The organism is Vibrio sp. R10-SG3-ISO3, assembly GCF_059834225.1.
In genome coordinates, this window is record NZ_JCBDHE010000030.1 from 1 (window position 1) to 115,343 (window position 115,343).

The window sequence follows — 115,343 nt, forward strand, 5'->3', positions numbered from 1 at the left end:
CAATTTAAAGTTTTGTTGGCTCAATGAATACTGATAAGTTCCTAGTGACTAGAAGCTAGTTCCTAGAAAACTTGAATTGACTGTGCTGAGTCCTAAGACTCAATGGTCACTCAGTTCATTGAAACCTAATTTGAAGCCGCTCTTTATTAAGAGAAGTTTCTAATTGGATTATCATCAACGAGTGCCCACACAGATTGATAGGTTTATATTGTTAAAGAGCGTTCTTGGCTGTGACTCAGGTCACTCACAAGAGGCGGCCATTCTAGCGACTTAATTTTCAGTGTCAAACACTTTTTTAAGTTTTTATTTCAACGTTACCGCTGAGCTAGTTGACCTTGTCGATAACGCTGAACCCTTATGAGCTCTGCCCTGTCGACGAGGTGGCATTATAGAGATCGAAATCACATTGGCAAGTGATATTTTCATAAAAATGTAAAAATAGAGCCTAAATGAGCAATTAGCGCTCAAGCCCCTATTTATCCAACTTTACCCAACTATTTACCACATAATAACCACAGAGTTATCCACAGCGACTGATTCCAAGCGATAAAAAAGGCCGCATACGCGACCTTTTTTGAGGTTCATTGACACAATTACCGCATCAAATACCCGAGCCATCGAGTTCGTTGTCTTCTTCATGCAGACCACACTCTCTCTTTAAGCCGAAGAAACGTGTTTCTTCTTCTGCCATTCCAGGCTCCCACTTCTTAGTGGTATGCGTATCGCCGACAGAGAGATACCCTTCATCCCAAAGTGGGTGGTAAGAGAGACCGTGCTCTTCTAGGTAATAGTGGATGTCCTTATTACTCCAATCAATCACTGGTAGAAACTTGAACACGCCATTTTGAATCGACAAAATGGGTAGTCCAGCTCGCGACTTAGATTGCTCGCGGCGTAAACCGGAGAACCAAGTGCTAACATTAAGCTCCTCTAGCGCGCGGCGCATGGGTTCCACTTTGTTTATCTTGTTGTACTTCTCGATACCCTCTATACCTTGCTCCCAAAGTTTGCCGTAGCGCGCCTCTTGCCATTGCGGGCTCTCTTTAGCGCGATACACTTTTAGGTTGAGGTTCAATTTCTCTGTCAATTGATCGATGAAACGGTACGTTTGCGGGAACAAGTAACCTGTGTCGGTCAAAATGACCGGCACGTCCGGTTTCTGCTCAGTGACGAGGTGAAGCATCACCGCCGCTTGGATACCGAAACTCGACGAGACCGCGAACTCACCATCGAGGTTTTCAAGCGCCCATTTTACTCGCTGCTGTGCTGACAGTTGCTCAAGCTCGACATTGATCTGGGCAAGATGAAGACTTTGCTCGGTCTTGGTCAGTTTAAGCAGTTCTGCCAGCTCCGGCTTTGAAGCTACAGAATCAAGCATAAAAATCTCTCTTAGATACCAATACTTCTTGGATGATGCCAACACGAATCACGAAGTCACCGAAACACTCACCTTGCTGACGCTCAGTAGCCCAGCGACCGACCAGTTGATCTATCTCTTCGAGTATCTGACTATCTGTAATGTTCTCTTTGTACATTTTCGGCACGCGTGTTCCAGCGCGATTGCCCCCTAGGTGCAGGTTGTATCGACCTGGCGCCTTACCCACTAGACCAATTTCAGCCAGCATCGCGCGGCCACATCCATTAGGACAACCCGTCACACGCAGAATGATGTTGTCTTCTTTTGGTAGATTGTGTTTCGCTAAAATGCCTTCTACGTCGGTCACGAACTGCGGCAAGAAACGTTCCGCTTCCGCCATGGCGAGCGGACAAGTCGGAAAGGCCACACACGCCATCGAGTTTTTACGTTGCTCGCTGACCGCATCGTCCATCAAACCATGTTCGCGCGCAATTTTCTCGATCTTCGCTTTGTTGCTTTTCGACACACCCGCCACAATCAAGTTTTGGTTGGCCGTCATGCGAAAATCGCCTTTATGGATTTTGGCAATTTCAGCCACACCGGTTTTGAGAGGCTTACCTGGGTGATCCAATAGTCGGCCGTTTTCGATAAACAAGGCGAGATGATGTTTACCATCGATGCCCTCTACCCAACCGATACGATCGCCACGTTCTGTGAATTCGTATGGACGGCTTGCTTGGAACTGAACACCGGCACGTTTTTCCACTTCCGCTTTAAACACATCGATACCGACGCGATCGAGCGTGTATTTGGTTTTGGCGTTCTTACGGTTTGAACGGTTACCCCAGTCACGTTGCGTAGTCACAACCGCGGCTGCCACATCCAACGTTTTTTCAAGTGGGATAAAGCCAAAGTCATCCGCTCGACGTGGATACGTCGACGTATCACCGTGAGTCATCGCAAGACCACCACCGACTAAAACGTTGAAACCCACCAGCTTGCCGTTATCGGCTATCGCGACAAAGTTCAAATCGTTCGCATGCACATCCACATCATTTTGCGGCGGAATCACCACGGTGGTTTTGAACTTACGCGGTAGGTAGTTAGTACCAAGGATCGGCTCTTCGTCTGTGGTCTCAACCTTCTCACCGTCTAACCAGATCTCTGCGTACGCGCGCGTCTTAGGCAGCAGGTGCTCACTGATCTTTTTCGCCCACTCGTACGCCTCTTGGTGTAACTCAGATTCCACCGGGTTAGTGGTACACAATACGTTTCGGTTCACGTCACCTGCGGTAGCGATAGAGTCAATCCCAATACTGTTGAGCGTTTGGTGCATCAATTTGATGTTTGGCTTCAATACGCCGTGGAACTGGAACGTTTGTCGAGTCGTTAAACGGATACTGCCGTACAGAGAGTGCTCTGTAGCAAACTTGTCAATCGCCAACCATTGCTTCGGCGTGATAATGCCGCCCGGCATGCGCGCACGAAGCATCACATTGTGTAGAGGCTCCAGCTTTTGTTTCGCACGTTCGTTGCGAATATCACGGTCATCTTGCTGATACATACCGTGGAAACGGATCAGCTGGAAGTTATCCGCCGTAAATCCACCGGTGATGCGATCTTGCAGATCCGCTTCGATCGTCCCACGTAGGAAGTGACTTTCTCTTTTAAGACGTTCGTTATCGGAAAGCGGCCCTAACTCTTCGCCCAGTACCACCTGCTTGTTATTTTCAGTAGAAAAAGTCATTAGTACACATCCCTTTGATAACGTTTTGCTTTGCGTAACTCATTAATAAATTCTTCTGCGTCATCACGCGATAGATTGCCTTGCTGCTCAGCGACGATGATCAGCGCGTCATGAACGTCTTTTGCCATACGAGTGGCATCACCACAGACATACAGATACGCGCCATCTTGAATCCACTGCCACACTTGTGCCGCGTTCTCTAAAATGCGGTGCTGAACATACACTTTCTCGGCTTGATCGCGGCTAAAGGCCACATCCAAACGGCTGAGTACCCCTGATTTTAGGTATTTCTGCCACTCCACTTGGTAGAGGAAATCCTGAGTAAAGGTACGATCGCCAAAGAACAACCAGTTCTTTCCAGACGCATCACGGTTCTCTCGCTCCTGGATAAAACTGCGGAATGGGGCAATCCCAGTGCCTGGGCCAATCATGATAATCGGCGTGCTGTCATCTTGAGGTAATTTGAAGTTGTTGTTGTTTTCAACAAACACTTTGACCGCACCGCCCTCTTCGAGGCGCTGAGCCAAGAAGCCTGAGGCACCACCAAAGCGAGACTCGTCACCTTGCTGGTATTCCACCAGCCCAACAGTCAAATGCACTTCTTCATCCACTTCGGCTTGGCTTGAGGCAATCGAGTAGAGTCTTGGCGTCAAGCGGCGCAACAAACCAATCAGTGCGTCTGCCGATAGGGTGGTTTTCTTCTCCGCTAACACGTCAACAATTTGCGTGTTGGCGGCGTACTCACGAAGCTTGTCTTTGTCTTCGACCAATTTTTGCAGTTTCTTGCTGCCTGATAGCTCAGCAAATTTTGTGACAAACTGAGGATTAGAAGCGGTGATTTCGAATTTAGTGACCAACGCGCTGTGAATCGACAAGCTCTCGCCATCCACTTCAACGCTTTCCACACCTGACAGACCCACTTTAGCTAGGATCGCATTGGCGAGTTCAGAGCTGTTCTCAAACCATACGCCCAAGGCGTCGCCTGGCTGATAAGTCAAACCTGAGCCTTCAAGATCAATTTCAATGTGACGCACGTCTTTTCCAGAATCACGCCCGGTGATCTTCTGGCTAGTCAGCATAGTCGCGGTGTATGGGTTTTGCTTGTTGTAGGACGACACGACCGCCGATTGACCTACTGGCAACTGAACGACTTCAGCTTCTACGCCACCAGCCAACTCTTCTTTAACGATAGAGAGCGCTTTTTCACGCCACTCACTGGCTGGCGCTTCATAATCGACGTCACAGTCAACACGCTCAATAAAGGCCGTCGCGCCCAACTTGGAGAGATAAGCATCGAAGTCTTTACCGGTTTGGCAGAAAAACTCATAGCTTGAGTCACCGAGCGCAATCACAGCATATTTGAGGTTCGGCAGTTTCGGCGCTTTCTTCGACTGCAAGAATTCATGCAGTTCAATGGCGTTGTCTGGGGCTTCACCTTCACCATTGGTTGACGCCACGATAATCACGTGGGTCTCTTTGGCTAAGCTTTTGCCTTTGTAATCACTGGCATCAAAGAGCGCCACATCAATGCCCTGCGCTTTTGCGTCATGCTCGAGCGCTTCAGCCACGCCTTTCGCATTGCCAGTTTGCGAGGCGAAAATGATCGTTAATTTACCTGCAGGCTTGGCTGCCACCGCAACCGCCGCTTGACTGATGGGTGCAGACGCTGCTGCGGTTTGAGGCTGTTGTGCTAGGCCCCAAAAGTAGCCGCTGACCCATGCCAGCTGCTGAGTAGATAAACCAGCAACAGTTTGTTGCAAAGACCCTAGCTGCTGATCATTCAGCGGCGCAGCCAAAGCCGGTAATTCTTGTGATGCGTTTCCTTCAGAGGAGACGTTGTTTTTTAATGACATGGTCACGACATCCCTATTCATTGCGTGACGATAGATTAACCACTCTCCTTAATAACAAGAAAGAATAGAAGTGAATGTTTTATAACTTTTGGAATTAAAGGAAACGTGCAGCGCCTGAACGCCGTCAGCCAGTCGTGCGCCTTTACGCAGTACAAGCAGGGGAGGTAATAATGAGAGGTGATAGACAAGGCGTCTTTTTCTGTGAGTAGTGGGGACTATTTGGCTTCGACCCGTACGTGCTTAAAGCCCACCGCCATTGCCGACTTGGAGGCTAGATCAAGGTCTAGGTACTGACACTCCTCACCTTGAGCATCGGTCAATAACACGAAACCACCTCTAGCGTGGCGAAATTCCACCACCCAACTGCCCTCTTGGACAGACGGTTCAATAATGGCTTCCACCAGTTGATTGTCTCGATATAGGCTTCTTAGTTCATTAATCGTCATGAGATTCCCTTCTCTGGCTAGAAACAAGCGCCATCTATAAGCATGGAAGAAACTGACGATATCGCGACATTTTTTCGTGCATTTATAATGAATAGATATAAAAAAACAGTTCGATAGATACAAAAAAGCGCCACATCAATCGCAGCGCTCTTTTTCTAGTTATAATGAAAGGCATGAGGCAGTCATACATCATGCTATCGAGAAGACGCATACATATTCTTCACTGGGAAGAATCGCTGACTTAGAAGCTCCACTCCGCGCCAACAAAAAAGCCATTGGCGAAGATAAACGATTTACCGAGGTCCTCGGATTTCGCATCGAACTTGCCCGACTCTAAATCAATCACGCGATAGCCACCTCGGAAAGCCAACGTCGTCTCTTTCAGTGGCAGGCGGTACTGAACGCCCGCCATCAAATCGGTACTTTTGATGTCGTTGTTGTTGCCAAAGTTCATCTCACCGATGATATCAAAATGCGTATTGGGCACCGTCAGCTCTGCATAGCCGTACCACGCCCAGATAAATCCATCGAAATCGACTGGATTGTTGATGTCTTCGGCATTGACGTACTTGGTATCGGATAAATCCGTCAGGGTCACCCCCGCATCGAAATGCATTAAATCATGCTCAAGCAGGCGGTAGTAGAGCGTCAGGTCGAGCTTATCAAACGCCATGTAATCGGCGTCAACACTGGAGTAACGCAAACGGGCATCGGGAAGGTACGGCGTGTCATGCTCAATCGCCAAATAGCCGCTGGGTGTGGTGTCGCTGTCGCGGTTTACTTCATTGACCTTGGTTTTCGGCCACCACATCTCTGCACCGACTTTCGCCGTGTACGAGGACTCCGCCATCGCCCATCCCGAAACCATCGAGACGATAGTGAAAATTGCAGCCGATTTGATACCCATTGATTAAACTCTCCACACTGTTGCTATGCATCATAGATGACGTAGCGAAAATAGTACCACATTCACCGAGCTTGCCCGCAACAATTTAGCCTAAACAGCGCTAGGATCTTGGCTGCGCGACCACGCTTTTAAAAAACCATACCGCTATCGCGATAACCACTAACCAAGGGATTAATTTAATCACCGCCGACATCATCCCGAGCAGCAACATCACCACCATAGCAAAGCCAATGGCGGCCAATACGGTCAGAAAGGTCACGCCTGTGACCAGCAACGTCGCCGCGAAGATCAAAGCAAAAATCAATTCAAACATAGTGCTCTCCTTTTTGCTCAATCAATACAGATAGTGTGCCAAGATTAAAAATCAAGATAAGATCATGTTTTATATAGACAAACAAAAAGAGGCAGGGTCTAACCCTACCTCTTCATATTCATCTATTGGTAAATTTAACCACTCGTTTGGCGATTTTTACACATCCAACTCTTGAGGGATTTTCGCCAGCGCCGCTTGTACCACTTCAATTCCGGAACCCGGTTTATGGGCGTTCTCACTGATGTAACGACGCCATTGACGCGCGCCTGGCATGTTTTGGAACAAGCCCAACATATGACGAGTGATGTGGCCTAAGTAGGCTCCCTTCGCCAACTGCTGCTCAATGTATGGGTACATCTCTTCGACTACTTGGCGACGCTTCTTCACTGGTGTGTCGAGACCGAAAATCGTCTGATCAACGTGGGCCAATAGGTACGGGTTTTGGTAAGCCTCTCGCCCAACCATCACGCCATCAAGGTGCGCTAAATGCTCTAACGACTCATCCAAGGTTTTAATGCCGCCATTGACGCCAATGTTCAAGTGGGCAAAGTCTTGTTTGATTTGATACGCGCGCGGGTAATCCAGCGGCGGGATCTCCCGGTTCTCTTTCGGGCTCAAACCGCTTAACCACGCTTTACGAGCGTGAATCGTAAACTGCTCACAGCCACCTTTTTCAGACACAATGCGCACGAAATCAGTCAGAAACTCATACGAGTCTTGATCGTCAATGCCAATGCGCGTCTTAACGGTCACAGGTATATCAACCACATCGCGCATGGCGGCAATACACTGTGCCACCAGCATAGGTTCCGCCATCAAACAGGCGCCAAAACGGCCATTTTGTACTCTGTCCGACGGGCAACCGACATTGAGGTTAATTTCGTCATAGCCACGCTCAGCCGCCAACTTCGCACACGTCGCTAAATCTTTCGGGTTGGAGCCACCAAGTTGCAGCGCCACTGGGTGCTCCTCCTCGTTGTACGCCAAGAAGTCGCCTTTACCATGAATGATCGCGCCGGTTGTCACCATCTCTGTGTAGAGCAAGGTCTCTTTAGTGAGGAGCCGATGGAAGTATCGACAATGACGATCTGTCCAATCGAGCATGGGAGCAATAGAGAATCGAGAGCTTGGAAAAACCCCGTTGTGAGTCGGTTTTTTCTCTTTGTTAATATCTAACATTGAACTCGCCTTTGTTTGCATCTTCTCACCCTATCAGCGCCCAACTCGCTGCCTCAAAGCTGCTTTGGGGCGCTATTGTGCCAAAAGCAGTCAGTGCTCGAATCGTGGTTTCATTAAAAAGAGCGCAGATTCTACATCAAGTTATCGCTGTGCCCAAGCATGGCGAGACACCACACAGACCTTAGAAATCTAAATCATTGATCTTGCGATATTGAACCTGTGTTTTCACACCATGCCAAGCAGTGGGGCATTTAACTCTCCTCACTCTACTGGGTCACTATGACGCTCGAGCGATTTCAAAACGGCCTGTCAGTTGATCGAGACGCTTCAGTGCATTTTGCATTAAGGCTGTTCGACGCGCGAGCTGTTGAGAAGAGATAATCAATTGTTCGGAGGTCACTTGAGCTTGATCGACCGTTTTACTGTGTTGAACACTGTTTTCAGCAATACCGTTAATAATGCGAAACAGTTCGGTAACTCGGTTCTGGAGAACCTCATTGCCATCCGTTCCATTGACCATGATGGCGTTGCTTTCGACGTTATCAATACCTTGCTGCATAAAGTTAACGGCTGTCTTTGATTGTGAACGAAGCTTTTGCAGCATGGTGCCGATATTGTTCGCTGCTTGAGAGGTTTTGTCTGCTAACGTACGAACTTCATCTGCAACCACGGCAAACCCACGTCCGTGTTCCCCGGCTCTCGCGGCTTCAATCGCCGCATTTAATGCCAGCAAATTCGTCTGTGCTGTAATTTCAGAGATGATGTCGACAATGTCGGTAATCTTTTCCATTTCAGTGTTCACATCATTGACACTCTGCGCTGACGCTTCAACGATTTCTTTGATACCGTTGGCGGACTCAACCGCACGTTGATACTCCAGCGCCGCATGTTCAATTGTGCTTTGCATCGCTTTATCCATTTCTGTTGCAGAAAGGTTCGCACACTCGATGTCAGTTTGCTGGCCTTTACTAAGCACTATCATATCTTCAATGGAAGCACAGGTGTCTTGGCTAGCGGTGGTGAGCACTTGGCTGCGACGCAACAAAGAGGCGGACACTTGATTTACCTCTTTGCTTGCAAAGACCAACTCCGTGACCACGCCCTCTAAGTTATCGATAAAGCTATTGGTCCAGCGGCCAAGCCCGCCAATTTCATCTGGCTTCAAATGCTCCGTTTCAAGGCGCTGAGTCAAATTGCCATCCCCCTCTGCAAGGGTACGAATCACATTCGTCATTTCCTCAACACGTCGAGACAGTGGGCGTGCACAGAGAGCGTGAAAAGAAAACGTCACCGCCATACAAACCAGTGCCGTCAACAGCCAGACAAACACTTGCGAAAGTTGAAAGTAGTGCGCAGCGAAAGACGGAAGCAATACAGAGGCCAAAACCCCGAACGCAAAATGTCGAGTTTGAGTTAAAGACAAACTTCGGTGTCGATAGACTTCTTCTAAATCCGACTCACACATCATCCCCCAACGGTCCGGTGAACCGGGCAACTGAAACGTAACCCCTTTACCAATAACGGGAATGTGACGGTAGTCAGAGTAGCCTGGGTATTCAATATAGAGATTTTGCCCGTGACGAATGGTTTCTCTGACGCCAGGGTGTAACTCTTTCGTTGCCGGGTCTGTGAACAGAATTTCAAACTCGGTGTGATGACGAACTTTCACCACACCGAACTCAGTGGTGATCCCCTGTTTTAAATTCTCTCCATGAGAAAAGGTATTGTCTTCGAAACGTGAGCGCGATAATGCCGTTCCCGGCAGAATACTTGGATCATGCTTGGCTTCAACCATAAACAGGTAGTTGTCACCAGATTCACTATAGATGTGCCCCGCTTCGCGTTGAATAATGTCGCCAATCACATCGTTGGGAATTCGACCGCAAAGGCATGCTTGCTCCTCACCAGGCTTACCCAACGGTTGATAGAACATCAATGTCACCGCATCATGAAATGTGGAACTTGAAGGGCCAATAGCCAGTGTGCGCTCATCCACATAAGGGCCTAGCAAGTATGGTGCCTTTAGACCCGATGCCAGCGCCACATCATCGACGATATGACTGCCGATATGATTCTTATGACTGGAGTGAGTGGTCATGCCCTGACTATCGACAATAAACAATTCTGAGAAGTCTTTTCCCCTCTGAGTCAGTTCCTCTAATGTCGTATTACGCTCATTGATAGGTTTACTTGAAAGGTAGAGCGCGGCATTGGTCAAAAAGGCCCATTGATTGTTCGCCCAATCCTGAAGCAAGTTCACTCGTGTGTGTGCGATATTCTCAAACGTTTGTTCGAGCTCATTTTTTCTATGGCGATTTAAATAGCACGCCTTTTTCATGGCAAGCTTCCCTGTGCTACCAAGCCACGGTAGCCAACGTTGTTCATTCTGAGTTAGGTTCATCCTTGTCCCTTATTATTATCTTATCGTATACAATCAAAACGGCCTCGAGTGATGCAAGTTTCACACCCGCCTCAACAAAGAAATAACCATTTGATTTTAAATAACAAAAAATAAGACCTCACCAAAAAAGCACAACAACTTGCACTAAAACCAAGCACTTAAAAAACAAAGCACTTACTTGGTGCAAATGACATTAACTCGGATGAACAAGGTAAAAGTAGAGAAGAAGTAATCGTAGCGAGGTGAAGGAGTGAACGCGCTGATGGCGATTCGTCCCGTGAAGGATACAGTAGCTCAACCTCTCACGTCTTGAGCAGAGCGCTACGATGAAGAGGTTGGAAGCAATTTGACGTTGACGCGCCGATTATTGATTGGCGTTAAGAAAGCGCTCGGCGCTGGCGAACAGTGCGTCACATTTCTTTTTCTGTTTGGCGTGTTCTGCGTCGCCTTCACTCATGGCGTCCAAGAGCTCTTTCTGTTTGTTGTATTCACCCACCATGAGAGAAAACTTATCTTCAAAGTCACTCTTACGCATTTTCTTGCCTGATTTTCTTGCAGGTCTTGCTGGTTTTCTCATTGTTTTCTCTCCAATTTAGAGTTCAATTCGTTCTTTCTGATCACGTTCTAAAAGAATGTCTTCAATTCTCTTGCGAATTTGATGGATGTTTTGGGGCTGGTCTTCTTGTTTCGTTGAAGCCTCTTCTGCAGGCTTACGAGGTTTTGCGTTCTTCTTCAATGCTTAATCCTTATCCGATTCGATATGGAAAGAGCCTAAAACCACACCGTCAGAATTTTGAAATTGACCAGACTCACTCACTTCACAAAATGAAAAATGTAAATCTAAATCGTCGGTGTTTAACTGAGGCAGCACGTGCCGCTTGAGAACGTCGCTATTGAGCTGGTGAAGGGAGGCAGACCAAGATGTCGACCTAGAGTAAAGGTGATAGTGTATTTTGAACAATGGCACTTTGCCCTTTAGGTAATTTTTGTTCGCGAAGAACATAATACCAATATGTTTTTCGGTTAGATTTTCTAGTCATTGAACTCCTTGATAAGCAATGAAAACAAAAAGACCTCGCCATCTGAATGAGACAGCGAGATCTCTTAAGTACAATTACAGTACAGTTACGTCAGCAGCTTGTGGGCCTTTGCCACCTTGCTCAACGTTGAACGCCACTTTTTGGCCTTCTGCGAGAGTTTTAAAACCATCGCTAACAATAGAACGGAAGTGAACGAAAAGATCCGCGCCACCGTTGTCTGGAGTGATGAAGCCAAAACCTTTAGTTTCGTTAAACCATTTTACTGAACCAGTTGTCTTATTAGACATAAATACCTCGATACATTGATACATTAATGAAGAAAATAGAAGCTACTAAGGAAAGCATGTAGAAAAAGGTATCGCAGGATAAGTATGACGACTGAATCGAAATGAAACTGTGAAGATCTTGAACTAGATATTACATTAATAGCCCGCTTTTTGAGCTGACGACACTATACACCTTGTAAAAATAATAGATAGTGATTTCTCACATTTTTATTTTCAACTCGCTTTTTCGTCAGCCCGCCCTGTCTTGGCGCAGCTCTGTGCTGGCTCGAACACAATTTCGCCCTGCCGCTTTTGCCTCGTACAAGGCTTGGTCAGCGCGTTTAAGTAAACTTTCAGGTGTGAGATCGAAAGCGCTAGGTGCCACCGCCCCTATACTGACGGTGATCGACATCCGAGTGCCATCATACTCATACGGGTATTGTGCGAGCGTGGCTCGAAGCGACTCAAACACCGACATCGCAGATTCCAGTTCTGACTGACGAACAATAAGCGCAAACTCTTCACCGCCAATGCGCGAGACATGCCCTAACCCTTTCATTTGCTGCATGGTGAGCGTCACCACTTGCTTTAAGACCTGATCCCCCGCTAAATGGCCATAGCGATCATTGAGCGGTTTAAAATGGTCAATATCCATCAAGCCAAGTACAAAGCCTTGGTGTTGCTCATGAAAATCCGACAAGGTTTGTTGAATCTTGGCTGAAAATACCCGGCGATTGGCAGCGCCAGTGAGCTCATCCGTCGTGGCCAGTTGGTTTAGCGCCATCACTTGCTGATGCAGTTGGATATTGAAGCTGACCCAATTGGCAATACATTGCAAAGTAATAGCTTGCTCTTCAGTAAAGTAGTGACTTTGATCGTGGCCAATATTAAGAGTACCCAAACATTGGTCACCACACACGAGAGGGGCATCCATACAGGTCTTTAGCCCAGAATCCCGCAGCATGACGCAATCTAACTCCTCAGAGGTGGCAAGATCGTCACAAATGAGCAGTGTACGAGTTGAGAAGGCTCGGCCGACGAGCGTTTGCGCAATAGGGAGATGGGAATCGAGTGGAATGGCTTTATTGCCACTGATCGAGTAGACCTTGAGCGTATCTCCGCCTTCCTTAAGCGTAATGCTGGCTCTTTGGGAGGCAAACATCTGCGACATCCATTGGGAGACGGTATCGAGCACCGCTTGCAGTGAGGTTGACACCGACAACGCCTGTATAAAGGCCGCAGGCAGTGTCACATGATGGCCTCGTTCTAATTCGGCAAGCTTCGAAAGACCATAGGCTCTTTCTGACCGCATAGCTCCCCCTAATGGTGCATTGTCGTTATTATAATTTTTGATGATTGACCCATTAAACATTAACCCTATTTCTGACAGATGCAAGCAACAAACACAAAGGGCACGCGTTATTGGTATCGTTTTCCCTGTAGATAAGGTAACTTATGCGCAAGTGTCAAAATGATGCTCTGTGTCCGGTGAGGGTAAATAACGCACTGACACACTTATCAGAAAATGCCTTACGCGCGACGCTAAAGTTGCGGAAATGGTATATTATTAAACATGTCCAATGGTTATGGTGAGAAATTTGGACCCACAGCTAGTCACACAAATTGAAGAAATCTGTGTCGCGAGAGGCGTACGGCTGACCCCTCAAAGAAAACGAGTCTTTGAGTTGATTTGTGCCAGCCCGAAAGCGTCCAGCGCGTATGAACTTTTAGAGGAGCTGAAACTCAGTGAACCGCAGGCTAAGCCGCCAACCGTTTATCGAGCACTCGATTTTCTGTTAGAGCAAGGTTTCATTCACCGAGTTGAGTCGACCAACAGTTTCATACAGTGCTGCTCTTGTAACGCACACAAGCACTTTTCTCATCTACTGATCTGTGACAAGTGTGGAAATGTCATTGAATTACAAGATGATAGTTTGATAGCCTTACTGGCAGACAACGCAGAAAGGCACGGTTTCAGACTCACAAATCACGTGATTGAATCACATGGGACTTGTCAGTCGTGCAGCGCTGATAAGGTGCAATAAGTCTCACAGTAAAATAAGTTTCACAGTCCATTAATGAATAGAAGAAGATTATGCGCGCTGAATTTGTAAACCCGTTTTTAGCCTCACTGATGAATGTGTTGAAGACCATGGCATCACTGGAGCTAAAACCGCAAAAACCTCGTGTAAAAAAGGATGAGATCGCTCGCGGTGATATTTCCGGTTTGATTGGTATGGTTGGCCAGCAAACGCGTGGTTCGATGTCTATTACCTTTGATGAAAACTTGGCGCTGGAAATCATGCAAAACATGTTGGGTGAACGCCCGAATGGTTTGAATGATGAAGTCACCGATATGGTGGGCGAAATCACCAACATGGTCACTGGCGGTGCAAAACGCATCTTGGCAGAAAGCGGCTTTGATTTTGATATGGCGACACCTGTCGTGGTGTCAGGGAAAGGCCATACGATTCGCCACAAATGCGAAGGCTCGATCATCATCATGCCGTTCACCTCACAATGGGGCAACGCCTTTATCGAAATCTGTTTCGAATAAGCACAGCGCATCCCTCACGGCGTATCACAATGGCGCACATGAATGGCACACACGCGTGTTAAGCCTTGATGCTAAAACACGGGTGATAAAAAAGCTTCCGACATGGAAGCTTTTTTGGTTAAGCGATGATCTGCCGCTCTTTTAATGTCTCAAGACACATTGCCACCAGCTCATCGATGCTCTTTTCACCCGCAGGTAAATCGATTTCTGGGTTAAGCGGTGCTTGATACTCAGAATCAATACCGGTGAAGTTTGGGATCTCACCTGCTCTTGCCTTTTTGTACAGCCCTTTTGGATCGCGCTGCTCACAGACATCGAGCGATGCGTTGACAAACACTTCCAAAAACTCGCCCTCAGGCAGCAGTTCACGCACCAGCTGACGCTCGGTTCGATGCGGTGAGATAAACGCAGACAGGACAATCAAACCGGCATCGGCCATCAATTTCGCCAGCTCACCGATGCGGCGAATATTCTCGCGTCGGTCTTGCTCTGAAAATCCTAAATCACTGCACAGGCCATGACGAACATTGTCGCCATCAAGCAAATAGGTGTGGTAACCCAGCTGCGCCAACTTGGTTTCAAGCGCGCCAGCCACGGTCGACTTTCCCGCGCCAGATAGCCCGGTAAACCAGAGTACCGCAGGGCGCTGATTTTTAAGTTTGGCACGCTGCGCTTTATCAACGGCGTGTGAGTGCCAAACGATGTTTTCGTCTTTTTCGCGGGTTTGTGTGGTCATAGTCAGTCCTTGTCAATCATTCCACTCTGCGAGCGAGGCAAAGCGGAGAAATAGCTGCATCAGAAGGGAAAAAAGATCGGGATAAGCCCAAGCACCAGTATCGAATAGACGATAGAGAGTGGAATTCCTACTTTGACATAATCCAGTAATGTGTAGTTGCCAACGCTATACACCAATAGATTGGTTTGATAGCCATACGGCGAAATAAAGCTCGCACTCGCGCCAAACAGCACGGCCATGATAAACGGCATCGGGTCTACCCCATAGCCCAACGCCATACTGTAGCCAATCGGGAACGCCAAGGCCGCGGCGGCATTGTTGGTCACCAGCTCTGTCAAAATCAGGGTTAAGAAGTAGGTCGCCACCAGTGCGCCAAAGACGCCCCAACCGTTAAATGCCTCGATAAACATCTGTCCTAAGTTTTCCGACAGGCCAGTAGAGAGCATCAGCTGGGCAATCGACAGCGCCGAGCCGACAATGACGACGATATCGATAGGAAAACGGCGTCGCAGTTCGTTGATATGTACAATGCCCGTCATCAACGTCGCCAGCAAAAATACGGACAGCCCCTTAATGAGCGGCAGGACCTCCATCAGGGCGAGCCCAATCACCAGAGCAAAGCCCAGCAGCACCAAGGCGGATTTGTTGCCATCGAGGCGAGCACTCGAATCGAGATCATTCATCACCACAAACTCTTTGCGGTGAGCTTGCCTTTCTTGCTCAAAACGTTTCCCAGGCACCAATACTAAGGTATCACCCGCATTCAGCACTATGTTACCCAAGCCACCTTCCAAACGCTCATGGCCACGACGAATCGCCACCACCACCGCATCAAAGCGATCGCGGAAGTGACTCGATTTTAACGTCTTGTTGCAAAAGCTCGCCGAAGAGCTCACCACCACTTCCACGTAGTTTTGCCCGTTGATGTGGTGCTGACCAAACAGCGTTAAGCCTTGGATCTCTTGCAAGGTCGCGACGCTTTCTATATCGCCACAAAAGAGCAAGCGGTCTCTGGCCTGCAAGACAAAATCAGGGTCCACCGATGGCATGGTTTGCCCATCACGGATCACTTCGGCCAAAAAGAGTTTACGCAGCGCACGCAAATTGTTCTCACTGATACTGCGCCCAACCAGCGGCGAGCCAGGCTCAACCCGCGCTTCTAAAAAGTACGGTAAGTCGTCTTGGCTGTGATCATCATAGTTTGGCAACAGATAACTCAGAGGGATCAAGATAAGCAGCCCGCCAACCAAGACTGATAAACCAATCAAAGTCGGGGTAAAAAAGCCCAAACTTGGCAATCCAGCGTTTTCAACAAAGCTGCTGATGATCAAATTGGTCGAGGTACCAATAAGGGTTAACGTACCGCCTAAGATGGCGGTATACGAGAGAGGGATCAATAACTTCGACGGGGCGTGTTGCTGGTTGCGCTTAATGGCGCCAATCAGCGATACCACCACCGCCGTATTATTAGTAAACGAAGAGAGCAGCGCCGTGGAGATACCCAACTTCGCCACGACGGTGCCTAATTTGCCCGTCGACAAAGAGCGGCTCACCCAGCTGATCAGACGCGTTTTTTCTAGCGCGCACGATGCCAAGATGAGCAGCACCAGCGTCACCAATGAGGCATTGGTGAAGTTAGAGGCGATCTCACTGACGTCAATCAAGCCGGCAATGAAGGCAATAAACGCTGCGCTGGCAAACAGATAGCTCGGTTTAACTCGTGTGCTGACTAAACAGGTCACAACCCCGACCAACAACGCCAGCACCACTCCTTGCTGCCACATTTCGCCTCTCCCTACTCGCTTACCTTGGCTTACTTCTGGCCAAGCAGTTGGCTGAGATCAGCCGCACCCCAATGAGGGAAGTGCTTACGAATCAGTGCATTGAGCTCAACTTCAAACTCAGAGAACTGACCTTCACCACGCGCAACCTGCGACAAGCTTTCGCGAATCAATCCCGCGCCGACTGTCACATTGGTTAAGCGATCAATCACGATAAAACCGCCGGTGTCTTGGCAAGCGAGGTATTTGTCCAGTGCGACCGACTCGTTCAAGGTCCATTCGCACAAACCGATCCCGTTTAACGGTAACTCGTCAGCACTGTGGCTCGAGAGGTTGTTGATATCGTACTGGTGACGAATCGTTTGCACCTGACCTACCGTTTTCTTACCCGCGATCTTGATGTCGTAATCACGTCCCGGTTTAAGCGGCTGCTCGGTCATCCATACCACATCGGCCAGCAGGTGGTTACTCGACTCCACAGAAGAGGACTCCAGTACGAGCAGATCGCCGCGGCTAATGTCGATTTCATCTTCCAGCGTCAACGTCACCGCAAGTCCGGCTTGCGCCTTCTCCAAATCGCCATCAAAGGTCACAATACGCGCCACCGTTGAGGTTTTGCCTGATGGCAACGCTTTAATTTTGTCACCTACGCTGACACTGCCAGAGGCAATCGTGCCGGCAAAGCCACGGAAATCGAGGTTCGGGCGGTTAACGTATTGCACAGGGAAGCGGAAATCGCCCACTTCTTTTTCGCTGTCTACATCGACAGACTCCAAAAGCTCAAGCAGTGATGGGCCTTTGAACCAGCTCATGTTGGCACTGGGCTCAACCACGTTATCGCCTTCGAGCGCTGACAGCGGGATGATCTGAATGTCCGTCTCACCTTGCAGGTTCTTGGAAAACTCAAGGTATTGCTCACGAATCTCTTCAAAGCGCTGCTGTGAGTAATCGACCAAGTCCATCTTGTTAACCGCCACCACAAAGTGCTTAAGACCAAGCAAATTAGAGATGAAGGAGTGACGACGCGTTTGATCCAAGACGCCCTTACGCGCATCGATCAAGATCACCGCCAGATCACAGGTTGACGCACCGGTCGCCATGTTACGCGTGTATTGCTCATGCCCCGGTGTATCCGCAATGATGAATTTGCGTTTTTGGGTAGAGAAATAACGGTAGGCCACATCAATGGTGATGCCCTGTTCACGTTCCGCTTGCAGACCATCGACCAACAGCGCCAAGTCTGGGCGCTCTCCGGTGGTGCCGACACGCTGAGAATCAGAGTGGACCGCCGCCAACTGATCTTCATAAATTTGTTTTGAGTCATGCAGCAAGCGACCGATCAAGGTACTCTTGCCGTCATCAACTGAGCCACACGTTAAGAATCTAAGTAGTGACTTGTATTGGTGCTGTTTTAGGTATCCCTCGATACCAAGCTCTGCGAGCTCCGCTACGACTGCGCTGTTCATTTTCTTTCCTTAGATCCTACTTAGAAGTAACCTTGACGTTTTTTGAGCTCCATCGATCCTGACTGATCGTGGTCGATCGCTCGACCTTGGCGCTCACTCGACGTCGCCACTAACATCTCTTCGATAATACCGGTCAACGTGTTGGCGGTGGACTCAATCGCCCCAGTCAGTGGGTAACAACCCAAGGTACGAAAACGCACGCTTTTCTCTTCCACCACTTCACCCGGTTGCAGCTTCATGCGCTCGTCATCGACCATGATCAACATGCCATCACGCTCAACAACAGGACGCGTATCCGCCAAGTACAAAGGCACAATCTCGATGTTCTCTAAGTAGATGTATTGCCAGATGTCGAGCTCAGTCCAGTTCGACAGTGGGAACACACGAATACTTTCGCCTTTGTTGATTTGACCGTTATAGGTGCGCCATAGCTCTGGACGCTGGTTTTTCGGGTCCCAGGTGTGGTTTTTATCTCGAAATGAGTAGACGCGCTCTTTCGCTCGAGACTTCTCTTCGTCACGGCGGGCACCGCCAAAGGCAGCGTCAAAGCCGTATTTGTTCAGCGCCTGCTTTAACCCTTGGGTTTTCATGATGTCCGTGTGTTTCGAAGAGCCATGATCGAATGGGTTGATGCCCATCGCCAGACCTTCTGGGTTCTTATGGACCAAAAGCTCAAAGCCATACTTCTTCGCGGTTCTATCGCGAAATTCGATCATTTCTCTAAACTTCCAGTCGGTATCGACGTGCAGCAATGGAAATGGGATCTTGCCTGGGTAAAACGCTTTACGCGCAAGATGCAGCATTACTGAGGAGTCTTTACCGATGGAGTACATCATCACAGGGTTATCAAACTCAGCGGCAACTTCGCGGATGATATGAATACTCTCCGCTTCCAGTTGCTTGAGGTGAGTTAAACGTTCTTGGTCCATGTTGGTGCTTCCTTTACGGCTCGCGTTGAGCTTCTGACTATTAAATTCAGGGTGATGTGCAAAAATTAAGCGCTATGCGCTCTGGCGGCCAAGTTGGCTTATGGGCGCCTCGGTTTGCTCGCGGGCAAACCAATCGAGCTTTTCGGACAACGCCACCACTTCACCGATCACAATCAATGACGGGGACTCGGCGCTTTTGGCCAATTCACTCAAATCGCTCAATTGACCTTTCAGTACGCGTTGGGCTTGCTGCGTACCACGCTCGATAATGGCAATTGGCGTGTGCGCGGCGCGGCCATGCGTAATCAACTGGCTTTGGATGCAATCGGACTTCATCAGCCCCATATAGATGACTAGCGTTTGATTGCCACGCGCCAATGTCGACCAATCCATCTCATCACGTTCGGCTTTGAGATGACCGGTAATAAACATCGCCGACTGAGCGTAATCTCGGTGCGTCAATGGAATGCCTGCGTAGGCCGTCGCGCCAGCAGCAGCGGTGATCCCTGGTACCACATGAAAGGCGATACCCGCGTCAGCCAACACTTCGAGCTCCTCTCCGCCGCGACCAAAAATAAACGGATCGCCACCTTTAATGCGCACGACTTTGTGCCCTTGCTGAGCAAAATCGACCAACAGTTGATTGGTTTTCTCTTGCGGTACGCTGTGGTGACCCGCACGTTTGCCGACGCAGACCAAAATGGTGTCGCTTGGCACGAGCGCCATGATCTCGTCTGACACCAAGTAGTCATACAGCACCACATCGGCCTGCTGTAAAAAGCGCAACGCTTTGAGCGTCAGCAACTCCACATCGCCTGGCCCTGCGCCAACCAATGCCACTTCACCGGCTTTCAAACCACTGCGGCCCATTGCGTGCAACGGCGGTAGGTTGCGCTCGACTTGGGGCTGGCGAAGTGGAAAGGGAGAGACAGTTTCCTTGTGCGCCATAACGTCATCCTTTTGCTAATCTATGGATGGCATTATGGCGCTGCGAACATATTACCTGAAATTCTAAAATTTCATTTTTTATACCAATTGCTGATAAGAGACGATTCTTGTGACACCGAATCGAGGCAAAAAGTGAGAGTTGGGCACCACAACCCGTTGATACCAACGGTTAAGATCACGTTTTCCTGATGAATGAAATTCTTGTTTCATACAACTTTGTTACATTATGCAGTACTGTTGACCCCCCTCATCGGAGCAAAAAATGAACGTAGCAGTGAAACCTCTCTCTCTGGCTGTCCTTAGCGGGATGCTGGTTATGGCCAGCCCAGCGATGGCAGAAACCATCAAACTTCGCATTATCGAGACCACCGACATCCACACCAACGTGATGGATTACGACTACTACAAAGACAAACCGTCACAAAAGATTGGTTTGACTCGCGCCGCAACCTTAGTCAAAGCCGCGCGCAGTGAAGTCGAAAACAGCGTCTTGGTTGATAACGGTGATTTGATTCAAGGCAGCCCAATGGGTGACTACATGGCGGCCAAAGGCATTGAGAAGGGCGAAGTTCACCCTGTTTACAAGGCAATGAATCAGCTTGGCTACGATGTGGGTAACATCGGTAACCACGAGTTCAACTACGGCTTAGAGTTTCTGGCAAAATCGCTGGAAGGTGCCGAGTTCCCTTATGTCAGCGCAAACGTTTTTGACCAAAAAACCGGTGAGCACTACTTCAAACCTTACCTGATTAAGTCGCACATGTTTAAAGATGTCGATGGTGTCGAGCACGAGATCAAAGTCGGCTACATCGGCTTCGTACCGCCACAAATCATGGTGTGGGATAAGAAAAACCTCGAAGGCAAAGTGTTTGCCAAAGACATCAAAGAATCAGCGATGGCCCTAGTGCCACAAATGAAGGCTGAAGGCGCAGATGTGATTGTCGCCATCCCGCACTCAGGCGTATCCTCTGATCCGCACAAAATGGGCGCAGAAAACTCCACTTACTATCTCTCTGAAGTAGAAGGCATTGATGCGATTGCGTTTGGTCACTCGCACGCCGTCTTCCCAGGGAAAGGCTTTGAAAACATCCAAGGTGTGGATAATGAAATGGGTACCATCAACGGCGTTGCCGCCGTCATGCCAGGACGTTGGGGCAGCCACGTTGGTGTGATTGACCTAGAGCTTAAGCAAGAAGGTGAGCAGTGGGTGGTGGTGAAAGGCCAGTCCGAAGCACGCCCAATCTTTGATTCAGCGACTAAACAGCCTATCGTCGACGCGGATGCCGGTATCGTCAAAGCGCTTGAAGCAGACCACAAAGCGACGCGCGACTTTGTCAATCAGCCGATTGGTAAAGCCAGCGACGTGATGTACAGCTTCCTCGCCTTGGTGCAAGACGATCCCACCGTACAAATCGTCAACCTTGCACAAAAAGATTACGTTGAGCGCTTTATCCAAGGCGATCCTGATTTATCAGACATCCCTGTGCTCTCAGCGGCAGCGCCATTTAAAGCGGGCGGTCGTAAAAACGATCCGAATAACTACACCGAAGTGGAGTCAGGTCAGTTGACCTTCCGTAACGCTGCGGATCTCTATCTCTACCCGAATACCTTGGTGGCGATGAAAGTCAGCGGTCACGAAGTGAAAGAGTGGCTAGAGTGTAGCGCCGGTCAATTTAAACAGATCGATACCAACAGCAGCGCCGCACAAAGCCTGATTGATTGGGATGGCTTCCGTACTTACAACTTTGACGTCATTGATGGGGTTAACTACCAGATTGATGTGACCCAGCCAGCGAAATACGACGGCAACTGTAACGTCATCAATGAAGATGCTGAGCGTATCGTCGGTTTGACTTATCAAGGGAAAGCGATTGATCTGAAACAGCCATTTATCATTGCGACCAACAACTACCGTGCGTACAGCAACAAGTTCCCAGGCACAGGTGCCGAGTTTGTTGCGTTTGACTCGCCAGATGAAAACCGCTCGGTTGTGGCTGCGTACATTACCCGCGTCAGTGAAGAAAACGGTGAGTTTGTACCAAGCGCAGACAACAACTGGTCTTTCGCCCCTATCCAATCGGATAAAAAACTCGATATCCGTTTCGAAACCTCACCGGGTGAAAAGGCAGCTAAGTTCATCGCAGATAAAGGTCAATATCCAATGGCCTTCGTTGAGAATGATGATGTAGGCTTTGCGGTCTACCAAATCGATCTGCAAAAATAGCACTTTGCTCAATCAGAGCGTCTTTCATTAAGCCGCAGTCACTGCGGCTTTTTTCTCTCTATTTTACAAAGATCGTTAATATTGCAGCCACTTATCTCAGGTTGATATGATGGCGTCCCTTATTTACCACCAATAGGTGTCCGATGGATTGGCAACTGCGTACCTTTGAAGCTTTGAGCAACCACGAACTGTATCAATTACTCAAACTAAGAGTGGATGTGTTTGTGGTCGAACAAACCTGCCCATACCCCGAGCTCGATGACAAAGACCCAATCACGGGGGTGTATCACCTACTGGGTTATGAGCAAGGCCAACTGGTCGCCTGCGCGCGCTTACTGCCTGCGGGGATCAGTTATCCGAGCGTCAGTATTGGCCGAGTGGCGACACATGAAAAAGCGCGTGGCAACGGGCTGGGTCATCAACTGTTGGAGCAAGCGATTCATCAATGCCAACGTTTGTGGCCAAACAGCGCAATTGAAATCGGCGCGCAGGAGCACTTAAGTGCCTTCTATGGCCGATATGGATTTGTTGCCACCTCTGAGGTCTATCTCGAAGATGGCATCCCTCATATTGATATGAAGCGAGAGAGTGGGGCTTGAGGGGCAAAGGGGAATGGGTAGCGGGCAGAGGGTAAGTGATTACTTACTGCGGCCAAATCCACCATCTGATAACCTAAAGAACATCACCGATTGCTGATTTTTCTCAAGCTGAAGAATATCAAGCTGACCTTCATCGGTCACTTTGTAGCGCACCAACTGGCCTTGGCGAATTTGACTAAGCGGTTTATCTTGCCCCTCGACTTTGACGAGTGCGTTTAAGTCCGCCATTGAGAGCCCATTGCGTCGAAACATCTCAGCTAGGGTATCGCCACTTTTCACCGTATCTTCTTGCCACGGGTTCGTGACTTGTCTTGGGTTTGTTACTTGTTCTTGATGTGAGACTGGCGTTGAGCTTTGCTGGCTCAGTGAGGTGGTGTTGATATCAATGGAGACACGTTGAGGTGACGCAACCTGCACCGAAGCCGTCTCCGGTGTCGACTGTGATGTGGGCAACATCAGCAAAATGACAAGTAGTGGAACCAGTACCATCAACCCACGTTGATGCCACTTAGGTAGACGATGCCAAAGCGCCTTGCCTTGCTCGGGTAACGTGCGCCATTTAGCCCCAAGGGGAGACGATGGGTTCGTCTCAGGCGTGCTTGAGTCGGGCTGACTAGGCCCTTGCTTTTTCAGCTTGAGTGCGCCCAACGGGTTTGAATGACGAAAGCGCGCCAACTGTGTTTTCAATACCTCAGCATAATCGACACGTTGTGGTTTCTTCTTTCTGCGATTCATCGCCCTATTTCTCCCAATACTACCCTGCCCCAAGTATAAAAATGATAATCAACCGAGTATAGGGATTTTGCGCGCGTTAAGTAATAACTCGGTCAAATCTCACGGAATTCTCATCGATAGGCGCATTTCACCCCGAGAGTGATGGTTATTCTCCCCCGAGAGTGACAGTTAAAAGGGCGCTATCGTTTCATCACTGTGTGAGAACTGGTAGACTTGATGACTTTATACACCCAACAAGAGAGACATCATGTCTGAAGTGAAATTTGAAACTGTAGAGCAAAAAGCCAGCTACGGAATCGGCCTACAAATGGGTCAACAACTTGCGGGTTCTGGTCTTGACGGCCTAAACGTTGACGCCATTGCTGCGGGTATCGCAACAGCATTGGTTGGTGACATGCCAGCAATCGAAGTAGACGAAATCAACAAAGCGCTGCAAGAGCTGCACACTCGTGCAGAAGCAGTACGTCAAGAAGCGGCAAAAGCGGCGGCGGCAGATGGCGAAGCCTTCCTAAAAGACAACGCTCTACGTCCAGAAGTGACCGTACTAGAGTCAGGTCTTCAGTACGAAATCATCACTGAAGGTACGGGTGAAATCCCAACTTCAGACAAGCAAGTTCGCGTTCACTACCACGGTGAATTGACTGACGGTACGGTATTTGACAGCTCAGTGTCTCGTGGCCAACCAGCAGAATTCCCAGTTACTGGCGTGATCAAAGGTTGGGTAGAAGCCCTACAACTGATGCCTGTTGGCTCAAAGTGGAAACTGTATATTCCTCAAGACCTTGCCTATGGTGAGCGCGGCGCTGGTGCGGCGATCCCTCCATTCGCAGCCTTGGTCTTCGAAGTCGAATTGCTGGCTATCCTGTAATAGCCTGGCAGAACAGCCGAAAGTTCAAGACAGACAGCGGTGCTCTATGAGCGCCGCTTTTTTTCATCTTGACGCAGAGATGGCTCTATTCACTGTGAGATGAGTGTGATACAAGTATCGCTTATGGAAGCAATATACCCATTGATCCATTCAATCACTCTGGCCTATCAGAGTGTTAAAGCGAACACTGCATGGAGGCTCTATGCGCAAACACCTTCTTACTGCGGCGCTGCTGGCTCTGTCTGCCGGACAAGCGCACGCCTTTCTCAATTCCATTACTGAAAAATCAAGCCAAGAGGGTTTGATGGACATGGTTAGCCAAGGGCTCAACCTGCAATCTTCACCAATAAGCGAGCTGTTGACCAGTCAGCTTCCTGTGACCAGCGAACAAGCGACAGCGGGCGGCGGCGCACTGTTGGCGTTCGCACAAAGTCAGTTATCTTCTGAAAACAGCAACGAATTAGAGTCTTTAGTACCTGGCCTCTCGCAACTCAACGATGCGGGTGGGCTCTTTAGTCAACTTGAAAGTATCGAGGCGGTGCGCGGCGTCTTTGAAAAAGTGGGTCTGGACCCTTCGATGATCAGCCAATTTGCGCCTGTAATCCTTGGCTATCTTAGCGACCAAGGCGCCAGTGACAGTCTATTAGGTTCACTCGGTGGACTCTGGACCGATTTAGAATAGTCGTCAGTGAGTAGAGTGGTGCTCTGCATTAAATCTTGATGTCTCGATGAGATAACGTACAGAGACATTACCTATACGACAGGCACAAAAAAGCCGAGCTAACGCTCGGCTTTTTCGTTATACGAACTGATTACTCAGCAGCTTCTTCAGCAGCTGGGCGATCAACAAGCTCAATGTAAGCCATTGGAGCTTTATCACCAGCACGGAAGCCAGCTTTTAGGATACGAGTGTAACCGCCCTGACGAGCAGCAAAACGTGGACCTAGTTCGTTAAATAGTTTTGCAACTACTTCGTTGTCACGAGTACGTGCAAATGCTAGACGACGGTTAGCAACGCTGTCAGTCTTAGCTAGTGTAATCAAAGGCTCAACTACGCGACGTAGCTCTTTTGCTTTTGGCAAAGTAGTCTTGATAACTTCATGACGTACTAGAGAGCTAGCCATGTTGCTGAACATCGCTTTGCGATGTGAGCTGTTGCGGTTGAGTTGACGACCACTCTTACGATGGCGCATGACCTAATCCTTCTAACTAGTATCGATTAATCTTCAGCGATAGACGCTGGTGGCCAGTTTTCTAGGCGCATGCCCAGAGACAGACCACGTGATGCAAGTACGTCTTTAATCTCAGTAAGAGATTTTTTACCAAGGTTTGGCGTTTTAAGTAGCTCAACCTCAGTGCGCTGTACAAGATCACCGATGTAGTGAATCGCTTCTGCTTTCAGACAGTTAGCAGAGCGAACTGTTAGTTCAAGATCGTCTACAGGACGCAGTAGGATCGGATCGAATTCTGGCTTCTCTTCCTTCTCCTCAGGTACACGTACATCACGAAGATCTACGAACGCATCCAATTGCTCAGCAAGAATAGTTGCTGCGCGACGGATTGCTTCCTCAGGGTCTAGAGTTCCGTTCGTTTCCATGTCGATAACAAGCTTGTCTAAGTCTGTACGCTGCTCTACACGAGCGGCTTCAACAGCGTAAGCAATCTTGTCTACTGGGCTGTACGTAGCGTCAACCAGTAGGCGGCCAATTGGACGCTCATCTTCTTCAGTATGGATACGAGCTGAAGCTGGAACGTAACCGCGACCACGTTCAACTTTGATACGCATAGCGATCTCAGCGTTGTCATCCGTTAGGTGACAAATTACGTGTTCTGGGTTAGCGATCTCTACATCACCATCATGGGTGATGTCACCTGCAACCACAGGGCCTGAGCCTGATTTGTTCAGTGTAATAAACACTTCATCTTTGCCTTCGGCAACGCGAACAGCCAAACCTTTAAGGTTTAGAAGAATTTCAAGAATATCTTCTTGAACGCCTTCTTTAGTGCTGTACTCGTGCAGAACGCCTTCAATTTCAACTTCAGTCACTGCGCAACCTGGCATAGACGAAAGTAAAATACGGCGAAGTGCATTACCTAGAGTGTGACCAAAGCCACGCTCTAATGGCTCAAGAGTTACTTTTGCGTGTGTCGTGCTGACTTGTTCGATGTCAACCAGACGTGGCTTAAGAAATTCTGTTACAGAACCCTGCATTGTGTCCTCTCTTTAGTTTAAACCTTACTTAGAGTAAAGCTCGACGATCAGTTGTTCGTTGATGTCAGCAGACAGATCAGAACGCTCAGGCAGACGCTTGAACGTACCTTCCATCTTAGTGCCATCTACTTCAATCCAAGTTGGTTTTTCGCGTTGTTCAGCAACTTCTAGTGCACCTTTGATGCGAGATTGCTGTTTCGCTTTTTCGCGAATAGAAACAACGTCGTTAGCCGCAACTTTGAAAGAAGGAACGTTTACCACTTTACCGTTAACTAGAATAGCTTTGTGGCTAACTAGCTGACGTGCTTCTGCGCGAGTTGCACCAAAGCCCATGCGGTAAACTACGTTATCAAGACGACCTTCAAGAAGCTGAAGCAGGTTTTCACCTGTGTTGCCTTTAAGGCGAGCAGCTTCTTTGTAGTAGTTACGGAATTGTTTTTCTAGAACGCCGTACATACGACGAACTTTTTGCTTCTCACGAAGCTGAACGCCATACTCAGATAGACGACCGCGACGAGCGCCGTGTACACCTGGTGCGTTATCAATTTTACACTTGGTATCGATCGCGCGTACACCAGACTTAAGGAATAAGTCAGTACCTTCGCGACGGCTAAGCTTCAGCTTAGGACCCAAATATCTTGCCATGATCTTTCTCCAGTAATCTAAAAAACGTTATACGCGACGTTTCTTAGGTGGACGACAACCGTTATGAGGGATTGGTGTAGCATCAACAATGTTTGTGATGCGGAAACCAGCAGCGTTCAGTGCGCGAACAGTAGATTCACGACCTGGACCTGGACCCTTAACCATAACTTCCAAGTTCTTTAGACCGTATTCTTTAGCCATTTCAGCACAACGCTCAGCAGCAACCTGTGCAGCGAACGGAGTAGACTTACGAGAACCACGGAAACCTGAACCACCTGCAGTAGCCCAAGCTAGTGCGTTACCTTGACGGTCAGTGATGGTTACGATTGTGTTGTTGAAAGAAGCATGGATGTGCGCAACGCCATCTGCAACTTGCTTGCGTACGCGCTTACGAGCGCGAGTTGGTTGTTTAGCCATTGTACTCTACCTTCCCGATTATTTCTTGATCGGCTTACGCGGACCCTTACGGGTGCGAGCGTTGGTTTTAGTACGCTGTCCACGTAGTGGTAGACTGCGACGATGACGAAGACCACGGTAACAACCAAGGTCCATAAGACGCTTGATGTTCATAGATACTTCACGACGTAGATCACCTTCTACAGTGTACTTAGCTACACCATCACGCAGTTGATCGATCTGCTCTTCAGTTAGTTCACTGATCTTAACATCTTCAGCAATACCCACTTCAGCTAGGATAGCTTGAGAGCGAGTTTTACCGATGCCGTAGATTGACGTTAGTGCAATCACAGCATGTTTCTGATCAGGAATGTTAATGCCTGCAATACGGGCCATTATTCACTCCTAGTGTTTCTTAAAAAGAATTAGCCGCAACAAAGCCCGTTATGGATACGTTGCGGAATACTACTTCTTTTGCACGCAAAAGGTAGGCCGAGGAATATACTCGACCTAACCTTCTATTTCAAGTAAAAATTTCTGCTAATTAGCCTTGGCGCTGCTTGTGCTTTGGCTCACTGCAAATCACGCGAACGACACCGTTACGCTTGATAACTTTACAGTTACGGCAGATTTTTTTAACGGAAGCACGAACTTTCATTGCTAAACTCCGTAAATGAAATCTGAGACTACCGCCGAATTAACGGCCATAACCTTTCAGATTCGCTTTCTTCAACACAGAATCATATTGTTGAGACATCATATGAGTCTGTACCTGTGCCATAAAGTCCATGATAACAACAACTACGATAAGTAGTGATGTACCGCCGAAGTAGAAACGTACGTTCCATGCGACCATCATGAACTCCGGAATCAGACAGATAAAGGTAATGTAAAGCGCGCCCGCAAGGGTTAGTCGCGTCATTACTTTATCAATGTACTTAGCTGTCTGCTCACCTGGGCGGATGCCGGGTACGAATGCACCTGACTTCTTCAAGTTATCTGCTGTTTCACGCGGGTTGAATACCAACGCCGTGTAGAAGAAACAGAAGAAAATAATCGCTGCTGCATAAAGCATTACATACAGAGGTTGACCTGGGCTAAGAGCCAAAGACACGTCAGTTAACCAACCGAACGCGCTGCTCTCACCGTTCTGACCGAACCACTGAGCCAATGTTCCTGGGAACAGGATAATGCTCGAAGCGAAGATTGCTGGAATAACACCGGCCATATTAATTTTTAATGGCAGATGCGTACTTTGCGCAGCAAATACTTTGCGACCTTGTTGACGCTTCGCGTAGTTGACAACGATACGACGTTGACCACGTTCCATGAAAACAACAAAGTAAATGACAGCGAAAGACAATACAGCAATCAACAGCAGAAGAAGTACATGCAATTCACCTTGACGCGCTTGCTCAATTGTTTGGCCGATTGCCGAAGGCAATCCAGCAACAATACCTGCAAAGATCAGCAACGAGATACCGTTACCAATTCCGCGCTCTGTAATTTGTTCACCTAACCACATAAGGAACATGGTACCGGTTACTAAACTTACGGTCGCAATAAGCGTAAACATGGTTTGGTTGATAACAACCAGATTGTCGACCATGTTTGGTAGGCCTGTTGCAATACCAATAGCTTGGAAGGTTGCAAGTACAAGCGTGCCGTAGCGTGTATATTGGCTTATCTTACGACGGCCTGCTTCACCCTCTTTTTTGAGTTCAGCTAACGCTGGATGAACTACAGTTAGCAGTTGGACAACAATCGATGCCGAAATGTACGGCATGATGCCCAACGCTAATATAGATGCACGCTCAAGAGCACCACCGGAGAACATGTTAAACATCTCTACGATGGTACCTTTTTGCTGTTCGAACAATTGGGCAAGTACAGCAGCATCAATACCAGGTAGTGGTACAAAGGAACCTGCACGGAATACCAAAAGTGCGCCTAAAACGAACAATAAACGCGACTTTAATTCCGCCAATCCATTCTTTGCACTACTAAAATCTTGTCCTGGTTTTTTAGCCATCTGTACCCTTCCTTCGAAGATTATTCTTCGATTTTACCGCCTGCAGCTTCGATTGCAGCTTTAGCGCCTTTAGTCACACGTAGACCTTTAACAGTCACTGCTTTGTTAATTTCACCAGAAAGAACAACTTTTACAAATTCGATGTTCTTAGTGATGACGTTAGCAGCTTTAAGGCTGTTTAGGTCAACCACGTCACCTGTTACTTTCGCTAGTTCAGCTAGACGAACTTCAGCAGACACTAGGCTCTTACGAGAAGTGAAACCGAACTTAGGTAGACGTTGTTTTAGAGGCATCTGACCGCCTTCAAAACCTGGACGAACACTGCCGCCAGAACGTGATTTTTGACCTTTGTGACCACGGCCACCAGTTTTACCAAGGCCAGAACCGATACCACGGCCAACTCGCTTCGCAGGAGTCTTAGCGCCCGCAGCCGGTGCTAGAGTATTCAAACGCATTCTGATTACTCCTCAACTTTAACCATGTAGTAAACCTTGTTGATCATACCGCGTACACACGGAGTATCTTCAAGTTCTACTGTATGGTTGATTTTACGAAGGCCCAGACCACGCAAAGTAGCTTTGTGCTTTGGTAGGCGACCAATTGAGCTTTTAGTTTGAGTAACTTTAATAGTTGCCATGGTGTTCTTACTCCGAAATAGATTCAACAGTTAGACCACGTTTAGCAGCAACCATGTCTGGTGACTTCATGCTACCTAGCGCATCGATCGTCGCACGAACGATGTTGATAGGGTTCGTAGAACCGTATGCTTTAGATAGTACGTTGTGTACACCTGCTACTTCTAGTACTGCACGCATCGCACCACCTGCGATAACACCTGTACCTTCAGCCGCTGGCTGCATGTAAACTTTAGAGCCCGAGTGGCGACCTTTTACCGGGTGGAAAAGTGTGCCTTCGTTAAGCGCGATCGTAGTCATGTTACGACGTGCTTTTTCCATTGCTTTTTGAATCGCTGCAGGTACTTCACGGGCTTTGCCGTAACCGAAACCTACGCGACCGTTACCGTCACCAACTACAGTTAGTGCAGTAAAGCTCATGATTCGACCGCCTTTAACCGTTTTAGATACACGGTTAACTGCGATTAGCTTTTCTTGCAAATCATTCGCTTGAACTTGTTGTTCTTTAGCCATCTTCCAACCCTACCTTAGAATTTCAGACCAGCTTCGCGAGCAGATTCTGCTAGCGCCGCTACTCGACCGTGGTATTGGAAACCAGAACGATCAAATGCAACTGCGTCAACGCCTTTTTCAAGCGCGCGCTCTGCAATAGCTTTACCTACTGCTTTTGCTGCATCGATGTTACCAGTGTTCTTCACTTGCTCACGGATCGCTTTTTCTACAGTAGAAGCTGCTGCGATTACCTCAGAGCCGTTTGATGCGATAACCTGTGCGTACACGTGACGAGGAGTACGGTGTACTACTAGGCGAGTTGCACCCAGTTCTGCAATCTTACGACGTGCGCGTGTAGCACGACGGATGCGAGATGCTTTCTTATCCATAGTGTTACCTTACTTCTTCTTAGCTTCTTTAGTACGCACATTTTCATCTGCGTAACGAACACCTTTGCCTTTGTATGGCTCAGGCTCACGGTAAGAACGAATGTCAGCCGCAACTTGACCAACTAGTTGTTTGTCACAACCAGTGATAACAATTTCAGTTTGGCTTGGACACTCAGCTTTGATACCCGCTGGCAACTCGTGCTCAACTGGGTGAGAGAAGCCTAGTGTTAGACCTACAGCGTTGCCTTTGATAGCAGCACGGTAACCAACACCTTTAAGAGTTAGCTTCTTGGTAAAGCCTTCAGTAACACCAACAACCATGTTGTTCACTAGAGCGCGAGCAGTACCTGCTTGAGCCCATGCGTTAGCAACACCTTCTTTAGGACCGAAAGTAAGGTTGTTCTCTTCCTGAGCGATAACAACAGCGTCGTTAAGAACGCGAGTTAGTTCGCCCTTCGCACCTTTTACAGTGATTTCTTGGCCGTTCAGTTTCACCTCTACGCCAGCTGGAATAGCGACAGGTGCTTTAGCAACACGAGACATTTTCTACTCCTATTACGCTACGTAAGCGATGATTTCACCACCAAGACCTGCTTTACGTGCAGCACGGTCTGACATCAGACCCTTGGAAGTTGAAACGATAGCAACACCAAGACCACCCATTACAGAAGGAAGTTCATCTTTCTTCTTGTAAACACGTAGACCTGGACGAGAAACACGTTTAAGTTGCTCGATTACTGGTTTCGCTTGGAAGTACTTAAGAGTAACTTCTAGCTCAGGTTTTACTTCGCCTTCAACAGCGAAATCAACGATGTAACCTTCAGCTTTTAGTAGTGCAGCAATTGCAACTTTAAGCTTTGAAGAAGGCATTTTAACAGAGACTTTGTCTGCTGCCTGACCGTTACGAATGCGGGTCAGCATATCCGAAATCGGATCTTGCATGCTCATATGATTTACTCCAAATGATTAAGTGGCAATTACCAGCTAGCCTTACGAAGTCCAGGAATCTCGCCTTTCATGCAAGCTTCGCGAACTTTGATACGGCTTAGACCGAACTTACGTAGGTAACCGTGTGGACGACCAGTTTGGTTACAACGGTTGCGCTGACGTGATGCACTTGAATCACGTGGAAGAGTTTGCAGTTTAAGCACTGCATCCCAACGATCTTCTTCAGATGCGTTTACATCGCTGATGATAGCTTTAAGAGCCGCACGCTTTTCAGCGAACTTAGCTACAAGCTTCGCACGCTTTGCTTCACGTGCTTTCATAGAATTTTTAGCCATAACAGTAACCCTTCACCTTACTTACGGAATGGGAAGTTAAAGGCAGCCAGCAGAGCACGGCCTTCCTCATCAGTACCAGCAGACGTCGTAATAGTGATGTCTAGACCGCGTACTCGATCAACTTTATCAAAGTCGATTTCCGGGAAGATGATTTGCTCGCGAACGCCCATGCTGTAGTTACCGCGACCGTCAAAAGACTTAGCGCTAACACCACGGAAGTCACGTACACGTGGAAGAGCGATCGAAATTAGACGCTCAAGAAAATCCCACATACGTTCGCCACGCAAGGTTACTTTACAACCGATAGGGTAGCCTTCACGAATTTTGAAGCCTGCAACAGATTTACGCGCTTTAGTGATAAGTGGCTTTTGACCAGAGATCGTTGCCATATCAGATGCTGCGTTTTCTAGCAGTTTCTTGTCGTTGATTGCTTCACCAACACCCATGTTAAGGGTGATTTTCTCGATTCTAGGGACTTGCATGACGCTTGAGTAACCGAACTGTTTGGTCAGTTCAGCGACTACAGACGACTTGTAGTAATCATGCAGTTTCGCCATAGTAGAACTCCAAATTACTTTCTATTAGTTAGAAACAGTTTCGCCGTTAGACTTGAAGAAACGAACTTTCTTGCCATCTTCGATACGGAAACCGATACGGTCAGCTTTACCAGTAGCTGCGTTGAAAATCGCCACGTTAGAAACGTCGATTGCTGCTTCTTGCTCTACGATACCGCCTTGGATACCCATAGCAGGAACAGGTTTCTGGTGTTTCTTAACAAGGTTGATACCTTCAACGATAACTTTACCAGTAGCTAGGACCTTAGTTACTTTACCTTTCTTGCCTTTATCTTTACCAGCAAGAACGATTACTTCGTCATTACGACGGATTTTAGCTGCCATCTTTACGTGCTCCTTACAGAACTTCTGGAGCCAGTGAAACGATCTTCATGAACTTATCGTTACGAAGTTCGCGTGTCACAGGACCAAAGATACGTGTACCGATTGGTTGCTCAGTATTGTCATTTAACAGTACGCAAGCATTACGGTCGAAGCGAATGACAGAACCGTCTGGACGACGTACGCCTTTACGGGTGCGAACTACCACCGCCTTCAGTACATCACCTTTTTTAACTTTACCGCGAGGAATTGCTTCCTTAACAGTAACTTTGATGATGTCACCGATATGTGCATAACGGCGGTGAGAGCCACCCAGAACCTTAATACACATTACGCTGCGAGCGCCTGAGTTATCAGCTGCGTCCAGCATACTTTGCATTTGGATCATGTTAGTGCTCCGCTAAATATATAAAAAAACTAGACCCTCACGGGTCGGGCTGCCTCTTTAAAAGGGACGCGAATTGTACCACCCTTTTTTTCACTTGGGTAGTCAAAAAATAAACGGCCCCAAAAAAACTTTTTGGAGCCGTTTCATCATAGAATTAACGAGATTACATCTTCGCTTTTTCTACAACTTTCACCAAAGTCCAAGACTTAGTCTTAGACAGTGGACGACACTCTGCGATTTCAACTTTGTCGCCTAGGCCACATTCGTTGTTCTCGTCATGTGCGTGTACTTTTGTCGTGCGTTTTACGAACTTACCGTAAATTGGGTGTTTTACGAAACGCTCGATAGCAACAGTGATAGACTTGTCCATCTTGTCGCTGATTACACGACCTTGTTGAGTACGTTTTACTTCGCTCATTATGCGCCTGCCTTCTCAGTCAAAACAGTTTTCACACGTGCGATATCACGGCGTACAGCTTTCAGAGTATGAGTTTGCTGTAGTTGACCAGTCGCAGCTTGCATGCGCAAGTTGAACTGTTCACGTAGCAAACCTAGAAGCTCTGCATTTAGCTCTTCAACGCTTTTTTCGCGTAGATCTTGTGCTTTCATCACATCACCTGCTTAGTTACAAATGTCGTCTTGAATGGCAGTTTACGAGCCGCTAGGCGGAACGCTTCACGTGCCAATTCTTCAGGTACACCACCCATTTCGTACATCACCTTACCAGGTTGGATTTGGGCTACCCAGTACTCAACGTTACCTTTACCCTTACCTTGACGAACTTCAAGTGGTTTCTCTGTGATAGGCTTGTCTGGGAACACACGGATCCAGATTTTACCTTGACGCTTAACGTGACGTGTCATTGCACGACGTGCCGCTTCGATTTGACGAGCAGTTAGACGACCACGGCCAACAGCTTTAAGACCGAATTCGCCGAAGCTTACATCAGTACCTTTAGCTAGACCACGGTTACGACCAGTCTGAACCTTACGGAACTTAGTACGTTTAGGTTGTAGCATCTGTCGACTCCTTACTTACGGCCTTTGCGCTGCTTCTTAGGCTTGTCGCCTTTAGGCTCTACAGCGTTAGCTGCTGGCATGCCGCCTAGGATCTCACCTTTGAAGATCCAAACTTTAATGCCGATTACACCGTATTGGGTGTGAGCCGAAGAAGTTGCGTAATCAATGTCAGCACGTAGAGTGTGTAGAGGCACACGGCCTTCACGGTACCACTCTGAACGTGCGATTTCAGCGCCGCCTAGACGACCGCTTACTTCCACTTTGATACCTTTAGCACCTAGACGCATTGCGTTTTGTACCGCGCGCTTCATAGCACGACGGAACATCACACGACGCTCTAGCTGAGACGCGATGCTGTCACCAACAAGTTGCGCATCCAGTTCAGGCTTACGTACTTCAGCGATGTTAATTTGCGCTGGTACACCTGCAATTTTAGCTACAGCTGCGCGTAGCTTCTCAACGTCTTCACCTTTCTTACCGATAACAACGCCTGGACGAGCAGTGTGAATAGTCACACGGATGCTCTTAGCAGGACGCTCGATAACGATACGTGAAAGAGACGCTTTCGAAAGTTCCTTAGTTAGGAACTGACGTACCTTGAAGTCGCCGTCTAGGTTGTCAGCGAATTCTTTGGTGTTAGCAAACCATGTAGCATTCCAAGGCTTAACGATGCCTAGACGAATACCATTAGGATGTACTTTTTGACCCATTGCTTACTCTCCTAGTCTCAAGCGTCTGCAACAACAACAGTGATGTGGCTTGAACGCTTCAAGATACGATCCGCACGACCTTTAGCACGAGGCATAATACGCTTCATGATCGGGCCTTCATCTACGAAGATTTTAGCGACTGATAGATCGTCGATATCTGCACCTTCGTTGTGCTCCGCGTTCGCGATAGCTGATTCAAGAACTTTCTTGATCAGTTCAGCCGCTTTTTTGTTGCTGAACGTCAAGATTTCTAGAGCTTGATCAACTGATTTACCACGAATTTGATCTGCAACTAAGCGAGCTTTCTGAGGCGAAATGCGAGCAAAGTTATGTTTAGCTACTGCTTCCATCATCTACTCCTTAACGCTTCTTAGCTTTCTTATCCGCAGCGTGACCGCGGTAAGTACGTGTTGGTGCGAATTCGCCCAGTTTGTGACCGATCATTTCTTCGGTAACGAAAACTGGAACGTGCTGACGACCATTATGGACAGCGATGGTCAAACCGATCATTGTTGGAATGATCATTGAGCGACGGGACCAAGTCTTAATAGGCTTTTTGTCTCCGCTTTCCACCGCTTTCTCTACCTTCTTCAGCAAGTGTAGGTCAATAAATGGACCTTTCTTGAGAGAACGTGGCATGGCTTATCCTCTTATATAGATTACTTGTTACGACGACGTACGATGTACTTGTCAGTGCGTTTGTTCTTACGGGTCTTGAAGCCTTTAGTTGGCATACCCCAAGGAGAAACTGGGTGACGACCACCAGATGTACGGCCTTCACCACCACCGTGTGGGTGGTCTACTGGGTTCATTACCACACCGCGAACGGTTGGACGAACACCGCGCCAGCGGTTAGCACCAGCTTTACCTAGTTCGCGTAGCATGTGCTCAGCGTTGCCTACTTCACCGATTGTTGCACGGCCTTCAGACAATACTTTGCGCATCTCACCAGAACGTAGACGGATAGTCACGTACGCACCGTCGCGAGCAACGATTTGAGCGTAAGCACCAGCCGAACGAGCTAGCTGAGCACCTTTACCAGGCTTAAGTTCAACACAGTGAACAGTAGAACCTACAGGGATGTTGCGCATCGGCAGGGTGTTACCTGCTTTGATAGGCGCATCAACACCAGATTGGATCTGATCACCAGCTTGAACACCTTTAGGTGCAATGATGTAACGACGCTCACCGTCTGCGTACAGAACTAGAGCGATGTTTGCGCTACGGTTTGGATCGTATTCTAGACGCTCAACTTTCGCTGGAATGCCATCTTTAGTACGTTTGAAATCGATAACGCGGTAGTGGTGTTTGTGACCACCGCCGATGTGACGTACTGTGATACGACCGTTGTTGTTACGACCACCGTTCTTAGAGTTTTTCTCTAGAAGAGGTGCGTAAGGCTTACCTTTGTGAAGGTCAGCGTTAACAACTTTAACTACGTGACGACGACCAGGGGAAGTCGGCTTACATTTAACAATAGCCATTGTTTAACTACTCCTGTTATTCCGCACCGCCAACGAAGTCAAGATCTTGACCTTCTTTCAAAGTAACGTACGCTTTCTTAACGTCGCTGCGGCGACCTTGGCGTAGACCTTGACGTTTGGTCTTACCCTTAGTGATAAGAGTATTTACAGACTTAACTTCAACTTCAAATAGCTTTTCTACGGCTGCTTTGATCTCTTTCTTAGTCGCATCTTTTGCTACTTTGAAAACGATAGTGTTCGCTTTCTCAGCAGCCATCGTTGCTTTTTCAGAGATGTGCGGTGCACGTAGAACTTTTAGGATACGCTCTTCAGTGATCATGCTAGCATCTCCTCAACTTGCTTAACTGCTTCAGCAGTCATTACAACTTTGTCGAACGCGATCAGTGAAACTGGGTCGATACCAGCAACATCACGTGCGTCAACTTTGTATAGGTTACGAGCCGCTAGGAATAGATTCTCATCTACTTCGCTAGTCACGATTAGAGCGTCAGTTAGCTCAAGCTCTTTCAGCTTAGCTACAAGCTCTTTAGTTTTTGGCGCTTCAACTGAGAAGTTATCAACAACGATTAGACGCTCTTGACGAACTAGCTCAGAAAGAATGCTCTTCATAGCACCACGGTACATTTTCTTGTTTACTTTTTGGCTGTGATCTTGTGGTTTCGCAGCAAAAGTAACACCACCTGTACGCCAGATTGGGCTACGGATTGTACCAGCACGAGCACGGCCAGTACCTTTTTGACGCCATGGCTTAGCGCCACCGCCAGAAACTTCTGAACGTGTTTTTTGAGCACGAGTACCTTGACGAGCACCTGCTGCGTACGCAACAACTACTTGGTGTACAAGAGCTTCGTTAAACTCACGTCCGAAAGTAGTTTCGGAAACAGTTAGTGCATCAGCACCTTTAACCATTAGTTCCATTACTTACTCCTGAGACGTTATGCTTTAACAGCTGGTTTAACGATCACGTTGCCGCCAGTTGAGCCTGGGACTGCACCTTTAATAAGAAGCAGGTTGCGCTCAGCGTCAACACGTACGATCTCTAGGTTTTGAGTCGTTACACGCTCAGCACCCATGTGACCTGCCATTTTCTTGCCTTTAAATACGCGACCTGGAGTCTGACATTGACCGATAGAACCAGGAGCACGGTGAGACAATGAGTTACCGTGAGTCATATCTTGAGTACGGAAGTTCCAACGCTTAACAGCGCCTTGGAAGCCTTTACCTTTCGATGTACCAGTAACGTCTACTTTCTTAGTTTCGTTGAACAGTTCAACAGTTAGCTCAGCGCCAACTTCAAACTCTTCGCCGTTTTCCAAACGGAATTCCCAAAGACCACGACCAGCTTCAACGCCAGCTTTAGCAAAGTGACCTGCTTCAGCTTTGTTTACGCGGTTGGCTTTCTTAGCACCAGCAGTTACCTGAATTGCTGCGTAGCCGTCTGTTTCAAGAGTTTTCACTTGAGAAACGCGGTTACCTTCAACTTCAACAACAGTAACTGGGATAGAAACGCCATCTTCAGTAAATACGCGGGTCATGCCCACTTTACGACCGATTAGACCAATCATTCTTCTAATCTCCCTTAACCTAGGCTAATTTGTACGTCAACGCCCGCTGCAAGGTCTAGACGCATCAGAGCATCAACAGTTTTGTCTGTTGGCTCAACGATGTCGATTAGACGTTTGTGAGTACGGATTTCGTACTGATCACGAGCATCTTTGTTAACGTGTGGAGAGATAAGAACTGTGAAACGCTCTTTACGAGTTGGCAGTGGGATTGGACCACGAACCTGTGCGCCAGTGCGCTTAGCTGTTTCAACGATCTCCGCTGTAGAAGCGTCGATTAGTTTGTAATCGAAAGCTTTTAGGCGGATACGAATACGTTGGTTCTGCATGAGACAGAGCTCCAATAGTTATTTATTACACAAACAATATCGCCACTCAGACTCGCTAAGGCGAGAGAATGTACGATTGATTTATGTGAAACCGTAGCATCCAAGATTAGGACGCATTGTCAGCTAATTTTCGATTAGCTCTCGAGAAGAGAAACATTGCTGTTTGTTTTCAAGAGGTGAACTAATTGTATTAACCGCGAACATAAGCTGAGTTTACATTACCTAATTTACCAAGCGGTAAATCAGCTCCTCGCTGCTCATTGGTTCACAACTGGCTTAACCAGTGCGGGGGATTATACAGATCACAGTTTCACATGCAAGGGTTGTTTGAAAAATAGTCGCAGAAAAAGAGGGGGGAGAAAAAGAAGTGCCTAGTTTCTAGTTCCTAGAAGGAGCGTATAGAGAGCCAGAGGGGTGCTTAAAGAAAGTGAGAGGGGAAGAAGAAAAAAGTGAAAAGAAGTGCCTAGTTCCTAGAAGTCGCCCTCTAGGAACTAGGCACTCGCCACTAGGACCTTACCCCAACCTCTGACGGACGGCTTCGAAGAGGCAGATGCCTGAAGCAACCGAGACGTTTAAGCTCGAGACTGAGCCGGCCATTGGGATTTTGATTAGGTCATCACAGGTCTCGCGCGTTAGGCGGCGCATACCGTCTCCTTCGGCACCCATGACGATGGCCAGTGGGCCAGTCAGTTTGGCTTGATAGATATCGTGCGTCGCCTCGCCAGCGGTGCCGACAAACCAGATGCCCTGCTCTTGCAAGCTGCGCATCGTGCGCGCCAGATTAGTCACGCGCACTAAGGGTACGGTTTCTGCTGCGCCACACGCCACTTTGCTAACCGTTGCCGTCATTGGCGCCGACTTATCTTTCGGCACGATGACCGCGCAAACACCCGCCGCATCAGCGTTACGTAGGCAAGCACCTAAGTTATGGGGATCGGTCACCCCATCCAGTACTAGCAGCAGTGGATTGTCGTGCTTGGCGATAATGTCATCCAAATCATGCTCGTTGAGCGGCTTGGCGGGCTTAACACGAGCAATCACACCTTGGTGATTGGCGCCATGCGCTTTGTCGTCGAGGGTTTTGCGCGTCATCTGCTGGATGGAAACGCCTACCGCTTGCAACTCGTTGAGGATAGGTAGCAGGCGGTCGTCTTGACGCCCTTTAAGAACATACGCTTCAACAAAACGTTCAGGCTCTTTGGCCAACACTGCTTTGACGGCGTGGATGCCATAAATAAATTCGTTACTCATTAGTTAACCTGTTTTGATTCAAGAGAGAGGCGTGATGCGCCCCTCTCTTCGATAGATTATCGTGTGGCTTTTTTCGGCTTACGACCGGGCTTTTTCTTGATGGCCTTTTTGACTTTTGGCTTTTTCGCCCCCTCAGCGCTCGCGTCGCCACGAGACTGACCTTTCGCGCCCGCTTTACCGCGCTCAGTGTCAGGACGCTTAGTCGGCTCCACTGCAGGGATGGCGCGGCGCTCGCCTTTTCCGCTGGCGTTACGCTTCTTCTCTTTTGCTTTACGCTGCGCTTCTGCCGCGCGTTTTTTCGACGTTTTGCCTTTACCACGTGGCACTCGGCTACTTTCCACCAACTCAAAATCGATCTGTCTGTCGTCCAAGTTAACCGACAGCACCTTCACTTTGACGCTATCGCCAAGACGATAAATGGCGCCAAAGCTCTCGCCGATCAAGCGCTGGCCGATTGGATCAAACTGATAGTAGTCGTTCGCCAAGTTAGAGATGTGCACTAAGCCATCGATGTGCAACTCACTCAAACGGACAAAGAAGCCAAAGCCCGTGACGTTGGCAATCACACCGTCTAGCTCTTCACCAACATGATCTTGCATGTACTCACATTTGAGCCAATCCGACACCTCACGCGTCGCGTCATCAGCGCGGCGTTCGGTCATCGAACACTGCTCACCGTAGAAGTCCATGTCATCAAATGAATAGTGGTAGCCGCCTGTTGGGGTCCAGCGATCGTGATTAGTGCCCGCTTGTTTGGCAATCAAATACTTAATCGCGCGATGAAGCAGCAAGTCTGGGTAACGACGAATCGGCGACGTAAAGTGCGCGTAACGCTTCAACGCCAAGCCAAAGTGGCCACAGTTGTCGGCATTGTACACCGCTTGCTTCATCGAGCGTAGTAGCATGGTTTGAATCAGCTCTTTATCAGGGCGCTCACCGATATGCTTCATCAAATCCGCATAATCCGTAGGAGAAGGCTCCAAACCGCCTTTCAAATCCAAGCCAAGCTCAGCCAAGAAATCTCTAAAGCCCGTTAAGCGCTCCTCGCCCGGCGTTTCGTGAATACGATATAGCGCTGGCTCTTTGGCTTTTTCCACCAAGGAAGCCGAGGCGATGTTGGCCAGAATCATACACTCTTCAATGATCTTGTGCGCATCGTTACGCACCACAGGCTCAATACTTTCGATTTTACGCTGCGCATTGAAGATAAATTTGGTTTCGACACTTTCAAACTCGATCGCCCCACGCTGATCGCGCGCTTCTTTTAGCACTTTGTACATCGCGTGCAGCTGCTCAAGATGCGGCACCAAAGCTTGGTAGCGCTCACGCAGCTCTTCATCCCCTTCGAGGATGTCATGCACTTTGCTGTAGGTCAGACGCGCGTGAGAATTCATCACCGCTTCGTAATGCTTGTAGCCTGACAGCTTGCCGGTTTCTGAGATGGTCATCTCGCACACCATACACAAGCGGTCCACCTGTGGATTCAGTGAACAGAGTCCGTTAGAGAGTACCTCAGGCAACATTGGCACCACTTGTGATGGGAAGTAGACCGAGTTACCACGGTTGATGGCCTCTTTATCTAACGCGCTATCGGTACGAACGTAATAGCTGACATCCGCAATCGCCACCCAGAGACGCCAGCCGCCCCCTTTCTTCGCTTCACAGTAGACAGCATCATCGAAATCGCGCGCGTCTTCGCCATCAATGGTGACCAATGGCAAGTCGCGCAAGTCAACACGACCGACTTTCGCCTCTTCCGGGACCTCTTCACCCAGGCCTTCAATCTGCTTCTCAACCGCTTCGGGCCATTCGTGAGGAATTTGGTGGGTACGAATGGCAATTTGCGTCTCCATACCTGGCGCCATATTCTCACCCAAAACTTCAACCACTTTGCCCATCATGCCACGTGAGCGTGAGCCACGGTCGGTCAATTCAATTACGACCACGTTGCCCATACGAGCCCCTGCTCGCTGGTCATTAGGAATCAAAATATCTTGGCTAATTCGAGAGTCATCCGGCACCACATAGGAGTAGCCATACTCCATGAAAAAGCGGCCGACGATCTGCGTCTGACGCTCTTCCAACACACGCACCAGGCGCCCTTCTTTGCGGCCGCGCTTCGAGTTATCGGTCGGTTGCACTAAGACGTAATCACCATGAATGATGTTTTTCATCTGATGATGCGGCAACACGATGTCGTTATCTTTGCCGACACTGCCTTCCGGTCGGACCCAACCATGACCGTCTTTATGGCCAATCACATAGCCTTTCACCATCTCGAGTTTTTCTGGCAAGGCGTAACATTGACGGCGCGTAAACACCAACTGCCCGTCACGCTCCATCGCGCGCAAACGGCGGCGCAAACCTTCGTATTGCTCTTCGCCTTCGAGTTTGAGCGCCTCAAACAGATCGTTGCGGTTCATGGGCACTCCCGCGTTAGTGAGATACTCAAGAATGTACTCACGACTTGGGATGGGGTTTTCGTAATTTTCAGATTCACGATCGGCAAACGGATCGTTGGGCATTGTGTCAGACATAGGCACGCCTATTTTTTCCAGAGGAGTTAATAACAGTATATCGGCTCAAGTGAGCTTTTAATACTAAGCTAGCGTTTTTAAAGTGAAAGGTGGTCTTTTTAGGCAGAGTTTGCAAGTAGAAGGGTTAGCGGATAAAAGGTGAGGAGATAAAAGCAAAATACCCAGCCGAGCTGAGTATCACCATCACTGGCCACAAAGGCCAATCCAGAGTGCAGGTTGGATAAGCCGCGTGGTGTCTGTTTCGAATTCTAAGTCCGTCGCCTGCTAGCGCGAGCCCCGCCCCCTAGCAGAACGAGTGCGTTACCAGAACGTGTCGCGTTTTTTGGCGCGCGCGATGATGTTTTGCGGCATACGGCGCTCCAGCCCCTGACGCAAAATAGAGATGCGTTTGTGGGTGCGCTGATCCGCGGTGACGGAGTTGTAGAGCCAGCGGTAGGCATCTTCATAATCGAGCGGGCTGCCATAATCACGCAGCAGCAATTCTGCCAGATGAATACGCGCGTTCAGGTTGCCCATCGCAGCGGCTTCACGCAGATAAGGAATCGCGCGCTCTTTGTCTTCTTGTACCAAGGTGCCTCGAGAGTAGTAACGCCCGAGCTGCTCCAGCGCGGCAGGTAAACCTTGATGGGCAGCGTTCTCCATATAGTAGAGACCCAGTTCCACATCCTGCTCCACACACACACCCCACGCCAACATATCGCCATACAAAAACTCGTAAGACGGTAGGCTAATGCGCGTTGCGCGCGCGACAATGTCTTCCACCAGCTGACATTTGTCGGCTTTGACTTGCTCAAGGTGCTTGTTGTCGTTAATCAGTTTGATCAGTTCAGCTTCGGTATAAATCGGGACCGGTTCACCAATCTCCGCTAGCTCATTCGCGGTGACCGTTTGAGCGCCCAACATCAATACCATCGAAGCCGCTAACGTTTTTAGCGTCATTATCTGCACTCTTTACTTCGATTGTTTGTCCATTGTTAACTGGGATGCGCGACTCAACACTACACCTCAATTGTGAGCGACCACCACCGAATGACTCCACTGCTGGAGTCGACGCCAACAAACCGGCGAAAGAGGTGGCAAGCTTGAACCTTATATCGACCAAGATTGATAACTCTTTAATCAAAATTGCCGCTACAAGGCAAATTGTTGCCGCGAAAGGGAGAGAATTCAAGCTGTAAAGACATAAAAAAACCAGCGCAAGAGCGCTGGTTTATCACATTCACTATTCACCGTTGTGGCAGCCAGTAGCGAGTAGGGCTGCCAGCCTAGATTAGGCGTTAAACGGGTGAACTTTGATGATGGTTTCGTTACGGTCAGGACCGGTTGAGATGATGTCAACAGGCACGCCGGTGAGCTCTTCAATACGCTTGATATAGTTCAGCGCAGCTTGAGGCAAATCATCGATAGACTTGGCACCGAAGGTGTTCTCAGACCAACCAGGCATGGTTTCGTAGATAGGGGTTGCCTTCTCGAACGCTTCTGCCGCCATTGGTGACACTTCAAGGATAGCGCCATCATCCATCTTGTAACCCGTACAGATTTTCAGCTCTTTCAAGCCATCCAGTACGTCCAATTTCGTCAAACAGAAACCGGACACTGAGTTGATTTGGATCGCGCGGCGCATTGCGACAGCGTCAAACCAACCGGTACGACGTAGACGACCTGTCGTTGCACCAAACTCGTGGCCAACCGTGCCTAGGTGTTTACCGATAGGATCTTGCTTGTCTTGACCATCGTACAGTTCCGTCGGGAATGGGCCTGCACCAACACGTGTGCAGTACGCTTTCGCGATACCAAGAATGTAACCAATGTGACGAGGACCAAAGCCAGAGCCTGCCGCAACACCACCTGCTGTAGTGTTCGATGAGGTCACGTATGGGTAAGTACCGTGGTCGATATCAAGCAGTGTGCCTTGTGCACCTTCGAACATGATCTTGTCGCCGCGCTTACGAGCCGCATCCAGTTCGTCAGTGACATCAATCACCATAGAAGTGAGAAGGTCTGCGTAGCCTTTGGCTTGCTCAAGCACTTCGTCATAGCTCACCGCTTCCGCTTTGTAGAAATTCACAAGCTGGAAGTTGTGGTATTCCATCACTTCTTTCAGTTTCTCAGCAAACGCGTCCATGTCGAACAGATCGCCAACACGAAGACCACGGCGCGCCACTTTATCTTCATACGCAGGACCGATACCACGGCCTGTTGTACCGATCGCTTTTTTACCACGCGCAACTTCACGCGCTTGGTCCATAGCGATGTGGTATGGAAGAATAAGAGGACAGGCTTCAGAAATGAAAAGACGCTCGCGCACTGGAATGCCGCGCTCTTCAAGAGGTTTCATTTCTTTCAGTAACGCTTCTGGCGAAAGAACAACGCCATTACCGATAACACATTTAACGTTATCGCGAAGAATACCTGATGGAATTAAGTGGAGAACGGTTTTTTCACCGTCAATGACTAGAGTGTGACCTGCGTTGTGACCGCCTTGGTAGCGAACCACATATTTTGCATCTTCAGTTAAAAGGTCTACGATTTTACCTTTACCTTCGTCACCCCATTGGGTGCCCAGAACGACTACGTTATTTCCCATCTTTCCAAGTCTGATTGCTAGTTAAAAAAGGATTCTAGCACCGAATCACACTTCGTGCAGTCATTTTTTAATCATCCCAAAGGAAACCCCGCTAGTGCTCTGGTACGCAACGAGATTTTCAGATCCTATTATCCATTTTGACTCACAGTCAGTGGCGGCTTTCATTCATCGGCGTAAATTTTCACACATAAATTACCCGCGGCATCAATACTAGCGCGATACATGCCTGAGCTGTTCATGGCAAAGTGCACTTGCCCGTGCGCATCGAGAGCAATCAGGCCACCTTCTCCACCTAACGATTTGAGCTCCCCTTGAATGATGCTGTCGCTGGCTTGCTGGACGCTCTCCTTGAGATAGCGCATGCGCGCCGCAACATCAACGGCCACGGTTTTGCGAATGAAGTACTCACCCATTCCCGTGGTGGAGACCGCCACAACGCCATTTTCTGCGTACGTGCCCGCGCCAATCAACGCAGAGTCACCGACTCGGCCATACTTCTTGTTGGTGATACCGCCGGTGCTGGTTGCCGCTGCCAAATTCCCGTTGGCATCGAGCGCCACCGCTCCGACCGTGCCGTACTTGTTGTCATCCGGATAGCGCGACTCCGACAGGGCAAACATCCCTTTCTCTTTCATCGACTGAAGCTGCTCATAGCGGCGCTCGGTAAAAAAGTAATCTTGCTCGGTATAGGTATAGCCGTGCTCAAAGGCGAACGCTTCCGCGCCCTCTCCGATCAAGAGCACATGGTCGCTCTTCTGCATCACTGAGCGGGCAACTTCTACCGGATTTTTAATATGGCGCACCCCCGCCACCGCGCCAGCATCACACTGGGCGCCATGCATCACTGAGGCATCCATCTCGACAAACTCTTTGTGGGTCAGCACCGAGCCTTTCCCTGCATTGAAGTGCGGCGAGTCTTCCAGCACTTTCACCGCCGCGACCGCCGCATCGAGCGCGTCGCCACCGGCCGCTAACAAGCAGTGCCCAGCGCGCACCGCGCTCTCTAAATCAGACAATATGGCCGCTTTTAGTGAGTCGCTCATTTGCTCTCGCAGTATGGTCCCAGCCCCACCATGTATGGCGATTGAAATCGGTGAATTCACTCTTTTCTCCTTAACGTGGCTCAGTCAGCCTATCCCCAAACAACAAAAAAAGCGCAAGTCGATCACTCAACTCACGCTCCTGTTAGCTTTTTAGCCTCTCTGCCCACCTCTAGGAACTAGCCACTAGAAACTAGGCACTCACTATTAATGCGAGCCGCAACCACCGCCACCGCAGCAACCGTCTTTTTTCTCGCCATGGTCATGGCCTTCACCGCCACAACAGCCGCCTTCGTGCTCGTGGTCGTGACCACCCGCTTGATGTACGTGACCGTGCTCGATCTCTTCCGCTGTCGCTTCACGTAGCGCAACCACTTCCACATCAAACGTCAGCGTTTGACCTGCAAGCATATGGTTACCATCAACCACCACTTCATCACCGTCTACTTCTGTCACTTCGACAGGAATAGGACCTTGGTCAGTGTCTGCTAGAAAGCGCATGCCCACTTCAATTTGATCCACACCTTGGAATACGTCAGCAGGAACGCGCTGAACCAATGCGTCATTATGCTCGCCGTACGCTTCTTCTGGTGAAACCGTCACAGAGAACTTCGCACCTGCTTCTTTGCCTTCAAGCGCAGTTTCCAAACCCGTGATCAGGTTGTTGTTACCGTGTAGGTAATCTAGCGGCGCATCGGCAGTTGATTGGTCAACGACAACGCCGTCTTCCATTTTCACTTGGTAAGCAAGGCTTACAACTACGTTCTTTTCGATTTTCATAATGACTCCAAGGAGAGTGAATAACGGAGCAACACAAACGCTCCGTAAAATAGTGTCGTCTAAGCGGACATTATGGGGATGATTTTTATAAACTCAATCAATCTGGCTTAAAAATACCGATCATATCTTGACCAGCATGCGGCGTTTTCTCCACCTCTTGCGGTTTTCGTTGATCGGTGTGCTGGCATTCCACGCACTCGACCCACTCAATATTGTTCTCTATCCACCAGCGCAGGGTATCTTGAGCTTGGCAATGTGGGCAACTCGCCCCAGCTATAAATCGTTTTTTCATGGTGCTCTTGTTATTGGGTTTGTAGGGTTATGGGTTATCGGTTATGGGAAGCGTAGAGCTTGATGAGCTCAATCCCAGTAGTTTTTCGATTGCTGGTCGCTTTCCATCTCACGACCAAAAATCTCTTCCAGCTCTTTACGCGCCTCTTTGGCTCTCAGCGCCAACTGCTTATCTTCGTTGTGCTGTGGCAGAAGCTCTTTGAGCATCGCATTGTCTAACTTTCTAAAGTGCGCCTCAGCACGTTTGGCCTGATAGGGGTGCATGCCCATCTCAACCAAGGCTTGACGCCCTAAGTCTAACGCGCCCAAAAAGGTTTCGCGCGAATAGTTGTCTACACCGTGACTGAGAAGCTGATACGCCTCCACTCGGCTGCGCGCACGAGCAAGCAGCTTTAGGTGCGGAAAATAGTGCTGACAAAGCTCAACGATCTTCATGATTTCATCCGGTGAGTCGGTACAGATGATCATCGCTTCCGCCTTGTCGGCGCCGGCGGCACGCAGTAAATCCAGTTGCGTCGCGTCACCATAAAATACCTTGTAGCCATATTTACGCAGCAGCTTAATTTGGCTGGCGTCACTTTCCAATACGGTCACTTTGATTTTGTTGGCGTACATAAGTCGACCCACAATCTGCCCAAAACGACCAAAACCGGCAATGATCACCCGCGGACGTTTGTTGATGATGTCGCTTTGCGCCGACTGACCTGAGGTATTGAGCCCGCGTGCATACCACTTGTTCTGCGCCATCAACAGCAAGGGCGTGGTGACCATAGAGAGGCTGACCACCACCAATAAAAACGCGGTTTGATCTTTACTCAACAACCCTTGGCTGCTCGCAGCGGTAAAAATCACAAACGCAAACTCACCGCCTTGACTCAAAATGGCTGCCATTTTACTGCGGGCTTTGGGTCGGCTTCCCGACGCCTTAGCCAGCAAGTACAAAATCAGCCCTTTGATCGATACCAGGCCAATCACCGATATCAGCACCGCCAACGGCTCTAGCGCCAACAGACCAAGATTGACCGCCATGCCTACGGCAATAAAAAACAGCCCAAGCAACAAGCCTTTAAACGGCTCAATCGCTATCTCGAGCTCATGTCGGTATTCACTTTCTGCCAGCAGCACGCCCGCAAGAAAGGTCCCGAGCGCCATGGATAGCCCCAAAGACTGCATCAACAAAGCGATGCCGATCACCAGCAGCAAGGCACACGCGGTAAACAACTCTCGAACACCACTTAATACGATGTAGCGAAACAAAGGGCGCAATAAATAGTGACCACCGACCAGCAAACCTATCACGCCGCCGACCATCCACACGGCGCTGAGCCAATCACCACTGGTGTGCCCAGCCAGAAGCGGCAACACCGCCAGCATAGGGATCACCGCAATATCTTGAAACAACAGCACCGCAAACCCTGACTGCCCGGCCTCACTGCCGCCTAGCCCTTGCTCTTCAATCACTTTCAAGGCGATAGCGGTAGATGAAAGTGCCAGTCCCATACCGATCACCACGCTGGTTTGCCAACTCACGCCAAAGAGATTGGCAATACTCGCCAATACGAGCGTAGTCAACACCACTTGAGCGCCGCCCAAGCCTAAAATCGGCCCTTTCATTTTCAGCAGTTTTTTGGGATTGAGCTCAAGGCCAATCAAAAACAGCAGCAGCACCACACCAAATTCGGCAAAATGGAGAATCGCTTCCACATCACTAATCAGCCCCAGTCCCCAAGGACCAATCGCCACGCCCGCCAACAGATAACCGAGCACAGAGCCCAGGCCTAAACGCTGAGCCAGTGGCACCGCCACCACCGCAGCGGTCAGGAAAATCACACTGCTTTGCAGAAAATCACTTTCCAGAGCCATCTTGCCCCCCTTGTGCGCGCGCTTTCGCCTCGCTCAGCTCGGCCCCCGTAGTCATCGGCGCAAGCGGATCGTTGAGCCATTGACGGTACTCTTCGGCATGTTGATAACGCTCCAAGTCAGTCACATTGCGCGCCCAGTAAAGCACCAGCGGTTCAATCCACTCCATTTGACACAAGGCGGCGGTCAACTCAAACGGCTGCAAAATCTCGGACAGTGGATAGCGGTTGTAGCCCGATTTGGCGTACGCATCAAAATGACCGCCTGTGGTGATCACGCTGCGCCACACTTTGCCCTTGAGCGCTTCGCCTTTGCCAAAGGCAAATCCTTTGCTTAACACGCGATCGATCCACTCTTTAAGCAGCGCCGGACAAGAGTACATATAAAGAGGGTGATGAAAGACAATTACATCGTGCTCGAGCAGTAGTTGGTGCTCAGCAGCGACATCAATAAAGAATTCAGGATAGTGCGCGTACAAATCGCGCACAGTAACGTGCTCAAGTGAGGCTATTTTCTTAAGCATGATCGTATTGGCCACTGAACCTTGCGACTCTGGGTGCGCGTACAGCACCAGCACTTTAGGTTTATGCTTAAGTGTCTGCTTAGACGTGGGGGTCGATGACAGTTCCATCCGTGAATCACCATCCATTCTTCTCTGTTGCCTTTGACAATACGTGGTTCGCTGCTATTTCTCAATGCTAATCAATCAATTCACACCACCAATAGGCCCAAGAAAAGCGCAACCCGAAACAACACATACGCCAGCAACACCGACGCAATGATCGACTTTTTACGCCAATCCCCCTACTATGCGACGCAAGACCAGTCCACATCGCGAGAACCCAACGGGTAACATTATGATCACCTTTTCTGACATCGAATTGCTGCGCGGCGGCAAACCCCTGCTTGAACACGCTACGGCGACGATTCATCCGGGGGACAAAGTCGGCCTAGTCGGCAAAAACGGTTGTGGTAAATCCACACTATTTGCGCTGATCAAAGACGAACTCTCTATCGATGGCGGAAACTTCACTAAACCCGCTCACTGGGAACTCTCTTGGGTGGCTCAGGAAACGCCCGCCCTAGAGCGCTGCGCCCTTGAGTATGTGATTGATGGTGACCGCGAGTATCGTGCACTGGAAGCGCAATTGGCCGAAGCGGAACAGAAAGACAACGGCACGCTCGTCGCTGAGATCCACGGCAAAATCGAAACCATTGGCGGCTACAGCATTAAAGCGCGCGCCGCGGAGCTGCTCGATGGCTTAGGCTTTAGCCAAACGCAGATGAGCTGGAATTTGACCCAATTTTCCGGTGGTTGGCGGATGCGCCTTAACTTAGCGCAGGCGCTGCTGTGTCGCTCTGACTTGCTGCTGCTCGACGAACCGACCAACCACTTAGATCTGGATGCCGTGATGTGGCTTGAGCGCTGGCTGCAAAATTACCCGGGTACTTTAATCTTGATTTCTCACGACCGAGACTTTCTCGATCCGATTGTCGGTCGCATCATTCATATCGAGAATCAGACGATGAATGAGTACACCGGTAACTATTCGTCATTTGAAGAGCAGCGCGCGCAAAAACTGATCCTGCAACAAGCGCAATTTCAGAAGCAGCAGAAACAGATGGCGCACATGCAAAGCTACATCGACCGTTTCCGCTACAAAGCCTCCAAAGCGCGCCAAGCGCAAAGCCGCATTAAGGCGTTGGAGCGCATGGAGAAAGTCCTGCCGGCACAATTTGATAACCCGTTTAGCTTTGAGTTCCGTGAGCCGTTGGCCCTACCTAACCCAATCATCATGATGGATGAGGTCAGTGCCGGTTATGGCGATGCCTTAATCCTCGACAAAATTCGTCTCAACCTGGTTCCTGGCAGCCGAATTGGCCTGCTCGGGCGCAACGGCGCCGGTAAGTCAACGCTGATCAAACTGCTCTCGCGTGAGCTCAAGCCTCAAGGTGGCGATTTGACCTACTCACAAGGGGTCAAAATTGGCTACTTTGCCCAGCATCAGCTCGAAACCTTGCATCCCGAAGAGACGCCATTACAACACATGATGCAAATCGCCCCGGATAAAAACGAGCTAGAGCTGCGTAACTATCTTGGCAGCTTTGGCTTTCAAGGTGATAAGGCACTGGAAAAAGTCGCGCCCTTCTCCGGCGGCGAAAAAGCGCGCTTGGTGCTGGCGCTGATTGTGTGGCAAAAACCGAACTTGCTGCTGCTCGACGAACCGACCAACCACCTCGATCTCGATATGCGTGAAGCGCTGACCCTTGCGTTGCAAACCTTCGAGGGTGCGATGGTCATCGTCTCGCACGACCGTTACTTGTTGCGCGCCACCACCGACGACCTCTATTTGGTGCACGACCGACAAGTCGCGCCCTTCGATGGCGATCTCAATGACTACTATAAATGGCTGACGGAACAGCAAAAACAAGAGAGGCGTGACGCGCAAGACGCTCAACCTGAAAAAAGCACCACCAACAGCGCAGCCGCCAAGAAGGAGCAAAAGCGTCGTGAAGCAGAATTTCGTAAGCAGACCGCCCCTCTTCGCAAAACTCTGACAAAACTCGAAGAAAAAATGGATAAGTTGGGTAAAGCGCTCAATGACGCTGAAGTACAGCTGTCTGACAACAGCCTGTATGAAGCAGAAAATAAGGCTAAACTTAATCAAGTATTGGCGACTCAAGCAAGCTGCAAAGCTGAGCTTGAGGAGGTAGAAATGGAATGGATGGCAGGGCAAGAACAACTCGAACAGATGGAAGCGGCGTTCACGGACGCGAGCCAGTAGAGACCACCGAAGCACAAGCATCGCAAGACAGCGCGCAAGCCGCGCGCCTGTCACACGACGAGCTGTGGGCATTCTGCTTGCAATACTACAGCGTGCGTGAAGTGAAAGACGCCTGTCTTAGTATGCAAAACCGCTATGGTGGCAATGTCAATTTACTGCTGCTGGTACGCTGGTTAGATGAGCAGAGGCTCACCTTTGACGAGCAGGGCTGGGCAACGCTGCACGCTAGCCTGGCGCGATGTGAACCTCTGCTGCACAGCTATCGAGAGCTGCGCCGCAAGTTAAAACTTGGCGCGCCCGATACGCTCTACCGCGAGGCACTGCAATTCGAGCTAGAGCTAGAAAAACAGCAGCAGGTCGATTTGCTCACTGGCGTCAACACGCTCACACTGCAAGAGAATCAAGGCGAACCACTCACCTTGCACTATTGTCGGCAGCAGGATGCTGAGCCCCTCTACGCCGCGCTGCATACCGATTGGTATCCGACTGTCGGCAACCCGCCAAATACAGAAGCGAGCAAGGGATAGGCTTATGACACATTTTACCGCCGCGAAAGGACTCACCAACCCGCACCTGCAAACCTTGGCTCCGCGCCTGATTCGCAAAAAAGCCTTGTTTGAGCCTATCTGGCAAACGCTTGATACGCCCGATGGCGACTTTCTCGATCTCGCTTGGAGCGAAGATTGGCAACAAGAGCGCGCCGCGCGCAAACCCATTTTCGTGCTGTTTCATGGCTTAGAAGGTTGTTTTTACAGCCCCTACGCCAACGGATTGATGCACGCGTTTTCTTCCCAGGGCTGGCTCGCCGTGATGATGCATTTTCGCGGTTGCAGCGGTAAACCCAACCACACCGCGCGCGCCTATCACTCAGGCGAAACCGAGGATGCTCGCCACTTTTTACGCCATCTCAACCACCTGTTTCCCGAGCAAGCTAAAGTCGCGGTCGGCATCTCTCTAGGCGGAAACATGTTGGCGAACTACTTAGCCGACTACCGCGATGAGCCACTGCTTGACGCGGCAACCATCGTCTCCGCGCCTTTGGATTTGTCGGCCTGCGCTGAGCGGATCGAGCAAGGTTTCTCCAAGGTCTACAAAACCTATCTGCTCTCTTCACTTAAGAAAAACGCGCTGCGTAAACATCATCTGTTAAAAGGCGAGCTCGATCTCTCTTATCAAAGCATCAAACGGGTCACTAAACTGATGGAGTTTGATGACCTCATCACAGCTCCCCTCCACGGTTTTAAAGACGCGCAAGACTACTACCAGCGCTGCTCTGGGATTCATCGCCTGAAAGAAATCCGCTTGCCGACACAAATCATCCACGCCAAAGACGACCCGTTTATGACGCCCGACGTCATCCCGAAATTTGTCCTGCCAGACAACATCGACTACCGCCTGTTCGATCAAGGCGGCCACGTTGGGTTTCTCACTGGCAGCGCCATCAAACCGCGCTTTTGGTTGGAAGAGGCGTTGCCGGCGTACTATGAATCCCTAAGCGTTTCGAATCGTTAGCCCTTTCGGCATAATAGCCGCCTTCAACTTTCATCATAAATGAATGAGGTATTTATGATCATCCCTTGGCAACAGATCGCCCCTGACACCCTAGACAACCTGATCCGTGAATTTGTACTGCGTGAAGGGACGGACTATGGCGAGCAGGAAATCTCTCTTGACGAGAAAATCGCCCAGATCCGTCAGAGCTTGGTGAGTGGTGAAGCGGTGGTGGTCTATTCAGAGCTGCATGAGAGCGTGGATATTCAACTCAAATCAAAGTTTTAGTATTGCTAATGGCATTTCACGTACTACTCTTTGGGTTTAGCCAATCAAAATAGCCCTCGCCAAAAAATAGCGAGGGCTTTCATCTAGTTACCAGAACGTTGATACCAAGTCGAACGCGCATCAGTAGTTTCGAACAGATTATGCAATTTATTTAACATTTGACCACCATCACGTGTAATAGGCTCCCAGCTAACACTAGCTCTACCCGTGCTTGGTTTCACCGTAAGCACATCTAATGGTATCGATATATAAAAACCCTTGTTGTAACTACCTTCCCCGTACTCCTCCGCACTCAGATCTGTTTTGGTCGCGTAGGCTCCAACAATAACTCCAGAATTGAATTGTTTTGAAACGTCAAGCCTAGCTCCTATGTCACCACCCAAGAATTGACCTGCACTCACTTTAAACAAGGTGCCACGCAAAAATTCCCACTCTGGCATGTAGTAACCGGTAACATGGCCTGTCACTCCCTGACTCAAAACAAAAGCCTGACATGATGGTATGGCTTCATCACAGCTTGACTCATCGTAGAAAAAATAATCTTCTTCATAAACTCCAAACCAAGAGTCCGGGTCTCTCTGACTGACGACGTTTATATCAGCACCTATAGCCCAATTAGTATCCAACGGTCGATATAGTACCTCACCACCAACGCCAGCAAACATCATCTCTAAGTAGCCGCCATAGGATTGCGAATAAATATTGTCTGATAGCTGCTCGAACCAAGTTAACTGTAATCGATTTAACCTTAAGGTATTATCATGGACGTAAGCTCTGAACATCGTTCTAACTCTAGGAGTTGAATAGTTATTGATGTGAGGAGAGTTCTCTACATAATTAAACTTATCGTAGTTATCAAACAAGTTTAGATAAATAGATCCACTAAGCTCCAAACTATCTGTCAACCAAACGTTGGATGTCCCATTGATACCAAAACTATACAAGTAAAAGCTTTCTGGTCCACCAAGCGTTTGTGATAATTTAGGCTCGACGCCAACAGACCACTTCTCTTTCGAATTCACTATAGGTTGGATGTGTTTCAAAGAAGTTGGCTGAGTCTTCTTGAAAGTGTCCGTCACATGACCATCCATAGTTCGATAGTTGGCATATTTGTCAAAATCAGACCTATCTATAGATACTTCCGTCATAACCAAACCACTCTGAGTTTCCTGAATGTTAAACTCTTGGATCTCATCGGTCAGTTCGTTGTTTAACAGAATGGCGGCTCGTTCCAACGCCTCGTTTCTATCTCTGTACTTTTCCTGCTCTGCTGAGAGTTGTATTGTCTGGCCATTCTGGGTCAACACTCCCTGAGAGTAGCCTGCATTAGACTCTAGCTCTTTTACAACCATATCCCAGTCAGTATCGCGCTCGCTAGGTCGCCCTTTTGATATAGGTTTGGGTTCATCACGCCAAGTTGCTTTTAGGTCGTTAAAATTAGTATACATATTCACACCTAATGTCAGTGTGTCACCGCGTTGATAGCTGACCTTGGCATCTATCCAGTCTGAGAATCGATAGCTTAGACCGAAATTCCAAGGTGTATGCTGGACCATAGTTTTCCCACCACGACTAACCGGAAAATCTTGGCTGTAATCATTGCCCTCATACTCCACTTTCAATCGAAGAGGCTCATAAGGTGTTTGATACTCGATACCACCAAATACCGCTGATGGCCCCTTAAACCAACGTGCGTAATCGACGCTGCCTCCGGAACCGCGAAAATCACTTGGGCGTTGGCAATAAGAGTCACTGACTTTGCAAAAGGGGTTCGTCACGCTACCTCTTTGACCTAAATAGCCCCATCCCAGACCCACGCTAAAATCAACAGAACCGAACCGCTTTGATACGGCGACAAACTCTCCGTCAAACAAGCCGGTTCCACCAAAGTCTCGAACACCTATTGAAGTTTCAGGTAACCAGTAGCTTTCCTCAAGGAGGCGCAATTTAAAATCTATACCTTTATCGGTATAGAGATTATCACCGCTATAATCGGCATCCGAGTTATACAGCACATCAGGTACTCGAGTATAGCGAACCGTTGTCTCCAGCCAGGGCATTAATTGTACTGAAGCCGTGTAGTGGTAGTAGTCATCGTTGTAATTCAACCCGACATTAAATTCACCTTCGTCGGCCATTCGGGCCGTAGGAGTTTGAAGCAACCCCACACCACCAAAATCCATTTGTGAAACCTGCCAATCAGCTTGAGCATAAGCCATGCTTTGAATACCGAAAACGCTAGGTGCGAATATTAAAGTTGCGACAAAGCGTTTCATGGCAGGTCCTTCCTCATACTAAGCAATTGAGTTATCGATTTTTCTAGTTCAATCGTTTCATCGGAGTCAGAGTCAAATCCAATAAATATTGTGCTTCCAGGTGTCAAAGAAACCCCTTCATCATTCCAATACGCATAACCCACCCGCTTACTCTCACCATCGGGGTAAATGACCCAAGCGTAGCTTTTGTGCGCCTCTGGCAGTAGTTTGACCGAAGTAAGATAATCCGATAACGTTTGGTTTGCAGACATAGAGACCTTGCTGGTCTGATAGACAGCGCCTTCGATTGATATCGTTGATGTTCGCATACCTTGTACAAGTTCAAAACGACCTGACAAAAGAGGATCATTTTTAGGATGAAGCCTGACTTGATCATAATCTAGCGAAACAAATTCTCGGTATCCAATTGGCCATGTTCGAACTTGCTCGATTAATGCGCCAATTGTTTTATTCTTGGTTAAGTCGCTTGATAGCTGTTCTTGCAGCCGATTCAAGACAGTCTGTTTCAGCTGAGAAGCTTTTTTGTGTTTGTCGTGATTAAACATTTTATTGGCGATACTATAGTCATCAAAAGTAATGGTTTGACTAAAAGAAGGGATATCACTCAGCACTTGGCTCAACCTGACGGGTATCGAATACTCCAGAGCAATCTCTTCCTGAGGCAACTGAATGACAAGTTGAGCGTTCACTTGAACGGTTACCAACAGTGTAATAATTAGTGCAACTAAGCTCTTCATCGTGGATTCTCTTGCCTACTTCTCATTCCATAGGGCTTCAATATTTCTAACTCTATTTTCAATTCATCAGGATGCAGCCATTGAACGGTCTTAACAACGTAACCTTGACGATCCAACCAGTAAATATTGTCAAACCGTTTATTCAGTCCCTTAAATTCAACCTTTTCAACAATCTTTTTCGCTGACAGACGGCCTCTGATCGTCTCGATACTTTCTTCGCCTACAACATAAGAGTTAAGCACGGCGATATGACCGAAGCGATAGTTAGGTTGCCAATCATAAATAGCCTGCCATTGTTGCGCTTGTGATGTATTAATGGGAAAGGGAGCTACATCGGATGAAGATATGTGTACTAAGTTTGTATCAGGCAGACCAACAGTTTTCACGATACGTCCATCCCTCGTAACGATCATTCCTCGGTCTGACGAAACCCACTTCAACAACATTGAATCTGATTTGGTTTCTTTGTCTGCAAACGCCAAGGCCATAAACAACCGAGGGCCATCATTAATACGCGCATAAATACTCGCGTATGGCAAAGAATCTACGTGTTGCCGCGTAACCGAGGCGTCTTCTCCGCCCAATACTCCCTCTCTCATCGTATCGCCGACATTTTGAAAACGTTGTGTGCAACCTGACAAAAGCATTCCGACTGAGAGGGCAAAAACCCATAATTTGCGCATGCATAAAACCTAAAAAATGCTGATAAAGTAATAAAAAAAACACCCCTCCCGGGGTGTTTTTTGACTAAACGAGGATTAGTTGGTAGTACCATCTGCGCCTGTTGTGCCATCATTGTTGTCTGCAACCGATGCAACAACCGCTCCAGCAACAACAACGCCTGCAGCAACTGCACCAACCGTTGCAGCGCCAATACCAGCACCAGCAGCAGCAGCAGCACCACCAGCAGCACCACCACCAGCAGCAGCACCACCGGCAGCGGCACTACCACTTGCAGTTGAACCAGAAGCTGCGCCAGCCGCCTCACCTGCAGCTAGTGCATTCCCAGAAACGCCAAAGGCAATTAATAGTGCCAACGCGATATTTTTCATGAATATTCCTTATAAAATTTGACTCAGTGATCACAAAGTTGAAGGATATTTAATCACTTCATGAACTATTTTATGAGACCAGAAGAACAATGTAAAACAATTAGCATAACAATTAACTCAGCGAGCTGATGTAACGTACTGACTAGTCGTTATTTTTATCCTCTTTGCGAAAAGCGTACTTTACGAGAACAACAGCGACACCTAACATACCCCCGAGCAAAGTAGCGAGTACGCAAATCAGCGCTCGTTTAGGGCCATCTTTGTCTTCTGGTACCACAGCTGGGTCTATCGTTTTAAAGACAAACTCTTCTTCTACCTCTGCTAGCATCTGGGTTTTATATTGCTCTTCAATCAACGAATAAAACATGTTTTGTAGCTCTGTAATCGATGTCTTAGTGATTTGTGTTTCTAAGTAGGCGATTTTCGAGCTTGCCTCTTTCAGCGCTTGTTCTTTCATCCATAAGTTGATGTCTTCAACCAATAAGGTGGTCCACTGGCGAGCGAGAAAGGGTGATTCACTAACCACTGAAACAGTGACCATTCCATTATCCTTGTTTTCGGAAACAGAAAGTATCTCTTTGAACGCTTTATGCGCCTCCCATAAAGTCGGCTTTAAAGACTCACCATTTTCGTCCAACATCCATTTACCTGTGCTGACATTGTACAGTTCCGAGTCGTAACGTATCTCTTCGTGGCTTTCATTCCAACTTTCAAGGGCCATGAGAGGCGCTAGAAGTTTGTGTTTCTCAATAAACGCCTCAATGAACTTTCGAGACTGTAACACAGCCAAAGCCTCAACTTTAGGGTCAGCTTGATTCCCTCCACCCAAACTAACACCTGCGAATGCGGCTAAATTTCCAAGAGAACCAGATATCCCCCCCGACCCTCCACCTTGAGTAGCCGTCAAAAGGGCTTGCGCTTTATAAGTATTTGGCTGATTTAGCGCAAATACTACCCCAGCTACAGAAAACAAAAACGTCACTAAAATGATTGTCCATTTGCCATGCCAAAGCGCAATAAACAACTCTTTTAAGTCGATTTCATCATCTCGAGTATCGGAAGGAAAAGGCGGTATAACGTGAAAGCCACCTTGCTGCGTATGTGTGGATTTAATATCTGACATGTTCGTAAGAATCGCCTAATTGTTTAATCGCAAACTTTGAGCGTTATTTCACCTTACTGATGAATGGGCTTATCAATAACGCAGATTATTATTTAAAGCGAGTTGTACATAGAACGTACAACTCGCTATCAACTCATATCAATCGCTAATGGCACTCCATGCAACTCCCAATTGATACATAATTTGTGTAGCAGAAGCGACTGTGCTCAAGCCATCAAGATAATCGACATCAACAGGTACTATGATGGTGTCACCAGGTTGTAATGACTCACTATTGCGGCTAAACCAAAATGAGTTGTTGGGCAACATTACTGAACCATTGGCTCGCACAACGTACACTCGGTCTGTATCTGCCTGTTTTTTGGTCCCACCTGCAAGTCGAATATAGTCTTCTACACTTTTTCCGTAATCGAAAGTATGAGTAGACGTAAACTGCACTTCACCAATGATGGAAACCGATTTATCAAACTCAGGAATATGAAGACGATCAAGATTGGTCAACAATATATTGGCATCTTGGTCACCAGCAAGAATAGCTGGTAAATCAATTACCATTCGTCCCAATGGCGCTGTGGATGACAAGTTCTCTACCAAGGCCATGGCTTCTGATGGACTTGATGAAAAGCTTGCACTCGAGCTGTTACGCCTCAACGTTAAGTTCGCAATCTCACTTTGTAAGGAACTTTTTAAGTGCTCCATTTGTTTTCGTTCACGCTCTTTCAAGCTCTCTCTCGCAAATACAGCACCATTTGGATAAGCAAACTCTGTTAGTCCACCAGCCCGTTCTATAACATCGAGGATAGTATCGCCTCTATTGATCGCGTAAACGCCGGGGTACATGACTTCCCCTGTTAGCTCAACAGTCATTTCAGAACGCCACGCTGTATTCTTGAGAACCGTCACGCGATCTTTAGATTGCAATACAAACTCACCATTTCTCGTGTCATTGCGACTCAGATCAAGCTGCACCTTTTCTAGCAGTTTGGTTTCATCTGTTGTCCTTGCATCAAAACGGATTAACTCAATGCCTTCTACATACGCAGCTTCCATGAGGCCACCTGCGGCTTTGACCAAGTCAGACACCGTCATATTCTGAGTAAGAGGGTATCTCCCAGGAAATTTCACCTCTCCAGTTATTTGTATTATTTGCGCAGGAAGAGCGAGCGAGGATTGCTCTTGCAATCGCTCTAGAATAGGCATTAGCTCTCGTTCGCGAAGAGACAGTTTATCATTGTCTGCCAAATCAGAGGCTTTAGCTACTGAGGAAACGCCACTAACAGATGAGCCGACTTGAGCATCGTTGGCTCTTTGTCTCTCTAACTCAATTCTTTTTTGTGCTCCTTTCCCCAACCAAAAGTCGACATCAAGATTGGTCGAAAACACAAATATTTGGTCTCTATTACTTAATGTGAGATCGTCTGTTGAACCAGGGTTTGCCATTGCCTTGCCGAGCTCAAATTGCAGAACCTCAATACCTTTTCTATATCCTTTCTCTCGAACTACCAAAGCGTATTCAAGATCTGCTGACGGCAACAAGTCTTCTTCGAATGAAGACAAAATGTCAGAGACTTTCATACCACTGCGAAACGAATGAATACCTTGTTTGGTTACTTGACCACGAACGGCCACTGCATCGACTAAATTAAGACTAGCTTTGTGGAAGAATATCTCATCACCGTCAGATACTTTGTATTGCCGACCAGCAGGCGTCGTATAATCAATAGTGTCGACAACAATACCTTTTTGAGTTTGCTTTCGAATGGTGACAGCCGCAAGATAAGCGGTATTCACAGTCCCACCAGCATACGATACAACATCTTTTAATGCTGTTTCACCAACGATTTCATAGTGAGCCGGTCGTGTCACTTCACCACTTATCGTGATGTTAGACTGTTTTGTTGGGATAAAAAGGGTATCGCCTTTTTGCAAACGAACATCTTTACTTGAATCACCTTCAAGCAATAGCTTATACATATCTAATTGGGCAACGACTCTACCTTTTCGCTTTAAAAATATGGAGCGTAGTGAACCTGTTGGTTTCACACCTCCTGCCGCGATAATGGCTTGAGTCATTGTCGTGAGACCATTTACATTGTAAGCACCAGGCTGATTAGCCTCCCCCGTAATGTAAACTTGCATTAACCTCATGCTTCCCATGGACACGGTCACGTTGACACCGATGATCCGTTCTTCAATCAAAGCGCTGAGCTGCTCATCGACCTGCTTAAAAGATTTACCTGAAACACTAAAAGGGCCGATTTTAGGCAAGGTAATATGCCCACTTCTATCAACAACGAGAGAATATTGCTGATCTTCCTTACCAAACACATGTACCAAGAGCTCATCACCCGCACCCAAAACATAATCTGTGGGAATGGGAGTGTTGTCGAGCGTTACAAAACTTCCTGGGACTCCGTTCAATACGTCATACCCAAACAGAGGAAGCGACTGATCTTGCACTTCCACATTTTTTTTAACCTCAGCTTCGGGTTCACTTGGCTGTACTCTCACTGGCTGAGATACGACGTTAACTGACGCTGGAGCCTGTGATGAGGATTCAAGGAGCGACAAGTCAACCCCATACTGGCGTGCCAGTTGCTCCTGCTGAGATTTCGGTAGCTTCTTGAATTGTTCTATTTGAGCTGGTGTAGGCTGATTGGCCAATGAAACTTGACTAATCAAAGTAATGCCTAGTAGTACCAGGTAGTTAAACACCTTCATACAATTTTAGGTCCCTTGCAAACTAATGGTAGGTTAGTAACGATACTCATAACCAAATGAAAAAATAGGCTCATTGTTAGAATAGGTATCCGAGACTACGTCTCGATAGCCCACTCCCAAGTTAAACATCCCTTGCAGATAAGGGATGTAGTAGTCGGTTTTCATCACCCTCTCTTGACCGTTGCTCGAACCTGAATCTCGAGCAACGATACTTAGCCGATGATCATTGGCCAATTGAGCATAAACAGCGACAGATTGACTGTTTCCCCAACTCAATGAGGTCAAGTCACTGATTAACTCATACTCTTTGGGATGAAGTACTTTAACGTAAGCTTCGTCAACATGCTGACTCTCTAAAACCAACGTCCAATCAATATCAAGCAAACGTCTATGACCTTCCCACCCCACAACAAAAGACTGGGTCTCCTGTCCCAAGGAAACCTTTTGAAAGGACGCAAACATTGCATGACTGAGCTCAAACATTTTTGGAAGAGGAACATTGAAATCAATGCCAAATGAGCGGTACGAGGCGCTGGAATCGAAGTCAGTGGATTCGTGATAGTTCAATGACACTTCTGCAAAATTAAACGGTTTCATTGAAAAGCGGTTAGACCATAAGTAGTCCGCCTCACTATCCGTTTCAGAGATCACACTATCCAGTTGCCAATAGCCTAATAGTCCCTGATTGTTTGATACCCATGACACTGATAAAGAAGGCGTCGAATTCCCATATGTGCCTAATTGTAAATTATGTTGCCATGTCGGCCCCCACCAACGTTCAAGGTATCCCAATGCAACTAACGAGTAACCAACATTAAAGGCAATATACGAACCGCTAAAGTCAATATCTTGATCATACTCTATGGGTAGCAAATCTTGCTGGGATATCCTTTGGTTTACGTAGTTCAAGTTAAGCCTGTACGCAAAACGGTCATCTAGATGATTATAGCTAGAGTAAATTCCCCAACTATCACTATCATTAGCGCCATATCCTAAAGACACTAGCGGCCCTGTCTGGTACTTCACTTTCGACATGAATTTACCACGTCCATATTGCGCATTACTCATTGCATGCCGCAACTGTCGATTTGCTACTAAGGCTTGTTCATCTGATATATGATTGTTGGTGAGATCATCGCCGATGCTAAGCCAACGTAGAGGAAATGTACTAACGGGAGAGCTCATCAGGCCAATATTTGAGAGTTGATTGAGTGATGCTCTTAGGAAAGGGTCATGGGACTCTAGCCATGGTGACGCTTTTACACCAAAGGGAAGACAGAAAAGAGACAACACCCACATTAAACCGAAAAATACTTGCAGTGTTACCTCTGAAAACGTGTCTTTTATAAAGAGCCGACGTCCTAAACATCCATTTACCACAATTAGAACCTTTGATTCTCTTTGAATCCCACTGACATAACCTATAATTATTATTAGCTTATTAGAATTTTGGTTTTCGATGAAATGGTGAACTAGCTACAAATAAGCACGCCCGATCATACTGCATCAATCACAAAGATATGCAGTATATAGAGTATTAACATATCAATAAAGTACTTCCCTTCTCATTATACTACGTAGTTAAAATGCCACTTGCGAAAATAAGAATACTGACGAGTAGCAAACTGCTCAAGGGGCACACTCGCCTTCGTTTTGGTGATATAGTGCGAACATACAAGGACAGGTATTACACATAAGGTTTGTCATGTCAGCAAAACACCCCATTATTGCCGTAACGGGCTCTTCCGGTGCGGGCACAACCACGACCTCTGAAGCGTTTCGCAAAATGTTTAACATGATGCGCGTGAAACCGGCTTGGGTGGAAGGGGACAGTTTCCACCGCTTTACGCGCCCAGAAATGGATGTCGAGATCCGCAAAGCGCGCGAGCAAGGACGCCACATCAGCTACTTTGGTCCGCAGGCGAACGACTTCCCTGCGCTGTCTGAGTTTTTTAAGCAGTATGGCAATGAAGGCACAGGGCAAATTCGTCGCTACTTGCACACCTTCGATGAAGCCGTGCCCTACAATCAAATGCCGGGTACCTTCACGCCGTGGCAAGATTTGCCGGAAAATTCTGACATGCTGTTCTACGAAGGACTGCATGGCGGCGTGGTGGATGGTGAGGTCAACGTCGCCCAACACGTCGACTTTTTGATTGGCATGGTACCGATTGTGAACTTGGAGTGGATTCAAAAATTCGTCCGTGACACGCGCGATCGCGGTCACTCACGCGAAGCGGTAATGGACTCGATTGTCCGCTCGATGGATGACTACCTCAACTACATTACCCCGCAATTTTCGCGCACCCACATCAACTTCCAACGCGTGCCGACCGTCGATACGTCCAACCCACTTAACGCTAAAGGCATCCCAAGTTTGGATGAAAGCTTTGTAGTGATCCGCTTGCGCGGCATCAAACAGGTCGACTTCCCATACCTGCTCGCTATGATTGATGGCTCTTTCATGTCGCGCCACAACACTATTGTCGTGCCGGGGGGTAAGATGAGTTTTGCGATGGAGCTCATCGTCAGACCTATCCTACAGCAGCTTATCGAGACGGGTAAAATTGGCTAGCGATCAGTCCTAAGACCCGTTTACTTGTCATACCGTGATCATGTGCACATTTTTGCGTAAACAATCACCAACTTGACACGATTAAAATCAAGAAATCCCTTTTGAAAAAGGCTACTATTTGTAACCGAAACAAAGATGGCTTGCAGCATTGAATAAGTGCTCTTATCCTAAAAAGCCTTGTTCAAGGCTTCGCGCCTTTTACTGGCGCGACAAAAATGGAAAGCGGCAAGCGTACCCTGCAGAGGAAGTGAGATATTATGGTTCTAGGTAAACCTCAAACCGATCCAACATTAGAGTGGTTCCTGTCACATTGTCATATTCATAAGTACCCATCAAAAAGCACATTGATCCACGCCGGTGAGAAAGCAGAGACGCTTTACTACATCGTCAAAGGCTCTGTGGCGGTACTGATTAAAGACGAAGAAGGTAAGGAAATGATCCTTTCTTACCTAAACCAAGGTGACTTTATCGGTGAACTTGGTCTATTTGAAGAAGATCAAGAGCGTACCGCTTGGGTTCGCGCTAAATCACCTTGTGAAGTTGCAGAGATCTCATTCAAGAAATTCCGTCAGCTTATCCAAGTCAACCCTGACATCCTGATGCGTCTATCTGCGCAAATGGCAAGCCGCCTACAAGTGACGAGCCAAAAAGTCGGTGACCTCGCCTTCCTAGACGTGACAGGCCGCATCGCGCAGACGCTACTTAACCTAGCGAAACAGCCAGATGCCATGACGCACCCAGACGGCATGCAAATCAAGATCACGCGTCAAGAGATCGGTCAGATTGTCGGCTGTTCACGTGAGACCGTTGGCCGTATCTTGAAGATGCTTGAAGAGCAAAACCTGATCTCCGCCCACGGTAAAACCATCGTCGTCTACGGCACGCGATAGGGCATTAGAGGCGAGTTCCTAGTGGCTAGTTCCTAGAGAAAACCTTTAAAGATTAAGAAAGCCACCCTGTCTACCAGCGGTGGCTTTTTATTTACCAGTACCCAGTTCCCATCACCCATTTCACCAGCCCCTCTAGCAACTAGGAACTAGGCACTCCCTACCCATTCGTACTCTCAAATATCTTATCCGCTGACGCCGCGACAAACCCTGGGTAGAGCTCACCATTACTCATCGGATAGCGTTTGGCGAATTCGTAGAAGCCGCCTGGGATCACTTGCGTACCGTCACTAAAGCTCACCTCGACTTTGTCTGCCATGGTGGACGATTGCTCAAGCAATACCTCTGGTGAGCCTTTCACTTCGCCACCCGACTCATTGATGACAAAGCCCGCTTGGCGCAGGTGCTCATTCACCGCCGCGACCTCGTCAAATGCCTTGAGCTGATTAACGCTTACGGTGAAATGGTTGGCCCCATAGCCGTGCGCCGCAAGCCATGCTGCGTACTCACTCTCTTGGGCGAGGGTTTGAAAATCTTCATAGCTGAGATCCCACAAACGGCCCGCATACAAAAACTCATGGCTTTGCAGTGCGGATGCCTCCACTTGTGCCACCAGCTTGCTGACAATGCGTTGCAGCGGCGCTGAGCACTCTTCGACTTTCAGCTCACTGATGAACACTTTTGGCAACGTCGGATCGGCGTGCTCGTAGTGCTTGGCGACCAAGTGTTTGCTCTCAAACAGGTAGTCACCGCACGCTTGGTAACCTAGCGCAATAAATGGCGCAGCCAATGTCTCGATACCGAGCGGCGCAATGTTAAAGGTGCGCAGCGCAATATGGTCATTGATCAGCGGCTCATCTTCTTCTAAAAGCTGATGAACCTTGGCCGCTTGAGGACATAGACGGGAAATATAGTCTTGCCACAGTAAATCGAACAGTTGAGCAGGCGTCATAACGTCTCCATGTTAATCGTGAAGCTGAATCGTAAAGCTGGTTCTTTAAAAGAATGGCTTAATCACAAACCTAGCAATGAATCGAACACCTTGGGCTCCAAGCGAGCCCAAGGTGCGTCTTACAGTTCTACACCCGGGCTTAACGTCTCAGGCAGCAAGGTGTGCTCGCCTTCCATCGACGCCATAGGGTAAGCGCAATAATCCGCAGCGTAGTAAGCACTTGGGCGAAGGTTGCCCGAGGCGCCCGGTCCGCCAAACGGCGCATCGCCACTTGCCCCAGTTAATTGGCGGTTGCGATTGACGATCCCTGCACGAATGTGGTCAACAAAGTAGGCCCACTCATCATCATCGGTGGACACCAGCCCAGCAGAGAGACCAAAGCGGGTGTCATTGGCCAGCTCAACGGCGCGCTCAAGACCTTGATAACGCACCACTTGCAGCAGCGGGCCAAAATACTCTTCATCTGGCAGCGCTTCGATGGCCGTGACATCAATAATCCCCGGAGTGACAAACGCCGCCTCGCCCGCTTTCGCTTCCACCAAGCTCACACCACCAAGGCTCTGCAAGTTCGCCTGTGCGTTGAGGATAAAGTGTGCCGCAGCTTTCGAAATTTGTGGGCCCATAAAAGGCGCTGGCTCTGCAAACGGCTGATCGACGCGCAGCTTGCGTGTGGCCTCAACCAAGCGATTGACCAAGGCATCGCCTTTGTCGCCCACAGGCACATAGAGACGTCGCGCACAGGTGCAACGCTGCCCGGCACTGATAAAGGCCGATTGCAAAATGGTGTAGACCGTCGCGTCCAGCTCACCATAGTGCTCACTGATGACCATAGGGTTGTTGCCGCCCATCTCCAGTGCCAGCATCTTGTCTGGCTGACCGGCAAATTGGCGATGCAGCAGGTGACCTGTATTGGCGCTACCAGTAAACAGCAGGCCATCAATGCCTTTCGACTCTGCTAGCGCAATGCCCGTCTCTTTGCCCCCTTGGACTAAGTTGATCACGCCCGCAGGCAATCCCGCTTGTTGCCACAGCTTCATCGCTAGCTCACCGGTCAGCGGCGTTTGCTCTGACGGCTTGAACACCACGGTGTTGCCCGCCAGCAGCGCTGGGACAATGTGACCATTGGGCAAATGACACGGGAAGTTATACGGGCCAAACACCGCCATCACACCCAACGGGCGATGGCGCAGTACAATTTGGTTACCCGCCGCTTCACGGGTACTTTCGCCTGTGCGATCATGATAAGCGCGAATAGAGATGGCAATCTTGCCCGCCATGGCCGCGGCTTCTGTGCGCGTTTCCCACAACGGCTTGCCGGTCTCTTTAGCAATCACTTCGGCTATCTGCTCGCTGCTCTCTTTCACTTTTTCAGCAAACGCCAGCACGATGGCTTCGCGCTGCGCAAAGCTGAGTTTTTTCCATGTCTGAAAGGCGTTTCTCGCCGCGCTGACCGCCGCTTCGACTTGCGCGCTAGACGCGCTGTCACCCTGCCAAATGACCTCGTCATTGTACGGGCTGGTTGAATTCATCGGCTCGCCTTGTCCGGCCAGCCACTCTCCTGCAATCCAATGAGTCATGTTGTTTTCCTTGTCCAATTCTACTGCCAGTACTGGGCTGACTATCGCTGGGCTGACTATTACTGAGCCAGCATGCGCACGTAGTCACCATCGCCGACTTGCAGCGCGTTCGCCACCTCTGGCGCTAGGATGACCGAACCCGACTCTTTGTCGTACGCCGCTTTGGCGGCGGTGGCTCTGAAGTTCTCAAATGAGGTGTTAGCAATCAGGTAATCCTGAGAACTGGCGTGTTCAGAGATGCTCACTTTGGCTCGAAACGATTCTCGCACCGACTCAATATTGCGCACCTCACACTCAACCGTTGGGCCGCCGTCAAAAATGTCGACGTAGTTACGACAGGTGAAACCCTCTTTCTCTAGAAGGCGCAGCGCCGGCTTGGTGTTCTCGTGCACTTGGCCGATCACCGCTTGTGCCTCTTTACTGAGCAAGTTGATGTAAATCGGCAGCTTAGGCATCAAATCGGCAATGAAACCTTTTTTACCGATCCCGGTAAGATAATCCGCCATAGTGAAATCAATCGAGAAGAAGTGCTCTTGTAGCCATTGCCAAAATGGCGAGTTGCCGTTCTCATCAGAGACACCGCGCATCTCGGCAAACACCGTTGTCGAGAAGCGATGCGGATGCTCGGCCATCATCAAAAAACGACACTTCGACATCAAACGACCATTGAGCCCGCCACGGAAACTGGGTCTGAGGAATAGCGTACAAATCTCACTGCATCCGGTGTAGTTGTTGCCAAACGTGAGCAGTTTCACCACGTTATTCACGCCCAGTTTGGGGGATGAGTGAACAATGGTGCTAATGTGGTACGAGTAAAACGGGACATCCCAGCCAATCGAGGCTTCGATTCCGGTACACCCGGCCACTTCCCCCGTCTCGCTGTCAAACCCAACCATCAAATAGCCTTCGTCACCGGGCTCGGTCACATTGGCTTTGCCGAAGCTGTATTCGGAATGGGTAATGCGGTTCGTCAACAGCTCTTCGTTGACGGGTAGAGAAGTAAATCCGTGACCAGACTCCACCGCACATGTGTGCAACGCGTCATAGTCCGAAATAGAAATAGGGCGAACAACCAGCATCGATACTCCCTCCTGATGCTATTTAAGTGCCTAGTTCCTAGAGGCGAGTTCCTAGAGAAAGGAAATCCTCACTCTAGGCACTAGGAACTAGAAACTAGGCACTCACAAAACCTAAACCAAACTTGCGATGGCTTTATCTAAACGAGCGAGACCTTGTTCGATCTCTTCTTTGCTGATCACCAGTGATGGCGTGAAGCGCACGACATTGGCGCCGGCAACCAGTACCATCAGGCCTTCTTTACCTGCGGCGACCAGAACATCACGAGCGCGGCCTTGCCACTGCTCATTCAGTGCAGCGCCAAGCAGTAGGCCTTTACCGCGAATTTCGTCGAACAGGTGGTACTTGGCATTGATTTTGTTCAGACCATCACGGAACAGGGCTTCACGCTCAGCAACGCCCGCCAATGTGTCTGGTTGGCTAACGATATCAACCACGGCCTCAGCAACCGCACACGCTAGCGGGTTACCGCCGTAAGTCGAACCGTGCGTGCCCACTTTCATGTGCTCCGCGAGCGCATTGGTGGTCAGCATTGCCCCAATCGGGAAACCGCCACCGAGTGATTTCGCTGTGCTCAAAATATCAGGCGTCACACCCAAACCTTGGTAGGCGTAAAAGTTGCCAGTACGGCCGTTGCCGGTTTGCACTTCATCGAAGATCAGCAGCGCATTGTGCTTGTCACACAGCTCGCGCACAGTCGCAACAAACTCGTCCGTTGGTGAGATAATCCCGCCTTCGCCTTGCAGCGGCTCCATCATGATGGCGCAGGTGCGATCTGAGATGTGCGCTTTCAGTGCTTCGACATCGTTGTAAGGCAAGTGCGTGACATCGCCCGGTTTCGGGCCAAAGCCATCAGAGTAAGCTGCTTGACCGCCGACCGTTACCGTAAAGAAGGTTCGGCCGTGGAAGCCTTGTTTAAAAGCAATGATTTCCGACTTTTCAGGGCCAAACTTGTCGGCTGCCACGCGGCGCGCCAGTTTGAGCGCCGCTTCATTGGCTTCTGCGCCTGAGTTAGCAAAGAAGACTTTCTCGGCAAAGCTCACTTGGGTCAGCTTTTTCGCCAAACGCAACGCCGGCTCATTGGTCATCACGTTGCTCAGGTGCCACAATTTTTGACCTTGCTCGGTCAGCGCCTTCACCATCGCAGGGTGACAATGCCCCAAGCAGCTCACGGCAATCCCCCCTGCAAAGTCGATATACTCATTACCTTGCTGATCCCATACGCGAGCACCCTCGCCTTTCACTGGGATCATCTCCATTGGGTTGTAACAAGGCACCATCACCTCATCAAACAGGCCGCGTTCTACGTTCATTTCAGTTGTCATCGTCTTTCCCTCTCGATACTGCTCACTGGATCGCTGTTGCTCGATATCTCTTCATTAAACGTCTCTTCGTTCATTGGTGTCGTTCACGACGTTCGCTTATCACGTTACCAACAGAGACAGAAAACAGAATGTTTTGCATATCAGCCATCACAGCATTGTATTTACAATTAATTAACCATTTCAATAGTGATTTATTCTTTTTAGAGGCACCATAGGAGGCAAAACCCTATTGAGCTTGAGTATTTATGCACGATGCCACCCCTTTTATGAAGCAATTTATTCTTATAACAAAGATAAGCAGGGGTTTAACCCAGACGCAACAAGGCGTGAGCCCAGAGCGCCACTTGGCTAGCGAATAGTTTTTCACTCGCTATGCAAACGGCAAGTTATGAAAGAAATGTTAAGAAAAGTGATCTGAGTGCGGTTTTCAGCACAGGGGAAAGAGACAAACGTTGCACGCGGCTTGCTGACCGATTTGAAGACGGTTTTAAACTATGCGCATTCAATCATGCGCGTTAAACCATGCGCGTCAGGAAATTCGCCAGCAATTGATGTCCTTGCTCGGTTTTGATCGATTCCGGGTGAAACTGCACCGCGTCAATCGGTAGAGTGCGGTGTTGATAGCCCATGATCTCATCCATGCTGCCATCGGCGAGTGTCGTCCAAGCCGTGAGCTCAAACTCACTCGGCAGGCTGTTTGCCTCGACCACCAGCGAATGGTAACGCGTCACCGTTAGGGGGTTATTGAGCCCTTTAAAGACGCTCTTACCCGTATGGATAATGGGGGAGGTTTTACCGTGCATCACTTGACGCGCCCGTACGACGTTGGCGCCAAAGGCTTGGGCAATCGCTTGATGCCCCAAACAGACACCGAGAATCGGCAGCTTACCGGCAAAGTGGCGAATGGCCGCTAGGGAAATCCCCGCTTCATTGGGCGTACATGGCCCAGGCGAAATCACCAAATGGCTTGGCGACAGCGCCTCAATCTCCTCAAGCGTGATCTCATCATTACGGCGCACCAACACCTCGCAGCCCAACTCACAAAAGTATTGGTAGAGGTTGTAGGTAAACGAGTCGTAATTGTCGATGATCAGTAGCATGAGTGACGATGACACACAGGTTGGTTTTCACTGGGGCGGTATTGTGCAACACCATGCCAGAAAGGCAAGGGAAAAGCGCAAAATTAAGGCCAGCAAACGCTGGCCAGAGGTTCAACTCGTCTATGCGGAGTTACTTTAATTTCGGCTTGTCATTCTCATCGTCTTTGCGTTCGTATTCGCCTTCAAACGTCTTCCCCTGCGTCGAGTCAGACTCAAACGGCGAGGCGCCGTCACGATGGAAAGGGTCTTGATGAGAAGGATCTTGATGAGAGTGAGAAAAGGGATCATGAGAGAATGGATCATGACCAAAGCCACTCTGCCCACCCACTGATCGAATCACCATTTTGCTCATCAGCGTTTTGGCGATCATGGCACGGGGCGCTGGCAGTAACACCAACATGCCTAACGCGTCGGTTAAAAAACCGGGAGTGAGCAGTAAGACACCCGCCACCGCCAGCATCACGCCTTCCATGATCTGCTGCGCGGGGAGCTCGCCTTGTGCCAGGCGTTGCTGCACCGACAGTAACGTCGCAACGCCTTGGCTACGCACTAAAGAAGCGCCGACAAACGCGGTGACCAGCACCAGACCGATGGTCGGCCATAAACCAAGAAACCCACCCACTTGGATAAACAGGCCGATTTCAATAATAGGTACGATGATAAATAGTAAGAGTAAGATAGGAAACACACGCCCTCCTTTGTTGCCCTCAGTGTACGCGCAAAGCCTGCACAGGCACAAATTTAAGCGGTAAAAAAGTGTTTACCTCTCACGATGAAACTTTCAGTAAATAAATACAAAAAAGGTGATCAAGTTACTATTTTTATGCGCTAGGTGCAGTATGATGTGCCACATAAGTCAGGACGGATTTATAGCCCAAAATTCTGATGAATGGATTCTTAGACTACAGAATGGCTAGCATTTAACTTTATTATCAGAATAATACTCTAAGGATCCTGTATGGCTACCCTAACCGATGCCACTAAGGCACTTTCCCCTGCAACACGTCTTGAAGAAGATTTATTGGGTGAGCGTCACGTCCCTGCCGACGCTTACTACGGCATCCACACCCTACGTGCGATTGAAAACTTCAACATCTCCAACATGACCATCTCCGACGTGCCGGATTTTGTCCGCGGTATGGTGATGACCAAAAAAGCCGCGGCGCTGGCCAATAAAGAGCTGGGTGTAATTCCAAAGGATGTGGCGAATTATATTATCCAAGCGTGTGATTTGATTCTAGAAACCGGCAAGTGCATGGACCAATTCCCATCAGACGTCTACCAAGGTGGCGCGGGCACGTCGGTCAACATGAACACCAACGAAGTGATCGCCAATATCGCCCTCGAATTAATGGGCAAGGAAAAAGGCGAGTATGACTTCATCAACCCAAATGACCACGTCAACAAGAGCCAGTCGACCAACTGTGCCTACCCAACCGGTTTTCGCATTGCGGTGTACAACAGCGTGCACAAACTGATTGAATCGATTGAATACCTCAAAGGTGCGTTCGAGCTTAAGAGCCAAGAGTTCAAAGATATCCTCAAGATGGGCCGCACTCAGCTGCAAGACGCGGTGCCAATGACGGTCGGTCAAGAGTTCCACGCTTGGGCGGTGACACTCAACGAAGAGATCCGCGCGCTTGAGTACACCTCAAAGCTTCTGCTCGAAGTGAACCTAGGCGCAACGGCCATCGGTACTGGTCTCAACGCGGCGCCGGGCTATCAAGCAGCGGCAGTCAAACACTTAGCACAAGTGACTGGTCTTGATGTGGTCCCTGCGGAAGATTTGATTGAAGCCACCTCAGACTGCGGCGCCTACGTGATGACGCACGGCGCGCTCAAACGCCTAGCGGTGAAGCTATCTAAAATCTGTAACGACTTGCGCTTGCTCTCTTCTGGTCCTCGCGCGGGTTTGAACGAGTTAAACCTGCCACAGCTGCAAGCGGGCTCTTCCATCATGCCTGCTAAGGTCAACCCTGTGGTGCCTGAAGTGGTTAACCAAGTCTGCTTCAAAGTATTGGGTAACGACAACACCATCTCTTTCGCGGCAGAAGGCGGTCAATTGCAGCTTAACGTGATGGAGCCAGTGATTGCCCAAAGCATGTTTGAGTCGATTTCGATTCTGTCTAACGCGTGCGTGAACTTGCGCGACAAATGCATCGACGGCATTACCGTCAATAAAGAAGTGTGCGAAAACTACGTCTACAACTCGATTGGTATCGTCACTTACCTCAACCCATACATCGGACACCACGAAGGCGACATCGTCGGTAAGATTTGTGCTGAAACCGGTAAGAGCGTACGTGAGGTGGTGCTAGAGCGTGGATTGCTGACGCCAGAAGAGCTCGATGACATTCTTTCGGTTGAAAACTTCATGCGTCCAACGTATAAAGCCAAGCGCTACGAGTAAGCGCAAAAATAGGGCCTGCGGGCCCTTTTTTAGGCACGCATCCGGTAACCACACTTTTCCTATGGATTACTCTCACACAAGGTAAACAACACGCAGTGATTATCTAAACCTTCATGCCGCTGGCCGACTCTCAGCAGCGCGAAGCATTAGATAATCAAAATCAAACGTTAAACATTATACGAGGATATAGCTATGGTCGCAGTGGAGCTCATTGTTGTTCTGCTCTTCATTTACTTGGGAGCAAGAATCGGCGGGATTGGCATCGGCCTTGCCGGTGGTGCGGGTGTGATTGCCCTGTCTTTGGTGTTGGGCGTGCCCACCAGTCAGGCGTTCATTCCTGTTGACGTTATCTTAATCATTATGTCAGTGATTACCGCGATTGCCGCCATGCAAGTGGCCGGTGGTATGGACTGGCTGGTTCAAGTAGCGGAAAACTTTTTGCGCAAACACCCTGAACGAATCACTTTTTACGCACCGATCGTCACCTTCTTAATGACCTTGATGGCGGGGACTGGCCATACGGCGTTCTCAACCTTGCCTGTGATTGCTGAAGTGGCAAAAGGCCAAGGCGTGCGTCCTTCTCGTCCGCTGTCGATTGCTGTCGTAGCCTCGCAAATTGCGATTACCGCATCGCCAATCTCAGCGGCGGTCGTGGCGTTTGCGGCGATGTTGGCGCCAATGGGCGTGGACTACCTCACGCTACTGGCGGTCTGCATTCCGACCACCTTTATTGCTTGTATGATTGGTGCGTTTGTCGCCAACTTCATGGGTAAAGAGCTTAAAGACGATCCTATCTACCAAGAGCGTTTGGAAAAAGGGTTGATCAAATTGAGCAGCGACACACAACGCGAGATCCTGCCAACAGCGAAAACCGCGACCTACATTTTCTTGGCGGCGATTGGTTTTGTTGTCTGCTACGCAGCGGCGATTTCAGGATCAGTCGGCCTAATTAAAGACCCTGCGCTTGGCCGTAACGAAGCCATCATGACCGTGATGCTCGCGGCAGCAGCAGCCATTGTGCTGGTGACCAAAATCGATGCAGCGAAAATCCCATCAGCCGCGACCTTCCGCTCAGGTATGACGGCGTGTGTCTGCGTGCTGGGTGTTGCATGGCTTGGTTCAACGTTCGTTAATGCGCACGTGGCAGAAATCAAAGAGCTGGCAGGCGATCTCTTGTCTGATCACCCTTGGATGTTGGCGATGGTGCTGTTTTTTGCCTCTATGCTCCTTTACTCACAAGGCGCGACCACAGTGGCGCTTATGCCTGCCGCGCTAGCGATTGGTGTCGCGCCGCTGACTGCCGTTGCGTCCTTTGCTGCCGTCAGTGCCCTGTTTGTACTACCGACCTACCCAACGCTGTTGGCCGCGGTTGAGATGGACGACACTGGCTCAACGCGCATCGGCCAATACGTGTTTAACCACCCGTTCTTTATTCCTGGTGTGGTGACCATTGCCTCGGCGGTGGCACTTGGCTTTACCTTTGGCGGTCTGCTGATCTAGTCTCAATAAGACGTCATAAAAATAATTCGATACAAAGGGAGCCGAGTGCTCCCTTTTATTTTGCACTGAATAAAAAATCACAGATCACAGACGGTTTTTGATTGACATCAAAATAGCGTTAATTAATAAAACCTTCTCGTTAACCAAATCGATTGAATAAAATTCCCAGCGTTTATTTATGCCGCTATTAAATCCATTCACTCTTTCTAAAAAAAACCAAAAACCAGCATAGAAATCCAACTATTTCACTTGAATACCCTAGCGATTTTTCCATGCAAATTTTGGCAAAGAATATAGGGCAGTAATTTGTGACCCGCTCCAAGGTTAATCTTTGAGACGAAATTTACACTAGTTCTAAATTCGATCATGCCTATCAATATTAACGCTATCTATTGTCACAGATTCACTTGTATTCACCCTTTGCAATACAAGTAAGGAGATCATCATGACCACTCAAACTGTCCCTAGAGAACATAAAAACAGCGAAGAGAAAAAACGCGGCTTTTTTGCCAACTTTAAATTCCCTTCCGCCTACACCATTTTATTTGTCCTAATTGCCCTTGTGGCCATGTTGACATGGATTATCCCCGCTGGCCAATATGACCGCGCCATGAATGAAGACCTTGGCCGTGAAGTGCCCGTGACGGGCACTTATCAGCCTGTGGAAGGCAATCCACAAGGGGTGATTGATGTCTTGCTTGCGCCGATTGATGGCTTTTACGACCACAACAGCTACGAAGCGGCAGCGATTGATGTGTCGCTGTTTATCCTCGTCATCGGCGGTTTCTTGGGCCTAGTGACAAAAACCGGCGCGATTGATGCTGGGATAGAGCGCGTCACTCACCGCCTTGAAGGACGCGAAGAGATGATGATCCCCATCTTGATGGCACTGTTTGCCGCGGGCGGCACTGTGTATGGGATGGCGGAAGAGTCCTTGCCTTTCTATACCTTACTTGTGCCCGTGATGATGGCCGCACGTTTTGACCCTGTGGTCGCCGCCGCGACCGTGTTGCTCGGCGCCGGGATTGGCTGTTTGGGTTCAACCATCAACCCGTTCGCCACTGTGATTGCCGCCAACGCCTCTGGCATTCCGTTCACCGATGGCATCATGCTACGCGCCATCATGTTGGTGATTGGCTGGGCAATCTGTGTCGCCTATGTGATGCGCTATGCACGCATGGTGCGCCAAGACCAATCCAAATCGATTGTGTTTGATAAGTATGAAGAGAACAAAGCGCACTTCTTGGGCAACCAATCCGAGCAAGGCCTTGAGTTCACCACTACACGCAAAGCGATTCTGACCATCTTTGGCCTCTCGTTCGCGGTCATGATTTACGGTGTCTCCATTGCCGGTTGGTGGATGGCGGAAATTTCAGCCATGTTCCTGGCCGCTACCATCATTGTCGGTATCGTGGCACGTATGAGCGAAGAGGAGTTCACCACCAGCTTTATTGATGGCGCCCGCGACCTACTTGGCGTTGCTCTCATCATCGGTATTGCGCGCGGTATTGTGGTCGTGATGGATCGCGGCATGATCACCGATACCATCTTGTACTCAGCGGAGCAGATGGTGACTGGGCTCTCCTCTGTCGTCTTTATTAACGTGATGTTCTTCCTAGAGATTTTGCTCTCGTTCTTGGTGCCGTCCACCTCTGGTCTTGCCGTACTCACCATGCCGATTATGGCGCCATTGGCCGACTTTGCCGGCGTCGGTCGTGATTTGGTTATCACCGCATACCAATCAGCATCAGGGCTGGTGAACCTCATCACGCCAACCTCAGCCGTGGTGATGGGTGGCCTTGCGATCGCCCGCGTGCCTTATGTGCGCTGGGTGAAATGGGTCGCGCCGCTGCTCGCTATCTTGACTCTGTTCTGTGTGTTGGCGTTAAGCCTAGGTGCGCTACTGTAACTGCTCACGCAAAAGCGCCGTTAAGCAGGATAACGAAACGGTTGTCCTGCTCTCTCCCTGCTTGCAAGACTCAATCAAGAAAAGCCACGTGTGTGGCTTTTTCTTTGTCTGCACTTTATTTATCTACTCTTTCTCTATCTGCACTTTCTTTATCTTTACGTTTCAATTTTTATTCCATTTGGATAATCCTGTTTTATAGACTGGGTTACTTTTTCTTATCCAAAAATAAAACCCACACTTTTGTGAATAAACACAAAAACAAGCGTGATCGCCTAGACAAATTAACACATTCGTTTATTAACAAATGCCGTCAAAAGCGAAACAAAGTCACTATATAAATAAAAACAACGCATAAAACCGCACGCTCATTCTATCCATTATAAATATCGACATGAATACAATTCCCTCTCTTTACCATGATTGACTCTTACCGCACTATTTTACTGTCATTCGGTGAATAAAAATCCTTACAGAGCGAAAAACCAACATCATCACAGCTTGGTAACAACTGCATGGATATTGTTAAAACCCTAGATCTAGCAAGGGCTGCAAGAAAAAATGAAGTGTGACTGAGCGCAGAGAATCCTCCTCTCTAGGGCGTAATATGAATATCAGAACAACAAAGTGAATAATTAAATTCACTCTCAAATAATCCCTACACCCTTATTTAATTTGTCACAGATACATTAAATAAAAAAATAAATAGAGAGATACGATTATGAGTAAGTTATACGTAGGTTCTGAAATCGGTCAATTACGTCGCGTGTTGGTTCACCGCCCGCGTCGTGCTCTCACCCACTTAACCCCCTCGAACTGCCACGAGCTACTGTTTGACGACGTGTTAGCGGTCGAACGTGCCGGTGATGAACACGATGTGTTTACCCAGACGCTGCGCGATCAAGGGGTGGAAGTGCTGCTATTGACCGACCTGCTGGCAGAGACGCTGGCAGTACCAGAAGCCAAGGAGTGGCTACTCAATCGTCAGGTATCTGACTACCGCTTAGGCCGAACCTTTGCCAACGACGTGCGCTGCTATCTGGGCGACTTGCCCAATCTTGAATTGGCCAAGATCCTCACCGGTGGCCTCTCCTACGCGGAAATGCCTATGCGCTCTTCCTCGATGATGCAAGCGCTGCATGCACCGACCGATTTTATTATCGAGCCGCTGCCAAATCACCTCTTTACCCGTGATACCTCCTGCTGGGTCTACGGTGGCGTCTCCATCAACCCGATGGCGAAGCCGGCCCGCCAACGTGAAACCAACCACGTGCGCGCCATTTACCGCTGGCACCCAACCTTCGCAGGGCAAGACTTCATCAAATACTTTGGTGATGAAGAGGCGCTGTACGACAACTCAACCATTGAGGGCGGTGACGTATTGGTCATTGGCCGTGGCAGCGTCTTGATTGGTATGTCCGAACGCACCACACCGCAAGGGGTGGAACACCTCGCCGCTGGCCTATTTAAACACGGCCAAGCCAAACAAGTGATTGCGATGGAGCTGCCTAAACATCGTTCTTGCATGCATTTGGACACCGTGATGACCCACATGCGCGAAGACACCTTCTCCGTCTACCCAGAAGTGGTGCGCAAAGACGTCAAATGTTGGAGCTTGACGGGTGACGAGTCTGGCGCGGTGCGTGTCAAAGAGGAAGGTTACTTTGTCTCGGCGATTGAAAGAGCGCTCGGCGTTGGCCAGCTCAACCTCATCACCACGGGCGGCGATAATTTCAACGCTGAGCGTGAGCAGTGGAACGACGCCAACAACGTATTGACCGTCAAACCGGGCGTCGTGATTGGCTATGAGGGCAACACCTACACCAATGAAAAATACGACAAAGCCGGCATCAAGGTACTGCCTATCCCTGGGGATGAATTGGGACGAGGCCGCGGCGGCGCTCGCTGCATGAGCTGCCCGATTGAGCGCGATGGCATCTAAGCCCGCGGTCATCACAGACGCCATCGTTACCAACCCATTCATCCTTATCATCGGATCAACAAGGAGCAAAAGCGGGCGCTTTTGCTCTGTGGAGACAGAGCTATGAACAAACAAACCGTCGTTGTCGCCCTAGGGGGCAATGCGCTACTTCGCCGCGGTGAGCCGCTCGAAGCCGAGGTGCAGCGCCACAACATTGAAATTGCGGTCAACACCATCGCCAAAATCGCCGAGCACTACAACGTGGTGTTGGTGCATGGCAATGGTCCGCAAGTGGGGCTGCTTGCGCTGCAAGGTCTTGAGTACAAAAAAGTCGCGCCCTACCCACTTGATGTGCTGGGCAGTGAAACCCAAGGCATGATCGGCTACATGCTGATGCAAGAGTTTAAAAACCAGATGCCAAGCACCAACATCACCTGCATGTTGACGCAAATGACCGTCGACCCAAATGACCCGGCCTTCGCCAATCCAACCAAACCAATTGGACCGATTTACCAAGAAGCCGAAGCGCGCGAACTGGCCGAGCGTTATCACTGGACCGTCAAACCCGATGGCGCGCATTTTCGCCGCGTCGTACCGAGCCCTAAACCGACAGGCATCATTGAACACGAAGCCATTACCAAGTTGATCGCCGAAGGGCATTTGGTGATCTGTACCGGTGGCGGCGGCATTCCGGTCAAACGGGAAGGCGGCAAATTGATGGGCGTTGAAGCGGTGATCGACAAAGACATGTCCGCCGCCTATCTCGCCAAACAGCTCAACGCCGACGCGCTATTGATTCTGACTGACGCTGACGCCGTCTATCTCGATTGGGGCAAACCCACTCAGCATCCGCTGCGTGCCACCAATCCTAGCGAGCTGGCGCACTATACGTTCGATGAAGGCTCAATGGGCCCCAAAATTGATGCCTCGTGCGAATTCATTCGCCAAGGAGGCAAGGTGGTCGGCATCGGCGCCCTCGAAGATGGCCTAGCGATTTTGCAAGGCACCGCCGGCACAAATATCACCAAAGGCTAACAACATCACCAAAGGCTAACAACAGACAACGAGGCTCGGGCCATCTTCGCGCCGAGCCGAAACAGACATTGCACGTCATCATCTCTTTTTAAGAAGGATATTCACCATGGCTTTCAATTTACGTAACCGCAACTTCCTTAAACTGCTCGACTTTACCCCACGTGAGATTGACCATCTGCTCGCGCTCTCTACTGAACTGAAAAAAGCCAAATACAACGGTTACGAGCAGCCGCGCCTCAAAGGCAAAAACATCGCGCTGATTTTCGAAAAAACCTCAACCCGCACTCGCTGCGCCTTTGAAGTGGCGGCGTTTGACCAAGGCGCGCAAGTCTCCTACTTGGGCCCCTCTGGCTCACAAATCGGTCATAAAGAGTCCATGAAAGACACCGCACGCGTGCTGGGCCGCATGTATGACGGCATCGAATATCGCGGCTTTGGTCAAGAGATCGTCGAAGAGCTCGGCCGATACGCCGGTGTGCCCGTCTGGAATGGTTTGACCGACGAGTTCCACCCCACCCAAATCCTCGCTGACTTCTTAACCATGATGGAACATGGCCGCGGCAAAGCGCTGCGCGACATCTCCTTTGCCTACCTTGGAGACGCACGCAACAACATGGGCAACTCTTTGATGGTGGGCGCAGCGAAAATGGGCATGGACATCCGCCTCGTTGCGCCAAAACAGTTCTGGCCAGAAGAGAGTTTGGTCGCTACCTGCCGCGACATCGCCCAGACCACAGGCGCGAAAATTACGCTCACCGACGATGTGCAAGAGGGCGTGCAAGGCTGTGACTTCCTCTACACTGATGTCTGGGTGTCCATGGGCGAAGCGAAAGAAGCGTGGGCTGAGCGCATCAATTTGATGCTGCCGTATCAAGTCAACATGGCGATGATCAAAGCCACCGGTAACCCGCACGTGAAATTTATGCACTGCTTACCCGCCTTCCACGGCGAAGACACCACGGTCGGCAAACAGCTCGCGAGCGAATATCCCATGCTCAAAGACGGCTGTGAAGTGACGGATGAAGTGGTCGAGTCGGACTACTCGATTGTCTTCGACGAGGCGGAAAACCGCATGCACACCATCAAAGCGGTGATGGTGGCGACGCTCGGCGCGTAACCCTGCTTTGGATGAACTAAGAGACTCGCGGGGCTGACAACAGCCTCGCTTTATTAGAATAAATGACCAGAAAAACACTTTGTCATTAGTTTTTTATTTGGTGACAAGTGTCATATAGCCACACTTTTATTGGTGATAAACTCAGCGTGCGCGACGGCGTTTTTTCATTGAACAACCCACAAGGGTACATAGATGGAGCTGTGTACTCATTCCCATCAGGATGGCGATAATCATAATAAGGGGTCCTTATGAGTGACACTCTTCATCTCGCGGACGACCAATTTGCCGATGACAAAACCCTCACTTCAGCGTGCAAACGGCTACTGCAACAACAAAGCTTTTCCACTCAAAATGAGCTCAGAGAAGCCCTAGTGAACATTGGTTTCGAGGGCATCAGTCAATCGACCGTCTCTCGCTTGCTGTCGCAACTTGGCGTCGTCAAAGTGCAAAATGCCTGCGGCAAAAAAGTCTACTGCATCACGGTCGAAACCGCGCCAGTACGCGTCGAGTCCTCCATCTCTTCGCAAATCGAGTTCATTACCCACAACCAATCCATGGTGGTCGTCAAAACCCACCCCGGCAGCGCCCAACTGGTCGCCCGTCTCGTCGACATCGACCCACACACCGAGATCCTCGGCACCGTCGGCGGTAACGACACCGTGCTCATCATCCCAAAAGATACACAAAAGATTGATGCGTGTGAGCGGATTGTGCGGATGAGGTTAGGAGTGAGTTCATAGGGAATAGGTCCTAGAGGCGAGTGCCTAGTTCCTAGAGGGATGGTGATGGGTGATGGGTGATGGGTGATGGGTGCGATCTTCTAGGCACTAGGAACTAGAAACTAGGCACTATTTGAAACTTATCCATCCGATCTCCTGTCTGATTGAGTTACACTGAATCCATCTTAGTTAACGTGACGGTCTTATGCGCTTCGCTTTCTCGCTTGTTGTACTGGTTCTCTCTCTGTTTTCGAGCTCGGTGTGGGCTCTGTTTGGCAATTCGCAATCTACGTTCAGTCCTGCCAATGAGGACAATCGCTTTGTCACTGTTGATGAGGCGTTTGCCTTCAATGCGGTGCAGCAAGGCGCGCGGGTCTATCTCGATTGGCAAATCAAGCCAGATTACTACCTCTATCAAGATAAGATTGCCATTAGCGGCGAGCACATCACGTTAGGCGACATCACACTGCGTCAAGGTGAGCCCTATCATGATGAGTTTTTCGGTGACGTGAACATCTACACCACGCCGCTGTTTGTCGAGGTGCCTTTGGCCGAGTATCAAGCCGGGGCTCGTTTGATGGTTCAATACCAAGGCTGCGCGAAAGCCGGTTTCTGCTATCCGCCCGAAACTAAGGTCATTGACCTGACCTCGTTTGACTTTCAAGACGCCGATGTCGTCATCGCGCCTACCTCCACCAATTCAGAAAAGACGCCTATTACGACTGACACGGCGACAGACTCATCACGCTCACAACAGGCACAGCTAGCCGATCGCATCAGCGAGAGCGTTTGGACACCGCTGCTGTTTCTTGCACTGGGTATCGGCCTCGCCTTTACCCCATGTGTCTTGCCGATGTACCCGATTTTGACCAGCATTGTGCTCGGCGGCGGTCAGATCAACACGCGCCGCGCATTGGGTCTTTCGTTTGTCTACGTGCAAGGCATGGCATTGACTTACACCCTGCTCGGTTTGGTGGTGGCGCAAGCCGGTTTGCAGTTCCAAGCAACGATGCAACACCCCGCAGTGTTGATAGGACTCAGTATATTATTCGTCGCGCTGGCCTTGTCGATGTTTGGGCTCTACACGCTGCAACTGCCGAGTCGCCTGCAAACTTGGCTCAATCAACTGAGCAGTCAGCAGCAAGGTGGCAACCTGCTCGGTGTGTTTAGCATGGGGGCGATTTCTGGTTTAGTCTGCTCACCCTGCACCACGGCGCCGCTGTCGGGCGCGCTCTTGTATGTGGCGCAAAGCGGCGACTTGTTTACCGGAGGGATCACCCTCTACGCGTTGGCGCTCGGTATGGGCATACCTCTGATTTTGGTCGCGGTCTTTGGCAATCAGCTATTGCCAAAAGCGGGAGAGTGGATGAATCGCGTCAAGACGCTGTTTGGCTTTATCCTCCTCGCGGCGCCGATTTTCTTGCTTGAACGCATCCTGCCCGATCTGTGGAGCAGTGCGCTGTGGTCGGGGCTCGGTATCGCGGCGTTTGGCTGGCTCTATCACAGTAAAAATGCACTGCCTTTTGGTGGCTGGAAGCAAAGTGTGGTGGGCATTGTTGCAGTGCTCGGTTTGTTCGCCAGCGCTCAGCCGCTGCTCAATCTTTGGTTTGATGGTCCAAGCGCCCACTCGCAAGCCGCGCCGAGCATTGAGTTTACCCGTATCAACAACGTCGCCGAGCTCAACTTGGCCCTCAGCCAAGCCCGAGAGCAAGGCAAACCTGTGATGCTCGATTTTTATGCCGACTGGTGCGTCGCGTGTAAGGAATTTGAGAAGTACACCTTCCACCAAGCCGATGTGGAAGCCAAGCTGAGTGAGTTTGTGTTGTTGCAAGCCGACGTCACCCGCAACCAAGTGCAAGACATCGAGCTACTCAAACAACTCGGCGTACTCGGTTTGCCGACCATTGATTTTTGGGATGCCAATGGCCAGCCGATGCCAAATGCTCGCATCACAGGATTTATGCCAGCCGAGACGTTTTTGGCGCATTTGAAGGCTCAGCCCTTTGACCAGTCTTCTAACTTACCATTAGGTGTTCATCGAGACAGGCTAAATTAGAAAGTAAAAAGGCTGACGTGATCGCCAGCCTTTTCAACGTAAATCTGCACTTCAATTATACAGTGAAAGAACACTGCTTAACTTTTAGTACTGGACGAGCCGTTGTCGCTGCTTGCGAGTATGCCTGAGCCATGACCGCTTTTGCTTCACTCGTACCCGAATCAACACCTACTGCTGAAAGCAAGCTTGCACCTGTGTCAACGTTATCCATCTGCTCACGGTACTCTGCAAACATTGCTTGAATATCATCGCAAGACATTGAATTAAAATCAGCATTTGCGATATCTGTATCTGAACCTCCAGTCATTTGACATCCAGACAAACCAACGACGGCCAACACTGCGAATAGACTTAATTTTTTCATTATCAGTTTCCTTTACTGCATCATTATTTGAAGTAGGTCAAAACCTAGAAGCGATTATGCAACAAACAGCTATTCACTTCTTAAATATGAGCAATATTTAAGATCAAATTGATGAATATGTGAACAAGGGCATACTGACAATCTAATTTATTGATATTAATGATATTTAACATCATATGCATCTAGTATAAATACTCAACAATAAGTGTTAAATGAAACAAAACCCGATACACTTCAGACTTTTAGCGGATAAAGATTGTCCACCGCGGCAAAGCTGACAATAATTCTATTAACTACATCATCATAAGTGTGCAACGTCATGGACTCGACCTACACCATCATCATCGCAGACGATCACCCGCTGTTTCGCAACGCGTTGTTCCAATCGGTACATATGGCGGTCAGTGGGGCTAATCTGCTCGAGGCCGACTCTCTCGATGCCTTGATGACGTTACTCGCCAAAGAAGATGAGCCCGACTTGCTGCTGCTCGATCTGAAAATGCCGGGCGCCAATGGCATGTCTGGCTTGATTCAACTGCGCGCCGAATACCCAGAGTTGCCGATTGTGGTGGTCTCAGCCAGTGAAGAGCCTTCGGTGGTCACGCAAGTGAAAAGCCACGGTGCGTTTGGTTTTATCCCTAAATCGAGTGACATGCGCGAGCTAGTGAAAGCCCTCAATCAAGTGTTGGCGGGCGATCCTTACTTCCCTGAAGGTTCGATTGTCGAGAATGCCGCTTGCAATGATCTAGCTGAGAAAATGGCGACCCTCACCCCGCAGCAGTACAAGGTACTGGGCATGCTCTCCGACGGCCTGCTCAACAAGCAGATCGCCTATGAGCTCAACGTCTCAGAAGCGACCATCAAAGCACACATGACCGCCATTTTCCGCAAGCTGGGCGTAAAAAATCGCACCCAAGCGGTGATACTGCTTAGCGAACTCAACGACTAGCACTACGGGTAGATAGGCCACCCCTACTCTGGCTCTTGCGAGTCCGGAAGGCACAGACCCAACTGCGTCACTTCGTAGTTCTCCACTTTGGAGATGACAAACCTCAGCCCCTGCCAATCAAAACTGTCGCCAAGCACCACTTGATGGGGCAGTTGCTCCGCCACCAACTGCTTTAGCGTGAACGTCGCGTACTCAACTGGCACATCAATGCCGTAGTGCTGACACACATCGCTAAGCGAAACCTCGGCGGCAAAAAAGAAGTCACCAAAGAAACGGGTTTGAGTTTCCGCCAAAGGCGCGGTGCTAAACAGTTGACTTAACGGCTCAAGGTTCTCTTCTCGGCCCAGCACGCATAAGGTATCACCCGCTTGCAGCACAGTACTGCCCGATGGGTGGAGCAAGGTTCGCTGACGAAACAGCGCCGCAATCCACGTTCCATCCGGCATCGCCAACTTACTCAATGGCTCACCAATACACCACTTCTCCGCTTCCAAGCGATAGACATAGAGCTCCCAATTGCTGGTTGGGAAAATCTCGATCCCTGCCCGCGCCACCGGCGCGGGCTGAGGTGGCAGTTCGACTTTGGCCAATTTTGCTGCCTTGGTTAAGCTCACGCCTTGCACGATCAGCGAGACCATAACGACGAAAAAGGCGATATTGAAATACATCTGCGCATTGGGCAGCCCTGCCATCAAAGGGAATACCGCCAAAATGATCGGCACAGCGCCACGCAATCCGACCCAACTTAGAAACCACTTCTCTCTGGGGCGAAACTTGCCAAACGGCAGCAAACTGAGCCACACCGCAATAGGACGAGCAAATACAATCATGCCGAACGCGAGCGCCAGTGCCGGCAGTGCGATGTCGAGCAAATCTTTCGGATTGACCAACAGACCAAGCACGACAAACATGATGATCTGGCTAAACCATGTCAGTCCATCCATGACATTCAAAATCGAGTGTTTTGAGCGCGTCGGCAAATTACCCAGCAGCAAACCAAACAGATAAATGGTGAGAATGCCGCTGCCGCCCAAGGTGTTCGACAATGCAAACAGCCCAACGCCAAGCCCTGAGACCAGAATCGGGTACATGCCTTCTGGTAATTGGATGCGATTGATGATTTGCAAAGACAACCAGCCGCCACCAAGCCCAAGGGCGATGCCGATACCAAACTGCATCACAAAACTCAGTGACACGAACCCAACGCTGAGCACCGCGGTTGGATCCGCCAGTACCGCAATCAAAGTAATGGTGAGAAACACCGCCATCGGATCGTTGGTGCCTGATTCAATCTCCAACGTCGCGCCCACCCGTTCATTGATGCTGCGCCCTTTAAGGAGTGAAAAGACCGCCGCGGCATCAGTGGAACCGACTATCGCGCCAAGCAGCAAGCCTTGTAGCAAAGTGAGATTGAAGAGCCAGGTGGCGAGCAAACCGGTGAGAAACGTGGTGCAAAATACGCCAAAGGTGGCCAAAGAAAATGCCGGCCAGAACGCCAAACGAAAGCTGCTGATACGTGTGCGTAGCCCACCATCGAGCAAGATGATCGCCAGCGCTAAGTTACTGACCAGATAGGTCGTGGAGTAGCTATCAAACTTGATGCCTCCCGGGCCGTCTTGCCCGGCCAGCATACCGACGCAGAGAAACAAAACGAGGATAGGTACACCGAGGCGCGAGGAGAGCTGGCTGAATAACACACTGATAACAAGAAGAAGCGTCCCAGTAAGAAACAGTCCATTGATCATATCTACCGTCAAGCTTTACCCCCTTAAATACAGTTGGAGTCAATGAGTTATTCTACCCATAGTTTTCTCTTGGCAGTAGCGGGAAATGGTCAACCTATGCAAATTGTCGGTCAACATATCAACACTAGTTGAGCGGTTCCCTTCTCAAGACATTAGACCTTTGGCTAACTTAACAAGTTATTAACATCACAAATTTATCAGTAAACCTCGCTAAGCGCCCATTTTAGGGCCCTTTTTATCCTTATCGCCCCGACTAAAGTTGAAAGGTTTTTCGCCCATTGCCTTGCTAATGTACATGGTGAAACATTTTTTTAACAAGCACTGACCTCACTAGCAGGTAAACCGAACACCCCATTTAACTAGCGAAATCGTAAGGAGGCGGCAATGGCATTCGAAAGTCAGGAAAGAGCCAAAGCCTACTGGGATAAAAACGTAAAACTGATGATCACCTTAATGGTCATCTGGTTTGTCGTATCTTTTGGCTGCGGCATATTATTTGTCGACGTACTGAATGAAATTCAAATCGGTGGATACAAACTCGGCTTCTGGTTTGCCCAGCAAGGCTCCATCTATACGTTTCTTGGCATTATTTTCTACTACGCGTGGAAGATGCGCCAACTGGACCGTGAATTCGGCGTGGATGAGTAAGGAGTCACTCAGATGGATTTGAAAACAATCACGTACCTTGTTGTGGGTGCCACTTTCATTCTCTATATCGGGATTGCGATTTGGGCACGCGCTGGGTCAACCAAAGAGTTTTATGTCGCAGGCGGCGGGGTTAACCCGATTGCCAATGGTATGGCGACGGCAGCGGACTGGATGTCAGCGGCGTCGTTTATCTCAATGGCGGGTCTGATTGCCTTTATGGGCTACGGCGGCTCCGTCTTCTTAATGGGTTGGACTGGCGGCTACGTGCTTCTCGCGCTGCTGCTCGCCCCTTATCTACGTAAATTCGGTAAGTTCACCGTACCTGAGTTTGTCGGTGAGCGTTTCTACTCCAACACCGCGCGCGTGGTGGCGGTTGTCTGTCTTATCATCGCATCGGTGACCTACGTTATCGGTCAGATGAAAGGCGTGGGCGTGGCGTTTGGTCGCTTCTTGGAAGTGGACTACTCGACTGGCCTGTTGATCGGTATGTGTATCGTGTTTGTCTACGCGGTTATGGGCGGCATGAAAGGCATCACCTACACGCAGATTGCTCAGTATTGCGTCCTCATTCTTGCTTACACTATCCCTGCAATCTTTATCTCTCTGCAACTGACTGGGCACCCTCTGCCACAAATTGGCCTAGGTAGTACCCTCTCCGGTACGGATGTCTATCTGCTCGACCGGCTAGACCAAGTGGTGACCGAACTCGGCTTTACCGAGTACACCACCCAAGTGCGGGGCGATACGCTCAACATGTTCGTCTACACCATGTCACTGATGATTGGTACGGCAGGTCTTCCGCACGTTATCATCCGTTTCTTCACGGTGCCAAAAGTGCGTGATGCGCGTACCTCTGCCGGTTGGGCATTGGTGTTCATCGCGATTCTTTACACCACAGCGCCAGCCGTATCGGCGATGGCTCGCTTGAACCTGATGGACACAGTGAACCCAGCGCCAGGCCAACATCTGGCTTATGATGAGCGTCCTGACTGGTTTAAGAACTGGGAAAAAACCGGCCTACTTGGCTTTGATGACAAAAACAACGACGGTTTGATTCAATACACATCGAGCGCTGCCACTAACGAACTGAAGGTGGACAACGACATCATGGTATTGGCTAACCCTGAGATTGCGAAACTGCCTAACTGGGTGATTGCATTAGTCGCCGCCGGTGGCCTAGCGGCAGCACTGTCGACCGCCGCGGGCTTGCTATTGGCGATCTCCTCCGCCATCTCCCATGACTTGATCAAAGGGGTCATCAACCCGAACATCTCCGAGAAGAAAGAGCTGATGGCGAGCCGGATATCCATGGCCGTCGCCATTGCAGTGGCGGGCTATCTTGGTCTCAATCCTCCCGGCTTTGCCGCAGGTACGGTAGCCTTGGCCTTTGGTCTTGCCGCCTCGTCGATCTTCCCAGCATTGATGATGGGTATCTTCAGCAAAAACATCAACAAAGAGGGCGCGATTGCAGGCATGATCGCCGGTATCACCATCACGCTGTTCTACGTATTCCAGCACAAGGGTATCTTGTTTATCTCTGACTGGACTTACCTAGAGAGCTGGGGCAGCAACTGGTTCCTAGGCATTGAGCCTAACGCCTTTGGTGCCATCGGTGCTGTCGTCAACTTCATCGTCGCGTTCGCGGTATCAAAAGTGACCGCAGAAACGCCACAAGAAGTGAAAGATTTGGTCGAGCACGTGCGTGTTCCAGCCGGTGCTGGCGAAGCGGTTGACCATTAATCCTTAACCTCTACCACAAAAGCCCCGTTTGGGGCTTTTTTATTCTTCAAATTGGGTTAACTTACTGTTGTAAAGAAAAACTTGGAGCTGTTGCAAGGAAGCCAAGATGTTCAAAAATAAACACTTTATCATTGCTCTATTGATTGCCCCGATTCTCTCCATCATCGCCTATTTCGGTACCGATTTGGCCGTGAGTGAAAAGCCACACGCCGCCAAAGAGGGCCAAGCGTATAAGTTGGTCAGCAAATCCAACTGCCGCTATACCAGTGGTCTGTGTGACATGGAAAATGGCGAGTTCAAAATTAAGTTTCGCTCTGAAAAGTTGACCGAAGAGACGTTAGAACTCTCAATGAGTTCGCTGCACCCATTGCAAGGGGTCAAACTCTCGCTAGTGAATGACATCGACACCACCACGACCCCCGTCGACATGCAACGCGCCGACAGTGAGGGCAAACAGTGGTTCATCACCCTACCCAGCCCCGCCTCCCAAGAGAGCTGGCTGCGCGTCGCGGCGCAATCCGATGGCACCCTCTACTACGGTGATACCCAAACGGCGTTTGTGACGTATGAGACCTTGTTTACTGGCAATGAATGATGGGCCGCAAAGGAACCATGAACGAAAAGGGAAAGCGATGTTCGCTTTCCCTTTTCGTGTACACCGATGAATTTTCCGTCAGGCTAAAGCCCATTCAGCATAGCTCGCAGTTTCAGCGGTTTGACGGGCTTGGCGATAAACGCAAATCCGCTCGACTCGATGCCTTGCATCATCTCTTGGGTGCGATCGGCGCTGATGATCACCCCTTTAAATCGCGCGCCCAGTCGCAAGCGACATTGCTGCAACACTTCTAAACCCGTTCGGCCGTGATCGAGACGGTAATCGGACAAAATCACATCCGGCTGCCACTGCTCGTCCATCGCCGCCAGCGCGCTGACCAGATCGGTGGCGCTGCGCACCTCACATCCCCAGCGGCCAAGCAGTGTCTCCATCCCCACCAAAATATCCGTTTCGTTATCGACACACAGCACGCGCAAGTGGCTGAGATCGCCGACACTTGGCGCCGCGGCAGGCGCAGGAGCTGGGCTGGCATGCACCGCGCGCGGCAGACGAATCGAGAACACGCTGCCACGCCCAGGCCATGAACGCATCCCTATTTCATGATTGAGTACATGCGCGATGCCTTTGGAAATGGCGAGCCCCAGACCCAACCCTTGATCGCGTAGCCCTTGGCCATCTTGGGCATGACTGCCGCGATTAAACTCCTCAAAGATCTCTTGCTGCTTGTCTTCATCAATCCCCACGCCGTTATCCCACACCTCAATGCGCGCCTCACCTTGGATGCGGCGCACGCCGAGCACCACTTTGCCTTGTGGATTATAACGAAACGCATTGGTGAGGAAGTTTTGAACCACGCGGCGCAGCAGTTTAGGGTCCGACTCAACCACCAAATCACTCGGCATCATGCGAAAGTCGATGCCTTGCTTTTTCGCTAGAGCGCTAAACTCGGCGTTGAGGTTGGAGAGCACATCATTGAGCGCAAAGGGGTGAATGTGCACTTCCAGCTTGCCAGACTCCAAACGCGAAATATCGAGCAGATCGCCAATCAAATCTTCTGCCGCGCCAAGGGCACTTTCGATATGGTGAGCAAGGCGCTGCGCTTCGGACTCTTTCCCCTCCTCCATAGCAGTCGAAGAAGAAATAGAGACCGAGTCAGCTTTCGTCACTTCAGATAAGGAGGAGGCAAACAAGCGCGCGGCATTAAGCGGCTGCATCAAATCGTGGCTCACCGCGGCCAAAAAGCGTGATTTGGATTGAGATTCGCGCTCGGAACGCTGGGTCGCACTGACCAATTTTTTGTTGAGTTTTTCCAGCTCAAAGGTGCGCTCTCGAACGCGCTCTTCTAGAGTTTCATTGGCGTCGATCAGCGCCTGCTCGGCATCGCGGAACACGGTAATGTCGGTAAAACTCATCACAAAGCCGCCGCCGGGCATCGGGTTGCCTTGCACCTCAATCACGCGTCCATCGGGCCTGACACGTGAAGAGGTGTGGCGTGTGCCTTGTTCTAAATGATACACCCGCCTGCGAACGTGATCTTCTGGGTCACCGGGGCCACACAGCCCCTGCTCGGCGTTGTGGCGAATCACATCGGCAATTGGCCTACCCACTTGAATCAAGCCGGGCGGAAACTCAAACAACTCAAGATAACGCTGATTCCACGCCACCAAACGCAATTGCTTGTCCACCACGGCAATGCCTTGGCCAATATGCTCAATCGCCCCTTGCAGCAAGCCGCGACTAAAGTCATACAGCTCGGAGGCCTCATCGACAATGGTCGCCACCTCTTCAAGCTGCATGTTGCGCCCTTGTAGCGCAGAGGTGAGCACCAACTTCGCTGACGAGGCACCAAACACACCGGCCAGCACCCGCTCAGTATGGCGAATCAAGGTCGAGGGCGCTTGCTGATTAGGCATCAGTGTCTCACGTTGCTGCTGCCAATATTGACGAAACGCGCTGCGCACCCGCTGCCTGCCGACAAAGCGCGACGCGAGCATTTCCAACTCACCGACCGTCACTCGGCTCTGGTAGAGGCTCATGTTCTCACTCTCTGGCAGCGGCGTACCGATAAACGAGGCTGACTGTAACCGCTCACTGAGGCTCGAGCGCGTCGCGCTCGACACCAGCAAATAGAAGAACAGGTTAGCGCTGATGCTCAGCAGCATCCCCCAATCAGAGCGCGCAATACCCAGTGATGCCAACCCTTCTGGCGGCGTGATGATCCACAACAGGAAGTTGCTTTGTGCATCCCCCGCTAAGATGCCGGTTTGGCTCATCAAGGTGATCAGCCACAAGGTAAAACCAAAACCTAGCCCGACATACACGCCTTTGCGATTGCCTTGACGCCAGTACATGCCGCCAATCAGCGCCGGGGCAAACTGGGTGATCGCCGCAAACGAGAGAAAGCCAATTGCAGAGAGCGAATGAATGCTGCCCAGCGCCTGATAAAAGCCCCAAGCGCCAAGCAGTAGCAGCAAAATCAAGCCGCGACGAATGATCAACAGCAAGCCAGAGAAGTGACGATGGTTACGATGCGAGAGGCGCATGCGACGCAGCAGTAATGGCATCACCATATCATTCGACACCATGATCGCCAGCGCGATGGTTGAGACAATCACCATGCCACTGGCCGCCGAGGTGCCGCCTAAAAACGCCAGCAGAGCGAAATCTTGCGCGCCCACCGCCATCGGCAAGCTGATCACATACGTATCTGGGCTTTCGCCGCTTAAGATGCCTTGGCCGACCCACGCAATCGGCAGCACAAACAGCCCCATCAACACCAGGTAGAGCGGGAAGAGCCAGCGCGCGGTATGCAAATCTTGCGCGCGTTCGTTCTCCACCACCATGGTATGAAACTGACGCGGCAAACAGACGATCGCCATCATGGTCAGGGCGGTGTGGATCAGCAACGTCGGGATATTGGGGGATTGATACGTCTCGGCGGCAATCGCCATCAACTGAATGTCACTGCGGCTAAAGGCGAGATAGAGAATAAAACAGCCGACAACCAAAAACGCCACCAGCTTGACCAGCGACTCAAACGCAATCGCCATCATCATGCCGCGGTGGTGCTCGGTATTATCAATATGACGCGTACCAAACAGCATGGTAAACACCGCCAGCGCCCCGACCACAAACCATGACACATCAAAACCAAAGCGGGCGAAATCCTCACTAACACTCGGCGCGATAATCTCTAGCCCCATGGTAATGCCACGCAGTTGCAGCGCGATGTAGGGCAAAATACCAATCACAGCAATAAAGGTGATCGCCACTGCCAGCCCTTGAGATTTGCCATAACGAGCCGCGATAAAGTCGGCGATGGAAGTAATATGCTCACGCTTGGCGGTGATCACCAAGCGAGCGAGGACGCGCCAACCGAGGGTAAAGACCAGAATCGGCGCCACATAGATAGGCAGAAAGGACCAAGGATTGCTGCTCGCCTGACCGACGGTGCCATAAAACGTCCACGAGGTGCAGTAGACCGCAATCGAAAGGCTGTAGACCCAAGGCCGCCAGCGCGACAACCACTTGACGCGATTATCGCCATACCATGCGATCAAAAAAAGCAGCCCAAGATAGAGAAGCGAAACCGCGATCACCAACCAACCTTGCATTCGATATCCTTATCGTCGTTTATCGGTACTCCCCATCGCCGTGCCAGTGAGGTGAGCGATAAGGGTTAACTTATTAAACGAATTTGCTGGCGGCAACTCAATCGACTTGAGTAAATTCTGTGCTTTACGCGCCGCTTTCCGTGGCTTTTTCTCCCTCTTGCGGCTCGGCTTCTTTGGCGGCTTGCGCTTCATTGACAAATTGCTCAGAGGTCACGGGATTCTCTTGTGGCGCCACTTTGATAAATAGCGACACAGCGCCCATCAAGGCCATCGCCCAGAAGACGTTCGCGCCCCAGTGCTCAAAGCCCCAGCCGCTTAATGTCGTCATCAAGGCAATCACAGCGCCAAGCGGAATGGCATTGTACAAGGCTTGCAGCGCCACCATTTTTCTCTGCTCGGAGTGTTGGATGTATTGAATCGCGGCAATGTGCGCCACCGCAAAGGTCACGCCGTGCAGCAGTTGAATCAGCACCAAAGCGAGCAGTAGCGTCGTCGATGCCGTCATGCCCCAACGCACCATCACCCCAATTGAGGCGAGCGCAAACATAGCGCGCAGTGACCAACCAGAAAACAGTCGCTTGCTCAGGGCAAACACCGCCACTTCCGCCACCACCCCTAAGCTCCACAAATAGCCGATGATGTCTTCGGAGTACCCCGCCGCTTTCCAATGAATCGCACTAAAGCTGTAGTACGCCGCATGACTGCCCTGAATCAGCGCCACCAGCAGGAGAAACTTCACCACTGGCCCTTCACGCAGCAGCTCCATCAATTTCGGTCTCACGCCTGCGCTGACATCACTGGTCACCGGCATAGGCTGAATGCGCCTTAAACTCATTAGCCAAGCCGCCAACATGCCCGCCATCGCCGTCAACACAATCATGTCGCTGCCAAAATGGGCAACCATAAACCCGACCACGGTCGAGCCGGCAATAAAGGCAATCGAGCCCCACAAGCGCGTGCGACCATAATCGAGCTTATTGAGCCGCGCGTAGTAGTTGGCCATCGCATCAGAGAGCGGCACAATCGGCCCGCAGCAAAGGTTAAACAGCACCGTCGCCAGCGCCATTAACCAAAAACTTCCGCCGGTAAAAAAGTGGAAACCAACAAACAGCAGCCCCGCCAAACTGAACCAACGCAGCGCCGGCATTAAATGCTCCACCTTATGAATGCGCGGCGTTAACACCAAGTTCGCCACGCAGCGCGTCGCAAAGCCAATCCCGACCAAGACACCAATGTCGGTCGGCGTCACTCCTTGGTTTTCAAACCACAGCGCCCAAAACGGCAAATAGACGCCATAAGCAAAAAAGAACCCCGCAAAATATTGTGAGATCCAACCATAGGGAGAAGGAGTGAACATGCAAACCTCAGTCAGGATAAGGGAGTAGATAACGGCGGCATTATGACCGCGTTTGCATGGAATAAAAAGGGAAGAAGTGCCTAGAGGTTAGTTCCTAGTTCCTAGAAGACAGTGCCTAGAAGACAGTGCCTAGTTCCTAGAAGTGGGTTGCTAGAAGCACGAGCCGAGTTCTTAGAATCAGACCTCTAGGAACTAGGCACTAGAAACTAGGCACTCCCCCCCTATAAGACCAAAGTCGTCTGGCATTTATACGCTGATCGCGCACACTTTATTTATTCACCTACCCCGAACTGTAGAGCGAGAGTGTAGAGCCGCTATGCCTGATAAATTCAATATGCAGTCACCACCGTTTGATAGGCTGAGTGAAGCGCAGCAAACCGAGCTGCGCTCGGCGCTGGATGTCGCCTATTTCCGCACTAAGGAGAGCTTGATTAAGCCCGGCGCACGTGTGGATCATCTGCATATTTTGATCAAAGGCGCGGTGGAAGAGCGCTCTCAGGATGGCAACGAAATTTTTGCTCACTACGCCAATGATGACTTGTTTGATGTGCGCGGCCTGTTTGATGGCCAATCTAAGCACCATTACGTGGCGCTAGAAGATACCCTCGCTTACCTACTGCCCGAAGCGACCTTTATGTCGCTCTACAACGAGAATGGCCAGTTTGCCGCCTATTTTGATACCAATCTGGCGCGCCGTCAGGAATTGATTGAAGCCGCGCAGCAGCAGCAAAACCTGGCCGAGTTCATTCTGACCAAAGTCGATAAAGCCATCTATCATCCGCCGATGGTGATCGCCCCCAACATGCCGCTCAATGAGGTGACGCGCACACTCAAAGAGAACGCCATTGATGCCGCGCTGGTGCGATTAGAAGACGATGACCCAAGGCTTGCCGACCATCCTCATGAGCTGCCCTTTGGCATTGTCACGCGCACCAATATGCTCCATGCGGTCATGTTGGATGACCACCCGCTCGACACCCCAGTGGGCGAGATCGCAACCTTTCCGGTCATCCATGTCGACGATGGCGAGTTTCTGTTTAATGCGATGATCAAAATGACGCGTAAACGCATGAAGCGCGTGATGGTCGCCGATGGTAAAGAAGCGGTCGGCATGCTGGATATGACGCAAATCCTCAGTGCCTTTTCCACTCACTCACACGTGTTGAGTTTGAGCATTGCCAGAGCGAGCAGTGTCGAAGAGCTCGCGCTCGCATCGAACCGCCAGCGCCACTTGGTCGAAAGCCTGCTTGGTAATGGTATTCGCACCCGCTTTATCATGGAGCTGATTTCTGCCGTTAATGAACAAATTATCGAGAAAGCCTTTGAACTGATTGTTCCTCCCGCCCTTCACGATCACTGCTGTTTGATCGTTTTAGGCTCAGAAGGGCGTGGGGAGCAGATCTTAAAAACCGACCAAGACAACGCGCTGATTCTCGCCCCCGACCTCGAATGGCCGCAATGTGAAGCCGTCATGCAGCAGCTGACCCATACCTTGCAGCAGCTGGGTTATCCGCTCTGCCCGGGCAATGTGATGGTCAACAATCCGCAGTGGGTCAAAAGCCAATCGCAATGGAGCGCCACCTTGAGCCGCTGGGCCAAAGCGAGCAGCGCCGAGCAGATCATGAACTTGGCGATTTTTAGTGACGCACATGCGGTAGCGGGCAATCTCGCGCTCCTCGACCCCATCATGGAACACCTGCATCGCTTAATGTTCAACAACATGTTGGCGCTCCAGGATTTTTGTCGTCCGGCACTGCGATTCTCTCTGCCACTGACGCTGTTTGGCAACGTCAAAACCGACAAACAAGGGGTCGATCTGAAAAGTGGCGGCATCTTCCCCATCGTGCATGGTATTCGTACCTTGGCGCTGGAATACGGCATTGAAGCGCACAACACCTTTGAACGCATCGAAAGCCTCGCGCGCAAAAAAATCCTCGAGCCCGATACCGCCGATAACCTCAGTGAAGCGCTGAAACTGTTTTTTAAACTGCGCCTTCATCAGCAGCTTGGCAACCAGCACACCCACAACCGAATTGACCTCAAACAGCTCGATCGCACCGAGCGCGATCTGCTGCGCCACAGTTTGCACGTGGTAAAGAAATTTAAGCAGTTTCTCAGCTATCACTACCAGATCCGAGATTGAGGTCATCCATGAACCTATTGATGCGTCGTTACTGGTACTACAAACTCAAAGGCAGCCCTTACCAATCGTTATTTGGCGCGTTGCAAAAAGGGGAGTACGTGTCACTCGATTGTGAGACCACCAGCCTCGACCCTAACCGCGCCGAGCTGGTCACCATTGCGGCGACCAAAATCATCGACAATCGCATCCTCACCAGTGCGCCCTTTGAAGTGCGCCTGCGCGCGCCGCAATCGCTCGACTCGGGCTCAGTGAAAATTCACCACATTCGCCACCAAGACTTGCTCGATGGCATCGATGAAAAACGCGCTCTGATCAAACTGCTCGATTTTATCGGCAATCGGCCTTTGGTCGGCTATCACATCCGCTACGATAAGAAAATCCTCGACTTAGCGTGTCGCAAGCAGTTGGGCTTTCCTCTGCCCAACCCACTCATCGAAGTGAGCCAGATCTACCACGACAAGCTGGAAAAGCATCTGCCCAACGCCTATTTCGATTTGAGCCTCGATGCCATCTGCAAACATCTCGACCTGCCGCTGCAAAGCCGCCATGACGCGCTGCAAGACGCCATCGCCGCAGCGATGGTGTTTGTGCGTTTAACCCACGGCGACCTACCGAGCCTTAACTTGCCCTACGTCTCACGCTGAACGTACGCAAGGAGAACGTACACAAGGAGAGTGCGCGAGATCGCAAAGTTTGCCATTACGCCGACCACGGCCACCGATATCTCGCCCATTCATCCTAAAGTCTAATTGTCGAATCGAGGGCGGTGGCCGAAAGTGAACAGTAATTCAAACGCTCACCGTTTAAAACGACAACAAACAGGACACCTTTGCTTGGCAAGCCCAAGCAGAGCATAAGGAGATTAGCCATGAGTGAAGCCCACGTGTATCCAGTCAAAGAGAACATCAAAGCCACGACCCACGCGGACAATGACACCTACCTTTCCATGTACCAGCAATCGGTTACTGACCCAACCGCGTTTTGGAGCGAGCACGGCAAAGTGGTGGATTGGATCAAACCCTTCACTAAAGTCAAAAGCACCTCGTTCGATACCGGCCACGTCGATATTCGCTGGTTTGAAGATGGCACACTGAACGTCTCCGCCAACTGTATTGACCGCCACCTCGCCGAGCGCGGCGATGACGTCGCCATCATCTGGGAAGGGGACGACCCGGCAGATGACAAAACGCTCACGTTTAACGAGTTGCACAAAGAGGTGTGCCGTTTCTCTAACGCGCTGAAAGAGCAAGGCGTACACAAAGGCGATGTGGTCTGTCTGTACATGCCGATGGTACCGGAAGCGGCGATCGCCATGCTCGCCTGTACCCGCATTGGCGCGGTGCACACCGTCGTGTTTGGCGGCTTTTCACCGGAAGCGCTCTCTGGCCGTATTATTGACTCCGACGCCAAAGTGGTGATCACCGCCGATGAAGGCGTGCGCGGCGGTCGTGCAGTGCCTTTGAAGAAAAACGTCGATGAAGCGCTCACCAACCCCGAAGTAAAAACGATTGAAAAAGTCGTGGTGCTCAAACGCACAGGCGGCGACATTGATTGGCACGATCACCGCGATGTGTGGTGGCACAAAGCCACCGCCGCAGCCTCTGATCACTGCCCACCCGAAGAGATGAAAGCCGAAGACCCGCTGTTTATTCTCTACACCTCAGGCTCAACGGGCAAACCCAAAGGCGTGCTGCACACCACCGGCGGCTACCTAGTCTATGCGACCATGACATTCAAATACGTGTTTGACTATCAACCAGGCGAAACCTTCTGGTGTACCGCCGATGTGGGTTGGATTACCGGTCACACCTATCTGATTTATGGCCCACTCGCCAATGGCGCCAAAACCATTTTGTTTGAGGGCGTGCCTAACTATCCCAACACCAGCCGCATGAGCGAAGTGGTCGACAAGCACCAAGTCAACATTCTCTACACCGCGCCCACTGCGATTCGCGCTTTGATGGCGAAAGGCAATGAAGCCATCGAAGGCACCTCACGCGACAGCTTACGCATCATGGGCTCGGTCGGGGAACCCATTAACCCAGAAGCGTGGGAGTGGTACTACAAAACTATCGGTAATGAGCAATCTCCGATTGTCGATACCTGGTGGCAAACCGAAACCGGCGGCATTTTGATCACCCCACTACCAGGCGCAACAGACCTCAAACCCGGCTCGGCGACCCGTCCTTTCTTTGGCGTTCAACCTGCGCTGGTCGATAACATGGGCAACGTGATTGAAGAGCAAGCCGCTGAAGGTAACTTGGTGATCCTCGACTCATGGCCGGGGCAGATGCGCACCGTATATGGCGATCACGAGCGTTTTGAGCAAACCTATTTCTCCACCTTCAAAGGCATGTACTTTACTGGCGACGGCGCCCGTCGTGATGAGGATGGCTACTACTGGATCACCGGCCGTGTCGATGACGTGCTCAATGTCTCCGGTCACCGTATGGGCACTGCTGAGATTGAATCGGCGCTCGTTGCGCACGAGAAAATTGCCGAAGCGGCGATTGTTGGCATTCCGCACGACATTAAAGGCCAAGCCATCTACGCCTACGTGACGCTCATCGACGGCGAGTTCCCTTCTGCCGAGCTGCACAAAGAGGTCAAAGACTGGGTAAGAAAAGAGATAGGCCCGATTGCCACCCCAGATGTGCTGCACTGGACCGATTCGCTACCGAAAACCCGCTCGGGCAAAATCATGCGCCGCATCCTGCGCAAGATTGCCACCGGAGACACCAGCAACCTCGGCGACACCTCCACATTGGCCGACCCAAGCGTGGTCGACAAGCTCATCAAAGAGAAAGCAGAGTTGGTTTGAGTGCCTAGAAGCGAGTACCTAGTTCCTAGAGGCGAGTTCCTAGAGGGGGACCACTCCAACACTATCGCCACTCTAGGAACTAGGAACTAGGAACTAGGAACTAGGAACTAGGAACTAAAATTACCCGCCGCGCTTACAATAAGCGCGGCGTTTTTACCTCCCCACTTCCACTCTTATTCCACCCTTATCCCACTCTTATTCGTGCGCGAGAAGGCATCAAGCCTAGATCCTCGTCCCACTTCCTGGCTCCCCTACAGGTGATTAGACCAGTAAATTGCTGCTAAATGCGCTGAATTAGCTATAATCTTGGTCAATTTCAAAGATTCGGCTCCGTTTGCATTAAAAATGACATGCCCAATCCTTGATAATATGGGAATATTTGAGTTCATCTCAATAACTAGGAAGATAGCGACACAATGACAGCAAAATCACGCATTCTTGTCCTAAATGGTCCAAATCTCAACCTGCTTGGGCTAAGAGAGCCTGCCCACTACGGCTCTCACACCTTAGCAGACATTGTCGATAGCTTGATGGAACAAGCCCAGCAAGCGGATGTCGAACTGGAGCATTTGCAGTCAAACCGAGAGTATGAACTGATTGAGAAAATCCACGCCTCGCTCAACGAGGTGGACTTTATCATCATCAATCCAGCGGCCTTTACTCATACGAGTGTCGCGCTGCGCGATGCGCTGCTCGGCGTCGCGATTCCCTTTATTGAAGTGCACTTATCCAATGTGCACGCACGCGAACCCTTCCGTCATCACTCTTACCTGTCTGATAAAGCAGTAGGTGTGATTTGTGGTTTAGGTGCACAAGGTTACCAATTTGCGTTGATGGCTGCGATAGACAAGCTCAAGTCAGCGTAACAAGACAACACGCGGCGGACAGATGGACGCCGATACTCACTACTCTGCAGCGCCTTTAGGCGCTGTCTTATTCACAAGATAAAAGAGAAAGACACAATGGATATCCGTAAAATTAAGAAGCTTATCGAATTAGTTGAAGAGTCTGGCATTGCTGAGCTAGAGATCTCTGAAGGTGAAGAGTCGGTACGCATCAGTCGTCACGGCGTTGCAGCGCCTGCGCAGCCTGCTCCTATCCAATACGCAGCCGCGCCAGCACCGGTTGCGGCGCCTGCACCAGCAGCTGCCCCTGCTCCTGCAGCTCAAGAGTCTGCACCAGCAGCAGTGTCTGGTCACCAGGTTCTTTCTCCAATGGTTGGTACTTTCTACCGTTCACCAAGCCCAGATGCGAAAGCGTTTGTTGAAGTCGGTCAGAAAGTGAATGCCGGCGACACGCTATGTATCGTTGAAGCGATGAAAATGATGAACCAAATCGAAGCCGATAAATCTGGCGTCGTGACTGCCATCCTTGCTGAAGACGGCCAACCGGTAGAATTCGATCAACCGCTTGTTGTTATCGAATAATAGAGGCCCTCTGTTATGTTAGATAAAGTAGTCATCGCGAACCGAGGTGAAATTGCACTTCGTATCCTTCGCGCTTGTAAAGAGCTCGGTATCAAGACGGTAGCCGTCCACTCAACGGCTGACCGCGATCTTAAACACGTCCTGCTGGCAGACGAGACCGTCTGTATCGGCCCTGCACGTGGTATCGACAGTTACCTCAATATTCCTCGCATTATTTCTGCGGCAGAAGTGACCGGTGCGGTCGCTATCCACCCAGGTTACGGCTTCTTGTCGGAAAATGCAGACTTCGCAGAGCAAGTCGAGCGCAGCGGCTTCATCTTTGTCGGTCCAAAAGCGGAGACCATTCGCATGATGGGCGACAAAGTATCAGCCATCACCGCAATGAAGAAAGCGGGCGTACCTTGTGTACCTGGCTCAGATGGCCCGCTCGACAACGACGAAGACAAAAACAAAGCCCACGCGAAACGCATCGGCTACCCAGTGATCATCAAAGCCTCTGGCGGCGGCGGTGGTCGTGGTATGCGTGTGGTCCGTGCTGAAAAAGACTTGGTGCAAGCCATTGCCATGACGCGCGCAGAAGCGAAAGCGGCCTTCAACAATGACATGGTCTACATGGAGAAATTCCTTGAAAACCCGCGTCACGTTGAAGTCCAGGTCATCGCAGACGGTCAAGGCGGCGCTATCCACCTTGGTGAACGTGACTGTTCTATGCAGCGTCGTCACCAAAAAGTGGTCGAAGAAGCACCCGCACCGGGCATCACGGCTGAAATGCGTAAGTACATCGGTGAGCGTTGTACCCGTGCGTGTATCGAAATCGGTTACCGCGGCGCAGGCACGTTCGAGTTCTTGTACGAAAACGGCGAGTTCTATTTCATCGAGATGAACACCCGTATTCAGGTTGAGCACCCAGTCACTGAAATGGTCACTGGCATCGACCTAATCAAAGAGCAGCTGCGTGTTGCTGCAGGTCAACCTCTGTCGTTCACGCAAGATGACATCAAAATCCGCGGCCACGCGATTGAGTGTCGTATCAACGCCGAAGACCCAGAGCGCTTCCTACCTTCACCAGGTAAAATTGAGCGTTTCCACGCCCCTGGCGGCATGGGCGTACGTTGGGAATCGCACATCTACTCTGGTTACACAGTGCCACCGCACTATGACTCGATGATCGGCAAACTGATCACTTACGGTGAGAACCGTGATGTCGCGATCGCACGCATGAAGAATGCACTCGGCGAACTGATCGTCGAAGGCATCAAAACCAACGTGCCACTGCAAGAGATGATCATGAATGATGAGAACTTCCAACACGGCGGTGCCAACATTCATTACCTAGAGAAGAAACTTGGTCTAGACCATTAATTCTCTGAGTTATAACGCTCTCTCCTAACGCCCAGCCACCGCTGGGCGTTTTTATTCTTCACAGTCCCGTCTAGGAACTAACAACTAGGAACTAGCAACTCCCCCCTCTCGCTCAATTCTGCTACACTCTGCGCCAATTTCCTTTTTATCGAGCAGAGCCAGACCATGCCTTGGATTCAAATCAAACTCAACGCGACCAACGAAAACGCTGAACCGATCGGCGACATGTTAATGGAAGAGACCGGCGCCCTATCGGTCACCTTTTTAGACGCGCACGATACGCCGGTCTTCGAGCCGCTGCCGGGTGAAACGCGTTTGTGGGGCGACACCGACATCCTTGCACTTTACGATGCCGAAGCGGACACCGATTTTGTGCTGGCGCAAATGACGCAAAGCGGCCTGCTTCCTCAAGGGTTCGCGTACAAAGTGGAACAGCTTGAAGATAAGGATTGGGAACGTGAATGGATGGACAACTTCCACCCAATGAAGTTTGGTGAGCGTTTGTGGATTTGCCCAAGCTGGCGAGATGTCCCAGAGCCAGACGCGATCAATGTGATGCTTGACCCTGGCCTCGCATTTGGTACTGGTACTCACCCCACCACGGCGCTCTGCCTAGAGTGGCTAGAGAGTCTCGATCTATCGGGCAAAACCGTGATCGACTTTGGTTGTGGTTCGGGCATTTTGGCGATCGCGGCGATCAAACTGGGCGCAGAGCGCGTCATCGGCATCGATATCGATCCGCAAGCCCTGCTCGCCTCAAAAGACAACGCAGAGCGTAACGGTGTGGCCGACAAACTCGATGTCTTCCTTCCTCAAGATCAACCAGAAGGTCTGGTTGCCGACGTCGTAGTGGCGAACATTTTGGCCGGTCCACTGCGTGAGCTTTCTGCCATCATCAAGTCTTTAGTTAAGCCAAATGGCGAGCTCGCGATGTCTGGCGTCCTCGACACCCAAGCGGAAGATGTGGCCGACTATTACCGTGATGAGTTTCACATTGATCCTATCAAAGAGCAGAGTGAGTGGTGCCGCATAGCGGGTCGCAAGCAAGGCTAGATAAGACTTTCAAGGCTAATTGACTGAATTTCATACAATTTAACAAAACAAATTGTCAATGCTCAAATATTAGTCTTTTCACGGCGTAAAAAAATGCGTAAAATGCGCGCCCTTGCTGGGGACTATTCATCGAACAGAAGCTGTGAAGACGTTTTGAAAATCGGACACTACCAACTTAAGAACAATCTCATCGTCGCGCCTATGGCGGGTGTCACGGATAGACCGTTCCGTGAGTTGTGTCTTCGATATGGGGCAGGCATGGCCGTCAGTGAAATGATGTCGTCCAATCCGAAACTCTGGAAAACGTCCAAATCTAAGCAACGCATGGTGCATGAAGGCGAATCGGGCATTCGCTCTGTGCAGATTGCGGGTGCCGATCCACAGTTGATGGCCGACGCAGCGCAATTTAGCGTTGAGAACGGTGCGCAAATCATCGACATCAACATGGGTTGCCCAGCAAAAAAAGTGAATAAAAAGCTCGCGGGCTCTGCGCTGCTCAAGTTTCCAGACATCATCGAAGAGATTCTGAAAGCGGTGGTCAACGCAGTGGATGTCCCTGTGACACTCAAAACTCGCACAGGCTGGGATACAGATAACAAAAACTGTGTCCAGATCGCTCAATTAGCCGAAGACTGCGGCATTCAGGCCTTGGCGCTGCATGGCAGAACCAAAGCATGTATGTACAAAGGTGAGGCCGAATACGACAGCATTAAAGCGGTAAAAGAGGCCATCTCAATACCGGTTATCGCGAACGGTGATATCGATAGCCCAGAGAAAGCCAAACACGTACTGGAGTATACCGGTGCGGACGCCTTAATGATTGGACGCCCTGCCCAAGGTCGTCCGTGGATTTTCCAGGAAATCCAACACTATTTGGAAAACGGTACCACGATGCCTGACCTTCCGGTTTCGGAAGTGAAAGACATCCTGCTCGGTCATGTGAACGCTCTCCATGAGTTTTATGGTGAGTATTTAGGTCCACGCATCGCGCGTAAGCACGTGGGTTGGTACCTAAAAGAGCATGAACAAGCAAGTGAGTTTCGCCGGACCTTCAACGCCATTGATGTAGCAGAGCTGCAACTTGAAGCGTTAGAAGGGTACTTTGATTTAGCCTAATTGGCGGTCGCTACGACGCAGCCATGCGGGTTTAACGTTGCATCATAATTAAGAGAAGAGCTAGACCGAATATGTTCGAACAAAATCTGACTTCAGAAGCATTAACAGTAACTACAGTAACCTCGCAAGACCAGATTACTCAAAAGCCTTTACGTGACTCTGTTAAAGCATCTCTTAAAAACTACTTGGCACAACTGAACGGCCAAGAAGTCACAGAACTCTACGAATTAGTTCTAGCTGAAGTAGAACAGCCACTACTAGACACCATCATGCAGTACACTCGCGGTAACCAAACGCGCGCAGCAACCATGATGGGTATCAACCGCGGTACTCTTCGCAAGAAACTGAAAAAGTACGGCATGAACTAATCTACAAGCCTTAACTTATTGATATAAAAGCAGCTACCCCTCAGGGATAGCTGCTTTTTTGCATTTATGCGCCCTCATATGCCCCCCAAATCTCGCCCTGAATCTCATGCCGTGATATGTTCGATTTTCACATTGCTTGCTGAAGTTTGTAAAAATGCTAATAAAAACCTTTCAAGATCGCCTGGCTCTACAGTACTACTTGATTGCCGCCATTATTTTTGGTTTTTATGGCGGCTTAATCTGCCCTATGCTCGACACCTTGCCGCTAAGCGTGATAATGCTGCACTCAGTAAGTGTTTTTCTGCTTACTTTCACGATTCGACAAACGTTGATCTTCCAGCGACGGGGCAGTGTTAATCTAACCAAGCTCGACTCGGGCTTGCTATTCGCTGTCAGCCTTCCTTTTGCTCTATTTTATAACCTTCTCTATGACTTCACTCTTGATAGCAACCTCAAGGTCATCTTTGGCTTAACGTTATTTGGCTTTTTTAGTGGCGCTCTCCTTGAATTATCTAAACAGCTTACTGCGCTGAGTAATGAAGAAAACACCTCTCGTTTATCCGCTAATAATGTGACGAAAAGCGCCAGTTTTAAGCACCAAATCTTGTTTGTTATGTTGCTGCTGACAGTACTCACGGTATCGCTTTCTAGCGTGGCGATAAAAGACATCTTTTGGCTCGAACATAACCCAGAGTTTGTGCAAGATGGATCGGGAAAGATAAGCGTAATCAAAGAATTGATTTTTGTTTCCGTGATTCTGGGGGGATATGCGCTGGCTATTGTTCACTCTTCAGGGAAGCTCACTTCACGTAAACTTGAGATTCAACAGCAAGCTCTTGAAAGAGTAGCGGGTGGTCAAATTCATTCCCGAGTCCCAGTTATTGGCAATGATGAACTGAGCGTAATTGCTACGTATGCCAATAGCATGCTAGACAAACTGGAAGAGGGTCAAAACGAGTTAAAGCTGACGCGAGATGTTGCTATCACCAGTTTATCCTCCCTTGCTGAGTCTCGGGATAATGAAACTGGCGCACATATTATTCGTACACAAAACTACGTTAAAGCATTGGCTGAGTATCTGAGCCACTCTCCTTCTTGGGCAAGCACTTTGACTCCTGACTATATTGATCTCCTTCATAAATCAGCACCGCTGCATGATGTCGGTAAAGTCGGTATTCCCGACAGCATCTTACTGAAGCCGGGTAAACTGACAGATGAAGAGTTTGATATAATGAAAAACCATCCACAAATTGGCGCGGATGCTCTCTCAGCTGCAGAACAGCAACTGGGCTCTAACTCGTTTTTGGTTGTTGCGAAAGAAATTGCTTTGACCCATCACGAGAAGTGGGATGGGAGTGGATATCCGAATCGACTAGTGGGTGAGGAAATTCCACTTTCTGGCCGATTGATGGCGGTTGCTGATGTCTATGACGCACTGATCTCTAAGCGTGTTTATAAACCTGCTTTCTCTCACCAAAAAGCAAGGGAGATTATTGTTGAAGGAGCAGGAACGCACTTTGACCCACTAGTGGTTGATGCATTTATTGCCATTGAAACGCAGTTTGAACACATCGCAGCTACCCATACAGACTCACAGGGATTAAAAGCGATCTGAGTGTGAGTCATTTCTGTGTTGATGGCATTAAAGTCACCCCCTTGCTCTCGAAGAAAGAAACCTGCGTCTGTGTCTCAACGCCCTCAGCAATCAAATCGCATCGAAATGGGCGAGAGCATTTGAGCTCAATTTGCAAGCGCGTTGTGATATTGAGCGAAAAGTCAGTAATTCAAATCACTAATTAGATTGACAATTTAGCAACAACTTAGACCCGAAGTGTGACCTAGAGCGATTACACTGGCTGTCTCATCCGTTAAAATAACGTTTTTGCTCAATTATCAGGAAGATAGATCATGCCAACAGACAGCCGAGAAGAGTGGCTGAGCTATGTGCTAAGCTCGTTGCCTGATCACGTCTTTATTCTTGATGAGCAAGGTCACTATACCGACAGTTTTGGCGGCGCGCACTTTGCCGCAGGGTTTGATGTCGAGCGCTATACGGGCCTCCACCTTAGCGACGTTTTGGTCGCCAACAAAGCCAATCAACTGCTCAGCTACTTAGAAGAAGTGTTTGAGCACAAACGCGACAAAGTGGTCAAATACGCCATCGCCCCGACCGACTTATTGATGATGCCGATTGATAGCATTGAGTCGATGGGTGCAGAGAGCGAAAACTGGTTTGAAGCGATCCTGCGCTACGTGCCGCAAAGCACGGCCCACGGCCCGCGAGTGATTTGGTCAGTGCGCGATGTCACCCGTACGCACCTGTTAGAGCAAGAGCTAAAAACCTTATCAGAGACTGATGAGCTGACGGAAATTCTCAATCGCCGCGCGTTTTTCTCTGGCCTCGATAGCGCCTTGCTCCGAGCTCAAAAGCAGCAAGTGCCGCTCGCTTGTCTGATGATAGACATCGACCACTTCAAAGAAATTAACGACCAAGTCGGTCATTTGTCTGGCGATGAGGTGATCAAACACGTCGCGCAGATCTGTAAACAGGTGGTGCGAGGCAGCGATTATCTTGGGCGTCTCGGCGGTGAAGAGTTCGGTGTCGTGCTCAGCCACACCAACGCGATTGACGCGTACGACGTTGCAGAGCGTATCCGGGAGTCAATCTCGACAACCGAGTGCCAAGTGGACGGCCACGCCATTCATCCTACCGTCAGCATTGGTATTTCGGAGGTCACCTCCTCCATCGCCTCAAGCAAAGACCTGCTAATCCAAGCCGATAAAGCGATGTACTACTCCAAACAAACCGGCCGCAACCAAGTCACCCTCTACCACGATGGTCTCCCTGACATGAAAGCAGGTGCAACCAACGCCAAAATCCTCTACGCCTCCTAACCCTCTTCCTCCCATTCCCCCTCTAGGAACTAGGAACTAGGAACTCGCCACTAGGCACTCCCCCTCTAGTAACAATAAATTTGAATTTTTTTGCGATGCCAAACGATTGCGCGAGCTTTTTAGCGCTAACTTGGTTAGAATACGCGCCATAAATTACCCCTGACTATTGTTAATCGTTCATTTGATTGAACTTCGTGAATTTGAGGAAGATGGAAGCATGACTAACGCTCGTCCTATTCGCCGCGCTCTGTTAAGCGTTTCAGACAAAACCGGTATCGTTGAGTTTGCCCAAGCACTCGCTGACCGTGGTGTTGATATTCTATCGACTGGTGGTACGGCTCGCCTATTGGCAGAGCAAGGTATCGCGGTCACTGAAGTGTCTGACTACACCGGTTTCCCAGAAATGATGGATGGCCGCGTTAAGACGCTCCACCCGAAAGTTCACGGTGGCGTACTGGGTCGTCGTGGTCAAGATGACGACGTGATGGCGACGCACGGCATCAACCCAATCGATATGGTGGTGGTGAACCTCTACCCGTTTGCACAAACGGTTGCCAAAGAAGGCTGCACACTCGAAGACGCAGTGGAAAACATCGATATCGGTGGTCCAACCATGGTTCGCTCTGCGGCGAAAAACCACAAAGACGTGACCATCGTTGTTAACGCGCACGACTACGACCGCGTTATTGCAGAAATGGACGCGAACGAGAAATCTCTCACTCTAGAGACGCGTTTTGACCTCGCTATCGCGGCATTCGAACACACCGCAGCTTACGACGGTATGATCGCGAACTACTTCGGCACTATGGTTCCTTCATATGGAGAGAACAAAGAGGGTGACGAAGAGAGCAAATTCCCTCGCACGTTCAATCAGCAGTTCATCAAAAAGCAAGACATGCGTTACGGCGAAAACAGCCACCAAGCGGCGGCGTTTTATGTGGAAGCCAACCCAGAAGAAGCGTCTGTGTCTACTGCGCGCCAAATCCAAGGTAAAGCGCTCTCTTACAACAACATCGCGGACACTGACGCCGCGCTTGAGTGTGTGAAAGAGTTCGATGCGCCAGCGTGTGTGATCGTTAAGCACGCGAACCCATGTGGCGTTGCGCTGGGCGACAACATCCTAGACGCTTACGACCGTGCATTCAAAACAGACCCAACCTCTGCGTTTGGCGGCATTATCGCCTTCAACCGCGAGCTCGATGCAAAAACGGCAACGGCGATCACTGAACGTCAATTTGTTGAGGTGATCATCGCACCTTCTGTGTCTGCAGAAGCGATCGACATCGTGGCAGCGAAAAAGAACGTTCGTCTGCTTGAGTGTGGCGAGTGGACAACTAAGACCACAGGCTTTGACCTCAAACGCGTTAACGGTGGCCTGCTTGTTCAAGACCGTGACCAAGGTATGGTCGATATGTCTGACCTGAAAGTGGTTTCTAAGCGTCAACCTACAGAAGAAGAGCTGAAAGACGCACTATTCTGCTGGAAAGTCGCGAAATACGTGAAATCGAACGCGATTGTTTACTCAAAAGGCGACATGACTGTTGGTGTAGGCGCTGGCCAAATGAGCCGTGTTTACTCGGCGAAAATCGCTGGCATCAAAGCCGCTGACGAAGGTCTACAGGTTGAAGGCTGCGTCATGGCCTCTGATGCCTTCTTCCCATTCCGCGACGGTATCGATGCGGCAGCAGAAGCGGGTATCAAGTGTGTAATTCAGCCAGGTGGCTCAATGCGTGATGACGAAGTGATCGCTGCGGCCGATGAGCATGGTATGGCGATGATATTCACAGGCATGCGCCACTTCCGTCACTAATTACTCGTCGCATTGGGCGCGGTAGCGGCGTTAGCGCTTTCATTCACCCCGGTCACATAGCTAGGCTATGCTCCCGGGGATGAATTCAAGCACTGCCTTGCTACCACACCCACTGCTTAGAGTAATCCAACTTTTGAAAGGATTATTAAATGAATGTTCTAATCATCGGTGCGGGCGGTCGTGAGCACGCACTGGGCTGGAAGGCCGCGCAAAACCCTAAAGTAGAGACGGTTTTCGTTGCACCGGGTAATGCGGGTACAGCGCTTGAGCCAAAACTGGAAAACGTCAACATCGGCGTGGAAGACATCGAAGCGCTCGTGGCATTTGCCAAAGAGAAAGCGATTGAGCTTACTATCGTTGGTCCTGAAGCACCGCTTGTTATCGGTGTGGTGGATGCCTTTCGCGCAGCGGGTCTGCCTATCTTTGGCCCAACAGAAGCGGCGGCTCAGCTTGAAGGCTCTAAAGCATTCACGAAGGACTTCCTCGCGCGTCACGCTATCCCAACGGGCGCCTACGCGAACTTCACTGACATCGAGCCTGCGCTTGCCTACGTCCGTGAACAAGGCGCACCGATTGTGGTTAAGGCTGACGGCCTAGCGGCAGGCAAAGGTGTGATCGTTGCGATGACACTGGAAGAAGCGGAAGACGCCATCAAAGACATGCTCGCAGGCAACGCGTTTGGCGAAGCAGGCAGCCGCGTGGTGATCGAAGAGTTCCTTGACGGTGAAGAAGCGAGCTTTATCGTGATGGTCGATGGCGAGAACGTCCTGCCAATGGCCACCAGCCAAGACCACAAACGTGTTGGCGATAAAGACACCGGCCCAAACACAGGTGGTATGGGCGCGTACTCACCCGCACCTGTGGTCACGCCTGAGATCCACAACCGCATTATGGATGAAGTGATTTACCCTACCGTACGCGGCATGGCAGCAGAAGGTCACCCATACACAGGTTTCCTTTACGCAGGTCTAATGATCGATAGCGACGGCACGCCCAAAGTGATCGAGTACAACTGCCGATTTGGTGACCCAGAAACGCAACCTATCATGATGCGTATGGAATCTGACTTGGTTGAGCTTTGCCTAGCGGCCATCGATAAGAAGCTGGATCAAGCAGAATCAAAATGGGACTCACGTGCGTCCATCGGTATTGTTCTCGCGGCGGGCGGTTACCCAGGTGATTACAACAAAGGCGATGTCATTTCTGGCCTACCGACCAGCGAAGTGGAAGGCGAGAAAGTATTCCACGCCGGCACCACAGAGAAAGACGGCAACGTCGCCACCAACGGCGGCCGCGTTCTGTGCGCCACTGCCCTTGGCAACACGGTCTCTGAAGCGCAAGCACGCGCTTACCAACTGGCCAAACAGATCAGCTGGGATGGCATGTTCCACCGCAACGACATCGGCTACCGCGCCATCGCTCGTGAGCAAGAAAAGTAATCCCTAGCTATTCTCTAAGCCCCATGATCACAAAAGGCACGCCCCGCGTGCCTTTTCTCTCTTTCTTTCCATTACCCATTACCTATCACCCGTTACCTACCACCCATTACCCATCACCCTCTAGGCACTAGCCACTAGGAACTAGGAACTTCCCCCTACTCCACCAACACCGTCCGCTGCAGACAATCATGGCTATCTTCCGCCAACATCAGCAACTCCTCGACCACTACACGATTGCCGCGAGTCGATCCTAGAAACGCCACATAGCTATCAATTGACGCCAAACGGCTCACCACAAACGACGGCAGCGTCTGGTTGAACTCAATCTCGGTGTAACTGCGCCCTTCACAGCTTTCAAACTCACTGCCATCCCAGTAGCCTTGGAGGAGCTCAATCCCTTGCTTCGCTTGCTGCTTGGTTTGCACACCGACATTGCGCGCCTCTTGCTGTAACTGATCCATCATGGACGCGCGCAGCGGGAACACCTTGCCGTCCATCCGGTATTGCTGATAAATCGCCTCACCGTTTTTATTGAAGCGAGCATGAATACGATATGGCACGAGTTCTTGCTCATTACTCTGCTGCAGGCTCAGTTGCTCACCTTCTCGAATCAACTCACGCAGCTCACCTTCATCCCAACGGTAATCAGTCTTATACCAACCATACTCCCCGGCCGTAATGTAATCGGCCGCCGTAAACGGGCTTGAGAGGTATTCGGTGTACCAAAACAGACTGGTCGTGTCCCCCATCACCGAGCCGCCAGAATACTCGGAAAACTGGTCAAGATTAGGGGTAGAGACCGTTGACGAGCAGCCAACCATCAATGAAGACAACAAGAGAGGAAGAATGAGCTTTTTCATAGTAAGACTTTTCATATCAAGAAACCAACGCAGGAAAGGACACGCCAGAAAAATACCGGACATAAAAAACGCCAAGGTATCGATACCTTGGCGTAGTGTAACCCATTTTGTTTCATTGCCTAATGACATTTGACAACATAAACCCTGTCGCTGAGTGCTCGGATTTACGTCATTGATTCAATATCGTGCTTAGGAAGGCAATAGAAGATGAAACAAGTCGATTACTTTACAGAATCTTTCAGAGCTTTACCTGCAACGAAAGCTGGCACGTTAGCTGCTGCGATTTGGATCTCAGCACCTGTTTTAGGGTTACGGCCAGTGCGCGCTGCACGGTGATTTACTTTGAATGTACCAAAACCAATTAGTTGAACCTGGTCACCCTCTTTAAGTGCGTCAGTCACACCGTCAAGAGTTGCTTCAAGAGCAGCTTTAGCTTGCGCTTTAGATAGGTCTGCTTTCTCTGCGATAAAGTCGATTAATTGGGTCTTGTTCATTAGGTTTCCCTTCTCATAGGTTATCGAATTCAACTCACTCTAAAACATAAATGCCCCATCTGGCAAAGGTTTGTCGGCGATCTTTGACTTTCATGGCGTACTTTTAGCCATAATATGAGCTTCAACTCACAATTTGTTACTTTCACACTGTGATCGGATGCTTGTTTTTTCAGTGAATTAGCCATATTTATAACCTCAGAATGGGCTTCGACGTCGGTTATCACTGGCGTCAATACCATGCTACGCTACCCGAATGCGTTCAATTTTCGGGTTGTTTTTGCTATAGGAACTGTATGTTACTGCTCATTATTTACGTCTCTGTTGCGATTGGCGTATCGTTTATTTGCTCCGTGTTAGAAGCGGTGCTGCTCAGTATCAGCCCCAGTTACATTGCCCAGCTTCGCCAGCAAGGTCACCCTGCGGCAAGCAAACTGGCAACCTTAAAACAGGACATCGACCGCCCATTGGCCTCGATTCTTACCCTCAATACCATCGCCCACACTATTGGCGCGGCCAGTGCAGGCGCTCAGGCGGCGGTGGTGTTTGGCAGTCAGTGGTTGGGCGTGTTCTCTGGCGTACTGACGCTTGGCATTTTGGTGCTGTCTGAGATTGTGCCGAAAACCCTAGGCGCGACCTACTGGCGTCAGCTCGCACCGGCCTCAGCCATTGCTTTACGTTGGATGGTGTGGGCCCTAACGCCGTTCGTGTGGTTTTCAGAGCAAATCACCAAGCGCCTAGCCAGCGGTCATCAAGCGCCAAAAATGCGCGATGAGCTCTCCGCGATGGCGATCTTAGCCCGTGAAAGCGGTGAGTTTGCCGAAGGGGAGTCAAAGATCCTCACCAACTTGCTCGGCATCCAAGATGTGCCTGTCACCCAAGTGATGACGCCAAGACCGGTGGTGTTTCGTGTCGATGCTGAGATGACGATTGTAGAGTTTCTCAAAGCCTACCCAGATACGCCGTTTTCGCGCCCGCTGATTTACAGCCAGTCAAAGGACAACATCCTAGGCTTTGTGCATCGATTGGAGCTGTATAAGCTCAAGCAGCAGGGCCACGGCGACAAACAGTTGGGTTCCGTGATGCGCCCGATTCATGTGCTGCTCAACACTCTGTCGCTGCCAAGAGCCTTTGAGCAGATGATGGCAAAACGCTTACAACTGGCGATGGTGGTCGATGAGTACGGCACCATTCAGGGGATTTTGACCCTAGAGGACATCTTCGAGCACTTAGTCGGTGAGAACATCGTCGACGAGGCCGACCATACCACCAACATGCAAGAGTTGGCGTTTGAGCGCTGGGAAGTGTGGAAACAAACCCATGGCGTGATTGAAAAGCGTGATGAGGATGAGGGTGAAGCGGAAAAGGTGGCTGAAGAGCCAACCGAACCGCCGAAGTAGGTGGGGGAGTTCCTAGTGCCTAGATCCTAGTTTCTAGAGGGAAAATGTTAGGATCTGGGCACTGGTTTCGGGGGGCTCGCTTCTAGAAGAAGTCGGTACTCAATGAGGAAACCCACTTCAAGTATCTAGGTACCCACCTCTAGGAACTAGGCACTAGAAACTAGGCACTCTCATCTAGGAACTCGCCTCTAGAAACTCACCCCTATATTACTTACACCTTCTTCTTTCAGCTCTAGGCGTAAGTCTTTAATCAAATCGATGTCGCGTTCGGTGGCCTCTTTTAGTGGTCTAAAGATCGCCCACTGCACATCCCACTCTGCGCATACGGCTTCGTTTTGCTTTTGGTTGTCATTGGTAATGGCGACGCCAGTTTGCGCTTCTTCGAGGTTGGCGACCGTCATCACGGAAAGCTGGCTGACTTTCTGCATGTTGTCGTAGAGGTAGTCTCGGTCAAGCAAGCCGTGCAATAGCGTCGATAAGCCGACACACGCATCAATGGCCGGGAACACGCCGTAGAAATCAAAATCTTCCGAGCTTGGGATCAGCTCTTCGAGTTTTTCAAGCTGGCGCTCAAAGTTCACCTTGGCGGTTTTTACCGTCAGTTGCTCCCAAATACTGTCTAGAATGTCACGGTAGATGCGCGGCTGCGCAAATTCGGTAGTTTCGCAAAATAGGGCATAGTTGGGGTACATACGTTCACACAGACACGCCATAAAGGTAATCTGTTTCCAAGGCTCTAACTTCTCTAGGCGAAGCTGAAGAGGATTTTGTAGCATAGTGGCTCACTGATTGCGCAAAGGAAAGGAATGAGGAGTCACGTCATCGACGTAAACTCGGCTAGCCAAGTTTACTTGATTAGAGCAAGGGAAAAAAGAAAAGCCCGATAAATTCCGCTCAGTGCGCCTCCCTTTGCCCGACCTTACGCATTCACGGCCCTTTTTTTTGGTTAAAGGGTCTGACCAAAACTAGAGCGCACCACCGAAAATGACGATGTAAGCCCCCAACTTCATGCCTTGTATTCGTTATCTCCCTTCGTTTCACGCAAAGTTTCTATCGATTATTGATCCAGACCTCACTATTTGTTCCGCAGTTCGGAATTAACCAAACTTTTTATTTCATTTATTAGCCAGCTAACAGTTTGGGCAAAATCCATAAGCCCAGAAAATGGATCACCACTTGGCTCACAGTTTTATTTTGAAACTTTCACAATAATAAATTCCGAATTATGGAATTTCACATTGGAGAGACGACATGCCTTTAGTATCCACAGACAGATTACAACAAGAATACGAACGTATTTTACTCGCTCGAGATATGAAACCGGAGATGGCCACCAAACTCGCTGCGGGTTTTGTAGAAATGGCAAACGAAGGTACTTATTCCC

At 49.8% G+C, this 115,343-nt stretch carries 114 protein-coding genes (1 of these 114 running past the window's edge); 39 read left to right on the forward strand and 75 right to left on the reverse strand.

From position 1 onward, the window contains the following. Positions 1-601: 601 nt before the first annotated feature. From AC6R1A_RS06850 to AC6R1A_RS06905, 12 genes are all read right to left on the reverse strand, one after another. Positions 602-1,378, reverse strand: a complete 777-nt coding sequence (locus AC6R1A_RS06850; RefSeq protein ID WP_334554553.1) for a phosphoadenylyl-sulfate reductase — start codon at positions 1,376-1,378, stop codon at positions 602-604. Beyond that, the gene (gene cysI / locus AC6R1A_RS06855; protein WP_500632842.1) at positions 1,371-3,104 is read right to left on the reverse strand and encodes an assimilatory sulfite reductase (NADPH) hemoprotein subunit; all 1,734 of its coding nucleotides are present in this window, start codon (positions 3,102-3,104) and stop codon (positions 1,371-1,373) included. Before cysI ends, AC6R1A_RS06850 begins: the two co-directional genes overlap by 8 nt. Then, positions 3,104-4,957, reverse strand: a complete 1,854-nt coding sequence (locus tag AC6R1A_RS06860) for an assimilatory sulfite reductase (NADPH) flavoprotein subunit (protein WP_500632843.1) — start codon at positions 4,955-4,957, stop codon at positions 3,104-3,106. The genes cysI and AC6R1A_RS06860 overlap by 1 nt, the downstream gene beginning before the upstream one ends. A 215-nt stretch (positions 4,958-5,172) precedes the next feature. Next, the gene (locus AC6R1A_RS06865) at positions 5,173-5,403 is read right to left on the reverse strand and encodes a hypothetical protein (protein WP_334554559.1); all 231 of its coding nucleotides are present in this window, start codon (positions 5,401-5,403) and stop codon (positions 5,173-5,175) included. Positions 5,404-5,644: 241 nt separating this feature from the next. Continuing rightward, a complete protein-coding gene (locus AC6R1A_RS06870; protein ID WP_500632844.1) occupies positions 5,645-6,310 on the reverse strand; it encodes a TIGR04219 family outer membrane beta-barrel protein in 666 nt (221 codons plus the stop codon). Between the two features lie 100 nt (positions 6,311-6,410). Then, positions 6,411-6,623 (reverse strand): envelope stress response protein PspG, encoded by a 213-nt coding sequence (pspG, locus tag AC6R1A_RS06875; protein WP_334554563.1) that lies wholly within the window; start codon positions 6,621-6,623, stop codon positions 6,411-6,413. 156 nt (positions 6,624-6,779) lie between these two features. After that, the gene (dusA, locus tag AC6R1A_RS06880) at positions 6,780-7,802 is read right to left on the reverse strand and encodes a tRNA dihydrouridine(20/20a) synthase DusA (RefSeq protein WP_500632845.1); all 1,023 of its coding nucleotides are present in this window, start codon (positions 7,800-7,802) and stop codon (positions 6,780-6,782) included. 277 nt (positions 7,803-8,079) lie between these two features. Further along, a complete protein-coding gene (locus tag AC6R1A_RS06885; RefSeq protein ID WP_500632846.1) occupies positions 8,080-10,203 on the reverse strand; it encodes a methyl-accepting chemotaxis protein in 2,124 nt (707 codons plus the stop codon). 364 nt (positions 10,204-10,567) lie between these two features. Next, positions 10,568-10,780 carry a hypothetical protein gene (locus tag AC6R1A_RS06890; RefSeq protein ID WP_500627535.1) on the reverse strand — a complete coding sequence of 71 codons (213 nt, stop codon included), beginning with the start codon at positions 10,778-10,780 and terminating at the stop codon, positions 10,568-10,570. Positions 10,781-10,795: 15 nt separating this feature from the next. Beyond that, entirely contained in the window at positions 10,796-10,939 is a 144-nt protein-coding gene (locus AC6R1A_RS06895; protein WP_500627534.1) for a hypothetical protein, read from the reverse strand. A gap of 378 nt (positions 10,940-11,317) precedes the next feature. Continuing rightward, positions 11,318-11,530, reverse strand: a complete 213-nt coding sequence (gene cspE / locus AC6R1A_RS06900; protein WP_500627533.1) for a transcription antiterminator/RNA stability regulator CspE — start codon at positions 11,528-11,530, stop codon at positions 11,318-11,320. Between the two features lie 229 nt (positions 11,531-11,759). Then, positions 11,760-12,821: a sensor domain-containing diguanylate cyclase gene (locus AC6R1A_RS06905; RefSeq protein WP_500630332.1), complete on the reverse strand. Its 1,062-nt coding sequence runs from the start codon at positions 12,819-12,821 to the stop codon at positions 11,760-11,762. Between the two features lie 274 nt (positions 12,822-13,095). Here AC6R1A_RS06905 and zur point away from each other — a divergent pair, with 274 nt between their 5' ends. Next, entirely contained in the window at positions 13,096-13,554 is a 459-nt protein-coding gene (gene zur / locus AC6R1A_RS06910; protein WP_487903286.1) for a zinc uptake transcriptional repressor Zur, read from the forward strand. A 50-nt stretch (positions 13,555-13,604) separates the two neighbouring features. After that, positions 13,605-14,066, forward strand: coding sequence for a chemotaxis protein CheX (locus AC6R1A_RS06915; protein WP_500627531.1), 462 nt, complete (start codon positions 13,605-13,607; stop codon positions 14,064-14,066). 118 nt (positions 14,067-14,184) lie between these two features. On the opposite strand, the gene cysC is transcribed toward AC6R1A_RS06915, so the two are convergent. From cysC to cobA, 5 genes are read right to left on the reverse strand one after another with little or no spacing between them, the layout of a single operon-like run. Further along, positions 14,185-14,802 (reverse strand): adenylyl-sulfate kinase, encoded by a 618-nt coding sequence (gene cysC, locus AC6R1A_RS06920; RefSeq protein WP_487903287.1) that lies wholly within the window; start codon positions 14,800-14,802, stop codon positions 14,185-14,187. A 59-nt stretch (positions 14,803-14,861) separates the two neighbouring features. Beyond that, a complete protein-coding gene (locus tag AC6R1A_RS06925) occupies positions 14,862-16,586 on the reverse strand; it encodes an SLC13 family permease (protein WP_500632847.1) in 1,725 nt (574 codons plus the stop codon). A 29-nt stretch (positions 16,587-16,615) separates the two neighbouring features. Further along, positions 16,616-18,049 (reverse strand): sulfate adenylyltransferase subunit CysN, encoded by a 1,434-nt coding sequence (gene cysN, locus AC6R1A_RS06930; RefSeq protein WP_500627529.1) that lies wholly within the window; start codon positions 18,047-18,049, stop codon positions 16,616-16,618. 20 nt (positions 18,050-18,069) lie between these two features. Then, positions 18,070-19,044, reverse strand: coding sequence for a sulfate adenylyltransferase subunit CysD (cysD, locus tag AC6R1A_RS06935; RefSeq protein WP_334554971.1), 975 nt, complete (start codon positions 19,042-19,044; stop codon positions 18,070-18,072). Between the two features lie 6 nt (positions 19,045-19,050). Next, entirely contained in the window at positions 19,051-19,926 is an 876-nt protein-coding gene (gene cobA / locus AC6R1A_RS06940; protein ID WP_500632848.1) for a uroporphyrinogen-III C-methyltransferase, read from the reverse strand. A 262-nt stretch (positions 19,927-20,188) separates the two neighbouring features. Here cobA and AC6R1A_RS06945 point away from each other — a divergent pair, with 262 nt between their 5' ends. Both AC6R1A_RS06945 and AC6R1A_RS06950 read left to right on the forward strand, forming a co-directional pair. Further along, positions 20,189-22,150, forward strand: a complete 1,962-nt coding sequence (locus AC6R1A_RS06945; protein ID WP_500627528.1) for a bifunctional 2',3'-cyclic-nucleotide 2'-phosphodiesterase/3'-nucleotidase — start codon at positions 20,189-20,191, stop codon at positions 22,148-22,150. A gap of 143 nt (positions 22,151-22,293) precedes the next feature. Further along, positions 22,294-22,749 carry a GNAT family N-acetyltransferase gene (locus AC6R1A_RS06950; protein WP_500627527.1) on the forward strand — a complete coding sequence of 152 codons (456 nt, stop codon included), beginning with the start codon at positions 22,294-22,296 and terminating at the stop codon, positions 22,747-22,749. A 39-nt stretch (positions 22,750-22,788) separates the two neighbouring features. Here AC6R1A_RS06950 and AC6R1A_RS06955 read toward each other — a convergent pair whose 3' ends face one another. Beyond that, the gene (locus AC6R1A_RS06955; RefSeq protein WP_500627526.1) at positions 22,789-23,484 is read right to left on the reverse strand and encodes a LysM-like peptidoglycan-binding domain-containing protein; all 696 of its coding nucleotides are present in this window, start codon (positions 23,482-23,484) and stop codon (positions 22,789-22,791) included. A 247-nt stretch (positions 23,485-23,731) separates the two neighbouring features. Between AC6R1A_RS06955 and bamJ the strand changes: the two genes are divergently transcribed. Both bamJ and AC6R1A_RS06965 read left to right on the forward strand, forming a co-directional pair. Continuing rightward, entirely contained in the window at positions 23,732-24,352 is a 621-nt protein-coding gene (gene bamJ, locus AC6R1A_RS06960; RefSeq protein WP_500627525.1) for a BamJ family beta-barrel-assembly machinery protein, read from the forward strand. 202 nt (positions 24,353-24,554) lie between these two features. Continuing rightward, entirely contained in the window at positions 24,555-25,034 is a 480-nt protein-coding gene (locus AC6R1A_RS06965) for a DUF2780 domain-containing protein (protein ID WP_500627524.1), read from the forward strand. 130 nt (positions 25,035-25,164) lie between these two features. Here AC6R1A_RS06965 and rplQ read toward each other — a convergent pair whose 3' ends face one another. The 37 genes from rplQ to kefG all read right to left on the reverse strand — a co-directional run bounded on the left by rplQ (position 25,165) and on the right by kefG (position 49,801). After that, positions 25,165-25,545, reverse strand: coding sequence for a 50S ribosomal protein L17 (rplQ, locus tag AC6R1A_RS06970; RefSeq protein WP_005383141.1), 381 nt, complete (start codon positions 25,543-25,545; stop codon positions 25,165-25,167). Between the two features lie 26 nt (positions 25,546-25,571). Further along, a complete protein-coding gene (locus AC6R1A_RS06975) occupies positions 25,572-26,564 on the reverse strand; it encodes a DNA-directed RNA polymerase subunit alpha (RefSeq protein ID WP_334554594.1) in 993 nt (330 codons plus the stop codon). Between the two features lie 24 nt (positions 26,565-26,588). After that, a complete protein-coding gene (gene rpsD, locus AC6R1A_RS06980; protein ID WP_334554596.1) occupies positions 26,589-27,209 on the reverse strand; it encodes a 30S ribosomal protein S4 in 621 nt (206 codons plus the stop codon). Positions 27,210-27,236: 27 nt separating this feature from the next. Next, on the reverse strand, positions 27,237-27,626 hold the full coding sequence (gene rpsK, locus AC6R1A_RS06985; RefSeq protein ID WP_001118870.1) for a 30S ribosomal protein S11: 390 nt from the start codon (positions 27,624-27,626) through the stop codon (positions 27,237-27,239). Between the two features lie 18 nt (positions 27,627-27,644). After that, positions 27,645-28,001 carry a 30S ribosomal protein S13 gene (gene rpsM, locus AC6R1A_RS06990; RefSeq protein ID WP_005435100.1) on the reverse strand — a complete coding sequence of 119 codons (357 nt, stop codon included), beginning with the start codon at positions 27,999-28,001 and terminating at the stop codon, positions 27,645-27,647. 148 nt (positions 28,002-28,149) lie between these two features. Then, on the reverse strand, positions 28,150-28,263 hold the full coding sequence (gene rpmJ / locus AC6R1A_RS06995; RefSeq protein WP_000868186.1) for a 50S ribosomal protein L36: 114 nt from the start codon (positions 28,261-28,263) through the stop codon (positions 28,150-28,152). Between the two features lie 39 nt (positions 28,264-28,302). Further along, on the reverse strand, positions 28,303-29,637 hold the full coding sequence (gene secY, locus AC6R1A_RS07000; protein WP_500627523.1) for a preprotein translocase subunit SecY: 1,335 nt from the start codon (positions 29,635-29,637) through the stop codon (positions 28,303-28,305). 20 nt (positions 29,638-29,657) lie between these two features. Further along, positions 29,658-30,092 (reverse strand): 50S ribosomal protein L15, encoded by a 435-nt coding sequence (rplO, locus tag AC6R1A_RS07005; RefSeq protein ID WP_500627522.1) that lies wholly within the window; start codon positions 30,090-30,092, stop codon positions 29,658-29,660. Between the two features lie 5 nt (positions 30,093-30,097). Further along, complete coding sequence (rpmD, locus tag AC6R1A_RS07010; protein ID WP_000201159.1) at positions 30,098-30,274, reverse strand: 50S ribosomal protein L30; 177 nt, start codon at positions 30,272-30,274, stop codon at positions 30,098-30,100. Positions 30,275-30,281: 7 nt separating this feature from the next. Beyond that, a complete protein-coding gene (gene rpsE / locus AC6R1A_RS07015; RefSeq protein WP_500627521.1) occupies positions 30,282-30,785 on the reverse strand; it encodes a 30S ribosomal protein S5 in 504 nt (167 codons plus the stop codon). Between the two features lie 14 nt (positions 30,786-30,799). Then, positions 30,800-31,153: a 50S ribosomal protein L18 gene (gene rplR, locus AC6R1A_RS07020; protein ID WP_334554606.1), complete on the reverse strand. Its 354-nt coding sequence runs from the start codon at positions 31,151-31,153 to the stop codon at positions 30,800-30,802. Between the two features lie 9 nt (positions 31,154-31,162). Further along, positions 31,163-31,696 (reverse strand): 50S ribosomal protein L6, encoded by a 534-nt coding sequence (gene rplF / locus AC6R1A_RS07025; protein WP_334554608.1) that lies wholly within the window; start codon positions 31,694-31,696, stop codon positions 31,163-31,165. 12 nt (positions 31,697-31,708) lie between these two features. After that, the gene (gene rpsH, locus AC6R1A_RS07030) at positions 31,709-32,101 is read right to left on the reverse strand and encodes a 30S ribosomal protein S8 (protein ID WP_500627520.1); all 393 of its coding nucleotides are present in this window, start codon (positions 32,099-32,101) and stop codon (positions 31,709-31,711) included. A 29-nt stretch (positions 32,102-32,130) separates the two neighbouring features. After that, a complete protein-coding gene (rpsN, locus tag AC6R1A_RS07035) occupies positions 32,131-32,436 on the reverse strand; it encodes a 30S ribosomal protein S14 (RefSeq protein ID WP_334554612.1) in 306 nt (101 codons plus the stop codon). A 17-nt stretch (positions 32,437-32,453) separates the two neighbouring features. Then, positions 32,454-32,993: a 50S ribosomal protein L5 gene (gene rplE, locus AC6R1A_RS07040; protein ID WP_334554615.1), complete on the reverse strand. Its 540-nt coding sequence runs from the start codon at positions 32,991-32,993 to the stop codon at positions 32,454-32,456. A 24-nt stretch (positions 32,994-33,017) separates the two neighbouring features. Continuing rightward, on the reverse strand, positions 33,018-33,335 hold the full coding sequence (rplX, locus tag AC6R1A_RS07045) for a 50S ribosomal protein L24 (RefSeq protein ID WP_334554617.1): 318 nt from the start codon (positions 33,333-33,335) through the stop codon (positions 33,018-33,020). Between the two features lie 13 nt (positions 33,336-33,348). Next, entirely contained in the window at positions 33,349-33,720 is a 372-nt protein-coding gene (gene rplN / locus AC6R1A_RS07050) for a 50S ribosomal protein L14 (protein ID WP_334554619.1), read from the reverse strand. A 163-nt stretch (positions 33,721-33,883) separates the two neighbouring features. After that, complete coding sequence (gene rpsQ, locus AC6R1A_RS07055) at positions 33,884-34,138, reverse strand: 30S ribosomal protein S17 (RefSeq protein ID WP_500627519.1); 255 nt, start codon at positions 34,136-34,138, stop codon at positions 33,884-33,886. Beyond that, positions 34,138-34,329, reverse strand: coding sequence for a 50S ribosomal protein L29 (gene rpmC, locus AC6R1A_RS07060; RefSeq protein WP_334554623.1), 192 nt, complete (start codon positions 34,327-34,329; stop codon positions 34,138-34,140). Before rpmC ends, rpsQ begins: the two co-directional genes overlap by 1 nt. After that, on the reverse strand, positions 34,329-34,739 hold the full coding sequence (gene rplP / locus AC6R1A_RS07065; protein WP_005379577.1) for a 50S ribosomal protein L16: 411 nt from the start codon (positions 34,737-34,739) through the stop codon (positions 34,329-34,331). Before rplP ends, rpmC begins: the two co-directional genes overlap by 1 nt. A gap of 11 nt (positions 34,740-34,750) precedes the next feature. Next, entirely contained in the window at positions 34,751-35,449 is a 699-nt protein-coding gene (rpsC, locus tag AC6R1A_RS07070) for a 30S ribosomal protein S3 (RefSeq protein WP_334554625.1), read from the reverse strand. Positions 35,450-35,466: 17 nt separating this feature from the next. Continuing rightward, the gene (gene rplV / locus AC6R1A_RS07075; protein WP_334554973.1) at positions 35,467-35,799 is read right to left on the reverse strand and encodes a 50S ribosomal protein L22; all 333 of its coding nucleotides are present in this window, start codon (positions 35,797-35,799) and stop codon (positions 35,467-35,469) included. A gap of 10 nt (positions 35,800-35,809) precedes the next feature. After that, positions 35,810-36,088 (reverse strand): 30S ribosomal protein S19, encoded by a 279-nt coding sequence (gene rpsS / locus AC6R1A_RS07080; protein ID WP_005435078.1) that lies wholly within the window; start codon positions 36,086-36,088, stop codon positions 35,810-35,812. 20 nt (positions 36,089-36,108) lie between these two features. After that, positions 36,109-36,933, reverse strand: coding sequence for a 50S ribosomal protein L2 (gene rplB / locus AC6R1A_RS07085; protein WP_334554627.1), 825 nt, complete (start codon positions 36,931-36,933; stop codon positions 36,109-36,111). Between the two features lie 16 nt (positions 36,934-36,949). Then, positions 36,950-37,252: a 50S ribosomal protein L23 gene (rplW, locus tag AC6R1A_RS07090; RefSeq protein ID WP_004398471.1), complete on the reverse strand. Its 303-nt coding sequence runs from the start codon at positions 37,250-37,252 to the stop codon at positions 36,950-36,952. After that, complete coding sequence (gene rplD, locus AC6R1A_RS07095; protein ID WP_005379556.1) at positions 37,249-37,851, reverse strand: 50S ribosomal protein L4; 603 nt, start codon at positions 37,849-37,851, stop codon at positions 37,249-37,251. The genes rplW and rplD overlap by 4 nt, the downstream gene beginning before the upstream one ends. Positions 37,852-37,868: 17 nt before the next feature. Further along, the gene (gene rplC / locus AC6R1A_RS07100) at positions 37,869-38,498 is read right to left on the reverse strand and encodes a 50S ribosomal protein L3 (RefSeq protein ID WP_500630336.1); all 630 of its coding nucleotides are present in this window, start codon (positions 38,496-38,498) and stop codon (positions 37,869-37,871) included. Between the two features lie 14 nt (positions 38,499-38,512). Beyond that, positions 38,513-38,824, reverse strand: a complete 312-nt coding sequence (rpsJ, locus tag AC6R1A_RS07105) for a 30S ribosomal protein S10 (protein WP_001181007.1) — start codon at positions 38,822-38,824, stop codon at positions 38,513-38,515. Positions 38,825-39,337: 513 nt separating this feature from the next. Then, positions 39,338-40,075: a 23S rRNA (guanosine(2251)-2'-O)-methyltransferase RlmB gene (rlmB, locus tag AC6R1A_RS07110; protein ID WP_334554633.1), complete on the reverse strand. Its 738-nt coding sequence runs from the start codon at positions 40,073-40,075 to the stop codon at positions 39,338-39,340. A 56-nt stretch (positions 40,076-40,131) separates the two neighbouring features. Beyond that, a complete protein-coding gene (gene rnr, locus AC6R1A_RS07115) occupies positions 40,132-42,612 on the reverse strand; it encodes a ribonuclease R (RefSeq protein ID WP_500630337.1) in 2,481 nt (826 codons plus the stop codon). A gap of 300 nt (positions 42,613-42,912) precedes the next feature. Further along, positions 42,913-43,551, reverse strand: coding sequence for a flagellar protein MotX (motX, locus tag AC6R1A_RS07120; protein ID WP_334554638.1), 639 nt, complete (start codon positions 43,549-43,551; stop codon positions 42,913-42,915). 331 nt (positions 43,552-43,882) lie between these two features. Next, positions 43,883-45,199: an adenylosuccinate synthase gene (locus AC6R1A_RS07125; RefSeq protein ID WP_334554640.1), complete on the reverse strand. Its 1,317-nt coding sequence runs from the start codon at positions 45,197-45,199 to the stop codon at positions 43,883-43,885. 161 nt (positions 45,200-45,360) lie between these two features. Beyond that, the gene (locus tag AC6R1A_RS07130) at positions 45,361-46,302 is read right to left on the reverse strand and encodes an isoaspartyl peptidase/L-asparaginase family protein (protein ID WP_500632849.1); all 942 of its coding nucleotides are present in this window, start codon (positions 46,300-46,302) and stop codon (positions 45,361-45,363) included. A 144-nt stretch (positions 46,303-46,446) separates the two neighbouring features. Beyond that, the gene (slyD, locus tag AC6R1A_RS07135) at positions 46,447-47,019 is read right to left on the reverse strand and encodes a peptidylprolyl isomerase (RefSeq protein WP_500632850.1); all 573 of its coding nucleotides are present in this window, start codon (positions 47,017-47,019) and stop codon (positions 46,447-46,449) included. A 97-nt stretch (positions 47,020-47,116) separates the two neighbouring features. Beyond that, positions 47,117-47,311, reverse strand: coding sequence for a YheV family putative zinc ribbon protein (locus tag AC6R1A_RS07140; protein WP_334554646.1), 195 nt, complete (start codon positions 47,309-47,311; stop codon positions 47,117-47,119). 68 nt (positions 47,312-47,379) lie between these two features. Beyond that, a complete protein-coding gene (kefB, locus tag AC6R1A_RS07145; RefSeq protein ID WP_500630339.1) occupies positions 47,380-49,173 on the reverse strand; it encodes a glutathione-regulated potassium-efflux system protein KefB in 1,794 nt (597 codons plus the stop codon). After that, the gene (kefG, locus tag AC6R1A_RS07150) at positions 49,157-49,801 is read right to left on the reverse strand and encodes a glutathione-regulated potassium-efflux system ancillary protein KefG (RefSeq protein ID WP_500632851.1); all 645 of its coding nucleotides are present in this window, start codon (positions 49,799-49,801) and stop codon (positions 49,157-49,159) included. The genes kefB and kefG overlap by 17 nt, the downstream gene beginning before the upstream one ends. Positions 49,802-50,027: 226 nt before the next feature. Here kefG and AC6R1A_RS07155 point away from each other — a divergent pair, with 226 nt between their 5' ends. The 4 genes from AC6R1A_RS07155 to AC6R1A_RS07170 are packed head-to-tail and all read left to right on the forward strand — an operon-like array spanning position 50,028 to position 53,735. Further along, positions 50,028-51,956 (forward strand): ABC transporter ATP-binding protein, encoded by a 1,929-nt coding sequence (locus tag AC6R1A_RS07155; protein ID WP_500632852.1) that lies wholly within the window; start codon positions 50,028-50,030, stop codon positions 51,954-51,956. Then, the gene (locus AC6R1A_RS07160; RefSeq protein ID WP_500632853.1) at positions 51,893-52,483 is read left to right on the forward strand and encodes a TIGR02444 family protein; all 591 of its coding nucleotides are present in this window, start codon (positions 51,893-51,895) and stop codon (positions 52,481-52,483) included. Before AC6R1A_RS07155 ends, AC6R1A_RS07160 begins: the two co-directional genes overlap by 64 nt. A 4-nt stretch (positions 52,484-52,487) precedes the next feature. After that, entirely contained in the window at positions 52,488-53,468 is a 981-nt protein-coding gene (locus AC6R1A_RS07165) for a hydrolase (RefSeq protein WP_500632854.1), read from the forward strand. 54 nt (positions 53,469-53,522) lie between these two features. Next, the gene (locus tag AC6R1A_RS07170) at positions 53,523-53,735 is read left to right on the forward strand and encodes a YheU family protein (protein WP_500629854.1); all 213 of its coding nucleotides are present in this window, start codon (positions 53,523-53,525) and stop codon (positions 53,733-53,735) included. An 83-nt stretch (positions 53,736-53,818) separates the two neighbouring features. Here the strand turns inward: AC6R1A_RS07170 and AC6R1A_RS07175 are convergent, their stop codons facing one another. The 7 genes from AC6R1A_RS07175 to AC6R1A_RS07205 form a co-directional block, all read right to left on the reverse strand. Beyond that, entirely contained in the window at positions 53,819-56,011 is a 2,193-nt protein-coding gene (locus AC6R1A_RS07175; RefSeq protein ID WP_500627508.1) for a YjbH domain-containing protein, read from the reverse strand. After that, a complete protein-coding gene (locus AC6R1A_RS07180) occupies positions 56,008-56,748 on the reverse strand; it encodes a capsule biosynthesis GfcC family protein (RefSeq protein ID WP_500633601.1) in 741 nt (246 codons plus the stop codon). Before AC6R1A_RS07180 ends, AC6R1A_RS07175 begins: the two co-directional genes overlap by 4 nt. Then, on the reverse strand, positions 56,745-57,431 hold the full coding sequence (locus AC6R1A_RS07185; protein WP_500633602.1) for a YjbF family lipoprotein: 687 nt from the start codon (positions 57,429-57,431) through the stop codon (positions 56,745-56,747). The genes AC6R1A_RS07180 and AC6R1A_RS07185 overlap by 4 nt, the downstream gene beginning before the upstream one ends. Before the next feature lie 75 nt (positions 57,432-57,506). Continuing rightward, on the reverse strand, positions 57,507-57,800 hold the full coding sequence (locus AC6R1A_RS07190) for a hypothetical protein (RefSeq protein ID WP_500633603.1): 294 nt from the start codon (positions 57,798-57,800) through the stop codon (positions 57,507-57,509). A gap of 142 nt (positions 57,801-57,942) precedes the next feature. After that, positions 57,943-58,923, reverse strand: coding sequence for a Wzz/FepE/Etk N-terminal domain-containing protein (locus tag AC6R1A_RS07195; RefSeq protein WP_500627504.1), 981 nt, complete (start codon positions 58,921-58,923; stop codon positions 57,943-57,945). 138 nt (positions 58,924-59,061) lie between these two features. After that, positions 59,062-61,644: an SLBB domain-containing protein gene (locus tag AC6R1A_RS07200; RefSeq protein ID WP_500633604.1), complete on the reverse strand. Its 2,583-nt coding sequence runs from the start codon at positions 61,642-61,644 to the stop codon at positions 59,062-59,064. Positions 61,645-61,677: 33 nt separating this feature from the next. Next, positions 61,678-63,024 (reverse strand): capsule assembly Wzi family protein, encoded by a 1,347-nt coding sequence (locus tag AC6R1A_RS07205; protein ID WP_500633605.1) that lies wholly within the window; start codon positions 63,022-63,024, stop codon positions 61,678-61,680. 325 nt (positions 63,025-63,349) lie between these two features. Between AC6R1A_RS07205 and AC6R1A_RS07210 the strand changes: the two genes are divergently transcribed. Both AC6R1A_RS07210 and crp read left to right on the forward strand, forming a co-directional pair. Beyond that, positions 63,350-64,219 carry a phosphoribulokinase gene (locus AC6R1A_RS07210; protein ID WP_500633606.1) on the forward strand — a complete coding sequence of 290 codons (870 nt, stop codon included), beginning with the start codon at positions 63,350-63,352 and terminating at the stop codon, positions 64,217-64,219. A 257-nt stretch (positions 64,220-64,476) separates the two neighbouring features. Further along, the gene (crp, locus tag AC6R1A_RS07215; RefSeq protein ID WP_004410522.1) at positions 64,477-65,109 is read left to right on the forward strand and encodes a cAMP-activated global transcriptional regulator CRP; all 633 of its coding nucleotides are present in this window, start codon (positions 64,477-64,479) and stop codon (positions 65,107-65,109) included. Between the two features lie 157 nt (positions 65,110-65,266). On the opposite strand, the gene AC6R1A_RS07220 is transcribed toward crp, so the two are convergent. The 6 genes from AC6R1A_RS07220 to AC6R1A_RS07245 form a co-directional block, all read right to left on the reverse strand. Further along, positions 65,267-66,058 carry a DUF1338 domain-containing protein gene (locus tag AC6R1A_RS07220; protein WP_500633607.1) on the reverse strand — a complete coding sequence of 264 codons (792 nt, stop codon included), beginning with the start codon at positions 66,056-66,058 and terminating at the stop codon, positions 65,267-65,269. 119 nt (positions 66,059-66,177) lie between these two features. Beyond that, positions 66,178-67,635: a succinylglutamate-semialdehyde dehydrogenase gene (gene astD, locus AC6R1A_RS07225; protein WP_500629852.1), complete on the reverse strand. Its 1,458-nt coding sequence runs from the start codon at positions 67,633-67,635 to the stop codon at positions 66,178-66,180. A gap of 59 nt (positions 67,636-67,694) precedes the next feature. Beyond that, entirely contained in the window at positions 67,695-68,714 is a 1,020-nt protein-coding gene (gene astA / locus AC6R1A_RS07230) for an arginine N-succinyltransferase (protein ID WP_487903350.1), read from the reverse strand. A gap of 111 nt (positions 68,715-68,825) precedes the next feature. Continuing rightward, positions 68,826-70,037, reverse strand: coding sequence for an aspartate aminotransferase family protein (locus tag AC6R1A_RS07235; protein ID WP_500633608.1), 1,212 nt, complete (start codon positions 70,035-70,037; stop codon positions 68,826-68,828). A gap of 515 nt (positions 70,038-70,552) precedes the next feature. After that, positions 70,553-71,137 (reverse strand): aminodeoxychorismate/anthranilate synthase component II, encoded by a 585-nt coding sequence (locus AC6R1A_RS07240; RefSeq protein ID WP_500633624.1) that lies wholly within the window; start codon positions 71,135-71,137, stop codon positions 70,553-70,555. Between the two features lie 130 nt (positions 71,138-71,267). Next, entirely contained in the window at positions 71,268-71,825 is a 558-nt protein-coding gene (locus tag AC6R1A_RS07245; RefSeq protein WP_500633609.1) for an FxsA family protein, read from the reverse strand. Between the two features lie 270 nt (positions 71,826-72,095). On the opposite strand from AC6R1A_RS07245, the gene aspA reads away from it, so the two are divergent. The 8 genes from aspA (at position 72,096) to AC6R1A_RS07285 (ending at position 83,801) form a co-directional block, all read left to right on the forward strand. After that, positions 72,096-73,547 carry an aspartate ammonia-lyase gene (gene aspA, locus AC6R1A_RS07250; RefSeq protein ID WP_500629848.1) on the forward strand — a complete coding sequence of 484 codons (1,452 nt, stop codon included), beginning with the start codon at positions 72,096-72,098 and terminating at the stop codon, positions 73,545-73,547. A gap of 192 nt (positions 73,548-73,739) precedes the next feature. After that, positions 73,740-75,047: an anaerobic C4-dicarboxylate transporter gene (locus AC6R1A_RS07255; RefSeq protein ID WP_500629847.1), complete on the forward strand. Its 1,308-nt coding sequence runs from the start codon at positions 73,740-73,742 to the stop codon at positions 75,045-75,047. A gap of 445 nt (positions 75,048-75,492) precedes the next feature. Continuing rightward, on the forward strand, positions 75,493-76,956 hold the full coding sequence (locus tag AC6R1A_RS07260) for a YfcC family protein (RefSeq protein WP_500633610.1): 1,464 nt from the start codon (positions 75,493-75,495) through the stop codon (positions 76,954-76,956). A 718-nt stretch (positions 76,957-77,674) separates the two neighbouring features. Further along, positions 77,675-78,895: an arginine deiminase gene (gene arcA / locus AC6R1A_RS07265; protein ID WP_500633611.1), complete on the forward strand. Its 1,221-nt coding sequence runs from the start codon at positions 77,675-77,677 to the stop codon at positions 78,893-78,895. Between the two features lie 102 nt (positions 78,896-78,997). Further along, the gene (gene arcC, locus AC6R1A_RS07270) at positions 78,998-79,909 is read left to right on the forward strand and encodes a carbamate kinase (RefSeq protein WP_500633612.1); all 912 of its coding nucleotides are present in this window, start codon (positions 78,998-79,000) and stop codon (positions 79,907-79,909) included. A 106-nt stretch (positions 79,910-80,015) separates the two neighbouring features. Then, the gene (locus tag AC6R1A_RS07275; protein WP_500633613.1) at positions 80,016-81,026 is read left to right on the forward strand and encodes an ornithine carbamoyltransferase; all 1,011 of its coding nucleotides are present in this window, start codon (positions 80,016-80,018) and stop codon (positions 81,024-81,026) included. A 248-nt stretch (positions 81,027-81,274) separates the two neighbouring features. Beyond that, entirely contained in the window at positions 81,275-81,766 is a 492-nt protein-coding gene (locus tag AC6R1A_RS07280; protein ID WP_334554683.1) for an arginine repressor, read from the forward strand. 184 nt (positions 81,767-81,950) lie between these two features. Next, positions 81,951-83,801 carry a protein-disulfide reductase DsbD gene (locus AC6R1A_RS07285; protein ID WP_500633614.1) on the forward strand — a complete coding sequence of 617 codons (1,851 nt, stop codon included), beginning with the start codon at positions 81,951-81,953 and terminating at the stop codon, positions 83,799-83,801. A 55-nt stretch (positions 83,802-83,856) separates the two neighbouring features. Here AC6R1A_RS07285 and AC6R1A_RS07290 read toward each other — a convergent pair whose 3' ends face one another. After that, positions 83,857-84,165: a hypothetical protein gene (locus AC6R1A_RS07290; RefSeq protein WP_500627487.1), complete on the reverse strand. Its 309-nt coding sequence runs from the start codon at positions 84,163-84,165 to the stop codon at positions 83,857-83,859. Between the two features lie 319 nt (positions 84,166-84,484). Between AC6R1A_RS07290 and AC6R1A_RS07295 the strand changes: the two genes are divergently transcribed. Then, positions 84,485-85,114, forward strand: a complete 630-nt coding sequence (locus AC6R1A_RS07295) for a response regulator transcription factor (RefSeq protein ID WP_334554691.1) — start codon at positions 84,485-84,487, stop codon at positions 85,112-85,114. 23 nt (positions 85,115-85,137) lie between these two features. Here AC6R1A_RS07295 and AC6R1A_RS07300 read toward each other — a convergent pair whose 3' ends face one another. After that, the gene (locus AC6R1A_RS07300) at positions 85,138-86,859 is read right to left on the reverse strand and encodes a potassium/proton antiporter (RefSeq protein WP_500630368.1); all 1,722 of its coding nucleotides are present in this window, start codon (positions 86,857-86,859) and stop codon (positions 85,138-85,140) included. 384 nt (positions 86,860-87,243) lie between these two features. On the opposite strand from AC6R1A_RS07300, the gene AC6R1A_RS07305 reads away from it, so the two are divergent. From AC6R1A_RS07305 to AC6R1A_RS07315, 3 genes are all read left to right on the forward strand, one after another. Beyond that, positions 87,244-87,507, forward strand: coding sequence for a DUF4212 domain-containing protein (locus AC6R1A_RS07305; protein WP_500627486.1), 264 nt, complete (start codon positions 87,244-87,246; stop codon positions 87,505-87,507). A gap of 12 nt (positions 87,508-87,519) precedes the next feature. Then, a complete protein-coding gene (locus AC6R1A_RS07310) occupies positions 87,520-89,247 on the forward strand; it encodes a sodium:solute symporter family protein (protein WP_487902777.1) in 1,728 nt (575 codons plus the stop codon). Positions 89,248-89,353: 106 nt separating this feature from the next. Further along, positions 89,354-89,842 (forward strand): hypothetical protein, encoded by a 489-nt coding sequence (locus AC6R1A_RS07315; protein ID WP_500629840.1) that lies wholly within the window; start codon positions 89,354-89,356, stop codon positions 89,840-89,842. Positions 89,843-89,925: 83 nt separating this feature from the next. On the opposite strand, the gene AC6R1A_RS07320 is transcribed toward AC6R1A_RS07315, so the two are convergent. Both AC6R1A_RS07320 and AC6R1A_RS07325 read right to left on the reverse strand, forming a co-directional pair. Beyond that, complete coding sequence (locus AC6R1A_RS07320) at positions 89,926-93,417, reverse strand: hybrid sensor histidine kinase/response regulator (protein WP_500633615.1); 3,492 nt, start codon at positions 93,415-93,417, stop codon at positions 89,926-89,928. Positions 93,418-93,541: 124 nt separating this feature from the next. Further along, complete coding sequence (locus AC6R1A_RS07325; RefSeq protein WP_500633616.1) at positions 93,542-94,774, reverse strand: 3-phenylpropionate MFS transporter; 1,233 nt, start codon at positions 94,772-94,774, stop codon at positions 93,542-93,544. A gap of 316 nt (positions 94,775-95,090) precedes the next feature. Here AC6R1A_RS07325 and AC6R1A_RS07330 point away from each other — a divergent pair, with 316 nt between their 5' ends. From AC6R1A_RS07330 to purD, 13 genes are all read left to right on the forward strand, one after another. Next, positions 95,091-96,917 carry a DUF294 nucleotidyltransferase-like domain-containing protein gene (locus AC6R1A_RS07330; protein ID WP_500633617.1) on the forward strand — a complete coding sequence of 609 codons (1,827 nt, stop codon included), beginning with the start codon at positions 95,091-95,093 and terminating at the stop codon, positions 96,915-96,917. Between the two features lie 8 nt (positions 96,918-96,925). After that, on the forward strand, positions 96,926-97,561 hold the full coding sequence (locus AC6R1A_RS07335; protein WP_334554707.1) for a 3'-5' exonuclease: 636 nt from the start codon (positions 96,926-96,928) through the stop codon (positions 97,559-97,561). Positions 97,562-97,785: 224 nt separating this feature from the next. After that, positions 97,786-99,738 (forward strand): acetate--CoA ligase, encoded by a 1,953-nt coding sequence (gene acs, locus AC6R1A_RS07340; protein ID WP_500633618.1) that lies wholly within the window; start codon positions 97,786-97,788, stop codon positions 99,736-99,738. A gap of 416 nt (positions 99,739-100,154) precedes the next feature. Beyond that, positions 100,155-100,604: a type II 3-dehydroquinate dehydratase gene (gene aroQ, locus AC6R1A_RS07345; protein WP_334554711.1), complete on the forward strand. Its 450-nt coding sequence runs from the start codon at positions 100,155-100,157 to the stop codon at positions 100,602-100,604. Positions 100,605-100,700: 96 nt separating this feature from the next. Continuing rightward, positions 100,701-101,165, forward strand: coding sequence for an acetyl-CoA carboxylase biotin carboxyl carrier protein (accB, locus tag AC6R1A_RS07350; protein WP_487902788.1), 465 nt, complete (start codon positions 100,701-100,703; stop codon positions 101,163-101,165). A 15-nt stretch (positions 101,166-101,180) separates the two neighbouring features. After that, positions 101,181-102,527: an acetyl-CoA carboxylase biotin carboxylase subunit gene (accC, locus tag AC6R1A_RS07355; RefSeq protein ID WP_500633619.1), complete on the forward strand. Its 1,347-nt coding sequence runs from the start codon at positions 101,181-101,183 to the stop codon at positions 102,525-102,527. 165 nt (positions 102,528-102,692) lie between these two features. Beyond that, positions 102,693-103,580 carry a 50S ribosomal protein L11 methyltransferase gene (gene prmA, locus AC6R1A_RS07360; protein WP_500633620.1) on the forward strand — a complete coding sequence of 296 codons (888 nt, stop codon included), beginning with the start codon at positions 102,693-102,695 and terminating at the stop codon, positions 103,578-103,580. A gap of 153 nt (positions 103,581-103,733) precedes the next feature. After that, positions 103,734-104,696: a tRNA dihydrouridine synthase DusB gene (gene dusB, locus AC6R1A_RS07365; RefSeq protein WP_334554981.1), complete on the forward strand. Its 963-nt coding sequence runs from the start codon at positions 103,734-103,736 to the stop codon at positions 104,694-104,696. A 71-nt stretch (positions 104,697-104,767) separates the two neighbouring features. After that, positions 104,768-105,064, forward strand: coding sequence for a DNA-binding transcriptional regulator Fis (gene fis / locus AC6R1A_RS07370; protein WP_000462885.1), 297 nt, complete (start codon positions 104,768-104,770; stop codon positions 105,062-105,064). A 154-nt stretch (positions 105,065-105,218) separates the two neighbouring features. Then, positions 105,219-106,679, forward strand: coding sequence for an HD-GYP domain-containing protein (locus AC6R1A_RS07375; RefSeq protein WP_500633621.1), 1,461 nt, complete (start codon positions 105,219-105,221; stop codon positions 106,677-106,679). A 293-nt stretch (positions 106,680-106,972) separates the two neighbouring features. Continuing rightward, complete coding sequence (locus AC6R1A_RS07380) at positions 106,973-107,959, forward strand: sensor domain-containing diguanylate cyclase (RefSeq protein ID WP_500633622.1); 987 nt, start codon at positions 106,973-106,975, stop codon at positions 107,957-107,959. Between the two features lie 217 nt (positions 107,960-108,176). Beyond that, positions 108,177-109,769, forward strand: coding sequence for a bifunctional phosphoribosylaminoimidazolecarboxamide formyltransferase/IMP cyclohydrolase (gene purH, locus AC6R1A_RS07385; RefSeq protein ID WP_487902799.1), 1,593 nt, complete (start codon positions 108,177-108,179; stop codon positions 109,767-109,769). 149 nt (positions 109,770-109,918) lie between these two features. Then, positions 109,919-111,208, forward strand: coding sequence for a phosphoribosylamine--glycine ligase (gene purD / locus AC6R1A_RS07390; RefSeq protein ID WP_500633623.1), 1,290 nt, complete (start codon positions 109,919-109,921; stop codon positions 111,206-111,208). A gap of 155 nt (positions 111,209-111,363) precedes the next feature. On the opposite strand, the gene AC6R1A_RS07395 is transcribed toward purD, so the two are convergent. After that, a complete protein-coding gene (locus AC6R1A_RS07395; RefSeq protein WP_500633625.1) occupies positions 111,364-112,068 on the reverse strand; it encodes a DUF1481 domain-containing protein in 705 nt (234 codons plus the stop codon). Positions 112,069-112,289: 221 nt separating this feature from the next. After that, on the reverse strand, positions 112,290-112,562 hold the full coding sequence (hupA, locus tag AC6R1A_RS07400) for a nucleoid-associated protein HU-alpha (RefSeq protein WP_100754166.1): 273 nt from the start codon (positions 112,560-112,562) through the stop codon (positions 112,290-112,292). A 293-nt stretch (positions 112,563-112,855) separates the two neighbouring features. Between hupA and AC6R1A_RS07405 the strand changes: the two genes are divergently transcribed. Then, positions 112,856-113,959, forward strand: a complete 1,104-nt coding sequence (locus AC6R1A_RS07405) for a CNNM domain-containing protein (RefSeq protein WP_334554741.1) — start codon at positions 112,856-112,858, stop codon at positions 113,957-113,959. A gap of 188 nt (positions 113,960-114,147) precedes the next feature. Here the strand turns inward: AC6R1A_RS07405 and AC6R1A_RS07410 are convergent, their stop codons facing one another. Next, positions 114,148-114,735 carry a YjaG family protein gene (locus tag AC6R1A_RS07410; RefSeq protein ID WP_500634093.1) on the reverse strand — a complete coding sequence of 196 codons (588 nt, stop codon included), beginning with the start codon at positions 114,733-114,735 and terminating at the stop codon, positions 114,148-114,150. Between the two features lie 475 nt (positions 114,736-115,210). On the opposite strand from AC6R1A_RS07410, the gene yiaK reads away from it, so the two are divergent. Continuing rightward, a protein-coding gene (yiaK, locus tag AC6R1A_RS07415) for a 3-dehydro-L-gulonate 2-dehydrogenase (RefSeq protein ID WP_500634092.1) crosses the window boundary here: on the forward strand, positions 115,211-115,343 show its 5' portion. Its footprint extends 869 nt past the window's final position; only the first 133 of its 1,002 coding nucleotides appear in the window; the start codon lies at positions 115,211-115,213; its stop codon lies off the right edge, out of view.

Coding starts and splice junctions, on each gene's coding strand:
- astD (WP_500629852.1), bottom strand. CDS start 67,635: ATGACTCATTGGATTGCAGGAGAGTGGCTGGCCGGACAAGGCGAGCCG.
- AC6R1A_RS07285 (WP_500633614.1), top strand. CDS start 81,951: ATGCGCTTCGCTTTCTCGCTTGTTGTACTGGTTCTCTCTCTGTTTTCG.
- AC6R1A_RS06905 (WP_500630332.1), bottom strand. CDS start 12,821: ATGCGGTCAGAAAGAGCCTATGGTCTTTCGAAGCTTGCCGAATTAGAA.
- AC6R1A_RS07180 (WP_500633601.1), bottom strand. CDS start 56,748: ATGAAGAGCTTAGTTGCACTAATTATTACACTGTTGGTAACCGTTCAA.
- rpsJ (WP_001181007.1), bottom strand. CDS start 38,824: ATGCAGAACCAACGTATTCGTATCCGCCTAAAAGCTTTCGATTACAAA.
- pspG (WP_334554563.1), bottom strand. CDS start 6,623: ATGTTTGAATTGATTTTTGCTTTGATCTTCGCGGCGACGTTGCTGGTC.
- rplC (WP_500630336.1), bottom strand. CDS start 38,498: ATGATTGGTCTAATCGGTCGTAAAGTGGGCATGACCCGCGTATTTACT.
- rplP (WP_005379577.1), bottom strand. CDS start 34,739: ATGCTACAACCTAAACGTACTAAGTTCCGTAAGGTTCAGACTGGTCGT.
- rpmD (WP_000201159.1), bottom strand. CDS start 30,274: ATGGCAACTATTAAAGTTACTCAAACTAAAAGCTCAATTGGTCGCCTA.
- rplR (WP_334554606.1), bottom strand. CDS start 31,153: ATGGATAAGAAAGCATCTCGCATCCGTCGTGCTACACGCGCACGTCGT.
- AC6R1A_RS06890 (WP_500627535.1), bottom strand. CDS start 10,780: ATGAGAAAACCAGCAAGACCTGCAAGAAAATCAGGCAAGAAAATGCGT.
- AC6R1A_RS06945 (WP_500627528.1), top strand. CDS start 20,189: ATGAACGTAGCAGTGAAACCTCTCTCTCTGGCTGTCCTTAGCGGGATG.
- secY (WP_500627523.1), bottom strand. CDS start 29,637: ATGGCTAAAAAACCAGGACAAGATTTTAGTAGTGCAAAGAATGGATTG.
- AC6R1A_RS07405 (WP_334554741.1), top strand. CDS start 112,856: ATGTTACTGCTCATTATTTACGTCTCTGTTGCGATTGGCGTATCGTTT.
- AC6R1A_RS07165 (WP_500632854.1), top strand. CDS start 52,488: ATGACACATTTTACCGCCGCGAAAGGACTCACCAACCCGCACCTGCAA.
- dusA (WP_500632845.1), bottom strand. CDS start 7,802: ATGTTAGATATTAACAAAGAGAAAAAACCGACTCACAACGGGGTTTTT.
- rpsM (WP_005435100.1), bottom strand. CDS start 28,001: ATGGCCCGTATTGCAGGCATTAACATTCCTGATCAGAAACATGCTGTG.
- arcC (WP_500633612.1), top strand. CDS start 78,998: ATGAACAAACAAACCGTCGTTGTCGCCCTAGGGGGCAATGCGCTACTT.
- cobA (WP_500632848.1), bottom strand. CDS start 19,926: ATGGCGCACAAGGAAACTGTCTCTCCCTTTCCACTTCGCCAGCCCCAA.
- kefG (WP_500632851.1), bottom strand. CDS start 49,801: ATGGAACTGTCATCGACCCCCACGTCTAAGCAGACACTTAAGCATAAA.
- rpsC (WP_334554625.1), bottom strand. CDS start 35,449: ATGGGTCAAAAAGTACATCCTAATGGTATTCGTCTAGGCATCGTTAAG.
- AC6R1A_RS07185 (WP_500633602.1), bottom strand. CDS start 57,431: ATGCGCAAATTATGGGTTTTTGCCCTCTCAGTCGGAATGCTTTTGTCA.
- AC6R1A_RS07190 (WP_500633603.1), bottom strand. CDS start 57,800: ATGAAAAATATCGCGTTGGCACTATTAATTGCCTTTGGCGTTTCTGGG.
- AC6R1A_RS07330 (WP_500633617.1), top strand. CDS start 95,091: ATGCCTGATAAATTCAATATGCAGTCACCACCGTTTGATAGGCTGAGT.
- AC6R1A_RS07305 (WP_500627486.1), top strand. CDS start 87,244: ATGGCATTCGAAAGTCAGGAAAGAGCCAAAGCCTACTGGGATAAAAAC.
- rplN (WP_334554619.1), bottom strand. CDS start 33,720: ATGATCCAAATGCAAAGTATGCTGGACGCAGCTGATAACTCAGGCGCT.
- rpmC (WP_334554623.1), bottom strand. CDS start 34,329: ATGAAAGCACAAGATCTACGCGAAAAAAGCGTTGAAGAGCTAAATGCA.
- AC6R1A_RS07275 (WP_500633613.1), top strand. CDS start 80,016: ATGGCTTTCAATTTACGTAACCGCAACTTCCTTAAACTGCTCGACTTT.
- AC6R1A_RS07160 (WP_500632853.1), top strand. CDS start 51,893: ATGGATGGCAGGGCAAGAACAACTCGAACAGATGGAAGCGGCGTTCAC.
- cysN (WP_500627529.1), bottom strand. CDS start 18,049: ATGAACAGCGCAGTCGTAGCGGAGCTCGCAGAGCTTGGTATCGAGGGA.
- AC6R1A_RS06865 (WP_334554559.1), bottom strand. CDS start 5,403: ATGACGATTAATGAACTAAGAAGCCTATATCGAGACAATCAACTGGTG.
- AC6R1A_RS07325 (WP_500633616.1), bottom strand. CDS start 94,774: ATGTTCACTCCTTCTCCCTATGGTTGGATCTCACAATATTTTGCGGGG.
- AC6R1A_RS06915 (WP_500627531.1), top strand. CDS start 13,605: ATGCGCGCTGAATTTGTAAACCCGTTTTTAGCCTCACTGATGAATGTG.
- rpsS (WP_005435078.1), bottom strand. CDS start 36,088: ATGCCACGTTCTCTCAAGAAAGGTCCATTTATTGACCTACACTTGCTG.
- zur (WP_487903286.1), top strand. CDS start 13,096: ATGGTGAGAAATTTGGACCCACAGCTAGTCACACAAATTGAAGAAATC.
- accC (WP_500633619.1), top strand. CDS start 101,181: ATGTTAGATAAAGTAGTCATCGCGAACCGAGGTGAAATTGCACTTCGT.
- AC6R1A_RS07260 (WP_500633610.1), top strand. CDS start 75,493: ATGACCACTCAAACTGTCCCTAGAGAACATAAAAACAGCGAAGAGAAA.
- rplD (WP_005379556.1), bottom strand. CDS start 37,851: ATGGAACTAATGGTTAAAGGTGCTGATGCACTAACTGTTTCCGAAACT.
- aspA (WP_500629848.1), top strand. CDS start 72,096: ATGGCTACCCTAACCGATGCCACTAAGGCACTTTCCCCTGCAACACGT.
- AC6R1A_RS06870 (WP_500632844.1), bottom strand. CDS start 6,310: ATGGGTATCAAATCGGCTGCAATTTTCACTATCGTCTCGATGGTTTCG.
- bamJ (WP_500627525.1), top strand. CDS start 23,732: ATGTCTGAAGTGAAATTTGAAACTGTAGAGCAAAAAGCCAGCTACGGA.
- rplO (WP_500627522.1), bottom strand. CDS start 30,092: ATGCGTTTGAATACTCTAGCACCGGCTGCGGGCGCTAAGACTCCTGCG.
- AC6R1A_RS07140 (WP_334554646.1), bottom strand. CDS start 47,311: ATGAAAAAACGATTTATAGCTGGGGCGAGTTGCCCACATTGCCAAGCT.
- AC6R1A_RS07280 (WP_334554683.1), top strand. CDS start 81,275: ATGAGTGACACTCTTCATCTCGCGGACGACCAATTTGCCGATGACAAA.
- rlmB (WP_334554633.1), bottom strand. CDS start 40,075: ATGAGTAACGAATTTATTTATGGCATCCACGCCGTCAAAGCAGTGTTG.
- AC6R1A_RS06955 (WP_500627526.1), bottom strand. CDS start 23,484: ATGAATCGCAGAAAGAAGAAACCACAACGTGTCGATTATGCTGAGGTA.
- rplQ (WP_005383141.1), bottom strand. CDS start 25,545: ATGCGCCATCGTAAGAGTGGTCGTCAACTCAACCGCAACAGCTCACAT.
- AC6R1A_RS06860 (WP_500632843.1), bottom strand. CDS start 4,957: ATGTCATTAAAAAACAACGTCTCCTCTGAAGGAAACGCATCACAAGAA.
- rpsQ (WP_500627519.1), bottom strand. CDS start 34,138: ATGAGCGAAGTAAAACGTACTCAACAAGGTCGTGTAATCAGCGACAAG.
- hupA (WP_100754166.1), bottom strand. CDS start 112,562: ATGAACAAGACCCAATTAATCGACTTTATCGCAGAGAAAGCAGACCTA.
- AC6R1A_RS07290 (WP_500627487.1), bottom strand. CDS start 84,165: ATGAAAAAATTAAGTCTATTCGCAGTGTTGGCCGTCGTTGGTTTGTCT.
- AC6R1A_RS06950 (WP_500627527.1), top strand. CDS start 22,294: ATGGATTGGCAACTGCGTACCTTTGAAGCTTTGAGCAACCACGAACTG.
- AC6R1A_RS07155 (WP_500632852.1), top strand. CDS start 50,028: ATGATCACCTTTTCTGACATCGAATTGCTGCGCGGCGGCAAACCCCTG.
- rnr (WP_500630337.1), bottom strand. CDS start 42,612: ATGTCTGACACAATGCCCAACGATCCGTTTGCCGATCGTGAATCTGAA.
- AC6R1A_RS07295 (WP_334554691.1), top strand. CDS start 84,485: ATGGACTCGACCTACACCATCATCATCGCAGACGATCACCCGCTGTTT.
- kefB (WP_500630339.1), bottom strand. CDS start 49,173: ATGGCTCTGGAAAGTGATTTTCTGCAAAGCAGTGTGATTTTCCTGACC.
- AC6R1A_RS07380 (WP_500633622.1), top strand. CDS start 106,973: ATGCCAACAGACAGCCGAGAAGAGTGGCTGAGCTATGTGCTAAGCTCG.
- acs (WP_500633618.1), top strand. CDS start 97,786: ATGAGTGAAGCCCACGTGTATCCAGTCAAAGAGAACATCAAAGCCACG.
- AC6R1A_RS07210 (WP_500633606.1), top strand. CDS start 63,350: ATGTCAGCAAAACACCCCATTATTGCCGTAACGGGCTCTTCCGGTGCG.
- prmA (WP_500633620.1), top strand. CDS start 102,693: ATGCCTTGGATTCAAATCAAACTCAACGCGACCAACGAAAACGCTGAA.
- rplB (WP_334554627.1), bottom strand. CDS start 36,933: ATGGCTATTGTTAAATGTAAGCCGACTTCCCCTGGTCGTCGTCACGTA.
- cspE (WP_500627533.1), bottom strand. CDS start 11,530: ATGTCTAATAAGACAACTGGTTCAGTAAAATGGTTTAACGAAACTAAA.
- fis (WP_000462885.1), top strand. CDS start 104,768: ATGTTCGAACAAAATCTGACTTCAGAAGCATTAACAGTAACTACAGTA.
- AC6R1A_RS07255 (WP_500629847.1), top strand. CDS start 73,740: ATGGTCGCAGTGGAGCTCATTGTTGTTCTGCTCTTCATTTACTTGGGA.
- crp (WP_004410522.1), top strand. CDS start 64,477: ATGGTTCTAGGTAAACCTCAAACCGATCCAACATTAGAGTGGTTCCTG.
- AC6R1A_RS07195 (WP_500627504.1), bottom strand. CDS start 58,923: ATGTCAGATATTAAATCCACACATACGCAGCAAGGTGGCTTTCACGTT.
- cysI (WP_500632842.1), bottom strand. CDS start 3,104: ATGACTTTTTCTACTGAAAATAACAAGCAGGTGGTACTGGGCGAAGAG.
- rplV (WP_334554973.1), bottom strand. CDS start 35,799: ATGGAAGCAGTAGCTAAACATAACTTTGCTCGCATTTCGCCTCAGAAA.
- rplX (WP_334554617.1), bottom strand. CDS start 33,335: ATGGCAGCTAAAATCCGTCGTAATGACGAAGTAATCGTTCTTGCTGGT.
- AC6R1A_RS07395 (WP_500633625.1), bottom strand. CDS start 112,068: ATGAAAAAGCTCATTCTTCCTCTCTTGTTGTCTTCATTGATGGTTGGC.
- aroQ (WP_334554711.1), top strand. CDS start 100,155: ATGACAGCAAAATCACGCATTCTTGTCCTAAATGGTCCAAATCTCAAC.
- arcA (WP_500633611.1), top strand. CDS start 77,675: ATGAGTAAGTTATACGTAGGTTCTGAAATCGGTCAATTACGTCGCGTG.
- AC6R1A_RS07220 (WP_500633607.1), bottom strand. CDS start 66,058: ATGACGCCTGCTCAACTGTTCGATTTACTGTGGCAAGACTATATTTCC.
- purD (WP_500633623.1), top strand. CDS start 109,919: ATGAATGTTCTAATCATCGGTGCGGGCGGTCGTGAGCACGCACTGGGC.
- accB (WP_487902788.1), top strand. CDS start 100,701: ATGGATATCCGTAAAATTAAGAAGCTTATCGAATTAGTTGAAGAGTCT.
- rplW (WP_004398471.1), bottom strand. CDS start 37,252: ATGATCACTGAAGAGCGTATCCTAAAAGTTCTACGTGCACCGCACATC.
- slyD (WP_500632850.1), bottom strand. CDS start 47,019: ATGAAAATCGAAAAGAACGTAGTTGTAAGCCTTGCTTACCAAGTGAAA.
- rplF (WP_334554608.1), bottom strand. CDS start 31,696: ATGTCTCGTGTTGCTAAAGCACCTGTCGCTATTCCAGCTGGCGTAGAG.
- AC6R1A_RS07375 (WP_500633621.1), top strand. CDS start 105,219: ATGCTAATAAAAACCTTTCAAGATCGCCTGGCTCTACAGTACTACTTG.
- AC6R1A_RS07235 (WP_500633608.1), bottom strand. CDS start 70,037: ATGACAACTGAAATGAACGTAGAACGCGGCCTGTTTGATGAGGTGATG.
- rpsH (WP_500627520.1), bottom strand. CDS start 32,101: ATGAGCATGCAAGATCCGATTTCGGATATGCTGACCCGCATTCGTAAC.
- AC6R1A_RS07300 (WP_500630368.1), bottom strand. CDS start 86,859: ATGATCAATGGACTGTTTCTTACTGGGACGCTTCTTCTTGTTATCAGT.
- AC6R1A_RS06850 (WP_334554553.1), bottom strand. CDS start 1,378: ATGCTTGATTCTGTAGCTTCAAAGCCGGAGCTGGCAGAACTGCTTAAA.
- rpsN (WP_334554612.1), bottom strand. CDS start 32,436: ATGGCTAAAAATTCTATGAAAGCACGTGAAGCAAAGCGTGCGAAGCTT.
- motX (WP_334554638.1), bottom strand. CDS start 43,551: ATGACGCTAAAAACGTTAGCGGCTTCGATGGTATTGATGTTGGGCGCT.
- AC6R1A_RS06965 (WP_500627524.1), top strand. CDS start 24,555: ATGCGCAAACACCTTCTTACTGCGGCGCTGCTGGCTCTGTCTGCCGGA.
- cysC (WP_487903287.1), bottom strand. CDS start 14,802: ATGACCACACAAACCCGCGAAAAAGACGAAAACATCGTTTGGCACTCA.
- AC6R1A_RS06885 (WP_500632846.1), bottom strand. CDS start 10,203: ATGAACCTAACTCAGAATGAACAACGTTGGCTACCGTGGCTTGGTAGC.
- astA (WP_487903350.1), bottom strand. CDS start 68,714: ATGCTGGTTGTTCGCCCTATTTCTATTTCGGACTATGACGCGTTGCAC.
- rpsK (WP_001118870.1), bottom strand. CDS start 27,626: ATGGCTAAACAACCAACTCGCGCTCGTAAGCGCGTACGCAAGCAAGTT.
- AC6R1A_RS07320 (WP_500633615.1), bottom strand. CDS start 93,417: ATGCAAGGTTGGTTGGTGATCGCGGTTTCGCTTCTCTATCTTGGGCTG.
- AC6R1A_RS07170 (WP_500629854.1), top strand. CDS start 53,523: ATGATCATCCCTTGGCAACAGATCGCCCCTGACACCCTAGACAACCTG.
- AC6R1A_RS07175 (WP_500627508.1), bottom strand. CDS start 56,011: ATGAAACGCTTTGTCGCAACTTTAATATTCGCACCTAGCGTTTTCGGT.
- AC6R1A_RS07410 (WP_500634093.1), bottom strand. CDS start 114,735: ATGCTACAAAATCCTCTTCAGCTTCGCCTAGAGAAGTTAGAGCCTTGG.
- rpsE (WP_500627521.1), bottom strand. CDS start 30,785: ATGGCTAAAGAACAACAAGTTCAAGCGAATGATTTGCAAGAAAAGCTA.
- AC6R1A_RS07310 (WP_487902777.1), top strand. CDS start 87,520: ATGGATTTGAAAACAATCACGTACCTTGTTGTGGGTGCCACTTTCATT.
- AC6R1A_RS06975 (WP_334554594.1), bottom strand. CDS start 26,564: ATGCAGGGTTCTGTAACAGAATTTCTTAAGCCACGTCTGGTTGACATC.
- AC6R1A_RS07200 (WP_500633604.1), bottom strand. CDS start 61,644: ATGAAGGTGTTTAACTACCTGGTACTACTAGGCATTACTTTGATTAGT.
- AC6R1A_RS06925 (WP_500632847.1), bottom strand. CDS start 16,586: ATGTGGCAGCAAGGAGTGGTGCTGGCGTTGTTGGTCGGGGTTGTGACC.
- AC6R1A_RS07240 (WP_500633624.1), bottom strand. CDS start 71,137: ATGCTACTGATCATCGACAATTACGACTCGTTTACCTACAACCTCTAC.
- AC6R1A_RS07315 (WP_500629840.1), top strand. CDS start 89,354: ATGTTCAAAAATAAACACTTTATCATTGCTCTATTGATTGCCCCGATT.
- purH (WP_487902799.1), top strand. CDS start 108,177: ATGACTAACGCTCGTCCTATTCGCCGCGCTCTGTTAAGCGTTTCAGAC.
- AC6R1A_RS07125 (WP_334554640.1), bottom strand. CDS start 45,199: ATGGGAAATAACGTAGTCGTTCTGGGCACCCAATGGGGTGACGAAGGT.
- rplE (WP_334554615.1), bottom strand. CDS start 32,993: ATGGCGAAACTGCATGATTACTACAAGTCGTCTGTAGTCGCTGAACTG.
- rpsD (WP_334554596.1), bottom strand. CDS start 27,209: ATGGCAAGATATTTGGGTCCTAAGCTGAAGCTTAGCCGTCGCGAAGGT.
- rpmJ (WP_000868186.1), bottom strand. CDS start 28,263: ATGAAAGTTCGTGCTTCCGTTAAAAAAATCTGCCGTAACTGTAAAGTT.
- AC6R1A_RS07335 (WP_334554707.1), top strand. CDS start 96,926: ATGAACCTATTGATGCGTCGTTACTGGTACTACAAACTCAAAGGCAGC.